The organism is Paenibacillus sp. FSL H3-0321, from assembly GCF_038002865.1.
Lineage (GTDB): Bacteria > Bacillota > Bacilli > Paenibacillales > Paenibacillaceae > Paenibacillus_AQ.
The window spans coordinates 57,672-173,014 of the sequence record NZ_JBBODH010000001.1 but is presented as its reverse complement, the minus strand read 5'-3'; the positions used below and the strand labels follow the sequence as shown (position 1 = coordinate 173,014).

The window sequence follows — 115,343 nt, the reverse complement described above, 5'->3', positions numbered from 1 at the left end:
ATGCGAAACGGTCCGGCCCCCAAATCGGCGGCAGCTTCGCGGTGTGCCGGATTGAGATTGGCGAGAGCGCTGCCAACAATGGACAGGACAAATGGCAGGACGATGACCGCCTCTCCCAGAATCAGGGCAAATAATCCGCCTGCGATGTGCATTTTTGAGAACAGGATCAGATACGCCACACCTAATGTTATCTTGGGCATTACCATTGGCGACATGAAAAAGGCGCGCAAAAGTCCCCTGCCCGGAAAAGGATAATGGACAATCGCCAGCGCAGCCATTGTGCCAGTAACCAGCGCCAGCAGAACTGCGCCCGCAGAAGACAGCATACTATTCCGGAAGGCTTCCAGAAACTGCTTCTGATCACCCAGACGGCTATACCATTCCAGCGTCAGCCCGTCAGGCGGAAACTTGCTGGAGGCTCCGCTGCTCACTGAGGTCACCAGGATCATCAACAACGGCAGCAGCAGATATAAGCCAACCGCGCCGGCACATACGTAGAGAATCCATTTGTAATCCCGCGGTTTTTTAATCATGGGCCTGCCCTCCCGTCCGTGTACGCCGGAACATCAGCCGGTCAGCTCCCTTGTTAACAATCAATGATACAAGGATTGATGAAGCAAACAAAAAGAGGCTCGCCACAGCCGCCATCGGCCAGTTCGTATCCAATGTCCGCTGATAGATCAGCACCGGAAGCGTCATGACGCGCCCGCCTCCGATCAGCTGAGGCGTTGTAAATGCGGTCAGGCAGAGTGTGAAGACAATCTGCACCCCGCTCGCAATGCCCCTCGCGGACAAGGGCAGTGTAATGGTTAGAAACGTACGCCATTTGCCTGCGCCCAGATCATGGGCTGCCGCTTTCAGTGAATCATCGGTTTGGGTAAGCACATTCAAGATCGGGAACACCATAAACGGCAGAAAGATATGTACAAGCGCAACGGTAACCCCGGTCTCGTTATACATCATCTCAAATCCGCTATCCGTCAGTCCCATCTTTATGAACAGCCAGTTCATAAAGCCCTGCTTAGACAATAGCAGCTGCCATCCATACGATCTGACAACAGCACTGACGAGAAGCGGAAGAAACGTTAGCAGCAAGAAGAACTGTTGTATGCCTGGCCGTTTCAGGCCGGCAATACAGTAGGCTAGCGGATAGGCAAGCAGCAGACTCCAAAAAGTTACCTTGGCTGCGACTCGAAAGGTGGTGCCTATCAAGGTCCAATAATAGGGGTCTCCCAGGAAGGAACGGTAGGAATCGAGATTCCAGTCCCGGATCAGCCTCCCGTTCTCGTAGAGATCAAAACTGTACCGGCCGAAGATCAGCAGTCCACCGAGATACACGATGCCCATCAAGGCAAGCGCCGGCAACAGCAGCAGCAGCAGCTGTGCCGCCCAGGTTCGGTTCCCCGGAGAGAACAGCCCTATGAGCTTGCCGGTGGCCTTCATCATAAGGAACCCACTCTTAGAGGAGGCCCATCAACGGGCAGGAGCAGTCCGTCTTCGGGATTGAACCCGATTAGCAGCGAGTCGCCCGGAGCATACCGGGCATCTCCCCGCTGATACAGTGTGCTGGCATGCAGCTGGACATGGCCACCCATATCCAGCGTGTACCGGATGCTTGCACCGCCATATGCACATTCGGTCACTCTTCCTTCCAGCCGGTTGTCGCAGCCACTTGCTGCTTCTCCGATCCGGAGATACTCGTAACGGACGGAGAGTGAACCCGTACTCCCCGCAGCGAGCGGGGGCTGCCCTTCCTGCGGGCGCACGGCAAGCTTCAAGCCGCCGGCTTGCACCCAGACCCGGCCTTCTTCCGCACCAAGTACCTTCACCCGAAGCAGGTTGGTGTCGCCGATAAATTTGGCAACAAAGCTGTCCACGGGCCGTTCGTAGATTTCATCGGGTGTTGCATATTGAAGCAGCTTGCCGCCCCGCATGACACCGATGCGGTCAGACATGTTCATCGCCTCGTGCTGATCGTGGGTAACGAAGATAAACGTGCCCCCAAATTCGCGTTGTATCCTTTTCAATTCACGCTGCATATCCAGCCGCAGCTGCAAATCCAGTGCTGACAGCGGTTCGTCCAGTAGCAGCACCTCCGGCTTGTTGATTAAGGCGCGGGCAATGGCAACGCGCTGCGCCTGTCCGCCGGATAGCTGGGAGACGGCGCGTTGGCTGTAGTCGCCAAGCTGCACCAGTTCCAGCATCTCCTGTACTCGCTGTTTGATTTCGTGTTTCGGGGTATTTCTGACTTTCAAGCCGTAAGCGATGTTATTGTAGACATCCATATGGGGGAACAGCGCCAGTTGCTGAAAAATCATGTTCGTATTCCGTCCATAGGCCGGGATCCCCGAGACATCTTGTCCCGACAACAGCACAGTCCCCTCATCAGGCTGCTCCAGGCCGCCGAGAAGCCGGAGCAGCGTGGTTTTCCCACAGCCGCTGGGCCCGAGCAGAGAGACGAATTCTCCCCGTTTCACCTGTAGCGACACCTGATTAACGGCCGTATTTCCCGCATAACGCTTGCTCACATCTCGCGTCTCGATTGCAATCGGCCCCACTCCGTCACTCATTGTCCCCAACTCCCATCTCTTCGGTTGCTGCCAGCAGCCGGTTTATAATTTTGTTTTGACCAGACGGTCCCACAGTTCCTTCCAGGCCGAGCTGTTCTTGGCCAGCGTATCCCAGTCGGGATTCATTCCCTTACTCTGCTCCTCAACGGAGAAGGATGGATCATCCTTATATTTATCAGGGATGACTGCTGCCGTGCTCGTCACTGGAGTTCCGGTCGCCTCAGCATAACGGGACAGCGAATCTGCGCTAAGCAGCTCGTTAATGATCTCGTTGGCCACTTTTGCCTGCTCCGGCGTAGAACCTTTGACAACCTGCAGCGAATAAGGGAAGGAAATCGCACCTTCCTTAGGATAAGCTACGGCCAGCGGCGAGCCGCCGTCAATCCAAGTCTGTGCTACTTGTGAGCTGAACGGAGCAATCAGGGCGTCGCCCGAATCGAGCAGACCCTTTAGCTGGTCGTTTGAGGTAACCAGTGTGCCGATCTGATCGCTGTTATCCGCCCAGAACTGGAAGGCCGGCTCTGGATTCTCGTAGGATGCGCCGAGTTCTTCCCCTTTTACAGCCAGAAGCGGGGACAGATAAGAATAGAACATGTAATCCCACAATGCGGTTTTTCCTTTGAACTCCTCGCTTCCCCACAGGTCGTTCCAGCTTGTTGGCGGTGTTTTTACCAGATCTTTGTTGTAAACCAGCGCAAAGCTCGACACGCCCCAGACGATGCCCTTGTTGTCAGCGGTATGGAAAGCTTCGGGAATGTCCTTCATATGGGTGACAATGGCCGGATCAAGCGGCTCCCACATATCGTCATTGATGCCTTTTGCTGAAGCATCTGCGTTGAAATAACCGAAGTTTACAATTGGATTGTTCGGGTCAGCCTGCTTGCCTGCCAGCATTTTCGGATACATTACAGCATTGGAGGATTCTTCAAAGGTCACCTCAACGTTGGGATGGTTCTTCACATACTCTGCTACGACTTCCTTAGGAACCACATCCTGATTGGAGCCGGCCCAGATAAACATCGTCAGCTTGACCTTTTCACCACTGCCGGCTGCTGGCGAATCTTCCGATTTCCCGGCAGCATTGTTTTCAGCAACATTGTTTCCGGTAGCGTTATTCGCGTCGTTTCCCCCTCCACAAGCTGATAGTGCCACAATCATGGCAAGCGACATTGCCGGTAAGATATAAGAGCGTTTAGGTTTTTGAGTACTCATTCGGTTCTCTCCTTCAGGTTATTTAATATAATTCCTAATTTTGCCGCCTTCCGGTCATAGCCGCTGTTGTCATTAGCGCAGCCCTATTCCCCTGCGCAATTCTTCCATGATCTCTGGTACTGCTGAAGCCGAAACTGGATGGCCCGCAGCAACTCTGGACTCAGCTTCTGCCATCGTCTGTCTCTTCAAATAATCCCGGAGTGCCAGCGGATAGCTGCTTAGGGCAGCATTCACGGCGAGCTGCATTTTATCCGTCCACACCGTTTCAAACGCAGTCCGGGCTTCCCCGAAGATGAAAGCTTCCCCATTCTTACTGCGGCCATTACGCAGCAGCTTAGTGGATGCTTCATCAATGGTTTTGCCATTTGAATTTAGCACTACGCCGTATTGTTCATGCGCCTGATCTTCCGACAAAAGTCCTTTCTGCACATCATCCCGTACGAATGCAGGGTCCCGTTCATAAGGATCTCCATATCCGCCGCCGCCCTGGGACAGAAAAGTCACGGTATCTCCCGGTTGTAGCAAAAGCTCATCAATCCGGCCAAGGTTACGTTCATCTGGCCGGCCTTCATTAAATATCGCTTCTCCATGATTACCTACACCACCTCCCAAGCGGCCCCAGGGCTGGAATTCCATCCGTTCCATATTTCTTGCGGTCATCACGGTATCCGGACTGAGAATCCTGACGCGCAGGTCAATGCCGGAGCCGCCTCTGAATTTACCGGCTCCGGCTGAATCCGCCCTTAAGCCGTAACGTTCAATCAGTACAGGCATCTCCGCCTCAACCGTTTCAGCCGGGATATTCCGCAAATGGCCTACGGCGAAATCCATCCCGTCGATCCCGTCCTTCATCGGTCTTGCCCCCGATCCGCCGCAGATCGGCTGAATTACACCGACTTTGCTCTTGCCGTCGGAAGCATCGGTCATTGCCATCATCACAATGCAGGCTTGACCTGCTCCAGCAGCCGGCACCTTGCTGCTCTGCGCCTGGCTGAGCGCCCCCGTAATGACATCCATCACCCGGATAAAGGTCGCCGCTCTCGCTCCTACCGCCGCCATCGGCTCCGGATTGAGCACCGATGCCGGAGGCGCGTAGTTGCGCACCATCCGCACCATCCCGGAATTCCATGGAATGGCCGGATCAAGTGTCCGGAAGTAGCGGATCAACGCCGGCACAAGCATATAGTGCCCTTGCTGGTTATGCGTCGGAATATTAAACGAAGCTCTAACCTGCGGGTCGGTTCCGCTAAAATCCAGATAGATATCCGTACCGGTAATTGTCATGCGGCAGCGTAGCCGGATCGGATAGCCGCCGGGACCCTTCTCCAGATAGTCCCAGAAGTCATAGGAGCCGTCGGGAATATCCTGAATGATCGTCCGGGCTTTAAGCTCCGCATACTTCAGCAGATTCTCAATGCCTTGCTCCACCTGCTCCGCACCATATCTGCCGATGAGTTCCTTCAGCCGCTGCTCCCCTCTGTTCAGCGCAGCCATAAGCGCCTTGAGATCGCCAAGATTCTGCTCAGGGATCCGGCTGTTGTCCAGCAGCAGCCGGAGCACCTGCTCATTCATACAGCCTGCCTCATACAGCTTGACCGGCGCAATCCGGATGCCTTCCATATGTATGTCATAAGCGCTTGGCGATACGCTGCCCGGAACCTTTCCGCCGACATCCGAAGAATGTACGAAGCAAAGCCCAAAAGCAATGATCCTGCCGTCATGGAAATAAGGCTTAATCAGGTGAATATCCGGCAGATGGGTAACCATCCCCCCAGTTGTATAGGGGTCGTTGCAGATGACTATGTCACCTTCCTTCCAATGGTGTATTGCCTGGATGGCGGTAGCCGCAGGAATTCCCAGGGAGAGGTTGTATCCCGTATCCAGCGGAGAGCCGAACGTCTCGCCTTCCGGCGATAACAGGTAGGTTCCGAAATCACCCGTCTCTTTGACAAAAGCGGTAAAACCGGTGCGCAGCACGACATTGGCCATTTCCTCTACTGCAGCCTGAATCCGGTTGTTGAAAATTTCGAGAAAGACTTTATCCGTAATCATAGATCTGCCTCCCCGATAATATTTCCGTTAGCATCTCCGTGTATCGTGTAGCCGGGAGGTATAAAGACCGTCGTATCATATTCCTCAAGGATAGCCGGACCGGAGATTCTCGTATCTGTGTTCAGATGCTCACGGTTAAGTACCTTAGCCTGGTAATCCAATCCGTCAAACGTGATTCCCCGGGTCTCCACAGGTTTTCCACTGCCTGCTACCTGCGGAGAAACTGCCCTAATCTTGCTCGGCAGAAGCCCTACGATGCTTGCCCGCAGATTGACGAACATGACTTCCGCCTCCGGCTGGCTGATTCCGAACACGGATTCATACTTGCGGTGGAATCTAATCTCCGCTTCTTTCGGGTCAGAAATATCAGAATCTGAGAGGGTAACCTCCAGATCAAATGCCTGTCCTTCATATCGCATATCCGCGCTGTATATGACGTATGTACCTCCCAGGTTTACTCCACCCTTGGCCTCATCCTCGATCCAGCGGCGTCCTTGCTGCTCAAGCGAAAAGAAATGTGTCTGAAGTTCTCCGGCATCCAGTCCACGGCTGTGCTTGTGGAGTGTGAAGACAAAGTCGTTGCGCAAATTGGCAACCGTGCAGCCCAGAGCACAAAGCGTTCCAGGAGAAGGTGGAATCAGCACCCGGCGGATGCCAACTTCACGCGCCATCAGAAAAGCATGCATCGGGCCCGCCCCGCCATAGGCAAGCAGAGTGAAGTCACGGGGATCGACTCCTTTTCGCGCCATCAGCGGTGAGAATTGGGCATACATATTCGCGGTGGCTACATCCAGAATGGCCTGCGCCGTCTGCTTGGCAGTCAGCCCGAGCTGGTCACCCAAAATCGTAAGCGCCTGTTCAGCCAGTTCAGGGAACAGCTGCATCTGGCCGCCGAGAAAGCGGTCAGCCTGCAGAATACCCAAATGCAAATAGGCATCAGTGGTTGTAGCCTGCCCGCCGCCGCGGTTGTAGCACGCCGGTCCCGGCTTGGCGCCTGCACTGCGCGGCCCTACCTTCAATACCCCGACCGAATCAACCCAGGCGATCGAGCCTCCGCCCGCTCCAATGGCGGTCACATCTACCGCCGGAATAATGACCGGGAAATCCCCCACACGGTTCTCTGTGGAGTAGGCGGGCTCCTTGTCGATTAAGGCGACATCTACGCTTGTCCCGCCCATGTCGAAGGTTACCACCTGGCTAATCCCTGCCTGCTCCGCGATAAAGGTTGCGCCAATCACACCCGAAGCAGGACCGGACAGGAGCGTCCTTACTGGCTCGGCTGCAGCGCGGGCAGCGGTCATCATACCACCGTTTGACATGGTGGACAGCAGCGTCGCCGATACGCCGTAGGGTCCGATTCCATCTTGCAGACGCTTGAAATAAGACCCCATCCGTTCGCCTACATAAGCATTCATCACTGTGGCCAGCGTCCGCTCGAACTCTCGCTGCTGCGGCCAGATTGCACTGCTTCTACAGATGAACAGCTGCGGATAACGCTCACGGATCAACTGTTCGGCCAGCTGCTCATGACCGGCATTGGCATAAGAATGCAGGAAGCTGATGGCCAGCGCCGTAACCCCTTCCAGCACCAATTCATCCACTGCCTGGAGCAGTTGTTGCGGGTCCAGTGGGGTGAGCACTCTGCTGTCTGCGAGCTGACGTTCATCGATTTCTTTTACAAGCTGGCGCGGGACAAGCGGCAGCGTTTTATCCCCATAGAGGTTGGTTGTATTCTCAAGCCGCAAGCGGCGTATTTCGAGTACATCCCGGAAACCTTTGGTCACGAGCAGCCCGGTAACTGCACCACTGCGTTCGATCAGCGTGTTTACGCCAAGCGTAGTACCATGCACGAAGAGTTCAATTTTACGGGTGTCCACTCCCTTCGACTGCAGCTGGTCTAATGCCTGGAATATCGCCTGTTCGGGAGCATCGGCTATCGAGGGTATTTTGAGCGCCGCGACAATCTGACCCTGCCCGTCTGTAACAATGGCATCCGTAAAGGTTCCGCCGATATCTATGCCTAAGCGGTAATGGATCTCCACAATTTCCACTCCTTTATTCAAAGCATTTACGAATTGCGCTGTTCCTGATTTTGGATAGCGTAATAACGTTTGACATCCTCTATCATTTGATTGATATGCATAACCATTGCCGCTTCCGCCTGCTCAGGTGATCCCGCAGCAACGGCATCCAGAATTTTACGGTGATCAACCACAAGCTCGCTGCCCACCGTGCGGCGAATATAGGCGGTCTCCAGGAAGTCCCTGCCGGTTTGCCATACCAGCTGAGCCGCATGGAGCAATACCTGATTACGCGCCGTAAGCGCTAGTAAAGTATGAAATTCACGGTCTTCTTCATAGGGAATGATATTTTGTGATAACAGCTCGTTCTGACTGGCAATAGAAGCCTCTAGCAGACTAATTTCTTCCTTTGTAGCCCGCTGTGCAGCCAGTGCGGCAATTTCCCGCTCAAGCGCCCGTCTGGCCACAAGCACATCCACGAGTGCAGACTCTCCTGAATTATTCAATAGCTGCAGAAATTGGTGATTTACATTTTTCTGGTGCAGCTCTTTCTCCAAATATGCAATGCGCCTTGTTCCTTTTTCCGTCAGAATACGCCCTTTGCGGCCTTCCAGAACGGTATAGCCCTCGAAATCAAATTCCATCAGCTTGCGTCCGATGGTTGCCTGGCTGAGTTCATATTTCTTCCCCAGCGTATGAACCAGAGTGCTGGCTCCAAGCGGAACTTCAGCATTCCTCAGAGCCTTTAAGAATTCATACTCGAGCTGCAGATGATGCGATTCCAGTGCCACTCTGTTCATCCTTTCATGTTGCTAGATTGACGTCGTTACTCATTGATGATTAATAGAATTATAACTAAATAATGACAAATCTACAACAAAATACTCCCAAATAAAGCATGATTTTGACAATTTATTTTTATGAGCACTAACAGGCAAAAAAAGCCTGCTCTGCGAGGTTGTTATTCGATATCTATTTTTCAATATGCTTGAGTGATCTACCTATCAAAGTCTCTCCTTTTTCTACTTCTGTTTATCTAAAAAAACAGGAAGCCGATATTACTTCGGCTCCCTGCAAAATTTGAACTTAAGATCTATTTAAATCAAACTGGCCCTGATGCTTATTGAATAAGCTTGTGCAGCTCTGAAACGCTAGCTGTGTACTGCGGCTTGAATTCGCTGGATGCCATATAACCGGCTACGCTGGACAGGAAATGTCTTCCTTCCGGCGTTTCACCTGCTTTACTGGCGTCGAGGGCGCAGACCAACAGATTGCCCGCCCCCACTCGGCACTCAAAGAGGAACCCCAGCTTATGATTACGCTCAAAGTTGTCGATTGTCTGCACAATTGGGCTCCACTCCCGGTCGGTTCCATCCAGGATAATTGATTTTGAGTTCTCGATGATACTCCACCAAGGGTACGTGGAATATTGTTCGCACGGGAAATCACGGAACACAGGATGGCTGTTGTCGATCAGAAGCCCCATGGTACCAACAGGTACCGGGCGGTTCATGCTCTCAGAGATGGAGCGGAACATAGGGTAACACCAGAAATCCGTACAATAGAAGCCTTCAACAGCGTTATGAAGAGACTCAGGTTTCGGCATAAGCAGCACGTTGTCACCTTGCTCCAGCAGCGCAAGCGCCTCATCGGAAAGCTCTTCGAAAATGTGGATGTTATCCAGCCCGGAACCGCTTTTCTCTGGATATACCCACAGGTCGTAGGATTTACGGATATCTGATCCGGTGATTCTCAGAGTAAGTACAGCTTTGGTCATCTTCTGGACGGCAGGAAGATCAATGGCCAGCTGGCAAATATCGATGTAATTCGAACCCGCCGGGATGTTAACTTCACTTGAGCCTTCGCCCAGCGTTCCGCCGTCTGCGGTCAACTCCCATTGCAGTACAAGAGATTCTGGTGTTCCGGACCGGAACCAGCTCAGCTCGACGCTGGCACTAAAGACTTCTCCGGAGACGTAATTGTATTTCGGGAATCTTGCCAACAGGACTGCATCGCTGCAGAAGGTGCGCCATTCCTCTGGTGTAATCATTCCTTTGGAGTCCATAAATGCATCGAGGATACCGACCAAGGCGGTTCCCTGTCCGCTGAAATCCTGCAGATCCAGCAGCTGGAATCCGGCAAGTCTCCGGGTGCGGAAAGCGGCCTCAAGCTCTTCTTTGTAACAAGCAGCCGCCAGCTGCCCAGAAGCCTCGAAAAATTTGCCCGCGAGATGCCCCAGACCATTGCTTTCCAGCCGTTCTTGGAATATTTTGAAATTTCCAGCTTTGAGCGGTCCTGTATATTTGCCGATTTCTTCATAATTTGGATAGGTCGCGTATTGCCCGATCTCATGCGAGATAACAGGAATATGCGGAATCCATTCCCCGGACGTGTCTCCGACCTGCACCGTTTTGGCTTCGGTACCATACTGAATTTGGACAGTACCTCCCGCTTTTGCTACCTCCCCGCTCTGCAGGGACGGAGGAACGAACTGGTCGTCATAATCCTTCATCGTACCCGGCAGCGCGGTCTGGACATGACCGAGTGGTGCGTCGCACATCGCATAAGAGCCTCTGAACAGACGATCCTTCGAGAAACGCACCCCGCAGAAGAAATCTTCATGCTCCAGAATTTCCGGTACCCATTGGTGGTTGTTCGAGCCTTGAGTATACAGGGGTCTGTCGTCGAATGCTTTATAGTCTTTGAGAATGGAATCGATCTTGGTTCTGCTGCCCCACAGCTCGTTGCCGAGCGACATCATCACGAAGGACGGATGATTGCCGAACGCTTTCAGAATTTCATATCCTTCGCTGACCAGATAGTCTTGTTCCGCCTGGTTATGACCCTCGTCGGTTGGTTCCGTAATCGTTCCCCAGAACGGCAGCTCCGGCTCCATATAGATCCCGAGCATATCGGCAGCGGTAAAAGCCGCTTCCGGCGGACAGCAGGTGTGGAACCGGTAATGGTTGATACCGTAAGATTTGGAAATTCCCAGAATTCTAAGCCATTCCTCTACGTCAGTCGGGGCATATCCGGTCAATGGGAAGATCAGCCCGTCATGTTTGCCGCGGAGAAAGGTCTTCTCCCCGTTGATCGTGAATTTATCGCCGTCCGCCTTGAACTCCCTCAAGCCGAAGAACGACTCATGTAATTCGCCGGTTTCGCCTTCTCCATCCTTCAGGAGGATGTTAAGGTTATAGAGATTAGGTGCATTTTCACTCCAAGGAAGCGCATCCAAACCTAACATGTAGTCGATCGTAAAGTTCCCCGGCGAGATTGTGAATTCCTGCTCAGTCACCGAATGGGCTGTCTGGCTATTAAAACTGGAAGCTGATACGGCAATCGTTATTACAGCCGTTCCTTCCAGTGTTCCTGTGATTCGGACAGAACATTCGGACAGATTCGGATCGAGCCGAATTCCGCTCAAATAGGACTTGCCGTAGAACTGAAGCTCGATGCGTCCGGTGATTCCGTTCCAGTTGGTCTGAGTGTCCGGTGAAGTCATATGTCCGCCTTTGGTCGGATATCCAGTATTGTCGACCCGGACGGTGAGTGTCTGACTGCCAGACTGAAGCTTCCCTGTCAAATCATATACATGCGCGGTGTTCAGGCTATCACGGCTGCCAATCTCTTGACCGTTCAGCCAGAGCGTCGTAAGTCTCGTTCGTTCCAAATATAAGAAACAAGTCTTTCCTGCGAGTTCTTCTGGAATGACTACTTCCTTCGAATACCAAGCCGACCCTTCGAACAGATATTCATCTGTCAGAGCGCTGACCAGAACCTCTTCGTTCTTCGGTCCCTTACGGGCATGTGATGTCGTTCCCGGCAAGGTAATGACATCAGAAAAAGGCAGCTGTAGCCCCTGTTTCTCCTTATCTAATTGCAATTCCCACTCGCCTTCAAGGCTAATCTTTGTCTGCAACAATCTCACTCCTAATCATGGTAATCTATGCAACCCTATATTGTTGCTCCTGATCTTTGGTTCTCCATTACTTTCTCCTTGAACATAGCTGTTTCCTGCTTCGCCCATTTTACTTCTCAGCTTCTTCTTTAGCTATTTATATTGAACTTATAATTCTTCTGTTTTGGGATTTGCCGTGACTACAGAGAATGTTTGGACTTCCGGCCGCTGTTAGGTTTGGATTTCCTGAATTTAGCCGCGAATCGCGGTAGAAATCCAAACCTTGCCCATGCTTCCGAAGCTAGCTTTCCTGCGGAAAGCTTTCAGGCGGACGCTATCGCTCCTACAGTTCCAAAATTCCCCTCCGCACTTTTCCCTAAATGTATATTCTAAAGTTCAATCTATATAGTGGTTCTTTCACGAGACAATAAATGCATATTATATTGCATTTAATGGATGGTAGTTTAACGATACTCTTAATAATTGTAAGCGTTATTACTATTTCTATGGAGGTGTTTGTTTCTGTGTATGCCCGTATCATCACCCTAATGAACAATCTGCGGCTCAGGACGAAGCTGTTCTTGTCTTTTGGCTGTGTTGCCTTAATTCCGGTGTTGATTGTTGGGGTATTTCTGACGAGTGAACTGCGGAATATGGCGATGGGCAATGCTCTGGAGCAAATTACAGCCAATGTGGACCGGGTGAAAAAACGGACCGGTGAACTGCTGGGCGTCCCGCTCGACATTGCTTACCGGCTGTCCAATGACAGCCGACTGGAGGAAGCTGCCAACCACCGGTACGAGTCGGTCTATGATGTTGTGAAGGCTTATTGGGACTATCCTGACTTTCGTGATTTTATCCGCCTGTACAAAGAGATCTCCAGCATCCGCCTGTATATCAATAATCCCACAATTCTTGACAACTGGGAGTTTCTGCAGGCGGATGAGACGGTCACACAAGAGCAGTGGTATCAAACCGCTATCGCCAAGAAAGGCCTGGTCTGCTGGAATTATATCCGTGACAACCGCAACGGCCAATATTATCTCAGTCTGATCCGCAAAGTAGATTTTCTGAAGCAGCGTACCGCCGGAGTTTTAGTTGTAAATGTGAATACTGACGAACTTAATGCCATCCTGAATCAGGAGACTTTTGAAACCATACTAGTAGATGAGAACGACAATATAGTAGCCTCCAACCGTGCAGATACACTGGGCAAATCGCTGGTTGATATTAACTTCAGCCCTGTATCTGCCGCCACCGCTGGACAAGGTCCCTATGATATAACGATTGATGGCAACCCTTTTAAAATGCTGATTGATGATTGGCATCCAGGGGGAAGCCTGAACAGTTTGCGCATCATCTCCATTTTTTCCGTTGAAAGTATCGTGAGCGAACCCAACCGGATTATCTCACTGGCTTCCTCTGTCATAATTTTTGCATTACTGATGGCTATTCTGCTTATCTATTATTTCTCCCGGGTACTCACCGGACGGATGCTGCGCTTAAGCAAGCATATTTCCAAGGTCGCTTCCGGTAATCTGGGTGCTACGCTGGTAATTGACGGAAAAGATGAAATCGGCCAGCTGGCGAGACAGTTCAATCATATGGTGCGGAATATTAACGACCTCATGAGCGAGGTACAGGAATCCAACCGGCAAAAGAATGCAATCGAGCTGAAGCAGAATGAGATTAAATTCAAAATGATGGCCAGCCAGATCAACCCCCATTTTCTGTTCAATGCTCTGGAATCCATCCGTATGAAAGCTCTAGTCAGGGGCCAGTCTGATATATCCCAGGTCGTGCGGCTGCTCGGTAAAATGATGCGCAAAAACCTGGAGGTCGGCAATGGGATGATCAGTCTGCACAGTGAGCTGGAGACCGTAAACTGCTACCTGGTCATTCAGAAATTCCGCTATGATGATAGGCTAGCCTATGAGCTTCAAGTAGACCCCAAGGCTCACAGTATTCAGATTCCGCCGCTGATCATTCAGCCCCTGGTGGAGAATTGTGTGATCCACGGGCTGGAGAACCGGATTGACGGCGGTATGGTCCGGGTGGATATCCGCATAGAAGACAAACAGCTCAAGGTGCAGGTATCCGACAATGGCATAGGTATTTCCAAAGAACGGATGCAAGAAATCCAGCAGATGCTGGAGAACAAGGATGACTATGAAACCAATAATATCGGGATGCGCAATATTCATTTGCGGCTTCAGTTAACCTACGGCCCGGAATGCGGACTTACCCTGACCAGTCAAACCGGATTCGGAACGCAGATCAGCTTTGCCATCCCCCTGAGGAGCGATTCTTATGTATAGTGTGTTGATTGTGGATGATGAGCTGGCAATCCGTGAGGGACTTACTGCTCTGCTGGACTGGGAGAGCTGTGGATATCAGATTATAGATACAGCGGCGAACGCCATAGAAGCCAAGTATAAATATGAACTCTATAGTCCTGATCTAATGATTGTAGATATCCGGATGCCCGGCAGAGACGGTCTGGAGCTTATTAAAGAGCTGCGGGAAAACGATCCGGAGATGCACATCATTATCCTCAGCGGTTATGCCGATTTCGACTATGCTAAGCGTGCGCTGGCTTTTGGCATTGATAACTATTTACTTAAGCCGGTAGATGAATTGGAATTGCAGTTATATCTGGCAAAACTGTCCGCAGAGCTGGATGCGCGGAGCGCCCATCGCAAGAATCATGCCGCCGCAAAGGTGTGGAGCCGCGAAATGCTTGTTCAATCCCTGCTGATGGAGAACAGCCTGCAGATGCTGCCTTCAATGGAGGAATCCATCCATGAAGCAGGACTGCTATGGGATTCCTATCAGGTAGTCCTGATCCGGCTGCTCCTCCAGGATAATGCGGACAACGGGCCTTCAACGGCCGTTAAAGCCAAACTTGCAGCAAGCTTTGATGAACGGGCGTGGGGGATTGTCTTCTCGCTGGACTCCTATTTGGGGGTTCTGCTGCAGCCCTCTTATCAGAAGGAGCTTGTACGCAAATTAATGGTCCAGAATATACTGCAAGCCGTAACTGCTCATGGGCTTGAATGCATCATCACCGCGGGTGATATGGTGGATACCCTGGAGGAGCTTCCCGTCTCCCGCCAATCCGCACTGGTACGGATGAAGGAGCATTTTTTCTACGACGAGTCAGGTATGATTGGACCGGATTCCCTGAAGCTGAAGAAAGTACTCAAGGTCAGATCAGAGGAAGTGGAATGCAGGCTTGATTCTGTGGTGGAGCGCCTGTATTTCGCCATGGAAATCGGCAGCTTCGATGCACTCCCTTCCTTAATCCAGGAAACCGGTGAACTGATGATCGCCGCCAGTTACTCCGAGATGGCTGTGAAATCACGCTATGTACGAATGGTCACGCATTTGATCAACAAACTCTCGCTCCAATACAGTGAGCTGGCTTTGCAGCACAACCGGATGGATGAGCTAATCCAGCAAATCTATAAACATACCTCCCTGCCCCAGCTGTATCGCTACATCACTACTATGCTGGAGCAGCATGCAGGCGGAATTACCCGAGACGATATGGACGTCTTAATGAAGCGAATGCTAGACCTTATTCACCGCCATTACAATGAGAACTTAAAACTCGAAACGCTGGCGGATGTGTTTACTTACAGCAGCGCGTACCTGGGCAAGCTTTTCAAAAACAGTACAGGCCTTTCCTTCAATAGCTACCTGGACAAGGTCCGCATTGAGAAAGCCAAGGAGCTGCTGGATCAGGGCTGGAAAATCCATCAGGCCGCAAGCGAAGTCGGCTTCAGCGATGTGGATTATTTTCGGGAAAAGTTCAAAAAAGTTGAAGGCATTTCCCCTTCCGTTTACCGAAGAGGAAGCTCTGTGTGAGCACGCAGTTTCAGAAAACGCTTACGAAAAGAGCTGATTTCTCCCTGTTTTTTATAGAAAATGTTCGGGTGTTTCCCTGATTTCCTGTAGTTTATGATAATGCCATATCGAAGGAGGGACATAAATGAAAGCGATTACCACCAAAGTGAAGCCGGAGCCGAAGAAGCCTGCCTCACGCTTTTGGCTAACGTTCCTACAGCAGAAATATCTCTATATGATGGCCATCCCGTTTGTGCTCTGGGCATTTGTATTTAACTATCTGCCGTTATGGGGATGGACTATGGCCTTTCAAAAATACAAACCCGGCAAATCCTTTTTCGAGCAAAAATGGGTGGGTCTGCAGTACTTTAGAGAGCTTTTCCAGGATGAGCAATTCTTCAATGCGCTGCGCAATACGCTCGCTATGAGTGTCATGGGCCTGCTTGCCGGATTCATCATTCCCATCATATTCGCCATCCTTCTGAATGAGTTGCGGCTGCAAATTCTGAAACGCTTCGTACAGACGGTCTCTTATCTTCCCCACTTCGTATCCTGGGTAGTTGCCGCCGGGATTATCACCAAGATGCTCTCTACCGACAACGGTGCGGTGAACGATCTGCTGATGGGCCTTCATCTTATCAGTGAACCTATTCAATTTATGGCCAAAGGCCATTTCTTCTGGGGGATTGTCACGGCTTCGGATGTCTGGAAGGAAACGGGCTGGAACACGATTATCTATCTAGCAGCCATTTCAGGCATAGGCCCGGAGCTGTATGAAGCTGCAAGGGTGGATGGTGCGAGCCGGTTGCAGCAGGTGCGAAACATTACACTGCCCGGCATCCGGACTACAATCGTTATACTGCTTATTATTTCAATCGGGCATCTAATCAGTATAGGCTTCGAGAAGCAGTTCCTGCTAGGAAATAATCTGGTGCGCGACTTCTCGCAGACATTGGATCTATATGCACTGAACTATGGGCTGGGCATGGGACGTTTCTCCTTCGGCACTTCTATTAACATCTTCAACTCTGTGGTGAGTGTGATTCTGCTATTTGTCGCCAATGGAATTTTCAAAAAAATAACGAAGGAAAGCATCATATAGGAGGCCCTTTATGCTGATTAAAAAACTGGCCGCCGCTTCTTGGTCGGACCGCATCTTTGATTTGGTAGTCTATGTTGCGATTACTGTGGTGACTATAGCCACGTTATATCCTTTTTTGAATGTGCTGGCGATTTCCTTCAATGACTCCACAGACAGCATCAAAGGCGGGATTACGGTTTTCCCCCGTGTGTTCACCTTCAAGAACTATGAGACGATCTTTGCCTATTCCGGGCTGATGACCGGACTCAAAATTTCTATCCTGCGCACGGTCATCGGCACGATCCTCGGGCTGGTCAGTGCCTCCATGCTGGCCTTCACCCTGAGCCGGGTGGACTTTCAGGCCCGCAAATTCGTCTCCACATTTCTGGCGCTTACTATGTACGTCTCGGGCGGACTGATCCCCGTCTACATCCTGATCAAAAATCTGCATATGATGGGCACCTTCGGTGTTTATGTCCTCCCCAGTCTCGTAAGTGCATTTAATGTCTTCGTCATCCGTTCCTTCATCGATGGCCTCCCTTACGCCCTGCAGGAATCCGCTAAGCTGGACGGGGCCAACGACTTCACGATTTACTGGCGGGTTATTCTCCCGCTAACCAAACCGGCGCTGGCAACCATCGCCCTGTTCCTGGCTGTCGGCCAGTGGAATTCCTGGTTAGATACCTACCTCTATAACGGTTCCAAGGATGAGCTGACCACCCTGCAGTTTGAGCTGATGAAGGTCATCCAGAGCACGACGACCAATGCGGATAATTTCCGCGGCCGCAATATGACAGAGGTTATGGCGCAAATCTCCCCGGAATCGGTCAAAATGGCGATCACGATCGTCGTCACTGTACCTATTCTGGTCGTCTATCCGTTTCTGCAGCGCTATTTCGTCAAAGGCATGACTTTGGGTTCGGTAAAAAGCTAGTCCGTCTCGGTATCGGCAGGCTTAGCCTGTGTATACAATACATTTTGTGACCAGAAAAAGGGAGGGTTTCTATTCATGACAAGAAAGACAGCGAAACCGTACGTCGTTCTGATGGTCTTGACCTTGCTCCTCAGTGTGCTGGCAGGCTGCGGCGGCTCGAACAATACCAAGAATACGGCAGAGAATGCCGGAGGCACTAAGGCTACAAATGGCGGCAGCGAAACCGCAGAGGCTACGGCAAAGGCTGAAGATTTAAGTCCGCTTACCCTCTCCTTCTTCGCGGAGGACCCGAATCCGAACTGGAACAATATGAAAGACGAAGTCAGTAAAGTACTTACAGAGAAAACAGGCGTCACCCTCGATGCGGAATTTGCTGTCGGTGACCCGCAGCAAAAAATCGCATTGATCGCAGCCGGCGGCGAATATCCGGATATTATTTCCGCCAAAGCGGATATCGGCAAGCTTGTCGATGCCGGAGCGGTGATCGATCTGACCGAATTAATTGATAAATATGCGCCTAACATCAAACGTGTGCTCGGCGACAACCTCGCCCGGGCCAAGTATACCAATGAAGACCAGTCCATCTATGCCATTCCGACCTGGGCAGCAGTGGATGAGAAGAAATTCGTGGCCGGGGGCGGGTTCGAACTGCAGCACCGTGTGGTGAAGGAAGCCGGATATCCGGAAATCAGAACGGTTGCCGATTATGAGAATGTGATCAAAGCCTATCTGGAGAAGCATCCCACCGATGAGAACGGCAACAAAAACATTGGGGTTTCCCTGAACGCAGATGACTGGCATATGTACATTTCCGTCACCAACCCTGCGGTTGCCACGACAGGCGGCTCGGATGACGGGGAATATTACGTCGATCAGGAGACACATGAGGCCATCTACCACTTCCGCCGTCCGGAGGAGAAAGAATATTTCCGCTGGCTGAACCATATGAATGATATCGGCCTGCTCGATAAGGAAAGCTTCGTCCAGAAGTATGACCAATACAAAGCTAAAGTAGCTACCGGACGGGTGCTCGGCCTGATAGACCAGGATTGGGACTACAACGACGCCCAGCAGGCACTCAAGACGGCAGGCAAATTCGATCAGACCTATGGCCATTATCCGGTAACGCTGACGAAAGAATATAAGGAAACCAGCTTCTGGCCTACCGGCTTTATGGGTGGTTACGGCATCTCGATCTCCAGCACGAATCCAGATCCGGTCCGTACGATTAAGTTCCTGGATTACCTCGCTTCCGACGAAGGGCAAATCCTGAACAACTGGGGAATTGAAGGCAAGCATTATGTAGTGGAAAACGGCAAACGTGTCATTCCTGCAGAAGTTCAGGACCGGATTAACAACGACAATACGGCGTTCACTAAAGAATCCGGACTTGGCTTCTACTGGAATATGATGGTCCACTACGGTGATGGCGCCAAGGACTCAACCGGCAACTATTACACTAGAAATTTCCCGGAACAGCTTGTATTGGGTTACAGCGATGTTGAAAAAGAAACCTTGGCCGCTTACAAGGCTGCCACCTGGAAGGATTTGTTCCCAAAAGAAGAAGAATTCACGGAAAAAGCTTATGGAGCGGCATGGAATATCGCGATTCCGGGCGAAGATGAAGTCTCCATTCTGGGTAACAAAATGAGGGATATTACTTGGAAACGCATTCCCCAGGCCATCCTGGCGAAACCGGCCGAATTCGATAAAATCTGGGATGCCTACATGGCTGAACTGGATAAAGCCGGCGTTGAGAAAATGGAAAAAGGCTATACCAAATACGTTCAGGACCGTGTAGCCTTATGGAGCAGTAAATAAGGGTATTATGTGTAGATAACGACAGGGGTGTCCCAAGCAGTCATTTATGGCTGAGGGTCACCCCTATTCGATTAAAGAAGGTGAATGGGTTCCTCACTTCGTTTTCATCCATCAATATAAATATTATAATATTAAGTCGTGTGCATCAAAGTGTGTTTTAGTATGAGATTAAGGAGATATTTCATGGATACGAAATGGCGGAAGTTCATCTCTGCAGGAACCATTCTATACACCATTTTAATTCAACGGGTCAATCTGGATACACATTTATACTTGTTCCAGAAACCATTCCGCTTCGTTTTCCAAAACTGACTTTTTCATGGGTATATGAGGCCCTATCCGAGCTCTACATGAACTGAAGGAAGTTACAGGTAATATTCCTATGACCGGGAACCTTCCAACTTTCACTGTAACAGGCAAGAGAATTGAACCTGAATTTAACTTGTATAGCAGTGATGGCGACAAAGATAAAAAGTACACCTATATCCTGGGGAACAAAATAGATGTAAAGTTCTATTCCTATTATGGCATTCAGGACAATGGGGATTCCAAAGGTGAGGTCACTGTAATGGCAGACGGGAACAGGGTGGCTCAATACAATGATGAATATAGTAAAGAAGCCGAACCTCTGGAGATACCCTTTGATAAAATCAACGAAATTACGATTATAGTTTCCGGCAATGCTAAACTGTGGGATGTTGGAATTACAGAAATGAAGCATTGGTGGGAGTGAACATAGAGAAGGACCACTGAATATGTCAGTGGCCCTTTTTTATATTTATTGCTTCGATCTGTCCGGACCAAACACAAGATTGGCAGACAGCTTGGCAAGCTCAATCACACGCATGACTCTCTCGCTATGTTCGAGCCTATCCGTAACCTTTTCCATATCCATTTCATTTATCATACGCTCAAAGGCGATGAATTCATCATACATCCGGTGGGGATGATCTTTACGATCTACCCGGATGGGTTGCTCCTTATTGGGAACATAATCAAAGCAATCTATACTGTTAGTCGAGCCTGTCAGGCGGATATATCCTTTATTGCCTTGTATGTTAACCGCACTAGGGGCTGTGCTGTCTTTTGAACCTATGCAGACACATTTGAATTTACCGTAATCAAGCATCAGAATGCCTGAAGTATCAATCCCACGCTCCATGTTCGCAAAGTACTCCACCTTCTCCGGGCTTCCGAAGAGGCCTATCGCCAAATGAATATTATAAATATTGATATCCATCAACGCTCCACCGGACAGTTCCGGGTTAAAGGCAGGCAGCACCTCTCCTGCTTTGAAGGCATCATAGCGGGAGGAATATTGGGAATAGTTGCATTCCACGATTTTGAGTTCACCCAGCTTGGGCAGAAATTCCTTCATGCTTAGATAGTTTTTTAAATATTGATTCGTGATGGCTTCTACCAGTATTAATCCACTCTGCAGTGCAATCTCTTTCAACTCCAGAAATTCACCCAAATTGGATGTGAACGGCTTCTCACAAATGACATGCTTGCCTCTCAGTAAAGCTTCTTTCGCATAGGAATAATGCAGATGATTGGGCAGCCCGATATAGACCGTATCCACTTCATCACTCTCAAGCATCTCAGCATAATTGTAGAAGATCTGAGAGATTCCATATTGGCTTTGCAGGGTCAGCAATTTTTCCTGATGGTCAGGTTTTGAACAGATGGCCTGCAATGAAATAGTAGGAATATCACGAACAAAACTTAATAACTCCATTACTATGTTGCCGGCTCCCACGATTCCTAATTTCATTCTAGCTGCACCCCTCTATCCCATTCTCGATGATCTCCATAACGGCAATCGTTTCTTCATCCTTTATTGTCTTATCTTTGCCCTGCATGATAGCTTGATATATATCGTCATATACCTTGAGTGTAGAATAATAGAAATCCAGATCAAAGTAATCATTCATCCTGCCGGTTCCCAGCAGTTGACGAACATCGTAATGTATATATTCCGGTTCCCCAAAGTAGGCTAAGACCTGATCAATGGTGTGAACTCCATGTCCGTATAAGTAACTGTTATTTTTGGAGTAATGCGTAACTGAATTCGGGGTCTCCGGGCGATAATAATCGTAATGCATCTCCACCTCCAGCAAATCACCCAGTTTGCCTGATTCGATAACCTTCTTGGTCGTGAGGAAGTCCGAGTCGTAACGTCTATTCTGATAACATTGGAGTACCAGATTTTTCTCTTTAGCGTATTGGAAGATGGACACTGCTTCTTCTTTGGTTGGCATAAATGGTTTTTCGACAAGCACATTCTTCCCGTGGTCAAGCGCCATTTTGGCATAAGCATAATGCGAATCAATATGTGTACAGATCACAATCAACTGAATCTCTTCATCGTTCATTAACATTTCAAGTTCATCGGTGTAAAGGATGCCATGCGCCTTCTCCCAATCTCCTTTATCTGGGTTACGGGCGTAGATCGTCTTCACCTTCAAATTTTCCCGGTTTAATGAAAAAGGCAGATGATAACGGTTCGTGCTTTTGCCATTCCCGATATATCCGATCGTAAGCATATAAATTCCCCCTCAGGTCTTTTTCATTTATTATAGAAGAACTCAGTCTAGCGTAAAGGATCAGCCGGCAAAACGGTACATTCCACCAATTCCTTGGTTAGATCCCGGTTTTTTTTGAACAAAATGTTTATAGGAGTGAATCTGTTGAAAATATTGACCCAATTATCGGAAATGCATAACTTTACACCAAACGAAAAAAGTATCGCTGCCTATATTCTGATGCATAAAGAAAGCATACTACATTTAAATATTCAGGAGCTTGCAAAGGCTACTTATACGTCGCATTCAGCGGTCAATCGCTTAACCCATAAACTTGGGCTGTCCGGATTTAAAGAGTTCATCATTAAACTTGCCCGGGAATTCCAGCAATATACCCAGAACATTTCCAGCGTCGACCCTAATTATCCGTTTAGTGATGAGGAATCTCCACTTCAAGTGGCGAAAGAAATCGCTGAATTGATGAAGGAAACGATCGACAAAACCTTTGCCTACATGGATGATGATTTGCTGTCCCAAACAGCCATGATGCTGGACCAAGCCAAAAGGATCTTTATCTATGCCTTGGGCGATTCTCAAATCCGCGCGAAGAGTTTTCAGAATAAAATGATTAAAATCAACAAATATGTAGTGATCGCTACTGAGCTGTACGAATGGGCGTATCATACTGTTAATTTGACGGAAGCGGATTGCGCGATTTTCTTGACTTACCACGGAAAGTCACCGATTTATGTAAGGGCTGCTCAGCACTTCAGACGTGAACAGATCCCTTTTATCACCATCACAGCTACCAGTCAAAGTGAACTGGCAAAACTCAGTACGCTCTGTATTCAAGTGCCTAATGACGAAGTAAAACATGCCAAGATCGGAACCTTTTCCTCGCAAATAGCATTTGAATACGTCCTTAACGTGATATACTCCTGTATCTATAAAATTTCTTATTCAATAAACAGGGAATCCGCAGTCCAATCGCTGAAAAGCAGCTACGTTAATGAAATGATGAATGATTTATAATGCCACCGTCTTCCATTTCCCGGGATTCGTGTCATCCGGTATCAAATGCTTAATAATGTCATGATAGTGGTTTGCTTTGTCTTCCATATATTTGGCTCTTCGTTTCGCTTCTTCCAGCTGTTCCATTGCAGCGGCTTTATATTTCACAATGATCTGATAACGTTCTTGAATGGTAGAATCCCCTACCAGGCACAGATCTACATAGGTCTTGATGTCTCCTAATGACATCCCGGATTGTTTAAGATATTTTATACCAGTTAACCAATTTAAGGACTCTTCATCAAAAAGACGGTTGTTGTTTTTATCACGCTGCACATTTGGAACTAATCCCTTATCTGAATAGTAACGGACGGTATGTTCGGTCAGATCCAGCAGCACCGCTACTTCTTTCACTGTATACATTTATAATCTCTCCCCGGAAAAAATAGTTTAAATCTTCGAAAACGATTGACTTCGTGTTACTCGAAGGGGGTAGGCTTATATTAGCCAGTCGTCGTGCTGGAGTTATAAATTGATAATTTGGAGGACTCATATGCAAACAGTAATGTTGAACAATGGTGTGGAGATGCCGATACTCGGCTTTGGCGTGTATCAAATCCAGGATGCTAATGAATGTGAACAAAGTGTTTATGACGCGCTTATGGCAGGCTATCGCCTGATAGATACCGCTGCCGCCTATCAGAATGAGCAAGCTGTTGGCAAAGCCATCAAACGCAGCGGAGTGCCTAGAGAAGAAATCTTTATTACAACAAAACTCTGGATTCAGGATGCCGGTTACGAAAGCACTAAGAAGGCATTTGCTAAATCACTGGAAAGATTGCAGTTAGATGTTCTGGATCTTTATTTAATCCATCAGCCGTTTGGTGACGTATATGGTTCTTGGCGTGCTATGGAAGAATTGTATCGTGAAGGTAAGATCAAAGCAATCGGAGTCAGCAACTTCCAAATGGACCGCCTGACTGATTTGATGGTTCATCATGAAGTAACTCCTGCCGTAAACCAGATTGAAACGCATCCCTTCTGCCAGCAAATCGAAAGCGGCAGCTTTATGAAAGACAACAATGTTCAGATCGAATCCTGGGGGCCTTTCGCTGAAGGCAGAAATAACATGTTCCAGAATGAAGTATTAGTATCACTGGCTGAAAAGTATAATAAATCCGTTGCTCAGGTAATTTTACGCTGGTTGACACAAAGAGACGTTGTTGTGATTCCAAAGTCTGTCCATAAAGAAAGAATCGTCGAAAACTTCAACATCTTTGACTTTGAAATAAGTCCAGAAGATATGGAGTCCATTGCTTCGTTAGATACGAAGAAGAGCGTGTTCTTTTCTCATAACGACCCTGAAATCGTGAAAGGTCTCGCTAACGTTAAACTTGATATATAATGCTCATTACAGCAGCGAAAAGTTAATCAACAAAAGCGAACCAGCAGCTCTGTAGCTGCCGGTTCGCTTTTTATTACGCCTTAAAGGGATCGTACATAGGTGTTTAATCCGAGATTTCGTTATCAGACTGCTCAGCAGATCTTCTTAGTGTTTTTTCTCTTTTTCCTATAGTTTGCTCATACCTTGAAATCTTAGAATCCAGGCGTTCCAGCGTTTTTTTCATGACTTCCATTCTTATGGCGAGCTGCTTGCGTTCCTCGATTAATAGATCTTTTCTAGCCTCGGCGGATTCATCACCCCGGTTAAACAAATCGACATATTCAATCAATACTTCAATCGAGAGACCGGCATGTCGCATACAAATGATAAACTCAACCCATTTGCAGTCTTCTTCCGTATAATCTCTGTTACCGCTTTTGTTGCGATTCACATGAGGAATCAGCCCAATCCGTTCATAATAACGGAGTGTATCCTGAGAAACATCAAATTTCTCTGCAACCTGTTTAATGGCCAACGCCATATTCCCTTCACCTCCCGTTTCGCATCAACTATTGAATTGCATGAAACTTCGTCCATTTCCCACTTATATAGCGTCGCAGGAAAATGATTGACTTGATAATCCAGTCTATAAACATTGCAATCCATGTGCCGAACATTCCCATTTCGAAATAGATGCCCAGCAGATAGGCTAAGGCGATCCGGCAGAAAAACATGGACAACATCGCAACAATCATCGGAAATTTGGCATCCCCTGAGGCACGGAAGGTGACGGGTAAAGTGTAACCCAGCGGCCAAATGAAAAGGGCAACAACTCCATGCCACCATACGATTTGTGTGGTGAGTGAGGTTGCCGACTCCGATAATCCATAAATATTTAATATGACCGGGAGTAAAGCAAGCACGATTGCACAGCTGAACACATGTGCAACATACACAATACCCATAACCTTTTTAGTGTAGTATTTAGCCTGCTCATAATCTCCTGCGCCCACACATCTGGAGATCACTACTGTTAAACCAAGACCAATCGCCATACCCGGCAGCACTTCAAACATAACAATAGTACCTGACACCGCGTTTGCGGCAATGGCTGCCGTACCAAAGGAGGCGACAAGACTGAGCACAATAATTCTTCCCAAATAGAACAAACCATTTTCCAGTCCATAGGGAGCGCCAATGTTTAAAATTTGTTTGATCATGAGCCAGTTGAATTTATGTTTTAAGCTTTTCTTTATATAGATGGATTGTTTTGTGTTAAAAGCCAGTGTAATAATAATAACTGCTGCTGCAATCCGCGAGATCAGGGTCGGTATAGCCACACCCGCAGTCCCAAAGTGAAACCCGTAAATAAGTACTGCATTCCCCGCCGCATGTGCTATGTTCATAGCCAGCATGATCTTCATGGGCAGTTTGGAATTCCCCATCGTACGGAATATCGCTGCTCCGGCATTATATAACGCAAGAAACGGAATAGACAAGGCTGTAATCATCAGGTAAGTATTTGCTTCCCTCCGCACTTCAGTTGTAATCTGTCCAAAAAGACCATTTAAGATAAACGGCTTGATCAGATACACAATGACCATGATGAGGATGGAAAAAGTACCGACAAACCATACCAGTTGATTCGCAGCTTCCCTTGATTCTTCCATTTGCTTCCTGCCCATATACTGTCCTACTATAACTGCACCACCGGTAGCCAGGGCTGCGAACAAGCTAATAAGCAAAGCCATGACAAAATCCACTAAAGACACGCCGGAAACGGCTGCTTCACTTACAGAGGCTACCATGATGGAATCCGCTAATCCCACCAGAAATTCTAAAAACTGCTCTATAATAAGGGGCAAAAACAATATGGATAAATCCCGGTTTGTAAATAACCTTTTTGTTACTAAAGCTTGCTGTGCCAATTAAAGTCCTCCAACCTATAGAAGTGGCTAACCCTGCCTCATCAAGCCAGAACACAGATGCCGGTACGCCATAGCAGTTACAAGGTAGACATGTCGATGACAAAACGATAACGCACATCACTGCGGACAACACGTTCAAAGGCTTCGTCTACTTGGTCAGCAGAAATGACCTCGATTTTTGGAGCAATGCCATGCTCTGCAGAGAAATCGAGCATTTCTTGCGACCTCCCATACCCACAATATCAACCTTTTTGCCTAGGCCGGCGTTCTCCTTTTTCAAAGGAGAGTAAGTGGTGATGCCAGCACATAATAGCGGGCTTGCTACATCCAAAGCCAGGCTGTCGGGGATACGAATAACGAAGTCTTCTTTGACCACAATGTTTTGGCTGTATCCGCCATAGGTCACATTACCATCGTAATCATATGAATTGTACGACTCCGGCCATTTCATGACCGGGGACCATCGGGAAGATTCCGCCGCCCCATTCATCGAAAGCATTATGAATGTCGGAATGGCAAGTGCCTCAAAATTGAATGTCTATTAAAATGTCATTGGGCCGCAGTTCTCTTCGCTCAATCGTTGTTTTTTCAAAAGGTGCTTTTGCACTTGCGATACTTAGTACATGGGTTCTACACATGTTTTCTCCACTCCTTAGTATCTGATATAACTTCTATAAATATTGAATTCCAACACATTAATGTATCCTTGTTTATTATTATACAAGACGTTATGTTACTTACAATTGTTAATTGAACTCAATTTGTATATTAGTAGACATACGGGTCAAAATTGTTAATTATCTTTCGTTGTTTCTATATAAGTTGAACTTTAGATTTACCGATCCGGCATAGAGCGCAACTGCGGTGAATGTTTGGACTTCCGGCCGCTGCTTTTGCCTCCAGGTAGTTCTTTTGTTCAACTTTTATAGTTAAATGCCTGCTCCGGCTTACCTAGACTGATCGACAATACCTCCTCTATTTTTTATTAGCTATAGCTACATAGAGGAGTTTACCCTCTGGAGTTAACTCCAAGTCAACACCCATTTTTCACAAGTATGATAACCCTTGTTATATTAATGTACAATTGTCTATAATTATAACTAGGTTTAGCTATTAGTTATTATCTTAAGAAAGTCTGGTGACCATAAGATGGCTAAAATAGATCGGAGAATACTCAAGACGCAAGAAGCTTTAAAGAAAGCCATTATTGAACTAATGTCTGAAAAGAATTTTGATGATATCACCTTACAGGATCTATCCGACAGAGCAAATATCAGCCGGGGAACGTTCTATCTTCATTACATGGATAAATACGATTTGCTGGACAAACTCATAGAGACCCATATTAACGAGCTGCGGGAGCGGTGTGAAGCAGCCGCTGATCTGGATTTTGTAAGCGGTTCGTTGATCTGGACGGAATACCTCGAAGACAATTACTCCTTTTTTTCAATGATGCTGGCAAGTAAAGGAGCCCCATATTTTCGCAACCGGTTCGTAGACTTTCTGGTTGAAGAGTTTCGTAATGAGGTGGATGTGACGAAAGGTAAAAACCAGGGGTTAAATGCAGACCTTACTGTTACATTTGTGGCCTCGGCTTATGTAGGCGTAGTGGAATGGTGGTTTTCGAATGAAATGCCGATCTCACATCAAGCATTAGCTGAACAATTGGGAACATTGCTGGAGCGAATCTGCGAATAGTTCTAATTGCTATATAGATTGAACTTAATATCCTTCTATTTTGGGATTGGCCGTGACTACAGACAAAAAAACTTGAAGTCATGGGCGATGTTGGTATAGAAATTGATACTAAAGGTCGTGTACATCAAAATTGGAAAAATTTCAAGGCTGACGGTGGCTGGGATTTAGCCGAAGGTGTGTTCACTTGGAATCCTAAAACAAATAAGTATATCGATTCTGGAGAATTGGTTCTTCGATAAAAAATCGAGCGATTCATTTACTAGGTTGCCAAATCTAAACGCGGAACAACAAAAAGAGGCAAGTCTCCACTATTCAGAGACTCGCCTTTTTTGGTTGTATTCATCACTGCCCTATTTCTTTAACGATATCGCCGGATAAAATCAATCGCTTTGGCAATATCAGCTTCCGGCTGATCGCCCACTTCACGTTCAATGGTCAAATACCCGGTGTAGCCAATATCCTGGAGCGCTTTGAAATAGTTATCAAAATCCACATGGCCTTCCCCTAAAGCCAGTTCCCGATAGCTTGCGCCAGATGCAGCATCTTCGGCAATACGGTCGTGACTCATCGGCTCATAGCCTAACGCTCCATAGACTTCACGGGGATCTACCTCCCGCAGGCGGATGCCATCCTTCACATGCGTATGAACAATGTAATCTTTCAGATTGTGCACTCCTTGAACTGGATCGTCACCCGTTACCATGACCATGTTGGCAGGGTCAAAATTGACAGAAACGCCATTCGTGCTCAGCGAATTGAGAAATTGCTTTAAATGTGCAGATTTTTCCGGTCCAGTCTCAATTGCAAAATAGGCATCCAAGCTCTTGGCATAGACACCAAGCTCTTCACACGCACGCTGCATCGTATCATAGACTGGATCATTCACCTGATTCGGAACAATACCAATATGTGTGGTAACAATCTGTGTTCCCAGATCAACGGCTAAATCAAGAATGCGCTTCGATTTCTCAATTTTCGCCGAATTTACCTTCGCATCTTGAAAGCCATGGCCTGCCAGATCACCACACAATGCTGAAATTCGCAGACCTAGGGATTCGATATAACTCTTCAATTCCTTTCGGTCTCGCGGGGACAGATTCTCAGGGTCCATCTCACCTTCAACTGCATAAATTTGTACACCATCTGCCCCCAGCTCTTTAGCTTTCGCCAGTCCATCCCGCAAGTTAAGACGCAGACTATCGACCATTATACCAATCGGGTTTGCCAAATTCATTATTAAGCCTCCTCTTTATTGGGTTCTGATCTCATCGCAGATTAACTTTCGTTCCAAAGCCTTCTCACATTATCAAGACCTATCCGGGTTCCCCGTTTACATTCCTCAAGCCCTTCAAATTCCAGTGAAATATATCCGTCATATCCTGACGCTTTAACCACACGAAGCACTTCACGCATATCAATATCTCCATGGCCTGCGATTGCACCTCTTAAAAAATTACCGCTTGCCGTTTGGAACCAGCCCTCCCCGGGATTCTGATACGAAGGTCTCCAATAGAAATCCTTTACATGCACCACAGAAGCATATGCAATATTGTTCTTCACGGCAACCACAGAGTTCTCGTCCACGCACATGAAATTGCCCACATCCAGCGTTGTACGGAAATTTGTCCGATTCACCCGCTGAATTAATGCTTGTACCCGGTCACTGGCTTGTATAAAATAGCCATGATTCTCCACGCTGGTTACTATACCGTACTGTGCTGCATAATCGGCAATACGCCCGCAGGCTTCTGCCAGGCGGTCCAATTGACGATGAAAGTTGCCGATCGAAGTATCGCTGCTGCTTGCAACATCATGGCGCATACGAGTTACACCCAGTCTTGCGGCAACGTCGACTTCACCCATTACCCGCTTAATTTCCAGCTCAAAGGCTTCTTGGGAGTCTGTTTCAAAATTGGCGCCGATGGCATAGTTGGACACATCTATGTTTCGCGACTTTGCCTTTTCTCGAATAGCGTCCGCCAAGTCAGGATTACCAGTCAATTCGAATCCAATAGGTACAATTTCAATATGCTCGCCGCCTTGGTCGGCAATCCAATCAATTACACCCAAAATATCCATTTCACCCGATTCCAACTCATTTACCAAGCTATATGAACTGATTCCCAGCTTCATGGTTTCACCCTCTTTTCCTGAAATTCTATTAGAGCTGAACTTCTTGTCCGTTGTTCGCAGACTCATAGATACCGCACAATATCTTCATGATTTGCAAGCCATCTTCTACCGGACTGATCGGTGTTTCTCCAGATTGCAGGCAGTCCAGAAAGTGATTCACTTCATTACAAAATGCTTCCGGCACATTTATGGATTTGCTGTCTGTTTGCGGAGCTACATTCAGAATGGTGTCATATTTTTCAGTAATCATGGTCAATTCAGGTTCAATTTCCACTCCGCCCTTATCACCGTATAAACGAATAGCAAGCTCATCCGACTTCGCATGAAGGGTAAAGCTGACATCAACCATAAGCGATGCTCCATTCTCGAAACGGATTAATGCATTTGCCATATCTTCCACTCCATTGGTGCTTGGATCATAATCGGCTGCCTGATAAAAGGATAAGTTCTTCACATTCGCGCGGTTGCCTAATTTGTGATACGTGTTGCCGCTAACCGAAACGGGCTTTGGACGCCCCATCATATACCAGCACAAATCGATAACATGGACTCCGAGATCAATTAATGGGCCGCCCCCGGAACGTTCAACATCTGCAAACCAGCCACCCGGATTACCAAGTCTACGGATACAAGTAGCTTTAGCATAATAGATTTCACCCAGTTCATCTTTCTCAATGAAGTTCTTTACAAGCTGCGCATTGGCGTCGTAACGGCGTACAAATCCGACCTGCAACAACTTGCCCGTCTCACGTACAGCATCCTGGATGGCATTCGCTTCTTCAACGCTGCGGCATAAAGGTTTCTCCACTAACACATGCTTACCGGCACGCAGGGCTGCAATACTGATCTCTGCATGACTGTTGTTCCACGTACAAATGCTGACCGCTTCCACTTCGGGATTAGCTATTAAATCATGATAATCTGTATACACGTTCGGAATATTGTACTGCTTCGCTTTATCTTCTGCCCGTTGCTGATTCAAGTCACATATAGCATATAGTTCTGCATGTTCATTCCCCTGATAGGCTTGCAAGTGCAAGTCGGAGATGGACCCCGCTCCGATCAGTCCAATTTTCTTTTTACTCATGCCGCATGAACCCTCCTATATATTGGTCATATTTTATTATACAATTAAGATAACATGACTCTTCTGGAGGTAGAATAACCATCATGACCACCTACATGGACTATACAATCAGTTCTAAGCCTATACGCATTATTGATCGCACGACAGATGAAAGTAAGCTGCAGCTAAAATCATTATCGATCGTCAATGTCGGGCACCTCCCCAACCGGTCGCTGTATAGAACCCAAGCCCAATTCCAATATTATGCTTTCGTTTACATTGCAGGCGGCAAGGGCACGTATCAGGTTAACAACAAAGAAAAGCAGCCTGTTCATAAAGGTTCTTTTTTTGTCTTTTTTCCAGATGCCACCTTTGACTATGGACCCGACCCGCAAGAGACTTGGGATGAATTCTATTTCACAGTAGAAGGATCGCGAACTGCGGAGTGGCTCTCTACCTGGTTAACCGAACCTTACCGCGTTCGCCAGACAGGACTCGATGATGCACAGCAGAGCAAAATTGATCGAATCTTCATGTTGATGGAAAGCGGCATTCCAAGCAATCTGGACCGGGCTTCCTTACTCCTTGAATCCCTTTTGTACGAATTTGTACAAAGCAGCCAGCCCAATACCGATTCGACCGACTACATCACCAAGCTCATGGATGATATTGCGGCATCTCTGCATCAAAGTTTTGATGCTGATGCATTTTGCGAACGCTACCACATTTCGATATCCACGCTCCGGCGTATCATTCAGAAACATACCGGGTACTCACTTAATAAGTACATTCACCGTCTCAAAATTTCCGAAGCCAAAAATATACTGCTGAATACAGATCGATCGATTAAAGATACTGCCGTTTCCCTTGGATACAATGATGTTTTTTACTTTTCGCGGCTATTCAAAAAATATGTAGGTGTTTCCCCCCAACATTTTCGCAATAACGTATAATCACATGTTGATTGCACGCTTACAAGGATATTGAATTCATTAACTGGAAAAAGTATTCAGGTTGTTGCGTCTTATTGAGGTTGTACCATGAATGCAACGTATCTGGTGTAAATACATCTAATTGCTTCAGTACCTCCATCGCAAATTCCAGAGGAGCTACCCCTGAGGCTGTAACCAAATTCTCACCAGATACGGCAGGTCCTATCTCATAGAATTTTTCTCCTTTATAATTGGGACAGACCATTTTAAGATACTCTAAGTTATTACTTGTGTGCGTTCTAGAATCTAGATATCCATTGTTCGCCAGCCCCTCAGTTGCCCCACAAATTGCAGCAACAATAGTGCCTATCTGTAAAGCTTGGCCAACTTTTTTCAAGACAGGCAGGTGAATATCTTCTCTCCAAGTATTCCCTCCGGGTAAAACTAAAAGATCTTTACTCTGAATTGTACACTCATCAATGGAAATATCCGGTTTTATGTTCAGTCCTCCCATCGTAGTAACCATCTCTTTATTAGCACCTACCGTAACTACTTTTAAAGGCGCTAAATTTTTTTTGAAATATCTGCCTGTGTTTAGTTCAGCAATTAAATATCCGTATTCCCAGTCTGACATTGTATTAAATACATAAAGATAAGCTTTTTGAGTTTGCATTCTATAACACTCCAATCACATTTGATAAGCCTATTATAATTAAACTTCCCTGACAGCTATCGTCAGGGAAGTTTAACAAGCAATATAAAAAAGCGCGTATCAGGTTAACCTGCACGCGCTTGATTCATTAATTATTGTCTTCCAGCTCATCCGGCACATCGTATTTATTGATATGTGAGGTCATAGCTACAACGGCTTCGTCGATCCCCTTTGGGGCAGACACACTACGGACTACATCGTCCGTTTGATCGTGAAAGTTCAACTGGTCCGCTTCAATAGCGTTCTGTTTAATTTCTTTTTCCTTCATGCTCCACAGCACTCCCTTCTTCTTCCACTTCATGAGCAGCGTTCTTCTTTACTATGTACAAGGTAAATGACTGTTATTCATACATTATTATCGATACTTAGTGTCTCAAGTCACTCTAACAACATAGATAAGGACGTATAGTTAAGTAGTGTGGCAACCTAAGGTTGCCGTTTATTTTCAGGAAGGAGGTTTTGTTCTCATGAGGAAGTACATACCCAACCAGCACGGGGCTTGGGCGATGCTTATCCTTCCATTTCTGTTCGGAGTCGCTTCATCGAAAGGACAATTTATACATATTCCCCTGTTTGTTTGCTGGCTTCTGATCTATTTGTTCAGCTTCCCATTGCTGCAATGGGTAAAGACAGGGAAATTGGAGCGTTACCTCCAGCCCATGCGGGTTTACGGGATTCTGCTTCTGCCCTTTATCCTATATCTGGTGTTGGCTGAACCTAAGCTGTTAGGATTTGTTCTGCCGCTTGTTCCCCTGTTCGCTGTTAATCTGTATTATGCAAAAACCAAAAATGAACGTGCCTTGCTTAATGATATTTGCGCTATATTGGCATTTTGCCTGATCATTTATCCTGTCTTTTATGTCGGCAAAGGAGAAAGCTGGGGAGCCGCGACAGAGCTGTTCCTGCTCAGCGTGCTCTATTTTATCGGGACCGCCTTGTATGTCAAAACGATTATTCGTGAACGAAACAACATCCGCTTCTATTATGGATCTGTTCTGTATCATTTGCTGTTTGCAGTAGCTGGTCTGCTGCTATTCCTTACATTGCTTGCTCCACTTGTTATCCTGCTGCTGCGGGCAGCCATTCTCCCCAAGACAGGGATCACCGCCAAGCGTACCGGAATGATTGAAATAGGTTTTTCCCTTATGTTGTATGTGTCTGTGCTTGTCTTGTACTTCTAGTGGTTGGCAGCAAAAAAAAGGATGTTCCTCTACGGTGATTCGATAGAGAAACATCCTTTTTGAATTGTTCTGATGTTATTCAACAATCATGTCCTGATTGCTGGACCCCGGAGGTACGATGGGATATACATTCGTTTCCTCGGTAATATCGAACTCCATGACGACAAGTCCGTCCGTATGGAGAGCAAGATCAATAATATGCTCGGCATCGGCAAGATTATCGGCCCGGAGCCCCTGGGCGCCAAAGGATTTGGCCAAAGCTACGAAATCGGGTGAACTGATGCGTACGGAAGAATAACGGCGGCCAAGAAACAGCTGCTGCCACTGCCTTACCATACCCAGGTAGCCATTTTTGAAGATAGCGACTTTGACGTTCAGGCCCAGATCAACCGCCGTCATCATTTCCTGCATATTCATCTGGATGCTTCCGTCTCCCGTGATGCACACCACTTGGCGGTCAGGAAAAGCAACTGCAGCGCCAATTGCAGCCGGCAAGCCATAACCCATAGTCCCAAGCCCACCGGAGGTCAGGAAAGAGCGGGCCTCCGAGAAATAATAATGTGTGGCCGTCCAGATTTGGTGCTGTCCTACGTCCGTAGAGATGATGGCATCGCCATCCGTTGCATTTTGTATGCACCGTATCACCTCAAACGGAGTCAGCTTATTATCCTGCACCCGCGGTGATTTTGCTGAACGCTTGGACCAAATCTGGATTTGCTGATTCCATACAGCAGGTTCCTGCATATGTATTTTTTCCAACAGTCCGGCAAGCAGATCTGCGCATTCTCCTGTGATAGCAAGATCGACTGCAACGTTCTTATTTAATTCGGAAGTATCAATATCGACTTGGATTTTATAAGAACCCGGCGAGAATGCCTTACGGTTGCCTGTAACACGGTCACTGAAACGAACCCCGAGACATAACACAACGTCCGCACCCTGCAGCGCACGATTGGCTGCGACTGTTCCGTGCATCCCGACCATACCCAGATGCAGGGAATGCCCGGATGGAAAGGCACCCAAACCCATTAGCGTACTGGCTACAGGAAGGTTGAATTGCTCGGCGAACTCTTTTAACAATGCCGGTGTATTACCTGTCATACAGCCTCCACCAATAAGAATAAGCGGGCGTTCAGAACGGTTCAACTGATCAGCTGCGAGTTGGATGTCCAGAGGATCAATAGAATGCTGTGGCTGATAACCCCGGATATATGGCTGGGAATCCTGATTGCCAGATTGTTCCTCCATGTTAAATTCTGCTGCCATTACATTCTTCGGCAAATCAATGAGGACTGGGCCGGGTCGTCCCGTTGTTGCGACATGGAATGCCTCGTTCACAATCTTCGGAAGATCGGCGACCTCCCTGACAATATAGTTGTGCTTGGTGATGGGCATCGTCATACCATAAATATCTACTTCCTGAAAGCTGTCCAGACCTATGAGATCGGTGGAAACCTGGCCTGTCAGGACGATTAACGGAATCGAGTCCATAAACGCTGTAGCAATACCGGTAACCGCATTTGTTGCACCCGGCCCGCTGGTAACAAGCGCCACTCCCGGTCGTCCCGTTGCTCTTGCATATCCATCAGCGGCATGTACCGCTGCCTGCTCATGTCTAACGAGAACATGCTGTATGCTGTCGCAATCATACAACGCATCATACAAAGGTAATACCGCACCGCCGGGGTATCCGAATAGGGTGTCAATTTTCTTCTCTATCAACATCTGAATTAGCAGCTGTGCTCCGTTCATTGGCACAATTCATCTCCCATCGTACTATCAGTCTTAACCTCCAATATAGGACATCCCTATCTTTGATCTATTCCTTACGGTTTGTTCCGTCCGGTCATCAGAATAGCGGTCTGTACGCTGCTCCCAGACGTTCCTAATAGCTTCGAGCAAGCTTTGATCATCCGCACCGCTGCGAATCATCATCCTGAGATCAAAACCGCTTGATGCGAACAGGCAGGTATAAAATTTGCCGTCAGATGACAGCCGCGCGCGCGTGCAGGAAGAACAAAACGACTCGGAAACCGAAGTAATAAAACCAACCTCTGCCTTGCAGCCCTTATAGCGGTAGCGTTGGGCAACTTCACCGAAATAATTGTTGTCGAGTGCTTCCAGCTCGAATGTACTCTGGAGGCGCTCCATGATGTCTTTTTTCGTTACGACTTTTTCAAAGCTCCAGCCATTGTCGTTGCCGACATCCATGAATTCGATGAACCGCAACGTTATATTTCTTTCTTTGAAATAGCGGGCCATCGGCAGAATCTCCGATTCGTTCAGACCTCTTTGCACCACCATGTTCACTTTGACCTCAAAACCTGTTTCTATCGCATGATCAATCTGTTTTAAAATAAAACCAGGTTTGATGCCACGACCGTTCATTCTCCCAAAAAGCTCAGGACTCAGTGCATCCAGGCTAACATTCAATCTGCGTAGTCCCGCCTCGTATAGAGGCTCCGCCTGTTGTCCTAGGAGTACCCCATTGGTCGTCAATCCGATATCTTCTACACCGTTCAAAAAGCCAATCTTGGCAACAAGCTCGGGCAGACCCCGCCTCATCAGCGGTTCACCGCCGGTCAGCCTGATTTTACTTACGCCAAGCGAAACAAACAACCTCGTCAAGCGGTGAATTTCTTCAAATGTCAGCAGTTCACTTGTCGGAAGGAAGGCATAATCTTCACCGTACACTTCTTTTGGCATGCAGTAGGAACACCGGAAATTGCACCGGTCGGTTACAGATATCCGCAAATCGTGGATGGGCCGCCGCAGTTGATCTAGTGGTGGATGTGCATTCATCTGGCATCGTCCCTTTCGATTAGCTTACAGAACCCATTCATCTGTTCCTTCTTCTACGCCTAATAACAATACATCCACTGGATCACCTGCAGCGTAACCTCTTGTCCCGCCCGGCAGCACAATCAGCGAGTTTCCGCGTGCAATCGAAGAAACTGCATTCGATTTATTAAATCCGGCAGGACGCACCGATGTCCGGTCATGAACCGCGCGGATAAACCGGGTAAACGGATTGGCTATCGGGTAATCCTCTGCCAGCAGAGCGGTTGTCCGCGGCAGGTAGGTCTTGTCTGCACCCATCATTTTTAACAGCGCCGGCCTTACAAACAGCTCGAAGCCCGTGAAGCACGCAGACGGATTGCCTGAAAGTCCGAACAAGAAAGCTCCCTCCGAAACCGCCACCGTTGTCACACTGCCGGGACGCATCGCTACCTTATTGAAGAGCACATCCGCACCAATCTGCTCATAAATTTCCGGAAGGTAATCATAGTCTCCGACCGATACGCCCCCCGTTGTGATCAGACAGTCCGTTTCCACTAAAGCTTCCCGCACCGTCAGCAAACATTCTTCAAGTTGATCCGCTGCCGTATCGTACATTTTGTAGGGGATGCCCATCCGTGCGAGCTGCGCTGCAATCATCGGTCCGTTACTGTTGCGGATTTTGCCGGGTTCCAGCGGAGAATGAACGTCCAGCAGTTCTGTTCCCGTTGACAGTATGCCTACCACTGGCCGCCTTGCTACCTGAACTTGCCCATAACCGAATGTGGCTAGCAGCGCTACAGTTCCGGGGTGTATGAAGCTGCCGGCTGGCACAACCGTCTCTCCTGCTCTCATATCTTCACCCTGCAGTGACAGATTTTCCTGAGGGGCAAAAGCTTTCCGGATTGTAAAGGAGTGCTCTGTCACAATCGCTTGTTCAAACATCACAACCGCATCCGCACCAGATGGCAGTGCCGCCCCAGTCATAATACGGACGGCTTGGAAATCGCCTATCGTTACTTTGGATACGTCCCCCGCACCAATATGATCTATTACTTTGAATTTGATCCGACGGTCACGGGATGCACCAGCCGAATCCGCTGACCGAATTGCAAATCCATCGTAGGGGGAACGGTCGAAATGCGGAACATCATGGGTGGCCGCCAGCGGTTCCACCAGTATTCGCCCATAACTTTCGGCTAGCGGCACAGTTTCTGTGCCTGTGCGGCGTGCTCTTTCGACTACCCGGAACACGGCTTCTGCAACCGAAATCGGATTTCTATTGTTTTTCAACTTCATCTGCTCCTAACTTCATGCTGGACTGAACCCGGTTTATCCGGTTACTTCTGTGTGATATCGCTAAACGTGCCCACATAGCGGACATCTTCGCCTGTCTCGTCTTTGACAGCGCTGATATTTAGCCACTGCAAATATTCTTCACCATTTTTGCGTCGGTTCCAGATTTCGCCTTGCCACATCCCCTTCGCCCTGATTTCACTCCACATGCCGTTGTAGAAATCCTTGGATTGGCGGCCTGACTTCAGGATGCTGGGCTGTTTGCCGAGTACTTCTTCTTCGGTGAAGCCCGTGAGCTTCGTAAATGCCGGATTCACGGTTTTTATAAGTCCTGATACATCAGTTACCAGAATCCCCTGTCCGGTCGAGTTGAACACTTCAGAGGTAAGCGCAAGCCGATCCTGATAATACAGCCATACCACCAGCACCAGACTGGCTAGGGCCACCTGCGAGAGCAGCATGAATCCAATGGAATATTGACCTGTGACCGAATAAATCAACGACAGCATAATTGGCGGAAAAAAGCCGCCAAGACCACCCATCATTGACACAATCCCGTTGGCAATTCCTGCCTGCTTATTGAAGTACAAAGGCATCAATTTGAAAATAACACCGTTTCCGATTCCCGCACTTACCGCAATCGCAAGGCAGCCCGCTGTATACAGACCCATGGAAGGCATAAACGCAAGAATGATCGCTGCAACCGTATAGATACTGAATGTGCCAATCAGCAGGAACAAAGGCTGGAATTTGTCGCCGAGCCAGCCACCTACCGGCCGGAAAAAGGTAGCAACTGCAATGAAGCCGGCTGTACGCATGCCTGCATCCACCTTCTCCAGTCCAAAATTGGAGACCAGGAAGTTCGGCAAATAAATCGTGAACGCTACAAAAGACCCGAAGGTAATGAAGTAGAACAGCGAGAACAGCCAGAGCTTCTCATTTTTGGCAACACCTTTGATTTGCTCGATGATTGGTGTTTTCATCTTGGGTTCGTGCCGGTCCCCGAAAAAGAAATTCAACGCAATAAAGATAAGTAAAAGGATCAAGTACATCTTCACTGTCGGTGACCAGCCGATTTGTGCGGCTACGAACGGGGCCGAGAAGGTTGTGACGGCAGTTCCGATATTGCCTATTCCGTAAACCCCGTTTACCAAACCATGTTTTTCTTTAGGAAAATACTTAGGCAGTGAAGTAACCCCTACTGAGAATACAGCCCCGCCGACTCCAAGAAAAGTTCCTCCAATAATTAAATGAGTCATTGTAGAAGCTTCACTAATAAAGTAGACCGGAAACAAGAGCAGAATAAAGCTGGTCATAAAGATAATCCGTGCTCCTAAAATATTTGCATAATAGCCAAGTGGAATTCTTAGAATCGAACCCAGGACAACCGGAATTGCGGTGACCATCGCCAATTTTCCGGGTGGAATGCTGATGTCTTCGGAAATAAAAGGCATCAGGGAGGAAATAATAACCCATACCATAAATCCGAGAATCAAGTTTAATGTTTGTAGCGGCAACTGCATTTTTTTAATCATTCAACTCACCTTTTCGCCATTTATTCTCCTGATTGTCTATCTAGATACGTATTTCCTGATCTCATTGTATCCGCCGATCCCCCTGTTCAGATATAGGGGAGAACCCTTTCCCTGACAGGGTAAACCCTGAAAATAGGCTGGAACGGCTTCGCGGTTGAAATCCGAAGACTGCTTATGTTTTCGAAGCGAGCTATCCTACGGAAAGCTTTCAGCCGGTCGCTATCGCTCCTACAGTTCCCCCTCCGTCACTCCGCTCCCTTTCCTCAAGTTTCAAGTTCAATCTATATAGCTACAAAGCATAAAAAAGCCGCTTCAAGAAGAAGCAGCTTGTGTGTTTCAGGTGATGAGCGTATTTAGTTTCTGGCTTAACCGCTCTTTGTCCAAAGCATTCATCTGATTTTCGGCCATCGGGAATATGACAGCCTCTTCTTTCACAAAGTGCACAGTCAATACTTCAAAAGCTTCACCGGCGTATTTCACAGCATCACGGAGCTCTTCAAGTGACAACAGATCTATCCCGCCACCCGTGTGATGCAGGAAATGGCCGATATATCCGTCAATTTCGCTGTGTTCCTCCTGGATACCAACAAGCGGCCCTTGCTCAAAACCGATATAAGTACCCAGCAGCGGAAAAAAGTGTGTTTCTTCCTTCGCCGTATGCTTCTTCAGCGGACCGGTAAAATCGAGGACCCCTTTACGCAGCTCTTGAAGCCGTGTCCTGCCTTCTTCCACACTTATCGTTTCCTGTTCGAACCAAAGCACGATGGCATGCCATTCTTCCATAAGAAAAGACAGATAACGGTGTTCGTTCTCAAGAATGCGTATGGCGGGTGTTGTAAACTGCAGTTCTGCAAAATCCGGCACGCAAGCATAACCTCCATTCACCGGTTAGAAATCCAGCATTTTTTTCCTTAATGCATATTCAACCAGCTCAGGCCGGCTTTTAAGATTTAATTTCTCCATGATTTTAGCTTTGTGGGCTTCAACTGTTTTGACGGAGATGAACAGCTTCTCAGCAATTTCCTTGTTGCCGTATCCCTTGGCGATGAGCGGTAGAATCTCAAGTTCCCGTTTCGACAACAGTTCGAACAGGTCTTCTGTGCTGACGGTCTTATCCTTTTTGATGAACTCACGGACTAAAGAAGTCGCCATCTTGGGATGGATGTAGGTGCCGCCTTCATAAATGGTCCGAATGGCCAGCAATAGCTCCTCGTCCGGTGCGCTTTTGAGGACATATCCGGAAGCTCCGTTCTTGAGTACATGAAATAAGTATTCCTCATCATCATGCATCGTCAGAATCAGGATTTTGGTATCCGGGTAATCCTCTTTAATCTTGCCTGTCGCAATCAGTCCGCTTTCTCCCGGCGGCATGCTCAGATCCATAATCAGAATATCCGGCCGGAATTTGGCTACCATGGCATAAGCTTCTCTTCCGTCTGCCGCCGCTCCGATCACTTCAATATCATCCTGAAAATTCAGGATCATGGAGAATCCGCTGCGTACTATCGCATGGTCGTCTGCAATGACGATCTTCATCAGAATCTCATTCCTTCCCTTGAGCAAATCCTACAGGAACCTGTAAAAGGATTCTTGTACCTCTGCCAATACCTGAATCTACATTGAAAGTACCGCCTACCAATTCCGCCCGTTCCTGCATGCCAAAGAGGCCAAGTCCGGTTCCGCTAGGTTCGTCCCCCAATTTGAAGCCGGTCCCTTCATCTTCGACCAGGAGCCGCAGGACATCGTCTTTCTCTGTAAGAGAAACTTTGACCGTGTCTACTTGGGCATACTTTAGCGCGTTCAAAACGGCTTCCTGGCAAACCCGGTACATGACGGTCTCGATTTCACTCTCATAGCGCTTCTCTGAAAGCTGAGATTTATATTCTATTACAAGGCCATAGCTTTGTTCCATCCGTTTGAAGTGGGACCGGAATGCAGCTTCCAATCCGAAATCATCGAGTGCCGCAGGTCTAAGCTCTACTGAGAGGTTGCGGATATCATTCAGCAGCCGGGTCATTGATACCTCAGTCTGCTTGACTTTCCTCAGCAGCTGCTCGTCAGATGTCATATACTTGAGCACGCGAAGATCAATGACTGCGCTCATCAACTCCTGGGCAACACTGTCATGCAGCTCGCGGGATATCCGTTTGCGTTCATTCTCCTGCGCTTCTATCACATGTTTCATCATTTTGTTCTGATAAAACTTCTCTTGCGTTTTGAACTGTCTAGTTAAATCCCTCAGCATAAATACCCGGATGCCTTGCTCGTAATCAATGGTATGAAACGTAGCGGCATAAGGAACAATCCCTTTGTCTTTGGTTTCCAGGTAAACTTGATAGGATGTAAAATCCTCGGAGTCCGGTGTAATGAAATAACAGTTAAGGCAGGTGCGCAGTTCCGTTTCACTGGTATACCCCCGGCAAGTTCCACAAAGAGCCTGGGGATTTCCCTGATAAAGCTGCTTCAAGATATCCTTGTCTACGATATTCTCTGCAGCCGGATTCATTGCCAGGGCTTTCCCTTCCCGGTCAAAAAAGAACATGGCCTCCATGCTGTTCTCAAACAGCTTCGTCATTAACAGATTCGGCAGATCCATTCCGGGTACCCTCAACTCAGCAACAATTCCTTCCCGTTCAAATCTCCAATACCTTTACGCGCAACTGTCTCCAAGGCGTGCAGCATTTCTTCGGTTACCTGCTCTTCTCCCCTGAATCCTCCAAGCAGTACACCTGCGACGCGGGCATCGTTCCATATGGGTACAGCGCCAATGCTGTTCAAATTCTCCATCTTGGTAATAGGATAGTTAAACAATGTATCAGGCTGCACATGTTTCTGTACTGAAGAGAGTGAAAACGGTTTTCCGGTCTTGAACACGATTCCCGCAATTCCTCTTCCCGATTGCAGCACAATCCGTTTGAAACGGTCATTCGTATTACCGGAGGCGTATTTCCATCGGATCACATAGTCATATTCTGCTGGTTCAGCAAGGGCCATTGACATGAAATCATAACCTAAAGCCTTGCGGATCTGATCTAGCTCCTTTTGGTAATTCACCGTATTTGTCATCGTTCTCTCTCCTATTGAACAGGGAAAGAAGTTTTCGCTTGCTTTCCTTTAATTCGATTTATTTCTTCTGTATAGAATATAACTTCTGCCTACATAATTCAATGGAACACTCCATACATGGACTAAGCGGGTGAACGGCCAAAAGGCAAAGATGGCAAAGCCGGACAGGATGTGCAGCTTGAAGGAAAACGGCACACTTTCCATAAGTGACGGATCCGGCCTAAACATGAAGAGGCCCCGGAACCAGACGGAAATCGTCTCACGGTAATCAAACTCGGGCTGTACGGCATTGGTTACGATTGTGGAGTACATTCCCATAAAGACGATAAAGAGCAGCAGTGAATTGACAATCAAATCGGAGGCGCTGCTGAGCCGGCGGACATTCTTGATCGTAAAGCGGCGGGAGGTCAGAATGATCATCCCCAGCAACGTGGCTACTCCGAAAAATCCGCCAATATACACCGCGCCTATGTGGTAAAGATGTTCATTGACACCGATTGCCTCCATCCATGACTTCGGTATGGCGAGACCCCCGACATGGCCAAAAATGACCGGTATAATCCCAAGATGGAATAAGATACTCCCATATTTCAACTGTTTCTTTTCAATGAATTCGCTGGATTTCGCCGTCCAGTTAAACTGATCCTTGCGGTAGCGGAAGATATGTCCGCCGATAAAGACCACCATACAAATGTAAGGGAAAATAACCCATAGAAACTGAGCAAACATATTCATTGACTGGGGGCCTCCTGTCGGGCACAAGCTTTAAATGTTTCACGCAATCCCTTCACCAGGTGGAAATAGGGACTTTTATTCTTATCAAGCGCCTTGAGCAGATGATAGGTGCCATCCTCAAGAATCGCAATCAGCATCCCGAAATTCTCAGGCGCTGACGGATCTTCAAGCCATTCTGCAGCATACAGAAACTCACACATCAGCGGAAGATAATCGGGCAGCTCCCCTTCCGGCATTTGCAGCCCGAACATTTCGTATAATAGCTTCAGTTTGGCCAGCATCTGTCCGCGTTCTTTGGCATCTTCAAATTTAAAATAGGTCATGTACAGGGCGCAGTCTTTCTGGAAATCAAAAGTGGCCGCATAACTCTCCTGAATCTCTTCCAGGCTGAAGTTTTGCATCAGTGACCAATAGGTGTGCACATGGGCGTAACCCGGGTGGCCGCTGCTGAACGCCTCTTCCAGAAAAGCCGGATGAAAATCCAGCTTCCCCGGGTACATAAGCTGCAGGGCGAAATATCCGAAGGATTGCTTGTAATCGTACAATTTGATCAGATCAATCACGCCAAATCCCTCCGTAGAAGTTCTCTTCATACATTTCCTTGCCGTTCTTCATCGTGGTTCCTGCAGCACTGGCCGGGCCGCAGCCGTCACAGCCGGAGCCGGAGCCCATATCTCCCATGCTATTGCCATAGCCGGTCGAACCTTGGGCACGATAAGGGTTCATATGCTGTTCTCTATGGGAAGTCGGAATCACAAAGCGGTCTTCATATTTGGCGATGGCGAGCAGCCGGTACATCTGTTCCGTCTGATGCGCAGTCATGCCTACACGTTCCAGACGGCTTAGGTCGAATTCCTGACCTGTGGATTTGGCGCGCATATATGAGCGCATCATTGCCATCCGCTGCAAGGCTTCTTTGACCGTCTGCGTGTCACCTGCAGTCAGCATGTTGGCCAAATACTGGATCGGAGTGCGCATTTCTTCGATAGCCGGGAAGATCTGATCCGGATTCTTCAGCGAATCTTTTCCTTCAAAATAATTCATGATCGGACTAAGCGGCGGCACATACCAAACCATTGGCAGCGTCCGGTATTCCGGATGAAGCGGGAATGCCAGCTTGTGCTCGATAGCAAGCTTGTAGACCGGGGAGTTCTGGGCTGCCTCCAGCCAGTCTTCCGAAATGCCGTCTTTTCTTGCCTGGGCGATCACTTCCGGATCATGCGGATTCATAAACAGATCGCATTGTGCTTTGTACAGGTCCTTCTCGTCCGGTGTCGAAGCGGCATCAAGGACTTTGTCGGCGTCATACAGCAGAACGCCCAAATAACGAATCCGGCCGGTACAAGTCTCGGAGCAGACCGTCGGCAAGCCCGCTTCCACACGCGGGAAGCAGAAGGTACATTTCTCCGCCTTGTTGGTCTGCCAGTTGAAGTACACCTTCTTATACGGGCAGCCCGTCATGCAGTATCTCCAGCCGCGGCAGGCTTCCTGGTCGACGAGTACAATTCCGTCTTCATCCCTTTTGTACATCGCACCGGAAGGACAGGACGCAACACAACTCGGATTAAGGCAGTGTTCACATAGGCGGGGCAGATAGATCATAAAGGATTTTTCGAAGTTGAATTTGATCTCTTCCTCAATTTTCTGGATGTTCGGATCCAGCGGTCCGGTTACATGCGCTCCCGCGAGATCATCTTCCCAGTTCGGTCCCCATTCCAGATCCATCTTCTCACCTGTTACCGCCGAATGTGCCCGTGCGACCGGGGAATGTTTTTGTTCACCTGCATTCGTCAAATGTTCGTAATTGTAAGTCCACGGCTCATAGTAATCCTTCATTTCCGGCATGTCTGGATTGTAGAAGATTTTGCCGAGAGCGATCTTGGACAGTTTGTTGCCTGACTTCAGCTCCAGCTTTCCTTTACGCAGCTTCCAGCCGCCTTTATAGAGCTCCTGGTCTTCCCAACGTTTCGGATAACCGATCCCCGGCTTCGTTTCAACGTTGTTGAACCACATATATTCCGCGCCTTTACGGTTAGTCCAGGTTGTTTTGCAGGTGACACTGCATGTGTGGCAGCCGATGCATTTATCCAGATTCATTACCATTGCTACTTGTGCTTTAATTTTCAAGCCAGTTAACCTCCTTCATTTTGCGTACGGCTACGTAGACATCCCGCTGGTTGCCGATTGGACCATAGTAGTTGAAACCGTAGCTGAGCTGTGCGTATCCGCCCACCATTTGAGTAGGCTTCAAATGAATTCGTGTAGGAGCATTGTGGCTTCCGCCGCGAGTATCCGTGATCTCAGAGCCTGGTACTTGAATATGCTTGTCCTGGGCGTGGTACATAAACATGGTGCCTCTCGGCATCCGGTGGCTGACGACCGCGCGTGCGGTTACGACACCGTTGCGGTTGTAGACTTCCAGCCAGTCATTATCGGAAATCTGATGCGCTTCGGCATCCTCATTGTTGATCCATACGGTTGGACCCCCGCGGAACAAGGTCAGCATGTGCTGGTTATCCTGGTAGGTAGAGTGGATGTTCCACTTGCCATGCGGTGTTAAATACCGTAGAACAAGCGAATCCTGTCCGCCTTTCACTGCCTTGTCACGCGGTCCAAAGACCATCGGCGGCAAGGTGGGCTTATAGACTGGCAGCGATTCTCCAAACTGCAGGAAGATCTCATGGTCAATATAGAAATGCTGTCTTCCGGTCAAGGTACGGAAAGGAACAAGACGTTCGATATTGGTTGTGAACGGCGAATACCGGCGGCCCTGCTTGTTCGAGCCGCTGAATACCGGTGTGGGAATGACTTCCCTCGGCTGAGCGGTAATACTTTGGAACGTAATCTTCTCTGCTGCCCGGTCAGCCGAGATATCTCTGAGCTCAACGCCCGAATCTTTCTCCGCTTGCGCGTAAGCCTTCTGGGATACACGGCCATTGGTAGCCGATGACAGATGAAGGATCGTATCTGCCGCCTGGCGGGCAGTTTGAAGTTTTGGCAGTCCGTTTTTGATTGAATCGTCGAAATGAACCCCGCTTATCTGCTTTAATTCCTCGTATTCTTCGGCAACAGAGAAGCTGATGCCATGTGCCCCTGCTTTGCCGGTTGCGAGGTTGGGTCCGAGCGAGATGTATTTATCATGTATTTGGGTATAGTCCCGTTCAACAATGCTTAGGTTTGGCATTGTTTTACCCGGGATCGCTTCAATCTCGCCTTTGGCCCAGTCTTTGACAAGACCCATAGGCTGTGAAATCTCGCTTACCGAGTCATGGCCGAGAGGTGTTGAGACAAGGTCTTTGTAGACGCCAGGCAGATGTAATTTCGCCATTTCGGAGAAAACCTCCGCAAGCTGGCGGTAAATATCCCAGTCCGAACGCGATTCCCAGAGCGGGTTCACAGCCGGATTGAACGGGTGAACAAAGGGATGCATGTCTGTTGATGACAGATCTGTTTTCTCATACCAGGTGGCCGCAGGCAAAACAATGTCCGCATACAGCGGCGTTGTGGTCATCCGGAAATCCAGGGCAACCATCAGATCCAGCTTGCCTTCCACATCTTCCCGCCAGATAATTTCCTCCGGCTTCTGCTCTTCATTCGGCTCGGCGAGCAGCCCGTCGGAAGCTCCCAGCAAATGCTTCATGAAATACTCCTGCCCTTTCGCAGAGCTTGAGATCAGGTTCGAGCGCCAGATAAACAGTGAACGAGGGAAATTCTCAGGAGCGCCCGGATCTTCCACCGCAAAGCGGGTTTTACGCGATTTGATCTCTTCCAGAGTGTGGCCAATAATTTCAGCATTGGACTTCTTGCCCTGCTGAGCAGCTTCTTCCGCGAACAGCAGGCTGTTCTTATTGAACTGCGGAAAGGACGGCAGCCAGCCGAGACGTGCAGCCAGCACGTTATAGTCAGCCGGATGCTGATAGGCTACCTCTCCGCCAGTCGGCGATTTCAGCGAATCCGTGCCGCTCTCCTCATAACGCCATTGCTCAGTTGCAAAGTAGAAAAACGATGTGGCATTTTGCTGTCGGGACGCACCCTGCCAGTCTTTGGCAAAGGCAATAGTTGACCATCCTTCAATCGGGCGGCATTTCTCTTGACCGACATAATGCGCCCAGCCCCCGCCATTGACACCTTGTGAAGCGGTGAGCATCACCAGATTCAAGATGGAACGGTAGATGGTGTCACTGTTGAACCAGTGATTAATCCCAGCCCCCATGATAATCATTGAGCGTCCACCCGTATCAATCGCGTTCTGGGCAAATTCACGGGCGATTTGAACGACAACACTTGATTTCACACTCGTAATTTTCTCCTGCCAGGCAGGCGTATAAAGTGAGGATTCATCCGTGTAGTCCTTGGCGTTCAGCGGGCTGGCTGTACGAGCGATGCCGTATTGGCTCATCATCAAATCATACACAGTGGCAACAACCCGTTCTGTACCGTCTGCCAGCTGGATTGTTTTGACCGGGATCATCCGTCTGAACGTACCGTTACCGGCATTGTCAAAGTAAGGGAATACAATTTCTGCCCACTGCTCTCCATGACCTTCAATACTTAGTGCCGGCTCCACTTTGCTTCCATCTTCACGTTCAAGGATCAGGTTCCATTGCTTGCCTTCTTCCCAGCGCTGGCCCATGGTCCCATTGGGAACGATGAACTCACTGGCCGACTCGTCAAAGATGACCGGTTTCCAGTCTGAATGCTGCGATGTCTCACCGAGGTCGCTCGCCCGGAGAAAACGTCCGCCTTTCAAGGCATCTTCATGCGTGTCCAGCAAAATCAGAAAAGGCATGTCTGTGTATTGCTTGGCATAATTCAGGAACATCGGTTCCTGGCGCTCATTGTAGAACTCATTCAGAATTACATGCGTCATGGCCTGGGCAAGCGCGGCATCCGTACCGGGATTCGGCGCCAGCCAGTTGTCGGCGAATTTGACGTTTTCCGCGAGATCCGGTGCCACCGATACTACCTTGGTTCCCTTATATCGCACTTCCGTCATGAAATGTGCATCCGGTGTCCGGGTAAGCGGCACATTGGACCCCCACATCATTAAATAGCCCGCGTTGTACCAGTCGGAGGATTCCGGCACATCCGTCTGTTCGCCCCAAATTTGCGGAGATGCCGGAGGAAGATCGGCGTACCAGTCATAGAAGCTCAGCATTTGACCGCCCAGGAGCGAGATGAAGCGTGCACCCGAAGCGTAGCTGACCATCGACATGGCCGGAATAGGTGTGAAGCCGGCAATCCGGTCGGGACCGTATTTTCTAATGGTATAAATCAGTTGTGCTGAAATCAGGTGGAGTACATCGTTCCATCCCACTCGGATATGGCCGCCTTTGCCGCGGGCCTTCTTATAAAGGCCAGCCTTTGCTGGATCTTCTACAATGCTGGCCCACGCGTCGACGTAATTGTCATGCTCGGACAGTGCCGTTTGCCACAGACGCCACAGCTTCCCTCTAACATAGGGATACTTCACGCGAAGAGGACTGTATTCGTACCACGAAAATGTAGCTCCACGGGGACAGCCGCGCGGTTCAAATTCCGGCATATCCGGCCCGCAGGAAGGATAATCAATCTGCTGGTTCTCCCAGGTAATAATTCCGTTCTTCACAAATACCTTCCAGCTGCAGGAACCTGTACAATTGACTCCGTGAGTGGTGCGGACTACTTTATCATGAGACCAGCGCTGACGGTACATATTCTCCCAATCCCGGTTTTTCTCCTCAAGAATGGACCAGTTCCCGGAATAGCTTTCAATTGGCTTGAAAAAGTTGAGACCATATTTTTTCTTCATCGATTACGAACACTCCTTTGCAGAATGAAGGACAGGGTTGCGTAAAAATATACATTCATTCAATTAATCTCATTATGGATCCCCCTGGCGATACTTCCCATTAGGGAATCGCCTATTGAGCCGCGGGAATTCCCTTGATCTGAATAAAAAGCAAAAAAAGCCTTCCTCGTTGAGAGAAAAGCTGTGCGGTACTAGATAATTAAGGATATTGGCTCCTATTAGGGAGTTCCCTGTTTGTGATCCGGGGAATTCCTTAGCGGGAATTCCACTGCTTTCTGGTGTGCTATACTGAAAAAAAACGAGAGGATGAGCCACATGACAGGTCCTTCATTGCGCCAGTTGCACGCCCATCATGCCATTCATCAAGGCGGGCTGTCCGGTGCTATAGCTAAAACTGAAGAAGTGGAAGAGCTTCTGGAAGCAAAAGAATACGAGGTGGCGCGCCAAGCAGCCGATCATTTGATTGAGTACTGGGAGACGCGAATCATTAGTCACGCCGATGCGGAAGAAGACGGATTCTATCAGGAAGTAGCCGATAAGAATCCTCACTTGCAAGACGCAGTTAAGCAGCTGACACGTGATCATGAACTGCTGCGAATTATAGTAAAAGATGTGAAAGCAATGCTTGCTGAAGACGGACTCATTCCTGAGGTGATTCATCAGTTCCATGCCCTGTTGGTTGTGAACTCCATTCATAGCCGGGATGAGGAACGGCTGTTGTTAGCGGAGGCGTGACCTTCTCCTGCTGTTGAAGAATAGCACGCAAGTCATCTTTGTTGATTAATAAATCCTGCAGCGTATATTCATTTAGCACCTGCAGATAGGCTTGAAGTGCTCTGGCAAGTGCTCCTTTAAGTCCACAAACCGGGGAGATCGGACAGCTGCCGCCTGAAGGATTGAAGCACTCGACAAGATAGAAGTCGTCTTCCATCCGGCGTACGACCTCCCCAATGTTTATCTCTTCAGGTGTCCGGGCAAGCCGTATACCTCCCCCCCGCCCTCTTACAGTTTCAATATATCCCGCCTTTCCTAATTCGTGTGAGACCTTCATCAAATGATTTTTGGAGATATGATAAGCGTTCGATATATCTTGTATGGTTGAAAGCTCACTTCGCTGCTTTGATCCAAGATAGAGGAGGATTCGCAAAGAATAATCTGTATACAAAGTAAGTCTCATATTTCTCTCCATTTGCAGGTATAGTAAGTGATATTTATTACAAATAATATCATATATATTGTCCATTTTGTTAAAGTGGTATTTTAAATATATCTTTTAACTTAAAATGAGTATATATTAAATTTGTAACAATTGAGAGGAGCTGATCGTTATTTTATCACAGGAAACCCGGGATATTGTCAAATCCACAGCACCCGTATTAGCCGAACATGGTACAACCATTACATCAGTGTTTTACCGGAATTTGTTCGAAGCCCATCCAGAACTTCTTAATGTATTTAACCATGCCAACCAGGCGCAAGGCCGCCAGCAGGCTGCACTTGCCAATGCGGTGTACGCAGCAGCCGTCCACATTGACAACCTTGAGAATATCCTGCCTGCGGTTGTCCAGATTGCACACAAGCATGTCAGTCTTGGCATTAAACCGGAGCATTACCCGATTGTCGGCGAATTTTTACTGAAAGCCATCAAGGAAGTGCTGGGTGATGCCGCCACCGATGAAATTCTCAAAGCATGGGAAGAAGCCTACGGCGTCATCGCAGGTGCTTTTATCGGCGTTGAAGACAGCATGTATAAAGAAGCGCGTGAACAGGAAAATGGCTGGAACTTCTTCAAACCGTTTACTGTTGCGCACAAAGTACAAGAAAGCACCAACATTACCTCGTTCTACCTCAAACCGGCAGACGGTTCCAATGTACCGGATTATAAGCCAGGACAGTATATCTCTGTGCGTGTCTTAATACCTGGCGAGAAGTACACCATGATCCGCCAATACAGCCTTTCGCAAGCGCCAAAAGCGGATGAATTCCGCATTTCCGTGAAACGCGAAGCCGATAATGATCCGAATGGCGTCGTCTCGCTTTATCTTCATGAGCAGGTTGCAGAAGGAGATACCGTCGAAGTAAGCGCTCCGGCGGGTGAGTTTTTACTGGATGCCACCAAAACAACGCCTGTGGCCTTTATCTCTGGTGGTGTAGGCATCACGCCGATGATAAGCATGTTCGAAACCGTTGCGGCAACAACGCCGGACCGGCCGACTATATTCCTGCATTCTGCGCGGAATGAAGCACTGGCCGCTTTCCGTAAAGATGTCGAGAAACATGCATCTGCGATGAGCAATGTTAAGACCAAAACCTTCTATTCCGGTGGTCCGGATGGCGTAATTACAGGTGAAGTCCTAAAGACATATGTGGACATTACAGGTGATGCCTATGTTTGCGGTCCGGTACCTTTTATGGAAGCGATGATTCGTGAACTGCATGCCCTCGGAATGAAAGAAGAACAAATTCATTATGAATTTTTCGGCCCCGCCCTGCAATTGGACAACAACTAGGCATGTGAGTGAGATCACTCAGGCTCTTTACCCTCTGCGATATGCTTTCTGTAATGGAACTGCCACTCAGTGGTAAGTTAGAATTCAGGAGGATTGCATGATGGATAAAGTAGCTGTGAATTATGAGAAAATGTATTACGGATTTCCGGTCATTCTAGTGAGCTTCTACGATGTCAACGGACTTCCGAACGTGACCACAATCTCTTCCTCGTACACGCTGAAGGATATGGTGGTCCTTGGCTTCAGCAGTAAGGGATATGCCATCAATCAAATCAAAGAAGTGCATGATTTTGTAATTAATGTGCCGGATCGTTCTATGATGGACGCAATCAGCTATTGCGGAGCGAATTCCGGCCATGAGCTGAGCAAATTTGACAACTTAAATTTAACGCATGTTAAATCGCAATCAGTCAATGCTCCTATAATCCGGGAATGCCCAATCGCCATTGAATGCACGTTGACAGATGTAATCGAACGAGACCAGTTCAAGGGCATTACCAATATACTGGCTCAGATCAAGGGCAGATACGTTGCACAGGATTACCTGAACGATGAAGGTGGTTTACAGTCCTCGGAATTCGATAATGTTCTCTATATCGGGGACGGCCGGAAAAAGAGCTTCAGATATTTACAGTAGGCCGCTCCATTGTTCATGGACAATAGAAATGAATACACATAGGCCGCTTCCCGGATCTTAGTCGATCCAGGAGCGGCCTGTACTTTTTTATCGGGAAATAAGCCATTCAAGCAGGACGTTCGCATGATTGTGAACGGGATCTTTTGCTCCATAGACCAAAGTAACCTCTTGTTCCAGCACCAGTTCATCAAGCTTCGCGGCAAGTCTGCCACGCTCCGGGTCTTCCTCCAGCTCCTTGATATAGCTGCTTGCGAATCCCGCAAACCGCCCTGGCTCATGGCCGAACCATTTCCGCAGCTCTGGGCTGGGGGCAATCTCCTTCATCCATTCGTCAATTGCGGCTTCTTGTTTGGAAATGCCACGGGGCCACAGCCTGTCTACCAGTATCCGGTACCCATCCTCTGGCTCAGCTTCCTCATAAATCCGCTTCAGCCTGAGATGATTATTTTGTTTTTTATGCAGCACCATGATTAACGTTCCTCCTTTCTTATGCTCATGGCTGTTGCTTCTATATCTCTGTTTTGTTTGTCATATTATAAACAATCAAGGCTTATTAAGGATATAAATAAAAGCTTCGATTTGTGGTGCTAGATTCCGGAATTGACCTTTTCACCTAACATATTGAGCTTGCCGGAGGTTAGCCTTGAGCATCGCCAAGAGCATCGGTTGTTTTTTGGAGAACAGATGGAGATAGCACTGTCCGGAAACTTCATCATATTCCCAAGCAGAACCGCCAAAGACGCTCTCCCAGTTATTCGGTTCGTCTCCGTTCTTCCCATCTCTCCAGATGTACTAATCTCAGAATCCTACTTTCTTAAGGACTAAACTTTATTTAACGTATTATGCCCTAATCATGGCTAAGGTACATTCTTGCTTCGTATGGACGCAATTCGCTTTCCGTCATATCACCTGTATAATTGCATATCAACAGCTGATTCGTCTGTGCCAATTGTCCCTGAAGCGGGAGTTCGGTCGTATATCCTTTGAAATTGCATACGACAAAAATTTTGGTACCATTCAATGTTCGGGTATATGCAAACACGTCTTGATTCTCTGGAAAGATCAGCTCATATTCACCATATACGATTACTTCATGATCTTTCCTTAATTGAATTAACTTCCGGTAATAATGGAATATGGATTCGGGGTTATTCAAACTTTGTTCGGCATGGATGTGCTTATAATTCGGATTCACCTTAATCCATGGTTCCCCTCGTGTAAAACCAGCGTTATCGGAAGTATCCCATTGCATAGGTGTTCGTGCGTTATCGCGTCCTTTGGCGTAGATCGACTCCATAACGTTGCGTTCAGGATAACCTTTCCCCATTCTTTCCTTATAAAAATTGAGCAATTCTATATCCCGATAATCTTCAATAGCATATTGAACATTCGTCATGCCCAATTCTTCACCCTGATAAATGTAAGGCGTACCTTGCATGCCATGAAGAAGGGTGGCCAACATTTTAGCTGATTCGATCCTGAATTCTCCATCATTTCCCCAACGTGAAACGATTCGAGGCAAGTCGTGGTTATTCCAGAACAAACTGTTCCAGGCGTCACCCTTGAGCTCCGTCTGCCATTTGGACAGCACTTTTTTTAATGACATAACATCTAAAGGCTTTAGATCCCACTTTCCTTTGCCTTCTTGTTCATCCAAACCGATGTGTTCAAATTGAAATACCATTGAAAACTCACTGCCGTCCGGGTTGCTGTACAGTTTGGCGATTTCCGGAGTGGCGCCCCATGTTTCTCCAACGGTTAGCAGGTCTTCCGCTTTTTGAAACGTCGCTTTGCTCAGTTCCCTGATATATTTATGCAGATTAGGCCCGTTTCCCGTAATCTTCAAATCCGGTTCTTTACCGATTAAGTCGATCACATCAAGTCGAAAACCACCAACACCCTTGTCGATCCACCAATAGATCATGTTGTATATCTCCTGCCGGACTTTGGGGTTTTCCCAGTTAAGATCCGGCTGTTTCACAGAAAATAGATGTAAATAATATTGCCCGATCTCAGGCACCCATTCCCAGGCTGAGCCACCGAAAGTGGACCCCAAGTCGTTCGGAGGCGTTCCTTCAACGCCATCTCTCCAGACGTAGTAGTCATGGTACGGATTGTCTTTGCTTTTTTTGGCTTCTTGAAACCAAGGGTGTTCATCCGATGTATGGTTCAACACCAAATCCATAATGATCCGAATGTCTCGTTTCCCGGCTTCATGAATTAACGTTTCCATATCTTCCAAAGACCCAAACATCGGATCGATATCCTGATAATCTGAAATATCATACCCATAATCATCTTGAGGGGACTTGCAAACGGGTGATAACCAAATCGCACCGATGCCGAGTTCCTGCAAATAATCCAATCGGGACACAATGCCCTCCAAGTCGCCGATTCCATCTCCGTTACTATCTTGAAAGCTCCGTGGATATATTTGATATACAACGGTTTCTTTCCACCATTTTTTATTTTTCATGTTCCATTCAACCTCTCTTTCACACGAAACGTGGTTTATTTTCATCAACTCACAGCATCTAGTTATTCTTTGACGGATCCTACGACAATGCCAGTCACAAAGTATTTTTGCAGCAGCGGATAAATCAGCAATAGCGGGATGACAGCGACTACGATTTTGGCCGCATTCAGGTTCTTTTTCGAAATTTCAGTTAGGTTGCTGAGCTCACTGGAATTCGTGCCGGCTTGAAGCAAATCGGCAATATTCACGTTAAGGGACTGAATATAGGTCATTAGCGGATAATTGCTGACTTTGGTCATATAGATCAAACCGCTGAAGAAGTCATTCCATGTACCCACGATACTGAATAGAGCGACTGTTGCCAGCGCAGGAATGGACACAGGAACATACACTTTGAACAAGACCTGGAGCGGATTCGCCCCATCGATGAACGCTGCTTCTTCAAGCGCTTTAGGTACAGCGGAGAAGAAGTTCATCACGAGGATGACACTGAATATCGGGACAGCGCCTGGCAGAACAAGTGCCCAAATCGTATTCAACATATCCAGGTTTTTGATCAGCAGGTAACTCGGAATCATGCCTCCACTGAACAACATGGCAAAAATCATAATATTCATATAAATGTTTCTGCCTTTAAAATCCCTTTTCGATTTGGATAACGGATAAGCCATCAAAATAATCAGAGTCATGTTAAGCACAAGGGTAAGCGCGACACGTAGAACAGATATGCCAAAGGAACGCCAGAACTGTGGATCATCAATAATTTTGGTATACGCTGCAGTTGTAAAATTGACCGGAACGAGACCTACAGCATTCGCTGATACCGCCTCGCTGCTACTGAATGAAATGGCAACGATATTCCATAACGGAAGAAGGCAGGCCAATGCCAGCATGATGACAATGGCATAGATGACAAACCGGCCAATTCGATCTTTTAAGTTTGCAGAATAGGACACAGGTTTTGCCTCCTTAGAATATTTTTCGGTCCGTATATTTTTTGGCCAACTGGTTGGCAGACAAGAGTAAAACAATGCCGATCACGGACTTGAACAAGCCAACAGCCGTACCGAAGCTATACTGTCGCCCAACGAGACCGATCCGGTAGACATAGGTATCCAGAATATCGCCCGACTCATAGACAACCGGGTTATACAGATTATAGATTTGATCGAAACCGGCGCTCAAAATATTGGTCAGGCTCATTACACCCATGAGCAGAATAATAGGGAGCATGCCCGGCAACGTAATATGCCATATTTTTCTCCACCAACTGGCTCCATCCATTCCTGCCGCTTCATACAGACCGGGATCAATCGACGTAATAGCAGCCAAATAGACGATGGAACTGTAACCAAACTCCTTCCACACGTCTGTTCCGATAATCAGTGGCTGGAACCAGGTGTTGCTGCCAAGGAAATTAATATTTTCCAAGCCAAAGAACGCCAACATTTGATTCACAATTCCGTCCAAACTGAACATGTTGACAACGACGGATGCCAGTACAACCCAAGACAGAAAGTGTGGCAGATAAACAATCGTCTGCACGGATTTTTTTACGTATTTAATACGAATTTCATTTAACAAAACGGAAAAAATGATGGCCATCATCGTTCCGAGCAGAATCTTGCCAATAGCAATCACCAACGTATTGCTGACGACCTGCGCGATATCCGGCAGCTTAAACATATAAATAAAATGCTTCAGCCCTACAAATTCGGAGCCGAACATGCCCTTGGCGGGTATATAGTCCTGAAAAGCCGTAATGATGCCGACCATTGGAACATAGCTGAATACAAGCAAAAACAAAATGCCTGGCAGCATCATCATATGGTACATGGCACCTGCGCCAAGCCGGCCCCTTGCTTTCAAATTCCCCTGTTTCATGATGAACCCCTTTCTTGAAGAAAGGCTGCGTATCGCAGCCCTGCCACTGTTCATGGTGTTTATTGTTTTGATGCGACCTCGTCTTCAATTTCCTGAATGATTTGATCACCACCTTGTTTCTTCCAATTGCTGACGAATGTATCGAAGTAATCGAGCGGTTCTGAACCGGTCACTATTTTGATAAACGATTCCTGCTCCAACTTCGTCAGATTGGCCCACGTCTGTTTCATGCTTGATGTAGTTCCAGAGAAAGTAGGTGTCATCCAGACGAATTTGTTTTCCTTTGTCAGTTTGTCGATCAGTCCAACTCCGTTGATCCGCGAATGATATTTCGACCAAGCAGTCGCGTCATCCGTATCCATGTCGCTTAAATAGGTTTTGATGCTTCCGATATTGTTCTTCGATTCGGTTGTACGAACCTCACCCAGGCCAATCTCTCCTTTAATCCCACGAACGACGTCAGAGTAATCATCCAGCAGCGATGTAGCAGAGTTGACTTCGATATTAAAAGGTCTCGTAGAACCGTCTACCCCGGTCTCTTGATACTTGGCAGCTTCCGGCATGGTTGCTGCAGCATCTTTATCATTAGCCAGTTTATCGTAGAACAGGTTTACAATCTTAACGGCCAGCTCAGGGTGTTCATATCCTTTTCTCACCACGATAAACTGATTGGATGGATTGGCATGTGCCACGTTGACATTGCCGTCTGCATCCTCCAACGTATACGCCGAAAATTTTGCATTTTTATCCATCTGCTTCACGCTGATCAGTCCCCAGTCAGGGATATGCCACGGTCCAAAAGCGATACCGCTTTGGCCATTGGTGTAGAGTGCAGTAATGTCATCAAACGTGCGGGTCCCAAATTGCGGGTCAATGATGCCATCCTTGAACCAATCCGCCATGATGCCCAGCATTTGCTTGGTTTCTTCTGTCGTGGAACCATACACGATTTTGCCCTCTTCACCATTCATCCAATATTGCGGGAACGCTCCCTCGGTTGAGGCAACACCCAGCATGGTATAAGCAGAGCCATTATAATCTGTTGTATTCAGCGTGTTCACAAATGGAATACCTACCGGGTTCCCGGATTGGCCAGGATCTCTTTTCAGGAATTCCAGCGCTGTCTTCTCCACTTCATCCAGCGAGATGGTCCCGTCTCCGTCTACATCAAGTTGAATTCCCAGCAGATCCAGCCAATCTTGACGGACCCAAACCATCGTTGGTGCGGAATCCAGGGAAGTCGCCGGAAGGCCCATCAAACGTCCATCGATCGTCGCATTGTCTAATGCACGGCCATCATAGGAATCGTACATCTGCTTGATGTTATCCGTAGCATATTGATCATAAATGGCTGTCAGATCCTCAATCAGATCATTATCCACCAGTTCTTTAAGTTCATCTTTGGAATCGACGCGCATCATGTCAGGCAATTCCCCGGAGGCGATGGCGAGCGAAACTTGCCGGCTATAATCTTCACCATTGGCTTCAAATTGATCTGTAATCTGAGCGTTAAACGTGTCTTTGACCAGCCGAGTATACGCGTTGTTCTCATAGGTATCTCCAGCCGGCAGTTTCGGGTTGGCTGTGGTCACCCGTCCCATAGTTACGGTGATTTCGTCTTTATAGGCACTGAACGGATCTCCCGGCGTTACCTCATATTTGCCTGCTTCCTCTGCTGTAGGAGGATTGGAAGAGTCTCCACATGCCGCGAGGGTTGCAACCATCAAGGCAGACATGGACAGCACGGCCAGACACTTCGTCAAACTTTTGCTTTTCATGGACCATTTTGTTTTCATCTAGTTCGATTCCCCTTTATTCTGATTATCAATTTTGTTTACGCTTTCATTATAAAATGGAGTGAAGACCAATCGAGATAGGGATTGCACGTCCGTTTGGATAGAGAAATGGTTACAGTTTTCAATCGGTATTATAATACATTGGTTAGCTTGTGAGCATATACCCTACTTACTGACCTACAGTCGTCTATCTATCCTTATTCTTGATCAAAAACAAAGACCGGCAGCTCCTAAAACAGGAAACTGTCGGCCTTCATTTATCAAAAATCGATAAAATGTCTTTCGTATCATTTACATGACAGCCTACAACGATCATGGAATACGGTCACTTTTCTCATTAAATGGATGTTCGGTCATAGGGAAGGTGTCCGCTATTTATTTCCTCTGCCTAGCTGCCGATACTCGCTTGGCAGAAGACCTGTCAGCTCACGGAAAATCCGGCTGAAATATTTTTCATCCGTATAACCCACTCGCTCCGCAATCCAGAAAATCGTGTTGTTCGTATTGAGCAAATACTCTTTGGACTTCTCTACCCGGATGAACCGGGAGTACTCATTAAAGGTTTTCCCCATCAGATCTTTGAAACATTGACTGAAATAGCTTCGGCTGATGTTGAGTTGTTGGGAGAGACCTGAAGCTGTGTATGCCTGCTCCAAATCATGTTGCACGATCATCACCGCTTTTTTCACGGCATCGATGATTTCCGGTGAATATGAAGTCTGTTCATCGGTCTTTCGAATGCCTGCAGCAGTCTGCTTGATCCACTCTTCGACCTCGAACCAGGACTCGAAAGAATGGATCATGGAGATTCTTCCAAGCGTAGTTTGGGCAAAAAGGTGGTTCCACTCCATAACGATCGAGTACAGCAATCCCATCAACTGACCTTTATGTAATCGTAATGATTTAAACTGGTCAATAAGTTGGTTGTAGTAACTGTCATGATGGGTCCATAGTGTTTGGAACCAACTTTGCTTAATCCGGTCAATGTCCTCATCCTGCGGTTCTTTTGAAAATATGTCTCCCTCTTTCATCGAAACGGGAATGACTTGGTCACTGGGGTTGTACGCATAGAATAAAGACGTCTCTGTATAATTCAGAATCCAGTTTTTGATTTGCGACCACGTTCGCTCTTGTACATCAGACAAAACCAACAACGTACTTTGGGGGACTTGATTCAGGGATTCCTTTAATTGATGAAAAAGTTGATCCTCTTCGTACTGGGGTACTGCCCACATCCAGCTATTCCGCTCAACCTCCCACCTTATCTCATCTTCATGCGCAGTTAGCTCCATTGTCCACGTATGTTCTGATTTGCGATCCAGTGAAACAAGTGCATACACATTTCGATAATGGACATTAATTGCATTCTGTGAAGGCATCTTTATTTTCGTGTTCGTCAACCCGTTAATTCGGGTATGTATCCGATGCAGAACATGTTCGAATTGCTCTTTCTCCAGCTGGACTTTGGCTATATAGTCGATGGCTCCCAGCCTGAGCGCTTCCTGGATATAATCGAAATCCTGGTGCAGTGTTAACACAACGATATGAAGTTCCGGATAGAGCTGCCTCGCAGCATGCATCAGTTCAATCCCTGACATTACCGGCATGGCAAGATCCGTCAACATTAGATCGACCGGTTGGGATTTCAGAAAATCCAGTGCTTTCGCCCCGTTACTTGCTTCTCCTACAACTTCCATGTTGAACTCGTTCCATGGCATCGCAGAGCTAATGCCTTTGCGTACGAGCTTATCGTCATCCACAATCAATACCTTAATCATGCCGAGATATCTTCTCCTTTAATAGGCAATATGAGCAGTATGCTTGTCCCCGTTCCCACTTCACTCTCGATCACCAGTTGTGCTTGATCCCCGTACTGTGCCTTCAACATACGGTGAACGTAATTGAGTCCTATACCCATCCCTACTTTTTGTTGTTCAGCTACACGATTGTTCAGCAGTTTATGAATGGCTTCCTCGGTCATGCCTGCACCATTATCTTGAATCATAATGTTCAACGTTTCAGTGCGTGTAACTTCAATTTGAATAAAACCTTCGTCACTCAATCCATGATATAGCGAATTTTCAACCAGCGGTTGCAAAATAAAGCGAGGCACAGGAATTTGAAGCACTTGTTCATCTGCAGTAATGCGGACGTCAAATTCAAAGTCATATCGAATTTGCTGCAAAATCAGATACTGCCTTAACGCATCAATTTCCTCTTCCATCGTGGATACTTGCCCTAATTTGCCCAAATTGTAATACAACAGCTTGTTCAAGGACTGCACCAGCTTGTCGATCTCCCCTTGTCCGTTCATGACGGCCAGCCAGTGCACCGTATCCAGCGTATTCATCAGAAAGTGCGGGTTGATCTGATAGAGCAGTTTTTCCACTTCCAGGTCTGCACGAATCTTCTCTTTCTGCTGCACTTCCTTGAAGAGGTCACCGATTTGATGCTGCATATTGGAAAATTCACCCAGCAGAAAATCAAATTCGGGAATCTGAGTTCGAGCTCGGCTCCCTGTCGATTGTGGATTCTTGGACATCCCATTGATTTCGGAATGGAAGAGTCCGAGTGGTTTGTAGACCATCTTCCACAGAAGCCAAGCAAGAAATACGGTAAAGCCAAGGAAAAATAAAGCGACCAGCAATATTTGAAGCAGCCACTGGTTTTTCTCCTGTTGATATTGAGCCTGTGAAATGACCGATACGACACTCCATTTCTGTGAGGAATCCTCTTTAAACCAGTGGTACCCGCGGGATATTCCGTCCTTCACAGAGTCGACTGTTAAGCTGGAGAAATTCTCCCCGACCTTCATGGCTTCCGGTATTTCACTGTACACAATGTTGCCTTCTCCATCCAGGATCAAATGAGATAAAGCGCCGTTGTATTGATTGTAACCCAAGATATCCTCTGTAAGACGAAAGCCGGATTCTACGTAAATGTGCGCATCGTCCCTTTTGGGAAGTTGTACTCTTCGCATAGCAGACAGAACGAGTTTGTCATCGAATCGATTCATGCTGATATGGGGACCATAGTACTTAATTCCATAGGTTTGGAAGAGCAAAGGCAAAGACTCAGGAGAAAAATGATCCTTGATCGGAAAGTTACCGAACTGCGTAGTGCCTTCTTTCTGGAAGTAATATAAGGTCAAACCGATATTTGGATTGGTAAACGTGACAACGCTTAACTCGCTCTTTAATTCGTCCCTGGCCTCGATCAATTCGAAGATATCGGAGGACGGATTCAAAAATTCATCCATCCTTTTGCCTACAGTGCCACTGTAAGACAATTGCTGCGTAACGTGATTCAGATTGGTGATTGAATTCTCCAATGAGGATGTCACCTGCTGTAAATTGCTACGGATGCCATCATCGATCTTATTTGCGAAAATGGAGTCAATGGTATAGTAAGAAATTGCAAATATGCTGATAAAGGGGATAAACGCACTGAGAAAGAACAATAAAAAGATTCTTTTTTTAAGTGTCATTTTGACCTGTTCTCCTTCTAAAAATGAAACAACAAGCTCCTACTTATGGAAGCTTGCTGTGAATATACATACAGCTATACCGATTATCGTTTTCCTCATAGCCCTCGGCCATTTTGAAGCATGGCGGCATTTCAATCCATTCAGGAGGGCACAAATCAGGACAATCTGTCTGTGTCCTGTCCAAGTCCAATTTCCTTTCATAATTATAGATTGATATTCAAATTAGTCAAACACTTTCATACTGAACGGTGCCACTATCATGCCCGCTACTACAAATAATAACGACTGCCGAAGCAACCGCTATTCCACTATAGTTTTCATTCAGTTTTGTATAAATGATCCATGAACTTATCGTGTAATTGTATTCCATCTCGTAAAGACTGCTTAGTCTCTTGATCGATCAAATCTACTTCAAAGTTCAACCCACCATAACCATCAATCATTTCCATAATGCGATAAATCACTTGCTCAACGAGCTCATTCTGAATTACAGCAAGTGCTTTTAGATCTTCTTCGGAGTTCAGCTTATTTCGAAGAAATTGATATGCCTCATCGGAATCGGTCCATCGAATGTTTGATTAAGGGTGGAAGCTTGCAACTGATAATTCAACATTAGTATCTTTAATTCCTTTTAAGTTTTCGAAAAGTAATCTCTGCTTCTCAGTCAACATATCATAGAACCCCTCCGTCAATAACTAATCTTTGTTCTATTATATACCTGTGTATTATTCAACTCTCCTGCCGTTAGTTCAATCAAAAGCAGCCGTTCCTTTTGGACGGCTGCCGAGTTGGTTTGGTTTTTTTCAACTATCGTTTCCCGTTAGCCATACATGCAGCGCAAACGACGCACCACAGATGATGAAAATATATGTATCTGTTATACTGCTACTATGGATGGAAGAAGAAGGTGGATAAGCTATGGTGCCTACGAGCCCATCCGTTAGTCTGACTCCAACGATCACGGTGCATCACAGATGCTCCTTGTTTGATTCAACTATCCTTCATCATTCACTCAATGATTTATTTTGTCTCGGACGAATCGGATTGTTCACTACGGAGGACTTCATGCGTTATTTTCAATTGGTCCTGTATTCCAAAAAGCCATAACCCTCCCCCTTTTTTAAACCATTCAAAATTTAGGAATAGCTTCCTTTTGTGCATTTGAAATAAAAAGGGAGTATATTGTATTTTTGTCGAATTTGCAGTAATAAACATATGAGAAGTATTGAATACAAACAAGTGTTTCCTGTCACGTCAATATACATAAAGTGAGGAGCATATACCATGATAATCAAACCAAGAACACGCGGCTTCATATGCACAACTGCACATCCAGAGGGATGCGCCAGCCAAGTTCAGCAGCAAATACAAGCGATAACAAATCGGCCGAAGATTCTGGGTCCCCGTAATGTCCTGGTAATTGGAGCCTCAACCGGATATGGTCTTGCTTCCCGAATTACTTCTGCTTTCGGTGCGGGCGCAAGCACAGTTGGCGTATATCGTCAGAGCAGTCCAAATGGAAAACGGACAGCATCCGCTGGCTGGTATAATTCAGCGGCGTTTGAACGGCTTGCCGAAGAAGCAGGCCTGCAGTCATACAGTGTCGCCGGTGACGCTTTCTCGCAAGAAACCAAAGAGCGAACTATTGAGCTGATTCGCCAGAAGCTGGGACAGGTCGATCTTGTGGTCTACAGTGTTTCTACTGGACGACGGAGTGATCCGCAGACCGGTGAGGTGTATCAATCTGCGCTTAAGCCTATCGGGCGCACCTACACGAATAAAACGGTGGACTTCCATACCGGTGAAGTAAGCACCGTATCTATTGAGCCTGCCACAGAAGAGGAAATCCGCGGCACGGTCAAAGTGATGGGCGGTGAAGATTGGCTGCTGTGGATTAATGCTCTCCGGGAAGCGGGTGTGCTGGCAGACGATGCGACAACGATAGCCTACTCCTATATCGGGCCGGAGCTTACGGATGCGGTCTACCGCTCCGGAACCATTGGCCGGGCTAAGGATCATCTGGAAGCCACCGCCAGAGAGCTTAACGCGCAGATGAAGGTTCATGGCGGCCGCGCATTCGTCGTGGTTAGTAAAGGGCTGGTGACCCAATCGAGTTCCGCCTTGCCGGTTGTTCCTTTATACATCTCAGTCCTGTACAAAGTCATGAAGGAACTAGAACTGCACGAAGGCTGTATTGAACAGACGTACCGCCTGTTTGCAGATCGTCTCTATACAGGTGGTGAAGTTCCGCTGGATGAGGAAGGACGCATTCGTATTGATGACTGGGAAATGTCGCCTGCCGTTCAAGCTGAGGTAACCCGCATCTGGAACCTTTTGTCCACAGAGCATATGAATGAACTTACCGACCTGCAAGGCTACCGCAGAGAGTTCTTCCAGTTGTTTGGCTTTGAGAACGCAGAGATCAACTATGATGCGGATACGAACCCGGAAGTTGCTATACCAAACTTGTATCAATAAGTCTGAGATGCATCACATAGAAGTGATGTTACCGGTCAGGAGCTTTCATACTAGGCGGCAGAGCCTGCACGAGAACCTCTTTGTCCAGTCCGACTATAGCGTAATATCAGGGTGTTCCAATGCCGTTGCCTTTAAAACTGGCTGGGACACCCTGATATTACTCCCCCTTAGATGACTTCCATATCTTTGAGCTGGATGGGCCTCAGGAGGATTGGACAGGCAAATGGCAGGAAAAGATCATCCGTTATGCCCCCACTGCCTTTGTGTGTGCTTCACAGGACGCTCTGACCCGTACCTATCTGGCCTGTCAAATCACAGGCCATACCATTCCAGGCGACTTCTCCCTGATTGGACTAGAACCTGAAGCAGTATTGCCTGGCATCCTGCCCGATATCGCCCGGCCCACGTTGCCTGTGACGGAAACCGGGCATCGCGCTGTCGACCGGATGTTGTGGCGGATCGCTAACCCGCCCCTCCCCTATGAGCAGATCATGCTTCAGGGCGGTCTTCATGAAGGGACCACCGTCCGCAAAGCGCTCCCTCTCGCTTGAGGATGATCCTACTGCAAAAGATAACCCCCATCCGGGAACAAGGTGCTGCCTGTAGTGAAGGGATTCGTCATCAGGTAAAGTACTGTATGCGCAACCTCCTCATCAAAGCCCACACGTCCCAGAAGCGACAGCTTCTCGTATTCTTTAAAATGTTCTCCACGCGCACTGCCCTCCTGTCCCTCTCTCCAGATCGTGCCGGGTGAGACGACATTAACACGAGCGGGGGCTAGCTCCACTGCCAACGCTTTCCCTAAGCTCTCGATCGCCCCGTTGCACGCGGCGTAAGAAGCCCCTCCATCCAGCGGCCGCTGACTGAATGCTCCGGACATCAGCACTATTGAGCCGGTTGCTGACAAATAAGGCGCAGCATATTTAGCTGCAAAGTACTGCGGCCAGAACTTGCCCTCAAAACAGCTGACCGCAACATCGCGCTCTGCCGTGAGCGGACCGCGAACATATGCAGCTCCAGGCGTAAATAAGTGGTCAATCGTTCCGATTTGCGCAAAAAACTGCTTCAGCTGACTTTCATTCCGGTTATCCAGCACATGGAATTCAATAACGTTTCCTGCCTGCTGTTTAACATGCTCCGCCGCCTGAAGCAGCTTGTCCTGCGACCGTCCTGCGATGATGACCTGCGCCCCTAGCTTGGCGGCAGCCACAGCCGTAGCTAAACCGATACCCGAGCTCCCTCCAATAATGACCACTTTCTTATCTTTTAAATTCCAATAGTCCATATCTGCTTCTCCTCCGAGGTTCTGTACATTTTTGTTCATTATGAAATGAAAGAGTGTCGTCGTCCAGTACGCACTTTATTCGTACCTGGTACGAATTTTCGTACCTTCAGGCGGTGTGCAGACTGCGGAGGATGCAGAAAAAAATATATTCCGGTATGATAAAAGTACATCTACAAGAAGAGGAGGAAATGATTCGTGAATCTGCAAGAGCCCAGACTGGACGGGGTGCTGGCAACGCTCGAAGCGATCGAGGGGAAATGGAAGCCGCTGATTTTGTTCATTTTATTAATCGACGGTACGAAGCGCTTCGGTGAACTGCGGCGCCTCATTCCGGATGTCTCGCAGGGGACCCTGTCCAAACAGCTCCGCGAGCTGGAAGAGGCCATGTTAATTGAACGGAAAGTGTTCCCCAGTATCCCAGCAAAAGTTGAATACAGCCTCTCCGCTCACGGTAAAACGCTGAGCACCCTTTTGGACAATATGTGTGGCTGGGGGCGGGAGCATCTAAAGGTGCTGGAAGGATATAAGGAGACTGGCTGCTGCCAATCAAAATAACATGGATTCCGGTAACGGCAAAGAGAATCCGGGTTCTTGCCATACTTTCAAGCCGGGCCAAGTGGAAACGGCTTCGCCGTCCTCAAAAGGACGGTATCCGTTTCAGTGAGAAATAGAAGGATAATTTATAGCGTGAAGCATATAAATTCTTATATTTGAACTAAAGAAGCACCCTGCTCACAGAATATAAAAATCCTGCAAGCAAGGTGCTTCTTTTTTTGTAGTGATAGAACAGCGTGTCTAAACAACAATACGATTCGTGGACTCCCGTTCGATAATTTCCGAGGGAATTGTTACACTCTTGTGTACTAAGGCTGGCGAATTAGTATAGATCAACTCATATACGAGCTGGAACGCTTCGGCTCCTAGCACTGATGGATTGAGGTTCAAGCCGGTAATTGATGGCGACACTTTATCCAAATAGGCTGCATCATTGAAGGTAAGCATTCCGACGTCTTCCGGCACTCTCATCTGCTTGCGTTGACAATATTTCGTCGCGATTAGAGACACAATAGGTTCCATCGTCAGGATCGCATCGAAGCTGGTTCCTTCTCCGAGAACTTTGTCCAGAGCATTCGTTATATCTGCTTCTTCGTTACTGGAGTAAACGATATTCGTAGAAGCCTCTTCCGCACTCTCTTCAATAGCCCTCTGATAGCCGTGAATACGATCATAGGTGAAATCCTGCTTCACGTTCGCCGTCAGGAACAAAATATTGCGGTATCCTTTATCAAGCAAGTATCGGGTCGCCATATAACTGTCACGGATATTGTCGTTGTGTACGGAAAATACATTGTGGTTCAGACTGCTCCCGATCATGACAAAAGGAATATTGTTCTCCTGCATGCTATTCAACAATAGATCCTTATCCGAAGACCTCACGCTTGTAAAGATAAATCCCTTTACCTGGTTCTTCTTAAACAATTGAATCGACTTCTCGATTTGTTCTTCAACATTATAGTAAAGCGAGAATTGTACGTTATAATCCAGCTTCTTCGCCGCATTCGAAATTCCGCACAGCACATCGCTAAAAAATAGATTCTCGAGCATGTCCTTAGGATCTCTTGCAATCGAGAAGCCGATCGTTCCGGATTTATTCTGTAATTGAGATTGTACCGGCACATAATTTATTTGCTCCATAGCAGAGAAAACCTTAGCCCTGGTCTCGCTAGCGATATTGCCCTTTTGGGTAATCACTCTGGAAACAGTCGCGGGCGATACACCCGCTAGGAGAGCTACGTCTTTTATAGTAGTGATTTAAACCACCCCCGAAAAATGAGAGAACTTTTTTCTATAACAACATTCCCTATCTGTTTATTCTACTATGAATATTCAGTTTAAATCCAGTTTTCTCTTTGTTGATTCACCCCAATCAACGGTTTCTTTTGAAAGATTGGTAAAATTAGGTATTTCAATCGACAGTACATCTTCAAATGTGAAGATTCTATTAACCGCACTCATAATTTTATCCCCGCGGGTCAGTTTGACATTTAAGCGAACAAGGACTGCCTGCTGCTGATTTTCTTCCTTCTTTTGGTTGGATTGAACCAGCATTTCAGAAATTTGTATCTCTTGGGTCCCTAATTCGGCCACAATTTGTGCTAATATGTCTTGTCTATTATACATTTTGATGTTCATTTCGTATTTTCGATATTTACGCAACATGTATTTCTCCCACTTATTGAATACAAACAAGCTGACGAGTACAAGAAATGCAGCCAGAACAGCTCCGAAATAAAACCCTGCACCGGCACAGAGGCCGATGCCTGCCACAACCCAGATGGATGCCGCTGTAGTCAAACCGGAAACATACGAACCCATGCGAATAATTGCTCCTGCACCTAGAAATCCGATACCTGTAATGACCTGAGCCGCTAACCTTGCAGGGTCCATTCTGACATAGGGCTGATCTGCGAAATCACTGAATCCATAGATAGACAACAACATAATTGTTGCAGAACCGACGCAAACAAGAATGTGGGTCCGGAATCCGGCCGCATGGTTATTGACTTCCCGTTCAAATCCGATCAATCCGCCCAGTAATAAGGCCATCAGAATTCGCAGCGTCATATCCCAATAGCTGATGTGCCATATAGCTGAGCTTGCGCTACCCATTCACTTCCACTTCCCTTCGTATTCACTCTCCCCTATTCGTATGGAATTGAACCAGGGATTCTTTAAGCGTCTCTGACAAATTCTCCAATTTGTCGGAAAGGAACACCAGCTTCTCACTAATTTTTAATTGCTCGGTCGCTATAGAAGCTACTTCTTCCGAGGCTGCGGATGATTGCTCTGCCACCGCGCTTACGTTGCTTATCGATTCGGATAATATGAACTGTGATTGATTCAGCTCCCTGATGGAAGCCGTTGATGAAGCACTTTCCTGGATAAACAAGCCCATCTCCTCGCGAACGCTGTCAAAGATAGTTGAGGCTTCCTTGACCGAGCGAATTTGCTCGGTTAACAACGGAGAAGCCGTAAGCAATAAATCAACCGTTTCCTCAACTTCCTTTTGAATATCGTTTGTAATGTCCTGAACAACGCTTATCGATACTTTGGATTGATCCGAAAGTTTTCGTATCTCATCCGCGATGACCATAAATCCTTTCCCTGCCGCACCAGCTCTGACCGCCTCTATTGACGCATTCAAGGACAGAATATTCGTCTGCTGGGCCATTGTTGTGAGCACTTCCAGAATTTTTCGAATCGAGCTTGTGCTGTCTTTGAGCTTATCCACTTTACCTATCATGGATCTGGTCAATTCTTCAGTCGAATTCGTTTTTGTGATGAGATCACCCATATACCCGGTTCCCTCATTACTGATTTGATACACCCGATCAGCCGAGCCTTCCATCTTTGAATTGATATCAATCACTTTATTCATATTCATCCCGATGTTGTCAGCGTAATTCATCCCGTTCTCTGCTTCCATCGAAAGCCCCATTGCCCCTTGTGCAATTTCCTCAACCGCCACAGCGACCTCTTTCGCCATTGTGGAAGTGTTCTGGGAAACTTCAGACAACTCAAATGCGGTTTGCAATACATGTTGCGCGGAATCATTGGTTTTCCCCACCAGCAGGGAAATTTGTCCCATCATTTGGTTAAAGCTTTGTCCCAGTCGGCCAATTTCGTCCTGTCCCTTAAAATTCGTACGTACAGACAGGTTTCCTTTTTCCCCTTCTTCCATCAAAGAAGAGAGTTTCACCAGCGGTTTAGCTACCATGCGTATCATAATCATTCCAATACCAATGCTTAAAAGTGCAGAGAGTATGGCGATAATCATCGTGATTTGGATAATGTTTTTGGTTTCTTTGACCAGTTCACTAACTGGAGCAGAGCCTACCATCTTCCATTTAGACAATACAGTCTGTTTGTATACCACAAGCTGACTGTTGCCCTGCTCATCTTTGGTAAAGAAAGAGCCTTCTTCGGCAGTTTCGCTATCGGGAATTTTGAGGGATGACTCACTTTCCAGCAGCTCTGCAGCTTCAGCATGAACCACATGATTATCGTAATTAAGGATCATAATTTGTCCCGATTCTGCGATATTAACATTGGACAGCACATCGGTTAACGCTTGATCTTTAACTTCCAGCAAGAGAATGTATTCCGCATCTTTATTGTTCAAATTTTTAAGCAATCTTCCGATCATCATGGTGGGCTCTGTATTCAGCTCAAACAGGCCCTTCTTATGCACAGGAATATAAACGACCTGTCCATTGCCTTCGACCACTTTATCTAGCCATACCTTATTATTGGCTGTTATGTTGAGCGAACTCGCGCCTTTGGAATAAAAAATCTTGGTTTTATCCATATTCTTGGGTACAAGCCTTACGGAAAACAACTTTTGGTCAGAAGCCACGATGCTGTTAAGGTTCGCGACTACCGCATTCGACAGCTCTGTTTTCTCAGCCGTATTAATATGCGGTTTATTAAAGGAGACCAGTTGACCGGCCAAATCTTGATCGACCAGCAGTTGTCTTGAAAGGCCTTCATATACCCCGAACAAAAAATCCAGCTTGTCTGACGCCTGTACAACCGTTTGCAACGAGGCTGCAGCAACCTTTTTCTTAATAACATTCTTTGAGACAGTGTAGGAAGCTACTCCAAGTATGGATACCAGTACAACTATAGTGCAAAAAAACATGAAAAAGAGTTTTATTCCGACCGATCTTTTAAGGCTGCCGAGCAATCTCGCACCTGACATTCTGTTTTTCATGGACTCCTCCAGATTTCTAGGATTTGAGATCTAAATAATACGGCTTCCGTTGTTTAAAAATAACCCATCTTTTATAGCCTATATGTTCCAGTGTGTCACGAACCTGCTCCCATTCATTGCCGACCCGCTCAGGCTTATGAGCATCCGAACCAAATGTAATTTCCACCCCATAATAGTGGGCTTGCTCAATCACATCCATCGCTGGATACCAGTCCTCTAAAGCCGTCCGGAAGCCGCCTGTGTTCACTTCCATAGCCACGCCCCGTTCTGCCATCATTTTAAGCGTAGGAGCGATATGTGGCTTGTACAAATCAGTAAATGACTGATATCCCCGGTTGAACCTGTCCATATGTCCGATAATGTTAACCCACTCGCTTTGAACAGTGAGCTGTATGAGTTCAATAAACCGCCTGAACTCTGCTTCACGTTCTTCCTCGGAAGCGATACTCCAGTCCAGCCCTCTCATAATACAAGATGGGGATGTAAAGTGGATCGATCCGATTACAAAGTCAAGAGGAAATCGGCTGTAGATTTGGCCATATAAATCGATGTGCTCTTTAAAAACATCCGATTCCACGCCAATCAGCAGCTCAATGCGATCCTCGTATTTCTTCTTCAACCTGATAATTTCTTCTACGTATTTGAAAAATTCACTTTTGGCCATTGCCAGTCCCGGAAAAGGTCTGTCCTCCTCCGAGAAAAAATAAGGTGAATGATCCGAAATTCCAAGAATCTTTATTTCTTTTGAAATTGCGTTCTCTATATATCGCTCCAGCAAACCTACAGCATGGCCGCATCGTTCGTGATGTGTATGCAAATCAAACAACTGCTTCTCCTCCAATCTTCCTTAAACAATTTAACGGTTATCCTTTTTCGGCTCCTGCAGTCAGCCCCTCCACCAAGAAGCGCTGGAAGCACATAAATACGATTGTAATTGGCAATGCAACCAATACGCATCCTGCGGCAAAAATGGTAAACTGCGTAGAAAACTGAGTATTTACCATGTTATACAATCCCACTGCGAGTGTTTGCTGCTCCTTGGTACGCAGTACCATTTGGGCGAAGATAAAGTCGTTAAATGCCGCTGCAAACGAGGTAACAGCCAAGTACACAACCAAAGGTTTGGACAATGGCATAAATATTTTAAAGAATACGATCCAATGGTTGGCCCCGTCTATTCTTGCCGCTTCTTCCAAACTCCTTGGAATGGTGTCGAAAAAACCCTTAACGAGCAAATATCCCATAGCTGCCCCTGCGGAATATACAAATATCAGTGCAGAGTGAGTATTCAGCAAGTTCATGTTCAAGAGCAAAATATAGACCGCAATCATACTCATAAAGGATGGGAACATATTCAGAACGAACAACCCCGACATTAAGGTTTTCCGCCCCTTAAAACGGAACCGTGAAAACGCGTAACCCGTCAGCAATACAAAAAAAGTACTGCAAATCATTGAAACAACAGCAATCTTCAGTGTGTTCACGTACCACTGTGAAAAGGGGAATGATTTAAACAGTTCCTTGTAATGCTCTATTGTAAATCGATCAGGAAGCAGGTGCTCACTGTACAGCGCAGTCCCTGGCCGAAAGGAGGCTAACACAACCCATATTGCCGGGTAGATGGTTATAATGGCGATAACTGCCAGCAGAATATGGTGGACTACAGTGCTGAACATATTCTTGAGTTTCAGTTTACTAACCATCAGTTAATCTCCTCCTCTGTAAACGAACGTGTCCGACGCACATTCCAAATAGACAAGGTCGCCAGAATGACAAATATAATGATTCCAATTACAGAAGCGAAATTATAATTTCCTTGGTTCATCGTCAAGTTATACAACCATGTGATCAGAATGTCCGTGCTTCCTGCAAATTGATATTCACTATTGGCCGGATTACCGTTAGTCAACAGGAATATAGCGCTGAAGCTGTTCACGTTGCCAGCGAACATACCAATCAGAATTGGAGATAACGAGAACATGACGCTTGGGAAGGTAATCATTTTGAACTGCTGAAATGCCGATGCTCCATCAACATCCGCAGCCTGATACAGCTCTTTGGAGATGGTGGTCAGAATCCCGATAATGAGCAGCATGGATATAGGATAACCATGCCATAGATTAACCAGCAGAACCGTTGCCTTGGCCCAAGTTGGATCCGAGAGCCACGACGGGCCCTGTATACCAAACCATTTCAGATACTGGTTAATAGGACCAAACTGGGAGTTAAACATGTTGCGCATAACCAAATAGGAGACAAAGCTCGGAATTGCAAATGGCAGGATATAGATTGTGCGCCATAAAGGCTTCATGCGGGTACGCGAATTCTGTACAAGCAGCGCTACCGCAAAACCCCCGAAAAATGTGGATAGTGTTGCAAGTATTGCCCAGATGACATTCCAAGTGAATACTCCATAAAATGTCTTGGCCCATTTGCTTAACGTAAACAGTTCTTTAAAGGCATCGAAGCCAATCCAGTCTATCAAATTGGCTGGAGGCAGATGCTTTGGCGAAGAGTAATTCGTAAAAGCAATCATTACCGAGAATACTAGAGGCAATACAGTGAAGAACAATACAAATACAAGCGGGAGAGCAATAATGAACTGTGGAAATTTATGCTGATTAATATAATGTACAGTTTCTATGAATGTATGGGGTGTAATCCCTTGTTCGCGGGACTTCCCTGTTGTATATGCATCTTTAATGTTCGCAATGTACATATAAACAAAGACAATAAGTCCGAATAGGACAATCAAGGCCTGAACAATAAGGAAAATCGAATGATCTCCGGGAACCATCTTATATATTTTACCGACAAGCTCTAAGTGCTGCGCATTCTCGCCAAGGGTAAAGATCCCCCATAATGCTTCTTTCAGATTAAAGATAATGTAATATAATCCACAACCATATAATAGGAGCATCAGAATTCCCTTTATGTATTGGCGATTATAGATTTGCCCTAAACCCATTGCTAGAACGGAGAGAATTGTAGCCGTCTTCCTATTCTGGTTCATCTTCAGTGACACATCTCCTTTAAATGAAGCAATTATAGAACGTGAACTTGAGAATCTTACGTTTTAAAATGGCTGAGTACCCGGTATATAGGGCTTCCCAGCCATTTCGCCGCCTCATTCTCAAGTTCATCTTATACCCACTTATTCAGCGGGCAATTGCCAATTTTGTATTTTGCTTCGAAATCTATTTCTTTCCTTGTTGTTCGATACCGGTCTTAATATCAGCAACAGACTTGTCTAAAGTCTCCTTCACATCTGCGCCATCCCAAATTAATTCCAGTGAAGCAGTCGATGGTCCCCAAATTTGAGTTGCAGGCAAAATGTTCGGCATTGGCTGGGAGTTTTTTATTTGTTCGGTGAAGGCTTTTGCAACTTCATTGTTTGCAACAGCCGGGTCCGAATCCATACCGTTGCGCGCAGGAATGAGACCCGTCAATTCAAAGTTTTTCTTCGCAGCAGCTTCAGAAGTGGCAAAATGAATGAAGAGTTTCGCAGCGTTAGGGTATTGGCTGAAGGAGCTTACATAATAAGCTTTAACGCCTGAGAAGCTGATCGGTGCTTTACCATTTGGCATAGGAGGAAGCGGAACAGCTCCTACTTCAAATCCAAGTTTTTCAGTTGTAAAGTTGCTCAATTGGGAAACGCCATCCATATTGATTGGCAGCTTACCGGTTTGGAACAGGTTCGTTTTTACGTCTGCGGTAGCATCTACACCTTTAATCGGCAGCGCCTCACGCAGGCTTTGGAAAAACTTCATACCTTCAACAGCTCCATCATTGTTCAAACCAATATCGGTTGGATCTGTGCCGTTAGCACCAAAAACATACCCGCCGCTTCCGGCAATCCATGAATAGTTATAGTAGAAATCGGTCACTTGCCACATAAAGCCGAACTTGTTATTCGCTACGTCATTATAGCCCTTGGCAAATTTGATAATGTTGTCCCATGATGCGAGATCTTCCTCTTTCACGAGGCTCTTATTGTAGTACAAGAGGTACGTTTCTACGTTACGAGGGTAACCATAGATCATACCGTCCAGTGATACGGCATCAACTAATTTTTCAGGGTAATTAGCCACTGTATCTTCTGAGTAGAAATCGTTAGGAAGGACAATCCCGGAAGCAACTGCATCACCAAGCGTATTATGAGGCATAACCAGAACGTCAGCGCCCAGTCCTGCAGGGCCGTCAGTTTTCAATTTTTTACGTTGCTCCGTTGACGGTACTTCCTGGAATTCAACCGGGATATTGTATTTAGCTGTAAACTCTTTTGCAATCGCATCAAGGAAAGGTTTCTCATCTTTAGCTTCCCAGACTACTAACTTTGCGCCAGCTTCAGGAGCAAGCCCCTCTTCCCCCACGTTTTCTGCAGCTCCTTGAGTATTGTTTGCAGCAGCAGGACTTGCGCTTGACGTCGGCGTATTGTCTTTATTAGATGAACATGCACTAACAGAAAAAGCTGTAATAAGTGCTGTCAACAGTAATGTTGCCTTTTTGAATTCCATTGTGTGAAACCCCTTTCAATCTATTGTGTTTGTTGTTGCAGTTTTAATCAGACACATGAACCCCAAGATGCTCTGTATGGACTACGGCAGACTCGCATTTACCAGCAGCATTCATAACGAACTGTACAATTCCCGCATTGTAGACAGGGATGAGGTCGCCAGGGTTAGCGATTTGTTTCAAGTCCGCTGTGGACTGCCCGTGCCCAAATACGACAATATGTTCGTCCGTCCCGAGTTCCGGAGCAATATGAGCATCGTAGAAGGACTGAACTCTTACTCTGACTGAGCTCGGTACTTCCGGCCATACCGGCCACCATCGCTTGCTTTCATCATGTGTATGTATGAATCGCACATTTTGGTAACCGCTTTCAATTTGAGCGCAACTCTGCCACTCGTAATCCCGATAATACGTCCAAGGTTCCAGGAACATCTCTGACATTTCAGGAACAAGAATAACCGGCAAATTACAGAACCGCGCAAGAGGCAATGCTGATAAAATCGCTCTTCGAAGTGGACTACAATAAATGACCTTAACTTTAATGTTCCGGAAGAAGGCTGGGATTTGTTCGGCTTGCCAATAACCTATAGCGGACAGCTCACAATCCGCACCTCCTCCTTTCCCGATATTCATTGTCGACTGTCCATGTCGAATGACATACAGATGCAATAGTTGTATTCACCCCCTTTCCGTATTATAAAAGCTATGAACGCATATCACCGTGATGCAATCATAGTGAAATACGTTTCATAAATATTTACTATCGTTTCATAATCATTTAATCATAGATATTAAGATTTGTGAAGTGGAAAAACAACTTTTTCACCTTAATTCAGCAAAATATTATAAATATCCGCCTATGTTGACCTTATTATCGACATGAACTCGGAATATAGTAATGCTTTCAGTGAAATATATGCTAAAATTTCTTTTATTATTTCATTGTTATTCATCATTTGTTTCATGACGACAAATCATTATGATTCACATATTATTGGAATTCCAATGATTTTCCATTACTGAAACTTATACAGATGGAAATATCAATGTGCAAAAGATTCCTATATGTTTTTGTTGTTCATTGACAGTGTTTCATTGAAAAGAGGTCAGCCAGAAAACTGGCCGACCTCTTTGTGTTGTTGCGGGGAATGTGTAATTCAATGATGGCCTTCCGCTATTATCTGCCGATACGTGCGAATGGTGCAGTCAATAAATCGATGTCGCCCCACTCTTTAGGAGAGTTGGAATCCGAAACCCCTGGCGTGTTCGAAGTCCCTGGATCATTTGGAAGGGTGTCCATTGGCGAGTACTCGCCTTGGTGCAGCATTACGCCGATACCTGCATTTTCAATATCCGGATTTCCGAGTGCGCTGAGAGGAATTTTCGCTTCATAGAGCGTGTCACGATTTGGATCGTGGCCAAGTACCATGAAGTTTACAAGCTTGCTTGAATCATTAACATCATCAGCATCTTTCACGCCCCACAGGGATGAATAACCTTTGCCTTTAGCAAATTTAACGGTAATACCTGCTGCTGCGCCTGTCTTATAGTTCACTCCAGCATCGTCGACAGGGAACACACCGTTTACGGCTCTGGAAATGTAACCGGAGTGGAACATATTCGAAGCGATGTTAAATTGATAATCAGGCAGATCCAGCCCGCCCCAGAGCGGCTGATTTCCATTCTTCTTCCACATATCATTTGTTGCGCCAGCACCATGAATCGTATCAATGGCAATCGTCTGCGGCATATCCATGGAGCGGATCGGTGTACCGCCTGCAGAACCAGCATTAGCAGGATCAACGATGTCTGTAACATCTACATACTGCCAAGCCAGATACAGGAACTCGTTGTCCCAAGCTGCCCACAGATGGCTAAGATCCATTGGCGCTTCATGAAGAGACCAATTGCTGCCAAGTGTACGCGGATCATCGCCGGCCATGTCAATAGCAATCAGCATGTCATCTGTCCATTCACCACTGTTAGTTCCGTCAATTGTGATTGGAGTAGTTACGCGTTTACCAAATGAAGGATTAGTGGAATAGGGCTTGTCACCACCAGGAATAACGATCGTTCCTTTCAATGTGACCACTGTAAGCTCAGCACTTGCTGCTGAGAAGTTATTTGCAGCATCGAAAGCTTTTACAGTGTAGGTATATGATGTTTCTTCAGCCAAACCGGTGTCCGTGAATGCAGGTGTTGTTGATGTTCCTGCTTTTACTGCACCACGATAGATGTCGTAACCTGCTACAGCCACATTATCTGTTGAAGCTGCCCAGGACAGACTCACCGTTGAAGTTGTCTTACCGGTCGATATAAGACTGGCTGGAACGCTTGGCGCCTCTGTATCGGTTCCGGCTGAAGTTTCAACGGTTACTTCGTTGCTGGCAGCCGAAAAGTTGCCTGCAGCGTCATAAGCTTTGACTGTGTACTTGTACGAAGTTGCTTCAGTTAATCCTGTATCGGTATAGCTTGGAGTTGTTGAAGTACCAACTTTAGCTCCATTACGATAAATTTCATAACCTGTTACACCAACATTATCTGTCGAAGCTGTCCACTGAAGGGCAACTTTGTTAGTAGTCGCTGCACCTGTTACATTTGTTGGCGCCGAAGGTGCGATGGTATCACCAGAACTCGGTACTTCAATGGTTACTTCATTGCTGTTGGCGGAGAAATTATTCGCAGCATCACGAGCGCGGACTTGGTACTTGTAAGTCGTACCTACCGTTACCGTGCTGTCGATAAAAGTTGTTGCATTCACCGTAAATGTCTCCGTGCTTGTACCAGCCTTACGGGTAATTTGATAATCTGCTACGCCAACATTGTCAGTAGAGGCACCCCAAGTCAAGGTGATCGTCTTAGGAGTTCCACTGCTGAGATTGCCAGCCAGGTTAGCTGGAACTGAAGGAGCAATCGTATCTACTCCCACCGGTTTCTCCCCAAGCTTCACTTGTCCTGCAGCATTATTGTTGCCAGGAATGTAAATATTGTCGCCTGCGTTGAAGAAGTAGTTCTTCTGATTGTTGGTGTCCCAAACATTGCTTCCGTTATTGAAACAAGCTTCCAGACGGCTAGCGGTTCCAATATCAACAGTTATTTTTTTGTAGCCAGGGTTCAACGAATCATTCTCCATCTTCACACCTGGAACGGATGTCCAGGTACCACCCTCGGCGCGATAATGAATGTTTACATTTGTCCAGCCCTCTTTGTAGTAGACGGTAACCTTATTTCCTGGCTTTGGACCTTCCGGTTTACCAGCGGTCACTTTACCTGTGTCATAGGTATTGTCGCCTATATTGAAGAAATAGTTCTTTTGATTGTTGCTGTCCCATTGACCGCTGCCATTGTTGAATGCTACCTCTGCTCGTGTTGCCGCTGAGGTTCCCAGGTCAATCGTGTGCACAGCATATCCCGGAATTACAGAATCGTCCATCTTCACACCAGGACTGGCTGTCCAGTTGCCACCTTCAGCGCGGTAGTGAATGTAGGGAGTTGCGTATCCCTTTTTGTAGTAAACCGTAACGGTGTTGTCTGTGCCTTGTTCAGGCGGGTTAGTCTTAACGCTGAGCTCGTTACTTGGATCGGAGGTTCCGCCGGTTTGGCTTCTGGCAATAACTTTATAGGTATACGTTGTTTCTGCAGTCAAGCCTGTGTCCTTATAAGTCGCTGCTGTAGCCGATCCAACCTTCACATTGTTACGGTATACGTCGTATCCGGCAATTCCGGAGCTGTCAGTGGACGCATTCCAAGTCAATGTTACTGTCTTGTCTGTCTTTACAGAACTAGCCAGGTTCGATGGAGCCGTCGGTTTAGTCACGACACGCGGATCTGTATCGGACCAAGCGCTTCCGTCATACCAGCCTGTTGCTGTTCTGGTGAATCCAGCTTGGTTCTGAGCAGGCACTTGTTTACCTGTGCTGTCTTTAAAGATAATTGTAGCTTGTTCAGCTTTGTCGAAGCTGTAGACATACCAGTCTCCGCCAGCGCTTGTCATAGCTGGAGCTGTAGCCCAGGTTGGGTCATTGTCCTTAGGTGCTGTGTCGTAGAAGTAAATGGAAGGTGTTCCCCATCCAGCCGGTTTCTTGAGGTAAACTTCCAGCTTGGCGTTAGGATCACCCTTAGTAAAATCGTGCGACGCCGTACCTTCGCCATTTTCATTCGTGGCGTACATCTTCAGTGTTTTCTTGTCATTAATGGCCATGTCTGCGCCAATTGTGATTGTTGTTCCATTGGTAAATGCATTTCCGTTAACCGGATCACTGCCATCCAGCGTGTACTTGCCGCTGTCCGCATTCTTGATCGAAAGCGTTACAGAGGTAGTTTCGGTTTTGAATTTACCGCCTGCTGGTGAAGCCGTCAGAACCGGGAACTTTTTGTTGATGCCAACATTTTCAATCAGAATAACGCCGTTGGTTCCAGCGGAGAATTTGGCCTTGCCTCCGCTTACAACCACTTCGTTCTGCGTGTAAGTATCGCGTACCGTAGTGCCATCCGGGAAGATGCCGGATACATTCACATCCACAGTTCCGGAAGCTCCTGTAGCCACGACTACTTTATCCAGAACATCATCCTTCTCATAGGTGCGTGAGAACGTATACGGGCTGTCTGCAATTTTCTTATGAGTTCCTGCACCTATCGCAATGTGATTGTTTCTGAATTGCCCAATCTTCTGCCAGTGTGACAGAACACCTTGGTTAATGCCGCTCCAGTTCATGAATGAGCGCGTACCCTGATACGGGTCAGAGCCAGTAGCCCCGAACGGTCTTGCCGTTTCATCTCCATAGTACGTCTGTACTCCGCCCGGAAGAAGCAGAAGCGCGGTGCCTGCCTGAATCATGCCTCCACGGGTGTACAACCCTTTATCGTGGGAAGAAAGATAGCTGAGCATATTATAGTTAGGCAGATCTCCATTTAATTCACTTGCATATCGGGAGAAAAGGCCTTCCAGGTCACTCATATTCGCACCTTGGAAAGAAAAGTTGATTAAGGAATCAAACCCGTTATCGAAATAAGTGCCGTCTCTTCCAAGGCCTTGACCCCAAACTTCCCCGGTCATCCAGAAGTTATCTGTCCAATCTGCTCCCGGTTTCGATGGGTTATTCTGCCTCCATTTCGCAAGCGCACTACTTGCGCTTGTCTTGAGTTCTTTCCATTTGTCTGCTTGAACATGCTTCGCAGTATCAATACGGAAACCATCAACTCCGAATTCTTCGACCCATGAGGACAGCCATTTGATCATGTAATCCTTAGGGGCGACATTCAGATCTTTGCGGTATTGCTTGGCAGCCGGAACGATCCAGTTGTCGTAACCGCTTGTTTCTTTGTTGAACTTCGTCTTCAGTAGCGGCGGCAAACTGGTACCACTAGTGGATTCGGTCTTGATATCAGGCAGGAACCCTACACACAGCGTCTGATCGTTGCTGCCGCATTGATCATAACCCGCAATAGTGTTGGCGCGAATCCAACTGCTGCCCCACCAGGAAGCCCATGCACTGGAATTATTTGTGTTCATAATGTTGTTGTGCGTGTGCCAGTTCTGGCCTTGGCCTTTATCCGGAGTCCAGTTTCCGGCGAGTCCGCCGCGGTCACCGTATCCGTATTCCGCCATATCCACAAGTGTCGGATAAGCGACATGGTTCATAACCACATCAAGGACAACACGAATTCCTTTGGTATGAGCGAGGTCAACGAACTCGCGCATTTCATCAATGGTACCCATGCTCTTGTCCATCGCAGTGAAATCAAGTGCATAGTAGCCATGGTAGCCATAGTGAGCAAAGTCACCGTCTTTACCGCCTACCCAGCCGTGCATTTGTTCCCAAGGAGCTGAGATCCAAATTGCATTTGTACCCAAATCTGTGAAATAGCCTTCTTCCAGCTTCTTGGTCAAACCTTTAATATCTCCACCGTGGAATGTACCCACATTCGAGCCCCATGCATCAGTCTTAGGTCTGCCATAAGCGCCGTCATTGCTGGTATTGCCGTTATTGAAACGGTCTGTCATGACGAAGTAAACGTTTGCATTGTCCCAACTGAATGAGTTTCCTTCTTGCTGCTGTCCACCGTTGCCGATTTTCACGACAGCAGGGACACTGTATGCTGATTTCTGCCCAATCGTATCTACAGCCTTGACTGTGTAGGAATACGTTTTGTCATTCACTATAGTGTTGTCTGAATATGCTGTTCCCGTGGCTTCGCCTTTTAGCGTACCGTCACGGTAAATCTCATATTTCACAACACCCTTGTCATCCGTGGAAGGACTCCATGTCAGGTTGACAGATGTTGTGCCTATTGCTGTTCCCTTCACATTCGTTGGCGCAGTTGGAAGCTGATCTTGCGTTCCTCCGCCGCCGACGGTAACAGTAGCCTCAACGCTGAAGCCTGATTTCTGTCCGATTGTATCTACAGCCTTGACTGTATAGGAGTAGGTCTTGTTGGCTGCTACTGTTGAATCGTTGTAAGTAGTGCTGGTGGATTCACCGATGAGAGCGCTGTCACGATAAACCTCGTATTTAGCTACTCCCTTGTCGTCAGTAGATGCTGTCCAACTCAGATTTACAGATGTAGTGCCTACTGCTGTTCCTTGTACATTTGTTGGTACTGTAGGGGCTTGATCGGTTGGAGTTGCCACATCTGGTACCCATACCGATACAGAACCGTCTTTAACCTTGAATGTACCATTACCGTTGGGGCCGATAGTTACCTTATCAGAGAAGTTGCCTGTGATATCTTTCCATTGTTCACCAGCGTGGCTTGTTCCCACATACATCGTTTTCGATCCGCCGGCACGGTCTGTCATGACCGTTGCCAATCCGGAGTTTGGTTTGGAAGCCAAACCTTCACGAGTCCAGCCGATCATGTCATCGCTATCAAGATAGTCGTTTTGTTTACCGTAAGCGTAATCCTTGCGTGCTTTCAGAAGCGGATCAAGCTTGCTCTTCAGCGATTTGATTTTTCCAGTTCCAGGACCTGCAGTGTTGCTGCTTCTGGTTCCATAGTAGTCACCATAGAATACTGAAGGATAACCTTCCTGTCGTGTCAGAGTGTACGCATAAGCGAGCGGTTTAAACCAATCAAGAACCTGTGCGCCATGAGCATCTGAACGGTCAGGCTGCGTATCATGATTCTCAATGAAAGTAACGGATTTATCCGAATTTGTTCCCGTCAATGTTCCGCTGGCCAGGTTGCGCATGCTATAACCTCCGTTGGAACTGGAAGCTGTCGCAAAGTTGTTGCGGAGCGGGAAATCAAATAAGGACATACTTTGATTCACTTTGCCCAGGTAGGAGTTCAATTCAGCTGTACCACCGATAAATTCACCGACAGTGAACAACTCTTTGCCTGTTTTGGCACGGGCATTTTCTACAAATTCCTCCATGAAGCCGTATTTGATATGTTTAACAGCATCTAGCCTGTAACCGTCCAGACCCATTTCATTGACATACCATACGCCCCATTTTTTTATTTCATCTGCAACTGCAGTGTTGTCAAAGTCAATGTCGGTACCCATCAGGTAGTCATAGTTACCGTTCTCGGTACTAACTTCCCAGTCCCATGCTTTGCCTGGATAGCGGTAAATTTTATCGTAGTCACCTGAACCGTCAAAGTGCGTCCAATTCCATTTGAAATTGGAATAGGCATTATTGCGGCCATCAAAATTGTATTTTGTCCAAACGTTTGTATTGAACTCGCCAATCGTCTGGTTGCGGTTGTTGCCCTGTACTTGTGTCACTTTAATGTTCTCGCTTTGATCGCCGCCCATCATATGGTTGACAACGATATCGCCGTAGACTTGAACATTGTTGTTGTGAAGCGAGTTGATCGCCGATTTCAGTTCAGCTTTTGTACCATATTTGGTACGTACGGTTCCTTTCTGGTTGAATTCACCCAGATCGTAGAAATCGTAAACGCCATAACCAACATCGTCGGTTCCCACATGGCCTTTATAAGCAGGCGGTATCCAGATTGCCGTGATCCCCACATCGCTCAGATTAGCTGCTTCGGCAGCAAGATGGTTCCAATGACCACCATCCTTAGGTGTATTCCATTCGAAAAACTGCATCATCGTGTTATTAACCGGCGCGCTGCTGATTGTTGCAGACGCTGCTGTGGACGGTGCTGTCGGGGTCACTGTGGCCGCTGTTGCTTGGCCCGCTGGCAATACTGCAACGCTCCACAGCATTGAGCAGAGCAGCATCATGCTTAGTAAAACTTTGCAACTCTTTTTCACCATTAGATTTTTCTCCTCCTGTACCCTTTGGTATGAAACGAGTACGTAATCCGTAAACCAGCAAGCGATATACTACTAAAAAACTGGTTTTTTTGCGGACTGCAATCGTTTGCATCCAAGTCCATCTTACCAACTTATGTTAAAGTCTAGTTAAAGTAATGAAATAAGTTTTTAAGAAAAGTCTTAGATTATTCGATTAGCTTTGTTTTAATACTACGCATCCATGGATTCCATCAATAGTGAAACCGATCCGTTAAATTTATAGCCGGCACCTCTGACAGTATGAATATATAGCGGTTCACTCGGGTTTTTTTCAATTTTTTGCCGCAATTTATAAATATGGACCATGACAGTTCGTATGTCCCCATGCTTAATGTCTTTCCAAATAAGATCATATAAGGTTTCGGTGTGGAATACGCGATTCGGGTTCTTTGCCAGAACAACAAGGAGTCGGAATTCTTTAGAGGATAAGAAGACTTCCTTGCCATAGACCATTACTGTGTGGGTAGTAGGATCGATCTGCAGGCCTGGATAAACAATTAAATGACGTTGATTAACAGGGAAAGCCCGTTTATACCTGCGGAGGTGTGCTCTGATCCGGGCGAGCAATACTTCAAAGCTGGAGGGTTTGGCAATAAATTCATCTGCCCCCCGGTTCAAGGCTTCAATTCTGAGATAATCTTCGGTATGATGACTTGTAAAAAGGACTGGTTTATCGCTGAATTTGCGCAATTCCGTGCATAAGTTCAAGCCGCCCGCTCCTGGCATTGACAGGTCAAGAATAATTAAATCAGGATCGTGAGAATGAATGAAGCTTACCAATGCTTGTCCGCTGTGAGGATATCCAACAGCTTCATATCCATGCTCTAGTAAGGATTGAACCAATATTTTGCGAGTTTCAGTATCATCATCAATGATTATGATTTTTTCCCGCATTCATTTTTCTCCTTTCATAAGACGTGTAAGCGCTTTCTTAATAATGTTAGAGAAACAGCCTAACTTCATTTCCAGGGTGGTCGTTTGCTGGCCTATCCCTAATTTAAACAATAGTTAAAAACAATCTTAACCTCTTGTAGATATTAACATTACAAGGTGAACTTTAGAGCGTGTACAAAGTCCTGTTATTTTCATACAAAAATATCATATGCTGTGGTATATCGCAACTATATAGACCACAATTAAGTTTCTGGACAGTGAAAAGTTCTAAATTAGAGCCCCAAAAAACTCAGGAAACTGGTATTCGTTATCGGAAGATTTGAATCTTTCCACTTTATGTGCAGCTTATAGTTGGAGGGAAAAACGGTTCTCTCCGCTTGAATTACCCGAAAAATCGGCTATCGCCGGAAAATTTAATGTATACTAAACCTGAGGTGAAGATATTTTGACAGACAAAAAAATCTTAGTCCAATTTACCCTACTGACCTTTAGCATAGCCTATCTAGTGTCAGGCATTTTGATTGCTCTTGGGCCGTTCGGTTATCGGGTTCACAATTGGGTGAACACATTGCCGCAATTTGCAATGAATATTCCGTTTGCCCTTTATATTTTGTCTCCCCCTATTGCTTGTTATATTGTTCTGAAGAGAAACAAGAAAATAACCGGTTTTAAGGAATGGTTGAAGACAGTTTTTTACGTCAAAAACAACATTTCTCTCTATCTGTTCGTTGTTGCAGGGCTTGCCCTGTATTTTTTGATTCATCTTGCCGTTACAGGCCAGACGGAATTGGCGCTCCCCTTCTATATGATCTTCTTTTCCCTGCCGGGCAATCTCATTATCGGTGGCTTGGAGGAAGCGGGCTGGATGTACATCCTGCAACCGGGGCTCGACAAAAAATATGGCTATCTGATCTCTTCTCTTGCCTTTGGATTCATTTGGGCTTTATGGCATATCCCGCTTTTTTTCATTCCGGGGACGAATCACGGAGAGGGACTGACTAATTTCTGGATGTTTACCGTGCAACTCTTTGCGTTTCGCTTTTTCCACGGGGCCCTCTATCGGATATCCGGCAAAGGCTGGGTGTTTATGAGCGTATTCTTCCACACGCTGTTCAATGCGGCGTCTCCGCTCTTGGGCACGATGACTATGACTTGGGCGGGAACGATTGCCGCCAATGCTGCAGTTGTTCTGGTTTCCATTGGAACCGTTATGCTATACAACCATAGAATCGGGCGAATGGCGTAAGAGGCATTCAAAAGAATACAAGTTGAACAGCTTTTTAACAAGTCAAATCCCGGTAATGCACCGTGGTCCATTCTCAGCTCAACTCATCTTTTATATTTTCGTAATGAAAGCACTTCACAGGGCAAGCCTGATAGAGTTGTTGAACTTATGCAGGTATACCCGTGTTCAACATAAAACCTCCTTAAATTTTGATAGCTGGCAACTAAGGAAATATGTATTTCTGTACAATCGTTGTTAAATAATTCATTTTCTGAATGCTCTAATAATAACCTTCCGTAATCTTCACCTCTGTACGATGGGAGGATAGCCAGTCTATCAATCATTCCAATCTCTCCTTCCTGCCGGGTGCCTATGGTCCCTATTGGTTCATTATTCACAAATAAAATCTTAACCGTTGAATTGTTAATTCTGGTTATTGCCATCCTTTCCGTTTCGAACGCAACATGATTGGGATATTCTGTTTCTGATACCTGAAGTAATTCGGTTCGTCTTTTAAATGATTCAGTAATAATCCTTGATACGGTTATGCCATCTTTGCCGAAGCCTTTGACGTAATCGTCCCCTCACTTCCCGGTTTCGGATTTTCGACGCCACTGCCGGACAACCCGGATATGAACTTTTGGAAAATTGCCGATCTCTGGCATACACTCATGACAGAGATCCTCGGCTATACTAAATACGCTGCAGGAGGATGCGATGTAGGCGCTCTCGTGACAGGTCAACTGGGACATAAATATCCGGATGAGCTCTATGCGATACACATTGGGTCAGCGCTGAAACTTAATTTCTTCAACGGGGAGCGCGCTTGGGATTTCGCAGGAGGCCGCCCTATACCCGGCAATATCCCTGAAGACATCCGGAAGGGGATTCTAAATCTGGATCGCCGTTTCGCCTCACATCTCGCCGTACATGTTCTTGATCCCGCCACCCTCGCCTTTGGACTAAGCGATTCGCCCGCAGGCATGCTCGCATGGATCTTGGAACGCTGGGCAAGATGGAGTGATAATAAAGGCAACGTCGAGAATGTTTTTTCCAAGGACGACATCCTTACACACGCAACAATCTACTGGGTTAACAACGCCATCGAAACCTCAATACGCGTCTACGCCAACGCCAACCGCTATCCGTGGACACCCGCTCATGATCGCTGGCCTGTCATTGAGGCACCCACCGGTATTAGCTTCGTGGGCTACGAAAATCCGCCAGGGATCACAACCGAAAACCGCGTACAGAACTTCCTGGACAGCGATCGCGCTCCCTGGTATAACCATGTCAATATCACAGCCCATGCAGAAGGTGGACATTTTATCCCCTGGGAAATCCCGGACAAATGGACCGAGGACTTGCGCCGGACTTTCCGTGGACGCTAGCTTCCCCATTTTCCGCGAACCTTCTCCGCCTCTTGGACCATTCTATTGATCAATTCGGCGACGGTTGGGATATCATGGATCATGCCGGTCACTTGACCTGCCCAACCGAACCCCTCTTCTTCATAATCCTCATAAATCCAGCGTTTGTTGGCTTCACCGCTAATATATTCTTTTAATGCTTCATAGGTAGGGGTTACGCGCTCGATTTCGAGAATTTTCTCCGTGTAGGCACTTCGCAGTACCCTGGCCGGTGAATGGATGGAACGTTTGATCACTGTTGTATCCGCCTCCGAACTCTCAATCAAGGCTTTTTTGTAAGAGGCGGAGGCGTCCACACATTCCTGAGTGGCGATAAAGCGTGTCCCCATTTCAATACCTTCAGCACCAAGGGCATAGGCAGCCATCCAGCCCCGGCCATCCCCAATTCCACCTGAGGCAACGACGGGAATTTGAACAGCATCAACCACTTGCGGGACAAGCACCAGGGTTCCAACATCATCACGCCCTAAGTGCCCGCCGCCTTCCTGCCCGACAACAATCACCGCAGATGCGCCTAGCTGTTCCGCCTTTTGTGCTTGTCTTCGTGAGGAAACAAGCACCAGTGTTTTAATAGCCGTGGGTTGCATCATCTCTAGTATCGCTGAAGGATCTCCACCAGTGATCGTCACAGCGTGGACCTGCTCATCAATAGCAACCTGGACCCGATCCCTATAATTTAAATTATGGTTGCCAATAGCAAAATTGACACCAAAGGGTTGGCTCGTCAGGGTGCGCGCACGCTCAATTTCCGAGCGTAAGGCATCTGCATCCGGGAGACTCATAGCAGTAATTTGGCCTAATCCTCCTGCATTTGAAACCGCAGCCGCAAGATCTGCATAGGCTAAATAGGCAAGTCCCCCTTGAATAATAGGATACTTTATTTGTAACAATTCAGTTACCCGTGTAGCCCATTTCATCGTTATCTCTCCTTCTATCCACTTAAAATCCCCAAATTTTCAACAGCAGCAGGATCACGGTCATTAGAATAACTGCTCCCCCTGCTTGATAATCGACACGCTGGAATGTCAATTGCTTATAGGAGGTTCTCCCTTTCCCATTCCCATAAGCACGCGCATCAATGGCGTGAGTCAATTGTTCGGCACGTTGAATCACCGTTAGAAGCAAAGGCACGAGAATCGGAATATAGGCAAATATACGTTTTGGCAGCTTTAAGGTGGTAATATCATAATCTCTGGCCTTCTGGGCCAGGAGAATCCGATCAAGCTCTTGCATAATCGTTGGGATAAACCGGATCGCAATCACAATCATTAGTGAAAACTGCTCTACAGGCACATTGAGTTTGGATAAAGGGGCCAGTAATTTCTCCAGCCCATGGGTTAAGGTCAGCGGTTTTGTAGTTAACGTTAAAATAGAAGCCAGCAAGATGATTAAGACAATACGCCAAACGAAACGTAACCCTTTCAGCAGTCCCTCATCTGTCACCTCTATAACGGACCAGGACCAAATGATATTCCCCTTCGTGGATAAGGCATTATAGAGAAAAGTAAACATCAAAATAAACAAGACCGGCTTCATGCCTCTCCAAAAGACCTGTAACGGGATTTTGGATAACCACATAATGCCGGCCAAAAAAAGGGTTGCGACAACGTAGCTGACGAACGTGTCCAGCATTAGGAAGCTCAGCATGATAATAATCATGCTCACAAGCTTTGTCCGCGGGTCCAGACGGTGAAATATGGAGTGCGTCTCCCAATATTGTCCCATTAACAGGGTATTAGACATTTAGAGTCTCCTTGCCTGCCAGATGGGCAGCACTTTTGCGAAAATATCCTGCTCTCGGCAGCTCGCCACCTCAATTATCTCCCCGGACATTTCCTCAACTATCTTTAACAGTTGTACAGGCTCCGGCAGTGATAAACCGAGTTGCTCCAGCAATGCTGCTTGTTCCAGAAATAAAGTGCCGGTCTCATAATGCCCCATGAGTTGCCCCTCGTGAAATACCATGACTTCATCCGAGTATTCGGCAACATCGTTCATTTGATGGGATACGAAGAGAACGGTGCGATTACCTTGCTGCTGCCATTTACTCAGCAGCTGAAGCAATGCGGCATGGCTTACTGGATCGAGACCTGCTGTAGGTTCATCCAGAATAAGCAGCTTCGGATCCATCATCAATACGGAAGCGATAGCCACACGGCGCTTTTGCCCCCCGCTTAGCTGAAATGGAACCAATGGCAGGATATCTTCTGTCAGACCTACTTGCGGAAGAATGATTTCTATTGACTTCTTTATCTGCTGAGGCGTATCCCCACGCAGCTTAGGAGCAAAGGCAAGCTCCTTGTACACCGTCGATTCAAATAATTGATGCTCGGGATATTGAAATACGTAGCCTATATCAGGTAGGGCTTTTAGTTGTCCTTTACGGTCCTTGGGAATGGGATGATCATTAATCAAATACTCTCCGGCAATGTCCGGTATCAGCCCCTTCAGCACTTTGACAAATGTAGACTTGCCGGCGCCTGTATGGCCAATGACAGAGATCCACTTGCCTCCTTGAATCGTGCAGCTGACATTTTGCAGAGCCACCCGATTGGCATAGCTAACGCTTAGATTGCTTAGCTGGTAGACCATTGTGAGCGGATCATCTCCTTCCAATCTGCCATTAGCGGCATGTCCGGATGCAGCATTCGATATACTCGAACCGCAAAAGGAAGCTCTAATTGGTAGTCTTCAACGGGCACCGTTTCAAAAAAGGAAACCGGATCTCCATCAAATACAAGCCGCCCCTTATCCATGAGTAAAATGCGCCGCGCCGCCAGCACTTCCTCCATATGATGGGTGATGTGGATAATGGTCATGCCTTGGCGGTGCAGCTCCTGCATGATCGAAAGCACTTGCTCCCTCCCCTGTGGATCAAGCATGGAAGTAGCTTCGTCAAAAATAATAATCCGGGGCTGCATAGCCAGGATGGCGGCAATAGCTACCCGTTGCTTTTGACCGCCTGAGAGCTGATGGGGCATCGACTCCAAATAATTCTCCATTTGCACAGCCTGTAGGGCTTGATCCAACCGGCTGCGTATTTCTTCCCTTGGCACACGAATGTTTTCCAATCCAAATATCACTTCATCCATAACCGTTGTAGTAATGAATTGGTCCTCCGGATTCTGGAATACAAACCCTATTTGCTCATGGATCATCCTAAGGTCTGCGGGTCTGGAGGTGTTTAGATCCTGAAAGGTTACATCCCCTTGTTTTGGAAGCAGCAATCCATCCATTAGCTTGGCAATTGTAGACTTGCCGCAGCCATTCGCCCCGACAATTGCCACGAACTCCCCAGTCTCAATCGTAAAGCTTAAATCCTCTATGACGGGCTGCCCTTTTTTATAATAAAAATGAACGTGATCGAATGTCAGCATTTAATGACTACCCTTCTGTTGCCGCCATGTTGTGAAAAATGCCTCGATGCCGGTTTCGGTAAAGGCAGGCTCCGGCTTTTGCCACTTCGTTACCTTCGAACCATTCACACCAAAGATTTCACCTGTTAACTCAATATCAGGCTGTTCCAGCAATGCGGCTGCGAACCGGGCAATATCGTCTGTTTCCCCCACCTGCCAGAACTCCGGGAACGGCTCATTGCGGCTGGCGTACTTTTCCTTCATATGCTGGATGACAGGCCGAGTCATATCCGTTAAGGCAGCAGGTGCAATGGCATTTACTCTAATACCGTTACGCTTTAGTTCGGCTGCGAGCGTCCACAACATACCAAGCATTCCAGCTTTGGCCGCACTATAATTCACCTGCTTGATCGAACCTGTTAATCCGGCAGTGGAGGTCATCAGAAGAATGTCTCCGCCATGATTTTGCATATGAGGCAGTGCCCGGCGAATGCTATAAAAAGCTCCATTCAGATGCACATCCAGCACTGAGTTCCATTCTTCATCCGTCATATGCAGACATTGCTGGTCATGCAAATTACCGGCGTTATGTATCAATACATCTATACGGCCATACTCAGCGATGACAGCATCCACCATCGCAGTGACCTCAAGCGGATCTGCGACATTGGCACAAATTCCCCGCGCCTCGCCGCCTGTCCGGTGAATCTCCTGCACAACCTCGTCGATTAGCGCCTGCTTTGTCCCGTTGACAATCACTTGATAACCGGATTGGCCAAGCTTTAAGGCGATGCTGCGCCCAATCCCTCTAGTGGCTCCTGTAATTACGGCTACTTTATCCATCACTTCATCTCTTTCACTGAAAAGGTACCTGAAGCAATCACATCACCAGCTTCTAATGTGACTTTCACTTCGATATGACCGTCGCGAGGCTCAAAGTGAAACACCACACCCGTATCTACTACAAGCGGCTTTTGAAATTTCATGCTATACGATGTAATCCACCCTGCTGGATGATCAGTTAAATATAATGATTGTGCCAGTCCCATAATATACATACCATGCGCTATAGGCCGCTTATAGCCAGCCTTAACAGCAGCTTCGGCATTCAGATGAATGGCAGCCGTATCTTTAGAGACAGCCGCATATTGCCGGACAGCCTCGGCAGTTATACGTTTCTTAATCTTAATCACCTGCCCGGATTAATATGGTATCTGCCGTCCCTATGAGATTACCGCTACAAGTGTATACAAGAGTGTGATAATAAAAGGTCATCCATTCCTGTCTAACTACTTTCTTATCCATCCTTGTTAAGGATAATTCACAATCCAGGATCATCCCTGCGGTAATTGGTTCCTGGTAAGTGAAATGCTGCGTGCCGTGAATTAAGGGGACATCCGTCTGCAACCAGGGAATATCAAAGAACTGCCAGAAAATAATCGGCATTGTGGCAGGTGCGATCAGATCACCTTTTATCATTTGCAAGGGAGCTCCGATACTTTGTGCATAGTCAGAAATCCACTCCGCAGTGATATGAACCTGATGCCGGACTGTATTCATTGGACCGCCTCCACCAGCGTGGCCAGACCTATCCCGCCACCAATGCCTAGTGTGGCCAGCCCCCGTTTATAAGGTTTATATAACATCTCCGTGCATAACCGTGTAATCAAGATGCCGCCGGAAGCACCGTAAGGATGGCCAATGGCCAGTGCTCCGCCTCCACGATTCACCTTTTCCTGCGGAATCTGAAGCTCCTGTAGTGAAGCTAATACTTGTGAGGCAAAAGCTTCGTTAAACTCCACGATATCCAAATCGGCAACACTCAGGTGCTGGCGGTTAAGCACCTTTTGAACAGCTGGAACAGGCCCCATGCCTAAATAATTGGGATCAACACCTGCCGCTTGGGCATCGACGACACGCAAAATAGGCTTTAGTTGAAGCTCCCGGCATTTCTCGCGGGACATCATCAGAACCAGAGCCGCTCCATCATTCAGAGGACATGCATTGCCAGCCGTTACCGTACCCTGTTCCAGAAAGATTGGCGGCAGCTGCTGCAGCTTTTCCAGGCTAGTATTGGCTCTGGGGCATTCATCTAGGGTAACCCATTCCCCATTCGCTTGTACAGGAACGATCTCTTGCAGAAATCGGCCGGTTTGCTGCGAATGAATGGCTTTTTGATGGCTTTTCAAAGCATAACGGTCCTGTTCTTCCCGGGAAATCGCGTATTTACGGGCGACATTCTCGGCTGCAATGCCCATATCCGGGTCGCCGTAGGCACTGGGAGTGAAACGGGCTCGTGTATATAGCTGCGGTGCACCCGTTAGCGTTTGCGGTTTGGTCATTTTCCAAGGGGCACGGCTCGTACTCTCAACTCCACCAGCCAAATAAATCTCGCCAGCACCACTTTGAATCAGCCTTGCCGCAAGATTGACTGCCTCCAGACCGGAACCACACTGCCTGTCAACCGTGACACCCGGGACCGTCACTGGCAGTCCTGCTTCCAGAGCAGAAAGCCGTGCGATGTTGCCGCCTGGACCTACTACATTGCCAATGATGACATCATCAATGAATTCCTTCGGCACATTCGTTTCTGCGACAATATGCTGAATAAGCGGCGCTAATAATGCTTCCGGCTCAAGAGCACTTAACACTCCGCCGATCCTGCCAATGGGCGTCCGTTTAGCGATCACAATTACAGCCTCTATCATAACATCCATCTTTTCGCGTAGTCTTTCATTGCCTGCCGGGCAATTTTTCCGCTACTTGTATAAATGAACTGCTCTACCGTGATAAGCTGTTTTGGGGCCTTGTAGTTCGCGATTTGGCGGCAGCAGTAATCCTTGATTTGTTCTACAGATAGACGCGTTTGTCCGCTCCACTTCACAAGTGCTGTCACCTGTTCACCCCAATAGGCATCCTGTACTCCTAGTACCATCACTTCTTGAATTTCCGGCATCTGCTGCAGCACAGACTCTACTTCTTCCGGGAAAATATTAAGACCACCTGAAACCATCATGTTTTTTGAGCGGCCAGCCAAATACAAATATCCATCCTCATCCATATACATAAAATCTCCGATGATTAGCCATCCGTCACGAAAAACTGCTGATGTCTCTTCCGGCAAATGATAATACCCTGTAAACATCATATCACTCCGAATGTAAAGCTGCCCGATGCTCCCTTGGGATACCTCTTGGAGATGCTCATCACGAATTGATATCTGTACACCGGAAAAGGGTTTACCTACTGAATCCGGCTTGTTGTCGGCATGAACATCCAGGTAACTGATATAACTAGCTTCAGATGAGCCATAAAATTCATATAGCTTCGCTGCGCCGAATATCTCCCTGCATCTATTCTTAGACAACTCTGACCATTTCCCGCCTGAGCTGATCAATGCCTGAATTTGCGTCTGACCAAATTTATCCTTCTGCTGGAGGAGTGCTTCAATCATCGTCGGCACAACGAACAAAATAACATCGGGATTCTGTTTACACAACTGTAGAACCTTGCCGGCATCGAACTCTTTTACGATATGAAAGGTTGCACCGCTATATAGACTCTGCATTACCGCGAATAAAGACAAGGAATGAACAAAGGGGCCTGGAGCTAACATATGCTCTATGCGGTTTAGCTGAAAAGCCTCTTTGGTCGCCTCGAAGCTCTGAATCCACGACAAGTGGGTGCGCATATAACCCTTAGGTGTTCCTGTTGTGCCTGAAGTGAAGCCGATAAACAATAATTCATTCGATTCATCCATTTCAGCTTCCGGCTTGAGAGTGAGCAACCAGCTGTCATAGGAACCTGAACCCATGTCCTGATCAGAAAAAGTTAGAAGTTGAATTTCTGTGTCCTGCAAGTCTAGAATCTTTGCCAAATGGGTCTCTGCAAAAATCATTTTCGGCTGACATTGCTGTAGAACAGCGTTCACTTGATTTATACTCCATTTGGGATCCAAAGGGATGGGAACACACCCGGCATAAATAGCTCCTAAAAACACCTCTACAAATTCAATGCGGTTCGCAGATAAAATGGCAACCTTATCGTGGTGAAGGCCATTTTGCCGTATACCCTGTGCAATTGTAGTCATTCGCTGTACCAATGACCAATAAGTACGGCTCTCTTCGCCATCGGTTAAGGCGATATGGTCGGGCTGCTGGACTGCATGACGCAGTAAGGGTTCAATCAGATTCATCTTTTATCACTTCTCTTCGATTGGACTGACGGCTTTTAATTGTAGCGCTATAATAGCAGCTATGACCGCTTTAATACAATCCCCCGGCAAAAATGCGGTTGCTCCCACAAGTCCGGCCCAAATAGAGGTATGTGTAATCAAAGCCATAACCGGCGCTCCGATCAAACTAACAAGTATCACACCAAAAACTAAGTTGATGATGATAATTTTCCATGTTTTTACATTGGACCAGACTTTTTCTGTCGCATATCCGATACAAAATGCTGCTACGGGCCAGCTTAGAATGTAACCGGCTGACGGACCAACTAATGCAGAGAAACCTCCACGGCCGCCGGATAATAAAGGTAAACCCAGAGCGACTAACACGATAAATAAAATCAGGCTAAGACTTCCCGTCTTCTTACCTAAAAAACTCCCCGCCAGCATGACACCAAGTGTTTGTGCGGTAATGGGCACCGGGATAAACCCTAGCGGAATCGGTGGAATCATACCTAATACCCCTATTAGTGCAGCAAATAATGCGGCAAATACCATCTCTTTTGTTTTCAACTTGCGACCTCCGTTAGTGTGATGGAAATATTAATTCCTATGAGATTTGTCATCTATATTTAAGCTAAATCATAGTTTGATATGTTAGGATTGTAAACCTTATTCATATAATTTTTGGCTGGTATTTGAATCGAATAATACAATAACAACGGATTATCCGCATTATTCTCCTCATTTTCTTCGTCATAATTTCTTGACCTGGTGTTAACACCAGGTATTATAATAGCCTCATGGATGGATATATATTTCAGTCCTGTACGGAGGTGTTGAATAATGGCAGAAAATTATAAAATGAAGGAAATCATGGAACATTTCAAGGTCAGTGAAGACACCTTGCGTTATTATGAGAAAATAGGTCTCTTACCTCCCGTGGGCCGTAAAAACAATGGTCACCGGATATACAACAGCTCGCATATGGAGACACTTCGAATGATCCTGTGCTTAAAAAAAACCGGAATGTCACTTCAAGAAATAAAACCTATCCTTCAGCTTCAATTGGAAGACAGCAGCACATCAACTATCGAGTGGCAGGAAAGACTTTGCGATTATCAAAAAAAGATCGAACAGCAGCAGCAAGAGCTCCAGCAAATTTGGGATATGATTGAAATGAAACTGCAGACTGGACGAAAATTCGGTGACTTCTCTAATGCTGGCGGCTCCGCTTGACCTGGTGTTTAGACCAGGTTGTAAGATGTGATGCAGAGTCCTCCCATGGATTCCCACATCAAACAAAAGAGGAGCAAATAAACATGAATCAGACCGTTGAGATAGGCAGAACCGGACTGGCAGCTTTTAAAATCGGGTTTGGAGCGGGTGTAGTCGGCAATTCTATGATGTATCCGAAGATGGACGATGATTTAAGCCGGCAATTAATTCAGGCTGCCCTGCAAAAAGGCATCAATTTCATTGATACCGCCTTTTTGTACGGATTGGGCCATTCCGAGGAGATCATCGGTGAAGCGATCCGCGAGTATGGAGGGCGTGAACAGCTTGTCATTTCTACGAAGGCCTCTCCGAGCCCGGAGTTCACGCCAAGCGGTCTGCAAGTAGACAACAGTCCAGCTGCTTTGCGTAAGGCTGTGGATGACAGCTTGACAAGATTACAGACAGAGTATATTGATATTTTCTTTTTACATTTCCCTGACACCCGCACCCCACTGTCTGAAGCTGCTGACACACTGGCGGAGTTGAAAAAATCCGGAAAAATCAAGGCTGTTGGGGCTTCGAATTTAAGCTATAGTCAACTTCAGGAATTTAATGCAGAGGGGCATCTGGATGTACTCCAAGCTGAATATTCACTGCTGGTCCGTCAACCAGAAGAAGAGGTGATTCCTTATTGTCTGAAGCATGGAATTTCTCTGATTCCTTTTTTCCCGCTGGCATCCGGTCTGTTGGCCGGTAAATATACGAAGGATGATGTCTTCAACGATACCTCGCGAATGAACAACCCTTTATTTCAACAAGAGGCATTTCAAGCTAATGTGGAACGGGTCGAGCGATTCAAAGCCTTCGCACAGAACAAAGGGGCTGACCCTGCGCAAATCGCCCTTGCCTGGTTATTGACCCGTCCGGCTGTGGATTTGATCATTCCCGGTGCAACGAGGCATGAACAGATAGAGTCCAATCTCCAGACGCTGAATATTCAGCTAACCGAAGACGATCTCAAGCAGCTGGATACTATTTTCTAAGAGGTTGAAAATGAGCTTCAGCTTATAAGTTATGCAGCCTAAAAAGAACATCCGTAGGGCCAATGGCCTTACAGATGTTCCTTTATTCAACTCTTCCCCACCTTATAGATCGTATCGCATAACCGGTTCAGAAGGCTGGTCTCATGGCTGACCACAATAACTCCAATTTCCCTGCTTTTACAAATGCGGAGAAAGGCGTTCCAGATTTGCGCCTGCGTAATAGCGTCCAGCATCGTGGTCATCTCGTCGGCAATAATATATTTTGTGGCAGGATTCAGGGAACGCACGATGCAGAATCGCTGCTTCTCCCCCCCTGAGAGTTCAACCGGCCAACGGTCCATCCATTCCTTGCGGATTTCGAAAGCATCCAGAATGTCCTGAGAAGGAGTATAGGACTCCGTCACAACATCCCGCATACGCCACTTGGGGTTAATCGCTTTCTCCGGATGCTGGTAGATTAACTGGACAGGCCGAAAACCCGGACCCTTCATGTCTTTCTGATCTGACGTAACCTGCCCTTCACGCGGGGTGATATACCCGGCCAATATTCGGGACAGTGTAGTTTTTCCGCATCCGCTGTAACCTGATAACCCAAGAACCTCGCCCGGGGCTACTGACAGGTTGATATCTTTAAAAATCCAGCGGTCTCTTTGATAATAATGACCTAAGCTTTCTCCGATCAGAGACATGCATCCTTCTCCTCTCGCTTAAATACCAAATCAAAATCATTCTGCGGCAAGGCCCGCCATAACCTTCGGGTGTAATCGGTTTTTAATCGTTCCCCTTTGCCTTCAAAAGCCGAAACGGCGGAAATTTCCACCGTTGTTCCATCCTTGATCACGGCTACCCTATCTGCAATTTCCAGCGCCGACATGATATCGTGAGTAATCAGCATTACTCCGGCCCCCTCTTTAGCGAATTGCTTAAGTTGCCGCAAGATTTCGGAGAGTGCCTGCGGATGAATTCCGGGGGTCGGCTCATCGGCTATGACCAGCTTCACCCCTTCTCTGACACTTGTCGCGAACAACACCCTGCGCAGCATCCCGCCCGATAATTCAAACGGAAACAGCCGGCCATCACTTTTTTTCAGGTCATATCTTGCGAATAGCTCATCTTGTTTGGCCTGTGCGGTTGCCTGATTCAGCCCGATCTGTACCTGCTTCCCGACTCGCATAAGCGGATCAAGATAATTGACGGATTGTGGAATGAAGGAAATCTCCCGGCCCCGGAGCTGTTCCTTTCTCTTTTGTGTCAATTCTTCTCCTTGGTATAAGATGCTTCCGCTGCTGATCGCATTGCCTGGCAAGATACCCAGCACAGCATGTGCCAACAGGCTTTTCCCTGAACCGCTCGCTCCTACCACGGCAACAATTTCACCTTCATCAATGTCCACATGCATATCCGCTATCGGTTGGATCATCCGTTTTTGCGTACCTTTCACATATTGTGAAAAGCCAATGGACAGGTTCTCAACCTGCAACAGCGTTTTATTCTGTACATTAGTCATTATCCATCCCTCTATTCGTTGGAGCTGGCAGGCTCCATCAGAATGCGAAGCTGTTCGCCGATACTGTCAAAGCTCTTAACCACTAAGACCAGAAGCAGTCCCGGAAACACCACCAGCCACCATTTGCCGGTTGAAATATGGTTCATCGCTTCAGATAATATGATCCCAATAGCCGGGGTTTGAGGAGAAAGCCCGAACCCCAGGAATGTTAATGCGGCTTCATGCAAAATCACATGCGGAAACATCAGCAGAAAACCAATCATAATTTGGGGGAAAATAGAAGGCAGTATATGTTTCGTTGCGATATACCAAGCTGATTTCCCATAGCTTTTAGAGATTTGAATGTATTCGGCACCTTTAATTTGCAGCACTTCGGAACGAACTACCCTTGCCAGCCCTGTCCAATGCGTAAGCGAAACACCGAGTACGATACCTTGTATTCCACCACCTGCAATGAAGCAGATCAAAACCATAAACACGAGATGAGGCATACCGATAAACAAATCTATTAACCAGGAAATGATCGCATCTACTGTCTTGCCAAAGGTCGCGGCACAAATCCCCATTACAGTTGCGATGATGACACTGAGGATGGAGGCGAACGCTCCTACCGCCAGTGAGAGGCGCAGTCCTTTAATGGTACGTGTGAACATATCTCTGCCCAGCCAGTCTGTACCGAATATATATTGAAGATTTGGGGCGAGATTCTTGCTTGCCGCACTCAATCGGAGATTGTCATTGCTCAGCCAAAAGCTGAGAATCAATATGGCCAGCAGAAAGCCGGAAGACAACGCAAGCAGCAGAATCATTTTCTTGCGTACATTCATTCCCTCAGGTATGGTCAGCATCTCAGGCCTCCCCCTTCATGCGCGGATCTACAACCTTATTCAAAATATCGGCGACCAGATTCCCTGCAAAAACAAACAAGGAGCTAATCAGAATAATGCCCACCATTAATGGGAGATCCCCTTTTAAACCTGCAGTGGTCAAGGTACTGCCCAGCCCGGGATAAGCAAATACCTGCTCTGCCAACATAGAGCCCCCAAAAAGTTCGCCAAAATAGGCAAATTGCAGGGAAATCGCGGGAATGATCGAATTTCGAACACCATGATTTTTAAAGATCTGCCACTTGCTTTCCCCTCTTGCTCTGGCAAAAATGACATACTCTGTGTTTAGAATATCAATCATTTTCTCACGGGTGTGCATCGCTACATTGGCGACTCCCAGAATACTTAATGTCAGAGCAGGCAGCACAAAGTGATGAATCCGGTCGATGAACCGCACATCACTCTCCATCACCCCGGCCGGCATGGCCAAACCCACAGGAAACCATTTGAGCCAGACAGCAAATACGATTAATAGAATGAGGCCCATCCAGAAGATTGGAGTGGATACCAGCGTATAGCTGTACCATTTAATGAGCTTGTCCGTCCATTTACCCCGGTTCATCGCGGCAGTCATTCCTAGTACATATCCGATGACTCCCGATAAAATCCATGCTGTCCCCATTAAAGCAAGTGATGTTAAAAACCTGCTTTGGATAATGTCGATGACCGGGCTGCGATACAGCTTTGAAATCCCAAAGTTGCCTTGCAGCAATGCTTTTGCCCAGGCAAGGTATTGTTCCACCGGGCTTTTGTCTACGCCCCAATATTGTTTGATTTTTTCAATTTGCTCTGGCGACGCCGAGCTGTCCCCACCGATATAGGCATTGACCGGGTCCATTGGAGACAGATGAATAAGTGAAAAGGTCAGAATGGATAATCCGATCAGCAGGGTTACAACGCGAATCAGGCGAATAACGATGCTTTTGGCCACAATATTTCCCCTTCCTACTTACCCCATGTCCATTCGGTTACATTGCCGAATAATGCCCACTCATGACCGTGCGAGTGAATCGGCTGTTTGCCAAGATCCAGCTTCTCATTGGCCAAATACAAGTGGTCAACGCGCACCAGCCAAACGATCGGAGCATCTCCGATGCCGCTGAAGCCCGTTACTCCATCCCATTGGGCAAGCTTCCAGTATTTATTGGCCTTTTCGAGTGAGGAGGACGTGAGCGCCTGATGCAGGTACTCATCCACCTTGGGATTGTGGTAATTAGACATATTGCCGATACCCTTGTCGATCTGCTCCGAGGCATTCATCGTATACAGCTGGTAAGGGTGATGCCTTCCGCCTCCCCATGCCACTGCTGCTGTCTTGCCTTTAAGATAAATCTCATCCCATGTAACCCCGATGAGGTTGATCTTGATGCCGAAAGCACTCGCTTGATCAGCAGCAGCTAGGGAAAGGTCACTGCGCAACTGGTCACTGGAGCTGAAATACATGTCAAACTCAGCCTTGCGGCCGTCTTTTTCCACAATGCCGTCCTTGTTCGTATCTACCCAGCCGCCATCGGCGAGGATTTTGGTTGCCGCTTCGATGTTCCCGTCCTCGATCACGGTTTTTTCGTTGAACCATGGTAAACCATCGGCGAGAGAAAATGCTTTTTTACCATGTCCATCAAGTGCCACATCCAGCAGCTTCTGGCGATCCAGTCCAACATTAAGGGCCTGACGGATAGCGAGATCTGACGTTACATCATTACCTGTTTCCACTTCCTTGCCATTGGTCAAGCCTTTACCGCCGCTAGGGACTGCAGGCAGCATGATCCCGCGGGAATCAATACTCTCATAGCTGCGTAGGGTCATTCCCTCTACCTTTTGCTCTGCGAAAGTCGGCGGAACGTAGACAATGTCGGCTTCTCCAGCTTTTGCGGCGGCAAGGGCGGCATCTTCTTCGAGAAGCAGGAAGGTCAATTTTTTGAACTGCGGCTCTTTGCCGTACCAATACGGATTGTATTCCATGATAACTTGCTGTCCTTCATTGTACTGAACCACCTTATAGGGGCCGGAACCGACCGGGTTCTCGGAATAATGTTCATCATAGTGGGCCTTAGGCACGATTCCGATCTCTGTAAGCTGGCTTACAAAGGTGGAGCGCGGTTCGTTAAGCGTAATAGCGATCGTGTTGTTCTCTAATACATCAATCGACTTGACGAAAGACAAATCGAATTTAATGCCGTCCTCCTTGAGCATTTCGTATGTATACTTGACATCATCCGGTGTAACCTGCTCCCCGTTGGAGAATTTGGCTTCCTCGCGAAGCGGGAAGGTCCATGTTAGTGCATCCTCGCTGATCGTATAGGATTTTGCAAGATCCCCAATAAAGTTGAGATCAGAGTCGATAGCCAGCAGTGAGCTATGGGTCAGACGGATTTGAGTCATTCCCCAGCCTTTCTTGGGATCAAACTGTCCGCCATCCATGATACCAACGGCCAGTACTAAATCGTCTTTTACTTTACCGGTGTTTTGTGCGCCGGAGGAAGGGTCAGATTGCTTGGAACCCGTTGAACAGCCTGCCAGCAATAAGAGCACTGACAACACCAAGGCTACATAAGAAAAAGTTCGCTTGTTTGTGAGTTTCTTTTGATTTTCTTTCATTTGATACCTCCATAGAATGATAATTCGCAATGATAAGATTTCTGGCAGAACCCCTGTGCCGAAAGTTTTATATACTCCTTTCCAAGCGGTTAGAATAGGAATGCAGTTTTAATAGTAATAATTACTATTAACATTGAGTTTAATTGTAATTATTACTATTAAGTATGTCAATCTTTACTTTTTTTTCATAATGAACGGAATAACAGCTGATGGAGCATGCAGAACGACAAAGAACCGGCAACCCGTATGGGTGCCGGTAATGCATGATCCTATTTGCCCGTTTCGGGCAGGTTCAGCCGCAGTTCAGCGGTTTCTGTTAACCATATAATTCAATAAATGCTTCAGAAAAGCAATATTCCGGGGCAGCTCGCTCAATGCTTCCGAGGCCAGACAGTAGTGTTCCCACAGCTCTTTCCGGGCGTTCTCCAGCCCAAGAATGGATACGAAAGTCGAAGTATTGTTTCCGGCATCCTGACCAACGGGTTTGCCGAGCAATAGCCGGTCTCCCTCCTGGTCGAGTAAATCATCTTTAATCTGGAAGGCGATCCCCGCATGATAAGCGAATTTCTTCAGCCCCGCAATTTCCGCCTCCTTCACCTGAGCCAGCATAGCTGGCATGACCAGCGCCGCCTCGAAGGCAATCCCGGTCTTGTAAAAGCAAACCTCATTCAGTTGCTCCAGAGTCAAATCTTCTCCTTTGGAATGCAGATCCATCGCTTGCCCCATGCACATATCCCCCGTCTTTTGTGCTGAATACTGCATCAGAGCAAGCACGGTTTTCGGATCGAAATGACGGAGAGATGCTTGTTCCTCCGTAGCCTTCTGGATCAGGAACAGGCCGGTTAATTCGGCAGTCGCAGCATCATATACCTGATGCAGGGTTTCACGCCCTCTGCGGGTTGACGCATTATCCTGGGATGGCAGATCATCGAAGATCAAGGAAGCGGTATGCATATATTCCAAGGACCTGAGCAGCGGCACAATCTCCGCTGGCTCCAGTCCATATTCTCTTACGCCCATAACCCACGTTAAGACTGGACGTATTCGTTTCCCATCTCCTTCGAGACTGTAATTAGCAGCATCTATAAGCAGTTCCTTCATCGGTGTCATTCCCTCAGGCTTGGGGATTAGGAGCTGGCTATTGATCACTCCGCGTACCGTTTTGATCGTATCGTGAAACTCTTCCTTTTCCTTCCGGTTGTTACGCAGTGTATTAAGCAGCTGGTCCCGAAGCAATTTGTCGAAGAAATCTACATCCTCTGCTTTGTGAACCATCCGGTCTACCAGGCGTTTGAACTCCGGGCTGCCAGCCGCAAATATTCCCATAATTTCGTTGTATTTATCCCTGCCTAAACGTTCTCTAGTGCGTTTCAGACCGTTAATGACCCGGTCCAGAATTACCTCGCAAGTTTTGGGATCAGAATGAAACACATTATGGAGCAGATGGGAAATGACAGTCCAATACATTTCAAAGGGATTGATCAAATCGTTGCGCTGCTGGCGATATTTTAAATAATAGGTATACGGGGTAACCGCGCCTTCCAGCATATCGCCGGACATATCGGCAAAATCATCCGCCAGCTGATTGTATAAGCCATAATAGAAAGTTCGTTGATCAAAACCGTCATCTAGCGGCGCACTGATTACAGAGCGGACAATCAAACGGGAGGAAGATGATTTTAGGATTACAGGAATATAAAGTTCCTCATTGGTATAACCATCATGGGACAGATTCTTTGCCCGGTCTATTTCCTGAGAGTGAAAAAACACATAGGAACGCTCAAAAAACGATTTCTGCGTCTCCGTCCGCTGATGGTTCTTAATGTACTCAAAGGCTTCCCGCAGCTCCGAATGCACGTACTCCATCAGCGGAATCTTTTCCCCGTCCCACTCACCCAGCTCCGGGACAATTCCGCTGAGAAGCGCTTGACGGATCAACCGGGAATACTGTTCTTTCTCAGGAGCGGTTAGGACCGCAGAATCTAAAAGATCGTCAATGAAAGGATAGGTAAGGCCATAGGAGTAGCCAAGCCGGATGGCTTCATCAAGTCTTAAGGCACGTTCTGCAGGGGCAAGGTTTTCTTCCATCTCTTCCATCACATGCATGACAACCCCGATAATAATCTTAATCAGCTTACGCTGGGCTTGCTCGGGATTCATTTCCTCCGGCAGATTGGCGGAGACGGTTTTGAGTTTAGTAATCACCCAGATCGTGGCTGTTTCTACCCCTTCTTTCTGGGCCCAGCGGTACAGCTTTGCCAAATTCAGCATGTCCGGCTGTGCTTCCCCGCCTGCTGCAGCTGAGGGTATCAATTGATCTTTGATATCAGCAACCATCCGGAGAATCCTGGTTTGAGTGTCCGGAGAATCCAGCGCTTTGCCCAGATCCCTCATATAGATATAGGAAATGCTTCGGTCGAGATAATCATTTAATTTCCCTGTATAATTCAGCCATTGAATATAACGGTGGTAATCCGCAGATCCGGGGTTCCTTTGGTTTCGTGAAAAAAAGGACAGCCATGAATGATGATGAATATGGCTCTTCTTCCACAAATGGAAGTCTGCAGTTAAGGCAGGCACATAACTTCTATTCTTAACCTGTGTAAAAAGTGATGCAAAATATTGAGCAGCTTTCTGCTCAGCCAGCTTATACGCTGTATCGGCATGCAGTGTAAATTCATTCATAAGATGGATTACCTCAACTTCTTTTAGTTTGGACCTTTAACATTCAATCCCTGCAGCTTCGTCGGATCATAGTTATATCATATACGCGAAAGAACTCATTGGGTTACGAGTAACGAGTTATTTCGGGTGAGCCGAGAAAGTTTGCAGTGACCGGTCCTGCTAAATTCAGGTAATGGGTTACAGTTGAATGATTTTTGTAGCAATATTGTTGCAAAATTCACTGTCATGCTCGACAAAAAGAATAGTTGGTGTGTATTCCAGCAGCAGCTCTTCAATCTGCATCCGGGAGATAATATCAATAAAATTAAGCGGCTCATCCCAAATATGCAAATGGACCTTCTCGCTTAGGCTTTTCGCAATAAGCACTTTTTTCTTTTGCCCGCCGCTAAACGCAGATATATCCTTTTCAAACTGTACTCTGGAGAAATCAAGTTTTCTTAAAATCGATTTAAACAAGCTTTCATCAATCCCGTTGCTTCTGGCGTAGTCCGTTAAATTGCCCTGTAAATGCGAGGTGTCCTGTGATACGTAAGATATTGTAAGCTGACTGTCCTTCCTGAGTGTGCCTGTGTAGTCTAGCTCCTCGCCGCAAATCAGCTTGATAATGCTTGATTTACCGGAGCCGTTTATACCGGAAAGCGCAATTCGCTCCCCCTGCTCAATCGAAAAGCTGATATCTGCGCAGACGATCTTCTCCCCGTATTGAATCGAGACATGTTCAAGCTCAACCAGCTCGTTTTTATGATAATCAAGCTGTGAAATCTCCAGGCTGTCGGAATTTTCAATATTTTTCAGCAGTTTAGACTTTTCAGCAATGGCAGATTGCTGTCTTTGCTCAATGGCTTTAGAGCGTTTCATCATCTTAGCAGCCTTGTGGCCAACATAACCTTTATCCAATTTGGAACCGGAATTCCGTGTTCCATTTTTGGATTTCTCCACCTCATGCGACCAGTTGCCCGTTCGTTTAGAAGAATCCGACAAGCGCTTGATGTCTCTTCTTAGTTTTTCATTCTCTGCCAGTTCAAAATGATCTTGCCGCCTTTTATTTTCCCACCAAGCGGAGAAATTCCCCTTTTGAATTTCTATGTTGGTTTTATTGATTGACAGGATGTGGTCTACACAATTATCCAGAAAGGATCTGTCGTGGGAGACCAGAATAAAGCTGCTCTTGGTATTCAGATAAGCACTGACCAGTTTTCTTGCATTCAGATCCAGATGATTGGTGGGCTCATCAATGAGCAATAAGCTGTTTTCCTTAATAAATAATGCAGCTAGCAGCACCTTCGTCTGCTCACCGTTGGACAAGGAATCAAAGGGCCGGTATAGAACATCCTCGGACACTTTTAGTAAAGAAAGCTCCCGCATCAGCTTCCAGTGAATATAATCCGGGTAGATGTCGCTGATTACGTCAAGGGTATTATTTTCCTTATTCTCGACAGAGAACGGGAAATAGTCGAAATCGACCTTAGCCGAAATCGTTCCGCTATATTCATATTTACCAAGCAACAAGCTTAAGAAGGTTGTTTTCCCTCTCCCGTTTCTTCCCGTAAATCCTAATTTCCAATCGGTATCAATTTGAAAACTCACGTTCTCAAATATATTATCGTAGCTGCCTTCATAGGCAAACGTGAGGTTCGCAACATTGATTAATGACATAAATATTCCTCCTGTATATAAAAAATAAGAGCTACAAGAAAGTTACTTTCTTGTAGCTCAAATAAATACAGCAAATCCAGCCCCAAAGCGGAGTTAGACAAGGATATTCGTCTGAGTGAAAAGAAATGCGTAACTTTCTTGCGTATAAAGAATAAAACACATGCGAAATAAAATCGCAGCTGTCGTTTTATTGTTTAAAAGATTCGCAAGAAAATTTCTACATTATCCTTTTCAACTCCAGTCATTAAAGTAACAGAATTTTACCATACCTTTTTTTTAATTTCAACCCAAGCATGGTTTTGATCAGCAAATCTACTGATTGGTATGATTTTCTCCGCTGGCTTGTGTTTTTCGTTTGCGCAAACCCTTGACGGAGGCTAGGGTGGTTCCTTCAGGAATAGAGATCAGAGAACTTTTCGATACGCCGATCTGCTGGGATGTATAAATTCCGGTATGTCCTGAGAATAAAAAACTGACTACACAAGCGATAAACATATAAACCGCCCCGGTGGAACCAAATAATTCAATTCCCATTATGAAACAGGCAATTGGTGTATTGGTGGCTCCGCAGAATACCGCAATAAAGCCCAGGGAGGCCAGGAAAGGAGCATATAAATGAAGTACACCAGCCAGGCTGTTTCCGAGTGTCGCCCCTATAGCAAATAATGGAGTAACTTCGCCGCCCTGGTAGCCTGTACCTAAAGTAAGTGCAGTGAAAATGAGCTTCCACAGGAATGCAAAAGGCGGCATTTCAGTCTCAAAGGACCCGCTGATGAGTGGAATACCAAGTCCCAAGTAATCCCTGGAACCTACGACATAAACTAAGGCAATAATAATGAGCCCGCCTACCGCACTCTTTAGCATCGGGTTTTTAAAGATGTAGGTGAACGTTCGCTTTAAAAAGTGGGTCAGCTCGCTGAACAACATACTGACTAAACCAAATACTATCGCAGCAGCGATCACTTTTAACAAGACGACAAGATCCAGAGCCGGAAAAACATCCACCTGATAATGGGTATGATGCACCTTCCATAAGCGGGTAGTCACCAGATCGCCCACAAAACTGGCTGTGAAACAGGGCAGCAGCGCTTTATGGCTGATGAGTCCAATCGCAATCACCTCTAACCCAAAAATGGTGCCGGCCAGAGGTGTCCCGAAGATTGAGCCGAAACCACCACTTATCCCGCACATCAGCAATATTTTCCGGTCCAGCGCATTGATCTTAATAAGTCTCCCGAATCCTTCGGCCAAGCTGCCTCCCATTTGTACTGCAGTTCCTTCCCGCCCGGCTGAACCACCGAAGAGATGAGTGATAAGCGTGCCAAACAGCACCAAAGGAGCCATCCGCAACGGAATTGCTTCATTACCCTCCCGGATTTGCTCCAAAATCAGATTATTTCCCTTGGCACTGTTTTTGCCATAACGCATGTATAGAAAGCTTACCAGCGCGCCTCCCGCCGGAAGCAGAAAGAGCAGCCATCCATGATTCAGCCGAACCTCAGTAACATAATCCAGACTCTTGAGGAAAAAAGCCGAGGCCGTTCCGGACAATACGCCTACTATGCCGCCCAGGACAATCCATTTCAGAAAAGTGCTCCACAGCGCCAGATGGCTGCTTCTTTCCGTAAGCGCCGCCCATTTCGCATACATGTTCTTCATTTGCTGTATTCCCCGCTTTTCCGTAAAATATCAGTCCTGATCAGCTCTGCGGTAGTAGCTTACACCCAAACTTCGTGGTGAGGTGCGGGAGAGAAAGCCGCTGATGCTCGAAGTCACAAGCACTTCGTCGCATCCCACTTTTTTAATCAACGCTTCCCTTAAATATTCAGCTGGCTGCTCTGCCATCGTCTGTGAGATAAGCACAAGTTTCTGGTCAATCTCGTCTTTGTTGTCAAATGCATTGTGCAGCATCTTATCCAGTGCTTTTGTAGCGCCGCCTTGTGGCTCATTCATGGAGAAATGCATTCGTCCCGACCTGACCGTTGCCGGACTTTTTAAATTCAAAGGACTTTTTATCCGATTATGCAAACCATAAACATTTCCACCCTGATTTACAAAGTTAAGCTTATCAAGCAGCATTTCTTCTTCCAGGTTTGTCCGGGAGTGATGCAGCTCTTTGGTTATAGTTGCGGGATGCCTTCTCTTCCTCGCCGCTGCGACTGCCCGCAGGACCATCATTGCCGTCCCTGAGGAAATGCTTGAGGAATCAATGACAGTGACTCTTCCTTCCGGAAATTGTTGGGCGGCTGCCACTGCATTCTTGTAGGTTGGGGATAACCCCGAGGCCATGCTGATGAATAACACATTGTCTCCGGCAGCAATACAAGGAGCAAAGAGAGTACTTAAGTCATGAGATGTTGGAGCGGCTATACCGGGAATCGTCCCCTTCTCTCTTACGTAGGTGTAGATCTCCTCAGTAGTTATATCGACCGTATGCCGAAATATCAGCTCATTACTAAAAACAACATATACAGGAGCTATGCCAATCTCATATTGTTCAATCACGGTGGGCGGCAGATCTGAAAGACTATCTGTAAATATCTTTACTTTTGTCATTTGGCAGTCTCCTTAAAACACTAGAATCATAGGATTCTAATGGCATTCCAACAGCTTTCTTCGACCCCTTCCAGCAGATCGGGGGTTTCGGTTAACACTCCAGACTTAATCAGTTTGAACAGCAGCACGAACGAACCATATACAATGGCAATCAGCGCATCTGTATTGAACTCTTTGATGACCCCAACTTTTTTACCATTCTCCAAAACTTGGCGAAACGTTCCAAGCAGCTCATCAAACACCTGCTTGCTTCGGTCATCCAGATAATAAGCGCTATTATGGGATTCGATAAAGAGCAGCGCATTTACATTATTATCGGCAAACTTCACTAAACGCTGAAAAATATAATGAAACTGTTCCCGAATATCCGGCGTGGAATGAATGGCCTCATATTTTAACGTGTCCGAGAACACTTGCACGCAATGCTGAAACAATCCGTTAACAAGCGATTCTTTATTGGCAAAATAGCGATATATCGTACCTGCCCCTACCTTCGCACTTTCAGCAATCATCGGAACGGTTGTGCCGTCATATCCTCTCTCGGCAAACAGCACCAAGGCCGCTTTCATGATATCTTCCCGTTTGTTAGTAGCCAGTGTAATCACCCTTACCTTAGACTGGAATGGTTCCGGATCAAACCGGTATAGATTAGAGCGGAATGAATATTCATTCTCTCATTATAAGACTTTAAAAGAAGAATGTAAAAGGAACCCATCCACAGGATCGGTTCCTTCTGTCTTCCTCACTCTTCTCATTGATCAGCCACCACCAGCATATCCATATGCCGGGCATGACGGAGCAGATAGTGGACGAAGCTTTTTTTGATGAGCGTCCGCCAGAGCGGCTTCCGCACCTGCCCGATGATCAGCTGTGTCGTCTTCACTTCATTGATCCTGATTAATAAATGCTCGTGCAGGTTCTTACGGCTTTCTGCCATAGTCACCTCTAAATTCCCTCCAAGCTGTTCTGTTAGGCGACGCAGCGTCTCCAGCCGTTTCTGCTCCTCGGGTGTTTCTTTCGAACTGCAGTGCACATAATGAACATACCACTCGGCTTTCAAGCGATGCGCGATGCGGAATCCGCGGCGAATCAGCCGCTCTGCCCTCGGTCCCAGATCCACACAGACGAAGATCACCTCTTTCCTGCTCCATGGGCCCCGCAAGGAATTGTCCCGGTCCCAGGCCTCCAGGCGTTCATCTACATCATCCGCAATTTCGCGGAGGGCCAGTTCACGCAGTGCAATGAGATTGCCGATCTTGAAAAACGATTCCAGCGCCTGGTTCACTTTCTCTGAGGCGTATATCTTCCCTTCCCGCATCCGCTCCTGCAGCATTTGTGGCGTTACATCGATCAGTTCGACCTCACTGGCCATTTTGAGAATCGCATCCGGCACAGTCTCCCTGACACGTACGCCGGTTAATTGGGCTACCGCGTCGTTCAAGCTTTCCAGATGCTGCACATTTACAGTTGTAATGACGGAAATGCCGTTTTCGAGCAGACGGATCACATCTTCATACCGCTTTCTGGTTATACTGCCGGGCACATTGGTATGTGCCAGCTCATCCACCAGGACGACCTCCGGGCGGCGGGCAATAATTGCGTCCGTGTCCATTTCTTCCAAATGCGTATTTTGATATAGAATTTTGGCCCGGGGTACCGTCATTAATTCGCCTATCTGCTCCTGGGTTTCCTTCCTGCCATGGGTTTCCAGCAGCCCGATGACAACATCGATGCCTCTGCTTTGAAGTATATTTCCCTCCTGAAGCATCTTGTAGGTTTTGCCGACTCCGGGAGCCGCACCGATATATACCTTAAAGGTTCCACGGCGGATCACTTCAATCTTCTTCTCCATCTCTTGACTGGTCAACCGGTGAAAAGGCTCCTTCTTCCCTTGCGGATTACGTTTGATCGGCAGAATCCGTTCTCCTTCCTGCTCGGCCCGGTCGGCCATCAGAAACACATCAATATTGCGGGTCTGACGCAGTACACGGTCAGCGATCGAGCCTTGCCACCGCTCCTGCCACCGGCTTTTTTGGGAGTGGCCCATGACGATCCGGGTCACATTGTTTTGAATGGCATAACGCACCAGTTCGGAAGGAAGCTGGCGTTGAAGGGTGAGAGGAAGCTCTTCAAACCTGGCGCCCACCCGCTCTACCAGCTTTACAATCGAACGCTTAAAGGTCTGCTGGTTCTTCGTCAGCGGCCGGTTGGGAATAGCAAATGTCACCACAATCAGATCACCGCCCAACCGCTTGGCGATTTGCTGGCCTCTTCTCACATAAAGCGACCCGTTCCAATGGTACTGCGCGGATACCAGTATCCGCTCCATCGCGCCGGAAGGACCAATGAGTCCATGTTCTTCGCGATGTTTCTCTAGCGAATCATTGACACCTTCGGCCACCAGACGCAGAGACAGCTCACGAAGCACGCCGAGATTGCCGGGTCGGGAGAGTGCAGGATGCGTCTCATGGCCTAAAACACCTTCCTCGATCCGCTTCAGAATAGTTTCAGGTGAGACATCGATCAAGCGGACCTCATCCGCAAGCTCCAGGGTATGCAGCGGTACGGTTTCATCTGCGCGGATTCCCGTCATTTGAAAGATGGTCTCACCCACTCCAGCCAATTCATACACATTGATGGTCGTAATTACGCTAATGCCGTTGTCCATCAAATAACGGATATCTTCCAGCCGCGTTTGAAAACGGGCTTCTTTGCGGTTGCGGTGCGCCAAGCCATCTACAAGCAGTACCTCGGGATTGCGCTCCAGCAAAGTCTCCAAAGGAAGATCCTTCTGCTCCTTGCCGTCTTTCAGCCAATGAATGCTGGGGACACGCTCCAGATCGGCAAGCTGCTGCATGGTTTCCGCTCTCTTCATCGTCGATACGGCACTGATTACAACATCAATGCCCTGCTTTTTCAATAACTTGCCTTCCTCCAGCATATGATAGGTTTTGCCTGATCCGCTGACGGAGCCGATGATAATCTTCAGCCTGCCCCGGTGCAAACGGTAAATGGAATACAGAATTTCTTCCGGGGTTTTGCGTTTGTATGGTGCCACTCGTTAACCTCCTATCCTTAAGCGGAAACTACCCCTGTCCGCTGGAAGCGCAGGCAGGGGTGAGCCGGTTCTAATTCGCCGGTGTTTCCATTAAAGCGAGATTTAGCTTCAGCACATTGACACGTTCCTCACCAAACACCCCAAGATCGCGGCCTTCAGTATATTTTGCCACCAATGCTTCTAGCTTATCTGCTGAAATACCGGTCAGATTGCTGATTCTGGGGATCTGTACCGTAGCCGCAGCGGGAGATATATGCGGATCCAGGCCGGAACCGGAGTTCGTGACCAAATCTATAGGCAGCTCACTAACCGGAACGTCAGGGTTATTCGCTTTCCACTCAGCTATAGTATTGCTGGTGCGTTCTAGCAAATCCGGATTGGACGGTCCATAGTTGTTCGATCCCGAGGCTTCAGCCTTGTATTCAATACTGGACACACGGCCTTGGAATAACGCCGGATTCTTAAAGTTCTGGCCAATTAGCTCAGAGCCAATCACCTGGCCTTCTCCATTCTTCAGCAGGCTCCCGTTCGCCTGGGAAGGCATAAGAACCTGGGCAAGCGCGGTAGAAGCTAGCGGATAGATGATCCCGCATAATACAACAAACACTAGGCTAAGTCTTATCACACTAAATATATATGAACCTTTAGAAACAGGCTTTTGCTCTATTGCGCCTGAATTGACGATTTGCATAATTTATTCATCCTTTCTTCTAGCCAAGTGCAGTGATCTTAAATCCATATGCTTACAACCAGGTCAATCAACTTTATGCCGAGGAAGGGAACCAGGATCCCGCCAAGCCCATAGATAAATATATTCCGGCTCAGCAGCTTGGTGGAGCTCATCGGCTTATACGATACGCCTCTCATCGCCAAAGGGATAAGCAATGGAATGATAATTGCATTAAAGATCAGTGCTGAGATAATCGCAGAGCTTGGAGAACCTAGTCCCATTACGTTCAGCACTTCCATCTCTGGAATGGCCAGCGTAAACATGGCGGGAATAATCGCAAAATACTTGGCGATATCATTCGCGATACTGAAGGTTGTTAATGCTCCGCGTGTCATCAGCAGCTGCTTGCCGATCGCCACAACCTCAATGATCTTGGACGGATCGGAGTCCAGATCAACCATATTGGCCGCTTCCTTCGCCGCTGTGGTTCCGCTGTTCATCGCAAGTCCCACGTCCGCCTGTGCCAATGCAGGCGCATCATTCGTACCGTCCCCAGTCATTGCCACCAGCTTGCCTTCACTTTGCTCCCGGCGGATCACCTCGATCTTATTCTCCGGTGTACTTTCGGCAATGAATCCGTCGACTCCAGCCTCAAAGGCGATAGTAGCGGCAGTCAGCGGATTGTCCCCTGTGCACATAATCGTCTTGATTCCCATTTTGCGCAGTTCATCAAATCGTTCCTTCATCCCCGGCTTAACCGTGTCTTTCAGATAGATGAGTCCATATATCCGGTTATCAACTGCAACAGCCAGCGGTGTTCCTCCTTTGCCGGCAATGGCATTCGTTTGCTGATCCAAATGATCTGGAATCTGCCCTCCTTGAGAAGACACCAAGCGCTTAATGGAATCCACAGCCCCTTTGCGAACCATCCGGCCGTCCTGAAGATCCATTCCGCTCATCCTCGTTTCGGCGCGAAATTCTATAAACTCGCCTCCAGCCATAAGGCTGTTGTCGTAACTGTATCCTTGTTTCTTGGCCAGCTCAATGACGGAGCGCCCTTCCGGCGTCTCATCTTTCAGCGAGCTGACAGCGGCCCACCCGGCCAGATCCTCTACCGTCTCATTGCCCACAGGTACAAATTCACTGGCCATACGGTTGCCAAAGGTAATTGTGCCGGTCTTATCAAGAATCATCGTGTTGATATCTCCGGCAGCTTCGACCGCTTTACCGGACATGGCGAGTACATTGAACTGGGTAACCCGATCCATGCCCGCAATTCCGATTGCTGACAGTAATCCCCCAATGGTAGTGGGGATCAGACAGACCAGCAGTGCAATCAAGACCGGAATTTCCAGGTTGACCTCCAGATAAGCGGCGATAGGCTGCAGGGTGACTACCACGATCAGGAAGATAATCGTCAAGCTGATCAATAGCGTGTTCAACGCAATTTCATTCGGTGTTTTCTGCCGTTTGGCTCCTTCCACCAGTGAGATCATCCGGTCAAGGAAAGACTCGCCGGGTTCACTTGTAATCTGTACCTTGATCTGATCACTTACGACTCTCGTACCGCCTGTCACGGAGCCAAAATCTCCGCCGGCTTCTTTAATAACGGGAGCCGATTCACCTGTTATAGCCGATTCATCCACGGATGCCAGCCCTTCAATGACCTCGCCGTCGCCGGGAATAAGTTCTCCTTGACTGACAACAACGACATCGCCTTTACGCAGTTCGGAGGAAGCAACTATCTTAATGACGCCTCCCACCAGTCTATTCGCGGAAATATCCTGCTTGGTCTTCTTCAGTGTATCCGCCTGTGCTTTCCCGCGGCCTTCCGCCAGAGCTTCCGCAAAATTGGCAAACAATACAGTAACCAGCAGTATGAAGAAGACCGCTATATTGAAGCCTCTAGCCTCCTCAGCGTCGAAATAACCAGGGGCGAGAATCATTAGCAGAACAATAATTGTTCCAATTTCAACCACAAACATGACCGGATTCTTCATTAGTGTCATCGGATTCAGCTTGATAAAGCTGTCCTTGACTGCACTTCGTATAATAGGCCCACTCAGCAGCTTCTTTTTTTGTACAGTACTCATCTCTATTTCTCCCTCTTTCCTACCGTAGAGTCAAATGTTCAGCAATCGGCCCCAGGACCACGACCGGCAGAAATGTCAGTGCACCAATGATCAGCACCGTACCGATCAAGATGCCGGTGAACAGACCGTTGTCTGTACGGAATGTGCCGATTGTCTCGGGTACGGGTTGCTTGCGGATCAGGGAACCTGCAACGGCGAGCATTGCAATGATTGAGATATAGCGTCCTAGCAGCATTACAATACCAGTCATCACATTCCAGAATGTGCTGTTGTCCGCAAGTCCTTCGAAACCTGAACCGTTGTTGGCAGCAGAGGAAGTGTATTCATATAACACTTGCGTCAGACCGTGGTACCCGCTATTGCTAATAGCCCCTTGCCCCAGATCCGTCAGGAATGAGGCTGCTGTCGGTGCCAGAATGATCAGCGGATGAATCAGTATCGCCACCGCGATCAGCTTCATCTCCCTCGCTTCAATCTTTCGACCGAGGAATTCCGGCGTCCTCCCCACCATCAGCCCGCACAGGAAGACCGCAAGCACGGCGTACATCAGCATATTGATAAGGCCCACGCCTTTGCCACCGAAGACGTTATTCAGCATCATTAATGCAAGCGGCGTAATACTTCCCAGCGGGGTTTGGGTATCATGCATATTATTGACGCTACCTGTCGTCGCTGCGGTTGTTACTGCCGTAAACAAGGCGGATTGCGCTACACCGAAGCGGACTTCTTTTCCCTCCATGCTGCCTTGAGAAGTCTCAATCCCCAGGTCTGCCATTGCCGGATTTCCTTTGATCTCCGCAGCATAATTGAGCGACAATAGCAATACGAACAAAGTCATCATGGCCGCAAAGATGCCCCAGCCCTGCCGTTTATTCTTAGCGAACAGTCCGTACATGTAAGGCAAGGATGCGGGCAGCATCCACATGGACAGGATTTCAATGACATTGGTAAGCGGTGACGGATTCTCAAA

95 protein-coding genes and 4 pseudogenes (2 of these 99 cut by a window edge) are annotated in these 115,343 nt (G+C 47.1%); 22 read left to right on the top strand and 77 right to left on the bottom strand.

What is annotated here, in order from left to right; all coding sequences use genetic code 11:
* From MHI45_RS00720 to MHI45_RS00685, 8 genes are all read right to left on the bottom strand, one after another.
* Positions 1 to 533, bottom strand: the 5' portion of a protein-coding gene (locus tag MHI45_RS00720; protein ID WP_076111873.1) for an ABC transporter permease. Its footprint begins 301 nt before the window's first position; the window shows 533 of its 834 coding nt (coding positions 1–533); the start codon lies at positions 531 to 533; its stop codon lies beyond the left edge, outside the window.
* Positions 526 to 1,446, bottom strand: coding sequence for an ABC transporter permease (locus MHI45_RS00715; protein ID WP_341118813.1), 921 nt, complete (start codon positions 1,444 to 1,446; stop codon positions 526 to 528). The genes MHI45_RS00720 and MHI45_RS00715 overlap by 8 nt, the downstream gene beginning before the upstream one ends.
* A complete protein-coding gene (locus tag MHI45_RS00710) occupies positions 1,443 to 2,570 on the bottom strand; it encodes an ABC transporter ATP-binding protein (protein ID WP_341118812.1) in 1,128 nt (375 codons plus the stop codon). Before MHI45_RS00710 ends, MHI45_RS00715 begins: the two co-directional genes overlap by 4 nt.
* 42 nt (positions 2,571 to 2,612) lie before the next feature.
* Positions 2,613 to 3,782: an ABC transporter substrate-binding protein gene (locus tag MHI45_RS00705; RefSeq protein WP_341118810.1), complete on the bottom strand. Its 1,170-nt coding sequence runs from the start codon at positions 3,780 to 3,782 to the stop codon at positions 2,613 to 2,615.
* Positions 3,783 to 3,854: 72 nt separating this feature from the next.
* Positions 3,855 to 5,834, bottom strand: coding sequence for a hydantoinase B/oxoprolinase family protein (locus MHI45_RS00700; protein WP_341118808.1), 1,980 nt, complete (start codon positions 5,832 to 5,834; stop codon positions 3,855 to 3,857).
* Complete coding sequence (locus MHI45_RS00695) at positions 5,831 to 7,876, bottom strand: hydantoinase/oxoprolinase family protein (RefSeq protein ID WP_341118807.1); 2,046 nt, start codon at positions 7,874 to 7,876, stop codon at positions 5,831 to 5,833. Before MHI45_RS00695 ends, MHI45_RS00700 begins: the two co-directional genes overlap by 4 nt.
* A gap of 26 nt (positions 7,877 to 7,902) precedes the next feature.
* Positions 7,903 to 8,646, bottom strand: a complete 744-nt coding sequence (locus tag MHI45_RS00690) for an FCD domain-containing protein (protein WP_340898315.1) — start codon at positions 8,644 to 8,646, stop codon at positions 7,903 to 7,905.
* 329 nt (positions 8,647 to 8,975) lie between these two features.
* Positions 8,976 to 11,786, bottom strand: a complete 2,811-nt coding sequence (locus MHI45_RS00685) for a sugar-binding domain-containing protein (RefSeq protein ID WP_341118806.1) — start codon at positions 11,784 to 11,786, stop codon at positions 8,976 to 8,978.
* A 494-nt stretch (positions 11,787 to 12,280) separates the two neighbouring features.
* Here MHI45_RS00685 and MHI45_RS00680 point away from each other — a divergent pair, with 494 nt between their 5' ends.
* From MHI45_RS00680 to MHI45_RS00650, 7 genes are all read left to right on the top strand, one after another.
* Positions 12,281 to 14,074 (top strand): sensor histidine kinase, encoded by a 1,794-nt coding sequence (locus MHI45_RS00680; RefSeq protein ID WP_341118805.1) that lies wholly within the window; start codon positions 12,281 to 12,283, stop codon positions 14,072 to 14,074.
* Entirely contained in the window at positions 14,067 to 15,626 is a 1,560-nt protein-coding gene (locus MHI45_RS00675; protein ID WP_341118804.1) for a response regulator transcription factor, read from the top strand. Before MHI45_RS00680 ends, MHI45_RS00675 begins: the two co-directional genes overlap by 8 nt.
* Before the next feature lie 124 nt (positions 15,627 to 15,750).
* Positions 15,751 to 16,707 carry an ABC transporter permease gene (locus MHI45_RS00670; protein WP_340898320.1) on the top strand — a complete coding sequence of 319 codons (957 nt, stop codon included), beginning with the start codon at positions 15,751 to 15,753 and terminating at the stop codon, positions 16,705 to 16,707.
* Positions 16,708 to 16,717: 10 nt separating this feature from the next.
* Complete coding sequence (locus MHI45_RS00665; RefSeq protein ID WP_076111892.1) at positions 16,718 to 17,620, top strand: carbohydrate ABC transporter permease; 903 nt, start codon at positions 16,718 to 16,720, stop codon at positions 17,618 to 17,620.
* A 75-nt stretch (positions 17,621 to 17,695) separates the two neighbouring features.
* Complete coding sequence (locus tag MHI45_RS00660; protein WP_076111894.1) at positions 17,696 to 19,441, top strand: ABC transporter substrate-binding protein; 1,746 nt, start codon at positions 17,696 to 17,698, stop codon at positions 19,439 to 19,441.
* 183 nt (positions 19,442 to 19,624) lie between these two features.
* Complete coding sequence (locus MHI45_RS00655; protein WP_341118803.1) at positions 19,625 to 19,753, top strand: hypothetical protein; 129 nt, start codon at positions 19,625 to 19,627, stop codon at positions 19,751 to 19,753.
* Positions 19,754 to 19,823: 70 nt separating this feature from the next.
* A complete protein-coding gene (locus tag MHI45_RS00650; RefSeq protein ID WP_076111895.1) occupies positions 19,824 to 20,174 on the top strand; it encodes a hypothetical protein in 351 nt (116 codons plus the stop codon).
* A gap of 45 nt (positions 20,175 to 20,219) precedes the next feature.
* On the opposite strand, the gene MHI45_RS00645 is transcribed toward MHI45_RS00650, so the two are convergent.
* Both MHI45_RS00645 and MHI45_RS00640 read right to left on the bottom strand, forming a co-directional pair.
* Complete coding sequence (locus MHI45_RS00645; protein WP_076111897.1) at positions 20,220 to 21,215, bottom strand: Gfo/Idh/MocA family protein; 996 nt, start codon at positions 21,213 to 21,215, stop codon at positions 20,220 to 20,222.
* 1 nt (position 21,216) lies between these two features.
* Positions 21,217 to 21,987 (bottom strand): Gfo/Idh/MocA family oxidoreductase, encoded by a 771-nt coding sequence (locus MHI45_RS00640; RefSeq protein WP_076111899.1) that lies wholly within the window; start codon positions 21,985 to 21,987, stop codon positions 21,217 to 21,219.
* A 144-nt stretch (positions 21,988 to 22,131) separates the two neighbouring features.
* On the opposite strand from MHI45_RS00640, the gene MHI45_RS00635 reads away from it, so the two are divergent.
* Complete coding sequence (locus tag MHI45_RS00635; protein ID WP_076111901.1) at positions 22,132 to 22,998, top strand: MurR/RpiR family transcriptional regulator; 867 nt, start codon at positions 22,132 to 22,134, stop codon at positions 22,996 to 22,998.
* Here MHI45_RS00635 and MHI45_RS00630 read toward each other — a convergent pair.
* The gene (locus MHI45_RS00630) at positions 22,993 to 23,400 is read right to left on the bottom strand and encodes a MerR family transcriptional regulator (protein WP_076111903.1); all 408 of its coding nucleotides are present in this window, start codon (positions 23,398 to 23,400) and stop codon (positions 22,993 to 22,995) included. The two genes, MHI45_RS00635 and MHI45_RS00630, sit on opposite strands and share 6 nt — an antisense overlap.
* Before the next feature lie 130 nt (positions 23,401 to 23,530).
* On the opposite strand from MHI45_RS00630, the gene MHI45_RS00625 reads away from it, so the two are divergent.
* Positions 23,531 to 24,382 carry an aldo/keto reductase gene (locus MHI45_RS00625; protein WP_076111904.1) on the top strand — a complete coding sequence of 284 codons (852 nt, stop codon included), beginning with the start codon at positions 23,531 to 23,533 and terminating at the stop codon, positions 24,380 to 24,382.
* A gap of 103 nt (positions 24,383 to 24,485) precedes the next feature.
* Here MHI45_RS00625 and MHI45_RS00620 read toward each other — a convergent pair whose 3' ends face one another.
* The 3 genes and pseudogenes from MHI45_RS00620 to MHI45_RS00610 all read right to left on the bottom strand — a co-directional run bounded on the left by MHI45_RS00620 (position 24,486) and on the right by MHI45_RS00610 (position 26,927).
* The gene (locus tag MHI45_RS00620) at positions 24,486 to 24,902 is read right to left on the bottom strand and encodes a MerR family transcriptional regulator (protein WP_218642528.1); all 417 of its coding nucleotides are present in this window, start codon (positions 24,900 to 24,902) and stop codon (positions 24,486 to 24,488) included.
* Between the two features lie 28 nt (positions 24,903 to 24,930).
* Positions 24,931 to 26,289, bottom strand: a complete 1,359-nt coding sequence (locus tag MHI45_RS00615; RefSeq protein ID WP_076111906.1) for an MATE family efflux transporter — start codon at positions 26,287 to 26,289, stop codon at positions 24,931 to 24,933.
* Between the two features lie 77 nt (positions 26,290 to 26,366).
* Positions 26,367 to 26,927 (bottom strand): annotated as a pseudogene (locus tag MHI45_RS00610) (alcohol dehydrogenase catalytic domain-containing protein).
* Positions 26,928 to 27,438: 511 nt separating this feature from the next.
* Here MHI45_RS00610 and MHI45_RS00605 point away from each other — a divergent pair.
* On the top strand, positions 27,439 to 27,987 hold the full coding sequence (locus tag MHI45_RS00605) for a TetR/AcrR family transcriptional regulator (protein ID WP_076111907.1): 549 nt from the start codon (positions 27,439 to 27,441) through the stop codon (positions 27,985 to 27,987).
* Between the two features lie 358 nt (positions 27,988 to 28,345).
* Here MHI45_RS00605 and MHI45_RS00600 read toward each other — a convergent pair whose 3' ends face one another.
* Genes MHI45_RS00600 through MHI45_RS00590 form a run of 3 tightly spaced genes read right to left on the bottom strand, consistent with a single transcriptional unit; the run spans position 28,346 to position 31,207 of the window.
* Positions 28,346 to 29,221, bottom strand: a complete 876-nt coding sequence (locus MHI45_RS00600) for a sugar phosphate isomerase/epimerase family protein (RefSeq protein WP_076111909.1) — start codon at positions 29,219 to 29,221, stop codon at positions 28,346 to 28,348.
* 41 nt (positions 29,222 to 29,262) lie between these two features.
* Positions 29,263 to 30,120 (bottom strand): sugar phosphate isomerase/epimerase family protein, encoded by an 858-nt coding sequence (locus MHI45_RS00595; protein WP_076111911.1) that lies wholly within the window; start codon positions 30,118 to 30,120, stop codon positions 29,263 to 29,265.
* Positions 30,121 to 30,148: 28 nt separating this feature from the next.
* Complete coding sequence (locus MHI45_RS00590) at positions 30,149 to 31,207, bottom strand: Gfo/Idh/MocA family protein (RefSeq protein WP_076111913.1); 1,059 nt, start codon at positions 31,205 to 31,207, stop codon at positions 30,149 to 30,151.
* Between the two features lie 83 nt (positions 31,208 to 31,290).
* Here MHI45_RS00590 and MHI45_RS00585 point away from each other — a divergent pair, with 83 nt between their 5' ends.
* Positions 31,291 to 32,139, top strand: coding sequence for an AraC family transcriptional regulator (locus MHI45_RS00585; protein ID WP_038591894.1), 849 nt, complete (start codon positions 31,291 to 31,293; stop codon positions 32,137 to 32,139).
* 19 nt (positions 32,140 to 32,158) lie between these two features.
* On the opposite strand, the gene MHI45_RS00580 is transcribed toward MHI45_RS00585, so the two are convergent.
* Positions 32,159 to 32,791 (bottom strand): type 1 glutamine amidotransferase family protein, encoded by a 633-nt coding sequence (locus tag MHI45_RS00580; RefSeq protein WP_076111914.1) that lies wholly within the window; start codon positions 32,789 to 32,791, stop codon positions 32,159 to 32,161.
* A gap of 127 nt (positions 32,792 to 32,918) precedes the next feature.
* Complete coding sequence (locus MHI45_RS00575; protein ID WP_256718158.1) at positions 32,919 to 33,131, bottom strand: hypothetical protein; 213 nt, start codon at positions 33,129 to 33,131, stop codon at positions 32,919 to 32,921.
* A 166-nt stretch (positions 33,132 to 33,297) separates the two neighbouring features.
* On the opposite strand from MHI45_RS00575, the gene MHI45_RS00570 reads away from it, so the two are divergent.
* Positions 33,298 to 34,011 (top strand): YwiC-like family protein, encoded by a 714-nt coding sequence (locus MHI45_RS00570; protein ID WP_083675723.1) that lies wholly within the window; start codon positions 33,298 to 33,300, stop codon positions 34,009 to 34,011.
* Between the two features lie 75 nt (positions 34,012 to 34,086).
* Here MHI45_RS00570 and ilvB read toward each other — a convergent pair whose 3' ends face one another.
* The 12 genes from ilvB to MHI45_RS00510 form a co-directional block, all read right to left on the bottom strand.
* Entirely contained in the window at positions 34,087 to 35,763 is a 1,677-nt protein-coding gene (gene ilvB, locus MHI45_RS00565; protein WP_179091785.1) for a biosynthetic-type acetolactate synthase large subunit, read from the bottom strand.
* A gap of 33 nt (positions 35,764 to 35,796) precedes the next feature.
* The gene (gene moaA, locus MHI45_RS00560) at positions 35,797 to 36,813 is read right to left on the bottom strand and encodes a GTP 3',8-cyclase MoaA (RefSeq protein WP_076111919.1); all 1,017 of its coding nucleotides are present in this window, start codon (positions 36,811 to 36,813) and stop codon (positions 35,797 to 35,799) included.
* A 24-nt stretch (positions 36,814 to 36,837) separates the two neighbouring features.
* Positions 36,838 to 38,082 (bottom strand): molybdopterin molybdotransferase MoeA, encoded by a 1,245-nt coding sequence (locus tag MHI45_RS00555; RefSeq protein ID WP_144024368.1) that lies wholly within the window; start codon positions 38,080 to 38,082, stop codon positions 36,838 to 36,840.
* A 47-nt stretch (positions 38,083 to 38,129) separates the two neighbouring features.
* Positions 38,130 to 39,620 carry an MFS transporter gene (locus MHI45_RS00550; RefSeq protein WP_076111922.1) on the bottom strand — a complete coding sequence of 497 codons (1,491 nt, stop codon included), beginning with the start codon at positions 39,618 to 39,620 and terminating at the stop codon, positions 38,130 to 38,132.
* A gap of 336 nt (positions 39,621 to 39,956) precedes the next feature.
* On the bottom strand, positions 39,957 to 40,484 hold the full coding sequence (locus tag MHI45_RS00545) for a hemerythrin domain-containing protein (RefSeq protein ID WP_076111923.1): 528 nt from the start codon (positions 40,482 to 40,484) through the stop codon (positions 39,957 to 39,959).
* A gap of 24 nt (positions 40,485 to 40,508) precedes the next feature.
* Positions 40,509 to 41,156 (bottom strand): response regulator, encoded by a 648-nt coding sequence (locus MHI45_RS00540; protein WP_038591872.1) that lies wholly within the window; start codon positions 41,154 to 41,156, stop codon positions 40,509 to 40,511.
* A gap of 7 nt (positions 41,157 to 41,163) precedes the next feature.
* Positions 41,164 to 42,216, bottom strand: a complete 1,053-nt coding sequence (locus tag MHI45_RS00535) for a sensor histidine kinase (protein ID WP_076111925.1) — start codon at positions 42,214 to 42,216, stop codon at positions 41,164 to 41,166.
* Positions 42,217 to 42,227: 11 nt separating this feature from the next.
* Positions 42,228 to 42,686, bottom strand: coding sequence for a GAF domain-containing protein (locus MHI45_RS00530; protein WP_076111926.1), 459 nt, complete (start codon positions 42,684 to 42,686; stop codon positions 42,228 to 42,230).
* Between the two features lie 48 nt (positions 42,687 to 42,734).
* A complete protein-coding gene (gene narI, locus MHI45_RS00525) occupies positions 42,735 to 43,421 on the bottom strand; it encodes a respiratory nitrate reductase subunit gamma (RefSeq protein WP_038591863.1) in 687 nt (228 codons plus the stop codon).
* Positions 43,418 to 43,984, bottom strand: coding sequence for a nitrate reductase molybdenum cofactor assembly chaperone (gene narJ / locus MHI45_RS00520; protein WP_076111928.1), 567 nt, complete (start codon positions 43,982 to 43,984; stop codon positions 43,418 to 43,420). The genes narI and narJ overlap by 4 nt, the downstream gene beginning before the upstream one ends.
* Positions 43,977 to 45,548 (bottom strand): nitrate reductase subunit beta, encoded by a 1,572-nt coding sequence (gene narH, locus MHI45_RS00515; protein ID WP_076111930.1) that lies wholly within the window; start codon positions 45,546 to 45,548, stop codon positions 43,977 to 43,979. Before narH ends, narJ begins: the two co-directional genes overlap by 8 nt.
* The gene (locus MHI45_RS00510; protein WP_076111931.1) at positions 45,538 to 49,212 is read right to left on the bottom strand and encodes a nitrate reductase subunit alpha; all 3,675 of its coding nucleotides are present in this window, start codon (positions 49,210 to 49,212) and stop codon (positions 45,538 to 45,540) included. The genes narH and MHI45_RS00510 overlap by 11 nt, the downstream gene beginning before the upstream one ends.
* Before the next feature lie 315 nt (positions 49,213 to 49,527).
* Here MHI45_RS00510 and MHI45_RS00505 point away from each other — a divergent pair, with 315 nt between their 5' ends.
* Positions 49,528 to 49,947, top strand: coding sequence for a hypothetical protein (locus tag MHI45_RS00505; RefSeq protein WP_076111933.1), 420 nt, complete (start codon positions 49,528 to 49,530; stop codon positions 49,945 to 49,947).
* Positions 49,948 to 49,963: 16 nt separating this feature from the next.
* Here MHI45_RS00505 and MHI45_RS00500 read toward each other — a convergent pair.
* Positions 49,964 to 50,389 (bottom strand): annotated as a pseudogene (locus MHI45_RS00500) (RrF2 family transcriptional regulator); the annotation flags it as partial.
* Between the two features lie 151 nt (positions 50,390 to 50,540).
* On the opposite strand from MHI45_RS00500, the gene hmpA reads away from it, so the two are divergent.
* Both hmpA and MHI45_RS00490 read left to right on the top strand, forming a co-directional pair.
* Positions 50,541 to 51,722, top strand: a complete 1,182-nt coding sequence (gene hmpA, locus MHI45_RS00495; protein ID WP_076111934.1) for an NO-inducible flavohemoprotein — start codon at positions 50,541 to 50,543, stop codon at positions 51,720 to 51,722.
* A 97-nt stretch (positions 51,723 to 51,819) separates the two neighbouring features.
* Positions 51,820 to 52,359, top strand: coding sequence for a flavin reductase family protein (locus tag MHI45_RS00490; protein WP_256718159.1), 540 nt, complete (start codon positions 51,820 to 51,822; stop codon positions 52,357 to 52,359).
* Between the two features lie 87 nt (positions 52,360 to 52,446).
* Here the strand turns inward: MHI45_RS00490 and MHI45_RS00485 are convergent, their stop codons facing one another.
* The 8 genes and pseudogenes from MHI45_RS00485 to MHI45_RS00450 all read right to left on the bottom strand — a co-directional run bounded on the left by MHI45_RS00485 (position 52,447) and on the right by MHI45_RS00450 (position 62,002).
* Positions 52,447 to 52,827: a DUF488 domain-containing protein gene (locus tag MHI45_RS00485; RefSeq protein WP_076111937.1), complete on the bottom strand. Its 381-nt coding sequence runs from the start codon at positions 52,825 to 52,827 to the stop codon at positions 52,447 to 52,449.
* Positions 52,828 to 53,016: 189 nt separating this feature from the next.
* A pseudogene (locus MHI45_RS00480) lies at positions 53,017 to 53,151 on the bottom strand (alpha-amylase family glycosyl hydrolase); the annotation flags it as partial.
* 55 nt (positions 53,152 to 53,206) lie between these two features.
* Positions 53,207 to 54,835 (bottom strand): glycoside hydrolase family 13 protein, encoded by a 1,629-nt coding sequence (locus MHI45_RS00475; protein WP_076111939.1) that lies wholly within the window; start codon positions 54,833 to 54,835, stop codon positions 53,207 to 53,209.
* Between the two features lie 62 nt (positions 54,836 to 54,897).
* Positions 54,898 to 55,791, bottom strand: coding sequence for a carbohydrate ABC transporter permease (locus MHI45_RS00470; protein WP_038591843.1), 894 nt, complete (start codon positions 55,789 to 55,791; stop codon positions 54,898 to 54,900).
* Between the two features lie 13 nt (positions 55,792 to 55,804).
* A complete protein-coding gene (locus MHI45_RS00465; protein WP_076111940.1) occupies positions 55,805 to 56,719 on the bottom strand; it encodes an ABC transporter permease in 915 nt (304 codons plus the stop codon).
* 59 nt (positions 56,720 to 56,778) lie between these two features.
* On the bottom strand, positions 56,779 to 58,515 hold the full coding sequence (locus MHI45_RS00460; RefSeq protein ID WP_076111942.1) for an extracellular solute-binding protein: 1,737 nt from the start codon (positions 58,513 to 58,515) through the stop codon (positions 56,779 to 56,781).
* A 371-nt stretch (positions 58,516 to 58,886) separates the two neighbouring features.
* Positions 58,887 to 60,293, bottom strand: a complete 1,407-nt coding sequence (locus MHI45_RS00455; protein WP_076111944.1) for a response regulator transcription factor — start codon at positions 60,291 to 60,293, stop codon at positions 58,887 to 58,889.
* Positions 60,290 to 62,002 carry a sensor histidine kinase gene (locus MHI45_RS00450; RefSeq protein WP_076111945.1) on the bottom strand — a complete coding sequence of 571 codons (1,713 nt, stop codon included), beginning with the start codon at positions 62,000 to 62,002 and terminating at the stop codon, positions 60,290 to 60,292. Before MHI45_RS00450 ends, MHI45_RS00455 begins: the two co-directional genes overlap by 4 nt.
* A 1,284-nt stretch (positions 62,003 to 63,286) precedes the next feature.
* On the opposite strand from MHI45_RS00450, the gene fabV reads away from it, so the two are divergent.
* Together fabV and MHI45_RS00440 are read left to right on the top strand one after the other, a co-directional pair.
* Positions 63,287 to 64,480 carry an enoyl-ACP reductase FabV gene (gene fabV, locus MHI45_RS00445; RefSeq protein WP_076111949.1) on the top strand — a complete coding sequence of 398 codons (1,194 nt, stop codon included), beginning with the start codon at positions 63,287 to 63,289 and terminating at the stop codon, positions 64,478 to 64,480.
* A 182-nt stretch (positions 64,481 to 64,662) separates the two neighbouring features.
* The gene (locus MHI45_RS00440) at positions 64,663 to 65,031 is read left to right on the top strand and encodes a substrate-binding domain-containing protein (protein WP_083675724.1); all 369 of its coding nucleotides are present in this window, start codon (positions 64,663 to 64,665) and stop codon (positions 65,029 to 65,031) included.
* Between the two features lie 8 nt (positions 65,032 to 65,039).
* On the opposite strand, the gene MHI45_RS00435 is transcribed toward MHI45_RS00440, so the two are convergent.
* Positions 65,040 to 65,765 (bottom strand): SDR family oxidoreductase, encoded by a 726-nt coding sequence (locus MHI45_RS00435; RefSeq protein ID WP_076111953.1) that lies wholly within the window; start codon positions 65,763 to 65,765, stop codon positions 65,040 to 65,042.
* A 195-nt stretch (positions 65,766 to 65,960) separates the two neighbouring features.
* Here MHI45_RS00435 and MHI45_RS00430 point away from each other — a divergent pair, with 195 nt between their 5' ends.
* Complete coding sequence (locus MHI45_RS00430; RefSeq protein WP_076111954.1) at positions 65,961 to 66,320, top strand: winged helix-turn-helix transcriptional regulator; 360 nt, start codon at positions 65,961 to 65,963, stop codon at positions 66,318 to 66,320.
* 240 nt (positions 66,321 to 66,560) lie between these two features.
* On the opposite strand, the gene MHI45_RS00425 is transcribed toward MHI45_RS00430, so the two are convergent.
* From MHI45_RS00425 to MHI45_RS00380, 11 genes and pseudogenes are all read right to left on the bottom strand, one after another.
* The gene (locus MHI45_RS00425; RefSeq protein WP_256718165.1) at positions 66,561 to 67,568 is read right to left on the bottom strand and encodes a LacI family DNA-binding transcriptional regulator; all 1,008 of its coding nucleotides are present in this window, start codon (positions 67,566 to 67,568) and stop codon (positions 66,561 to 66,563) included.
* Positions 67,569 to 67,652: 84 nt separating this feature from the next.
* The gene (locus tag MHI45_RS00420; protein WP_341118796.1) at positions 67,653 to 68,435 is read right to left on the bottom strand and encodes an MgtC/SapB family protein; all 783 of its coding nucleotides are present in this window, start codon (positions 68,433 to 68,435) and stop codon (positions 67,653 to 67,655) included.
* Between the two features lie 22 nt (positions 68,436 to 68,457).
* Positions 68,458 to 70,539, bottom strand: a complete 2,082-nt coding sequence (locus MHI45_RS00415; protein WP_083675726.1) for a methyl-accepting chemotaxis protein — start codon at positions 70,537 to 70,539, stop codon at positions 68,458 to 68,460.
* Between the two features lie 16 nt (positions 70,540 to 70,555).
* Positions 70,556 to 71,365, bottom strand: a complete 810-nt coding sequence (locus MHI45_RS00410) for a histidinol-phosphatase (protein ID WP_076111959.1) — start codon at positions 71,363 to 71,365, stop codon at positions 70,556 to 70,558.
* Between the two features lie 37 nt (positions 71,366 to 71,402).
* Positions 71,403 to 72,242 carry a sugar ABC transporter permease gene (locus MHI45_RS00405; RefSeq protein WP_083675727.1) on the bottom strand — a complete coding sequence of 280 codons (840 nt, stop codon included), beginning with the start codon at positions 72,240 to 72,242 and terminating at the stop codon, positions 71,403 to 71,405.
* Positions 72,242 to 73,552 carry a sugar ABC transporter permease gene (locus tag MHI45_RS00400; RefSeq protein WP_076111961.1) on the bottom strand — a complete coding sequence of 437 codons (1,311 nt, stop codon included), beginning with the start codon at positions 73,550 to 73,552 and terminating at the stop codon, positions 72,242 to 72,244. Before MHI45_RS00400 ends, MHI45_RS00405 begins: the two co-directional genes overlap by 1 nt.
* A 184-nt stretch (positions 73,553 to 73,736) precedes the next feature.
* On the bottom strand, positions 73,737 to 75,056 hold the full coding sequence (locus tag MHI45_RS00395; protein ID WP_076111962.1) for a sugar ABC transporter substrate-binding protein: 1,320 nt from the start codon (positions 75,054 to 75,056) through the stop codon (positions 73,737 to 73,739).
* A 43-nt stretch (positions 75,057 to 75,099) separates the two neighbouring features.
* A complete protein-coding gene (locus MHI45_RS00390) occupies positions 75,100 to 75,687 on the bottom strand; it encodes a histidine phosphatase family protein (protein ID WP_256718160.1) in 588 nt (195 codons plus the stop codon).
* A gap of 544 nt (positions 75,688 to 76,231) precedes the next feature.
* Positions 76,232 to 81,058 (bottom strand): carbohydrate binding domain-containing protein, encoded by a 4,827-nt coding sequence (locus tag MHI45_RS00385; RefSeq protein WP_439823173.1) that lies wholly within the window; start codon positions 81,056 to 81,058, stop codon positions 76,232 to 76,234.
* Between the two features lie 627 nt (positions 81,059 to 81,685).
* Positions 81,686 to 83,254, bottom strand: a pseudogene (locus MHI45_RS35060) (alpha-amylase); the annotation flags it as partial.
* Positions 83,255 to 83,497: 243 nt separating this feature from the next.
* Positions 83,498 to 84,220 (bottom strand): response regulator transcription factor, encoded by a 723-nt coding sequence (locus tag MHI45_RS00380; protein WP_076111967.1) that lies wholly within the window; start codon positions 84,218 to 84,220, stop codon positions 83,498 to 83,500.
* A gap of 445 nt (positions 84,221 to 84,665) precedes the next feature.
* Here MHI45_RS00380 and MHI45_RS00375 point away from each other — a divergent pair, with 445 nt between their 5' ends.
* Positions 84,666 to 85,466 carry a CPBP family intramembrane glutamic endopeptidase gene (locus MHI45_RS00375; RefSeq protein WP_076111969.1) on the top strand — a complete coding sequence of 267 codons (801 nt, stop codon included), beginning with the start codon at positions 84,666 to 84,668 and terminating at the stop codon, positions 85,464 to 85,466.
* Between the two features lie 83 nt (positions 85,467 to 85,549).
* Here MHI45_RS00375 and MHI45_RS00370 read toward each other — a convergent pair whose 3' ends face one another.
* Complete coding sequence (locus tag MHI45_RS00370) at positions 85,550 to 85,888, bottom strand: GNAT family N-acetyltransferase (protein WP_076111970.1); 339 nt, start codon at positions 85,886 to 85,888, stop codon at positions 85,550 to 85,552.
* A gap of 108 nt (positions 85,889 to 85,996) precedes the next feature.
* Between MHI45_RS00370 and MHI45_RS00365 the strand changes: the two genes are divergently transcribed.
* Positions 85,997 to 86,836, top strand: coding sequence for an alpha/beta fold hydrolase (locus MHI45_RS00365; RefSeq protein ID WP_341119143.1), 840 nt, complete (start codon positions 85,997 to 85,999; stop codon positions 86,834 to 86,836).
* On the opposite strand, the gene MHI45_RS00360 is transcribed toward MHI45_RS00365, so the two are convergent.
* The 10 genes from MHI45_RS00360 to MHI45_RS00315 are packed head-to-tail and all read right to left on the bottom strand — an operon-like array spanning position 86,833 to position 94,975.
* Complete coding sequence (locus tag MHI45_RS00360; RefSeq protein WP_076111972.1) at positions 86,833 to 87,792, bottom strand: NAD(P)H-dependent flavin oxidoreductase; 960 nt, start codon at positions 87,790 to 87,792, stop codon at positions 86,833 to 86,835. The genes MHI45_RS00365 and MHI45_RS00360 overlap by 4 nt on opposite strands.
* Before the next feature lie 22 nt (positions 87,793 to 87,814).
* On the bottom strand, positions 87,815 to 88,618 hold the full coding sequence (locus tag MHI45_RS00355; RefSeq protein WP_076111974.1) for an energy-coupling factor transporter transmembrane component T family protein: 804 nt from the start codon (positions 88,616 to 88,618) through the stop codon (positions 87,815 to 87,817).
* Positions 88,619 to 89,467 carry an ATP-binding cassette domain-containing protein gene (locus tag MHI45_RS00350; RefSeq protein WP_076111976.1) on the bottom strand — a complete coding sequence of 283 codons (849 nt, stop codon included), beginning with the start codon at positions 89,465 to 89,467 and terminating at the stop codon, positions 88,619 to 88,621.
* A complete protein-coding gene (locus MHI45_RS00345) occupies positions 89,452 to 90,252 on the bottom strand; it encodes an energy-coupling factor transporter ATPase (protein ID WP_076111977.1) in 801 nt (266 codons plus the stop codon). Before MHI45_RS00345 ends, MHI45_RS00350 begins: the two co-directional genes overlap by 16 nt.
* Complete coding sequence (locus MHI45_RS00340; protein WP_076111978.1) at positions 90,253 to 91,074, bottom strand: SDR family NAD(P)-dependent oxidoreductase; 822 nt, start codon at positions 91,072 to 91,074, stop codon at positions 90,253 to 90,255.
* Positions 91,074 to 91,424, bottom strand: a complete 351-nt coding sequence (locus MHI45_RS00335) for a MaoC family dehydratase (RefSeq protein WP_256718161.1) — start codon at positions 91,422 to 91,424, stop codon at positions 91,074 to 91,076. The genes MHI45_RS00340 and MHI45_RS00335 overlap by 1 nt, the downstream gene beginning before the upstream one ends.
* Entirely contained in the window at positions 91,417 to 91,791 is a 375-nt protein-coding gene (locus tag MHI45_RS00330; RefSeq protein ID WP_076111980.1) for a hypothetical protein, read from the bottom strand. Before MHI45_RS00330 ends, MHI45_RS00335 begins: the two co-directional genes overlap by 8 nt.
* Complete coding sequence (locus MHI45_RS00325) at positions 91,788 to 92,939, bottom strand: thiolase family protein (RefSeq protein WP_076111981.1); 1,152 nt, start codon at positions 92,937 to 92,939, stop codon at positions 91,788 to 91,790. Before MHI45_RS00325 ends, MHI45_RS00330 begins: the two co-directional genes overlap by 4 nt.
* Positions 92,936 to 94,426 carry an AMP-binding protein gene (locus MHI45_RS00320; protein WP_076111983.1) on the bottom strand — a complete coding sequence of 497 codons (1,491 nt, stop codon included), beginning with the start codon at positions 94,424 to 94,426 and terminating at the stop codon, positions 92,936 to 92,938. The genes MHI45_RS00325 and MHI45_RS00320 overlap by 4 nt, the downstream gene beginning before the upstream one ends.
* A gap of 6 nt (positions 94,427 to 94,432) precedes the next feature.
* The gene (locus MHI45_RS00315) at positions 94,433 to 94,975 is read right to left on the bottom strand and encodes a biotin transporter BioY (RefSeq protein WP_076111985.1); all 543 of its coding nucleotides are present in this window, start codon (positions 94,973 to 94,975) and stop codon (positions 94,433 to 94,435) included.
* 273 nt (positions 94,976 to 95,248) lie between these two features.
* Here MHI45_RS00315 and MHI45_RS00310 point away from each other — a divergent pair, with 273 nt between their 5' ends.
* Both MHI45_RS00310 and MHI45_RS00305 read left to right on the top strand, forming a co-directional pair.
* On the top strand, positions 95,249 to 95,641 hold the full coding sequence (locus tag MHI45_RS00310; protein WP_076111987.1) for a MerR family transcriptional regulator: 393 nt from the start codon (positions 95,249 to 95,251) through the stop codon (positions 95,639 to 95,641).
* A gap of 83 nt (positions 95,642 to 95,724) precedes the next feature.
* Positions 95,725 to 96,663 (top strand): aldo/keto reductase, encoded by a 939-nt coding sequence (locus tag MHI45_RS00305; RefSeq protein ID WP_076111988.1) that lies wholly within the window; start codon positions 95,725 to 95,727, stop codon positions 96,661 to 96,663.
* Between the two features lie 86 nt (positions 96,664 to 96,749).
* Here the strand turns inward: MHI45_RS00305 and MHI45_RS00300 are convergent, their stop codons facing one another.
* From MHI45_RS00300 to kdpA, 14 genes are all read right to left on the bottom strand, one after another.
* Positions 96,750 to 97,352, bottom strand: coding sequence for an ABC transporter ATP-binding protein (locus MHI45_RS00300; protein WP_076111990.1), 603 nt, complete (start codon positions 97,350 to 97,352; stop codon positions 96,750 to 96,752).
* On the bottom strand, positions 97,343 to 98,170 hold the full coding sequence (locus MHI45_RS00295) for an ATP-binding cassette domain-containing protein (RefSeq protein WP_076111991.1): 828 nt from the start codon (positions 98,168 to 98,170) through the stop codon (positions 97,343 to 97,345). Before MHI45_RS00295 ends, MHI45_RS00300 begins: the two co-directional genes overlap by 10 nt.
* 11 nt (positions 98,171 to 98,181) lie before the next feature.
* Positions 98,182 to 99,018 (bottom strand): ABC transporter permease, encoded by an 837-nt coding sequence (locus MHI45_RS00290; protein ID WP_076111993.1) that lies wholly within the window; start codon positions 99,016 to 99,018, stop codon positions 98,182 to 98,184.
* A 1-nt stretch (position 99,019) separates the two neighbouring features.
* Complete coding sequence (locus MHI45_RS00285) at positions 99,020 to 99,988, bottom strand: ABC transporter permease (protein WP_076111995.1); 969 nt, start codon at positions 99,986 to 99,988, stop codon at positions 99,020 to 99,022.
* 14 nt (positions 99,989 to 100,002) lie between these two features.
* The gene (locus tag MHI45_RS00280; protein ID WP_076111997.1) at positions 100,003 to 101,655 is read right to left on the bottom strand and encodes an ABC transporter substrate-binding protein; all 1,653 of its coding nucleotides are present in this window, start codon (positions 101,653 to 101,655) and stop codon (positions 100,003 to 100,005) included.
* A 303-nt stretch (positions 101,656 to 101,958) separates the two neighbouring features.
* Positions 101,959 to 104,340, bottom strand: coding sequence for a polyprenyl synthetase family protein (locus tag MHI45_RS00275; RefSeq protein WP_179091786.1), 2,382 nt, complete (start codon positions 104,338 to 104,340; stop codon positions 101,959 to 101,961).
* A gap of 177 nt (positions 104,341 to 104,517) precedes the next feature.
* Positions 104,518 to 105,996 carry an Lsa family ABC-F type ribosomal protection protein gene (locus MHI45_RS00270; protein WP_076112001.1) on the bottom strand — a complete coding sequence of 493 codons (1,479 nt, stop codon included), beginning with the start codon at positions 105,994 to 105,996 and terminating at the stop codon, positions 104,518 to 104,520.
* A 312-nt stretch (positions 105,997 to 106,308) separates the two neighbouring features.
* Positions 106,309 to 107,646 (bottom strand): voltage-gated chloride channel family protein, encoded by a 1,338-nt coding sequence (locus tag MHI45_RS00265; protein ID WP_341119142.1) that lies wholly within the window; start codon positions 107,644 to 107,646, stop codon positions 106,309 to 106,311.
* Between the two features lie 39 nt (positions 107,647 to 107,685).
* A complete protein-coding gene (locus tag MHI45_RS00260) occupies positions 107,686 to 108,552 on the bottom strand; it encodes a DegV family protein (RefSeq protein WP_076112004.1) in 867 nt (288 codons plus the stop codon).
* A gap of 26 nt (positions 108,553 to 108,578) precedes the next feature.
* Positions 108,579 to 109,121 carry a TetR/AcrR family transcriptional regulator gene (locus MHI45_RS00255; RefSeq protein WP_076112006.1) on the bottom strand — a complete coding sequence of 181 codons (543 nt, stop codon included), beginning with the start codon at positions 109,119 to 109,121 and terminating at the stop codon, positions 108,579 to 108,581.
* Between the two features lie 182 nt (positions 109,122 to 109,303).
* The gene (locus MHI45_RS00250; protein WP_076112008.1) at positions 109,304 to 111,610 is read right to left on the bottom strand and encodes a universal stress protein; all 2,307 of its coding nucleotides are present in this window, start codon (positions 111,608 to 111,610) and stop codon (positions 109,304 to 109,306) included.
* Positions 111,611 to 111,680: 70 nt separating this feature from the next.
* Positions 111,681 to 112,301, bottom strand: coding sequence for a potassium-transporting ATPase subunit KdpC (gene kdpC, locus MHI45_RS00245; protein ID WP_076112010.1), 621 nt, complete (start codon positions 112,299 to 112,301; stop codon positions 111,681 to 111,683).
* Between the two features lie 38 nt (positions 112,302 to 112,339).
* On the bottom strand, positions 112,340 to 114,373 hold the full coding sequence (gene kdpB, locus MHI45_RS00240; RefSeq protein ID WP_076112012.1) for a potassium-transporting ATPase subunit KdpB: 2,034 nt from the start codon (positions 114,371 to 114,373) through the stop codon (positions 112,340 to 112,342).
* Between the two features lie 19 nt (positions 114,374 to 114,392).
* Positions 114,393 to 115,343, bottom strand: partial view of a potassium-transporting ATPase subunit KdpA gene (kdpA, locus tag MHI45_RS00235; RefSeq protein ID WP_076112014.1) — the 3' portion only. 726 nt of this gene lie beyond the right edge of the window; the window shows 951 of its 1,677 coding nt (coding positions 727–1,677); its start codon lies beyond the right edge, outside the window; the stop codon is at positions 114,393 to 114,395.

Coding starts and splice junctions, on each gene's coding strand:
- MHI45_RS00715 (WP_341118813.1), bottom strand. CDS start 1,446: ATGATGAAGGCCACCGGCAAGCTCATAGGGCTGTTCTCTCCGGGGAAC.
- MHI45_RS00710 (WP_341118812.1), bottom strand. CDS start 2,570: ATGAGTGACGGAGTGGGGCCGATTGCAATCGAGACGCGAGATGTGAGC.
- MHI45_RS00705 (WP_341118810.1), bottom strand. CDS start 3,782: ATGAGTACTCAAAAACCTAAACGCTCTTATATCTTACCGGCAATGTCG.
- MHI45_RS00700 (WP_341118808.1), bottom strand. CDS start 5,834: ATGATTACGGATAAAGTCTTTCTCGAAATTTTCAACAACCGGATTCAG.
- MHI45_RS00675 (WP_341118804.1), top strand. CDS start 14,067: ATGTATAGTGTGTTGATTGTGGATGATGAGCTGGCAATCCGTGAGGGA.
- MHI45_RS00670 (WP_340898320.1), top strand. CDS start 15,751: ATGAAAGCGATTACCACCAAAGTGAAGCCGGAGCCGAAGAAGCCTGCC.
- MHI45_RS00665 (WP_076111892.1), top strand. CDS start 16,718: ATGCTGATTAAAAAACTGGCCGCCGCTTCTTGGTCGGACCGCATCTTT.
- MHI45_RS00660 (WP_076111894.1), top strand. CDS start 17,696: ATGACAAGAAAGACAGCGAAACCGTACGTCGTTCTGATGGTCTTGACC.
- MHI45_RS00655 (WP_341118803.1), top strand. CDS start 19,625: ATGGATACGAAATGGCGGAAGTTCATCTCTGCAGGAACCATTCTATAC.
- MHI45_RS00650 (WP_076111895.1), top strand. CDS start 19,824: ATGACCGGGAACCTTCCAACTTTCACTGTAACAGGCAAGAGAATTGAA.
- MHI45_RS00645 (WP_076111897.1), bottom strand. CDS start 21,215: ATGAAATTAGGAATCGTGGGAGCCGGCAACATAGTAATGGAGTTATTA.
- MHI45_RS00640 (WP_076111899.1), bottom strand. CDS start 21,987: ATGCTTACGATCGGATATATCGGGAATGGCAAAAGCACGAACCGTTAT.
- MHI45_RS00630 (WP_076111903.1), bottom strand. CDS start 23,400: ATGTATACAGTGAAAGAAGTAGCGGTGCTGCTGGATCTGACCGAACAT.
- MHI45_RS00625 (WP_076111904.1), top strand. CDS start 23,531: ATGCAAACAGTAATGTTGAACAATGGTGTGGAGATGCCGATACTCGGC.
- MHI45_RS00620 (WP_218642528.1), bottom strand. CDS start 24,902: ATGGCGTTGGCCATTAAACAGGTTGCAGAGAAATTTGATGTTTCTCAG.
- MHI45_RS00605 (WP_076111907.1), top strand. CDS start 27,439: ATGGCTAAAATAGATCGGAGAATACTCAAGACGCAAGAAGCTTTAAAG.
- MHI45_RS00600 (WP_076111909.1), bottom strand. CDS start 29,221: ATGAATTTGGCAAACCCGATTGGTATAATGGTCGATAGTCTGCGTCTT.
- MHI45_RS00595 (WP_076111911.1), bottom strand. CDS start 30,120: ATGAAGCTGGGAATCAGTTCATATAGCTTGGTAAATGAGTTGGAATCG.
- MHI45_RS00590 (WP_076111913.1), bottom strand. CDS start 31,207: ATGAGTAAAAAGAAAATTGGACTGATCGGAGCGGGGTCCATCTCCGAC.
- MHI45_RS00585 (WP_038591894.1), top strand. CDS start 31,291: ATGACCACCTACATGGACTATACAATCAGTTCTAAGCCTATACGCATT.
- MHI45_RS00580 (WP_076111914.1), bottom strand. CDS start 32,791: ATGCAAACTCAAAAAGCTTATCTTTATGTATTTAATACAATGTCAGAC.
- MHI45_RS00575 (WP_256718158.1), bottom strand. CDS start 33,131: ATGAAGTGGAAGAAGAAGGGAGTGCTGTGGAGCATGAAGGAAAAAGAA.
- MHI45_RS00570 (WP_083675723.1), top strand. CDS start 33,298: ATGAGGAAGTACATACCCAACCAGCACGGGGCTTGGGCGATGCTTATC.
- ilvB (WP_179091785.1), bottom strand. CDS start 35,763: ATGAACGGAGCACAGCTGCTAATTCAGATGTTGATAGAGAAGAAAATT.
- moaA (WP_076111919.1), bottom strand. CDS start 36,813: ATGAATGCACATCCACCACTAGATCAACTGCGGCGGCCCATCCACGAT.
- MHI45_RS00550 (WP_076111922.1), bottom strand. CDS start 39,620: ATGATTAAAAAAATGCAGTTGCCGCTACAAACATTAAACTTGATTCTC.
- MHI45_RS00540 (WP_038591872.1), bottom strand. CDS start 41,156: ATGAAGATCGTCATTGCAGACGACCATGCGATAGTACGCAGCGGATTC.
- MHI45_RS00535 (WP_076111925.1), bottom strand. CDS start 42,216: ATGGATCTGCCGAATCTGTTAATGACGAAGCTGTTTGAGAACAGCATG.
- MHI45_RS00530 (WP_076111926.1), bottom strand. CDS start 42,686: ATGACAAATACGGTGAATTACCAAAAGGAGCTAGATCAGATCCGCAAG.
- narI (WP_038591863.1), bottom strand. CDS start 43,421: ATGAATATGTTTGCTCAGTTTCTATGGGTTATTTTCCCTTACATTTGT.
- MHI45_RS00510 (WP_076111931.1), bottom strand. CDS start 49,212: ATGAAGAAAAAATATGGTCTCAACTTTTTCAAGCCAATTGAAAGCTAT.
- MHI45_RS00505 (WP_076111933.1), top strand. CDS start 49,528: ATGACAGGTCCTTCATTGCGCCAGTTGCACGCCCATCATGCCATTCAT.
- MHI45_RS00490 (WP_256718159.1), top strand. CDS start 51,820: ATGATGGATAAAGTAGCTGTGAATTATGAGAAAATGTATTACGGATTT.
- MHI45_RS00485 (WP_076111937.1), bottom strand. CDS start 52,827: ATGGTGCTGCATAAAAAACAAAATAATCATCTCAGGCTGAAGCGGATT.
- MHI45_RS00475 (WP_076111939.1), bottom strand. CDS start 54,835: ATGAAAAATAAAAAATGGTGGAAAGAAACCGTTGTATATCAAATATAT.
- MHI45_RS00465 (WP_076111940.1), bottom strand. CDS start 56,719: ATGAAACAGGGGAATTTGAAAGCAAGGGGCCGGCTTGGCGCAGGTGCC.
- MHI45_RS00460 (WP_076111942.1), bottom strand. CDS start 58,515: ATGAAAACAAAATGGTCCATGAAAAGCAAAAGTTTGACGAAGTGTCTG.
- MHI45_RS00455 (WP_076111944.1), bottom strand. CDS start 60,293: ATGATTAAGGTATTGATTGTGGATGACGATAAGCTCGTACGCAAAGGC.
- MHI45_RS00450 (WP_076111945.1), bottom strand. CDS start 62,002: ATGACACTTAAAAAAAGAATCTTTTTATTGTTCTTTCTCAGTGCGTTT.
- fabV (WP_076111949.1), top strand. CDS start 63,287: ATGATAATCAAACCAAGAACACGCGGCTTCATATGCACAACTGCACAT.
- MHI45_RS00435 (WP_076111953.1), bottom strand. CDS start 65,765: ATGGACTATTGGAATTTAAAAGATAAGAAAGTGGTCATTATTGGAGGG.
- MHI45_RS00420 (WP_341118796.1), bottom strand. CDS start 68,435: ATGGGTAGCGCAAGCTCAGCTATATGGCACATCAGCTATTGGGATATG.
- MHI45_RS00415 (WP_083675726.1), bottom strand. CDS start 70,539: ATGAAAAACAGAATGTCAGGTGCGAGATTGCTCGGCAGCCTTAAAAGA.
- MHI45_RS00405 (WP_083675727.1), bottom strand. CDS start 72,242: ATGGTTAGTAAACTGAAACTCAAGAATATGTTCAGCACTGTAGTCCAC.
- MHI45_RS00400 (WP_076111961.1), bottom strand. CDS start 73,552: ATGAACCAGAATAGGAAGACGGCTACAATTCTCTCCGTTCTAGCAATG.
- MHI45_RS00395 (WP_076111962.1), bottom strand. CDS start 75,056: ATGGAATTCAAAAAGGCAACATTACTGTTGACAGCACTTATTACAGCT.
- MHI45_RS00390 (WP_256718160.1), bottom strand. CDS start 75,687: ATGAATATCGGGAAAGGAGGAGGTGCGGATTGTGAGCTGTCCGCTATA.
- MHI45_RS00385 (WP_439823173.1), bottom strand. CDS start 81,058: ATGACAGACCGTTTCAATAACGGCAATACCAGCAATGACGGCGCTTAT.
- MHI45_RS00380 (WP_076111967.1), bottom strand. CDS start 84,220: ATGCGGGAAAAAATCATAATCATTGATGATGATACTGAAACTCGCAAA.
- MHI45_RS00370 (WP_076111970.1), bottom strand. CDS start 85,888: ATGGCAATAACCAGAATTAACAATTCAACGGTTAAGATTTTATTTGTG.
- MHI45_RS00360 (WP_076111972.1), bottom strand. CDS start 87,792: ATGAAATGGGCTACACGGGTAACTGAATTGTTACAAATAAAGTATCCT.
- MHI45_RS00355 (WP_076111974.1), bottom strand. CDS start 88,618: ATGTCTAATACCCTGTTAATGGGACAATATTGGGAGACGCACTCCATA.
- MHI45_RS00350 (WP_076111976.1), bottom strand. CDS start 89,467: ATGGTCTACCAGCTAAGCAATCTAAGCGTTAGCTATGCCAATCGGGTG.
- MHI45_RS00345 (WP_076111977.1), bottom strand. CDS start 90,252: ATGCTGACATTCGATCACGTTCATTTTTATTATAAAAAAGGGCAGCCC.
- MHI45_RS00340 (WP_076111978.1), bottom strand. CDS start 91,074: ATGGATAAAGTAGCCGTAATTACAGGAGCCACTAGAGGGATTGGGCGC.
- MHI45_RS00330 (WP_076111980.1), bottom strand. CDS start 91,791: ATGAATACAGTCCGGCATCAGGTTCATATCACTGCGGAGTGGATTTCT.
- MHI45_RS00325 (WP_076111981.1), bottom strand. CDS start 92,939: ATGATAGAGGCTGTAATTGTGATCGCTAAACGGACGCCCATTGGCAGG.
- MHI45_RS00320 (WP_076111983.1), bottom strand. CDS start 94,426: ATGAATCTGATTGAACCCTTACTGCGTCATGCAGTCCAGCAGCCCGAC.
- MHI45_RS00310 (WP_076111987.1), top strand. CDS start 95,249: ATGGCAGAAAATTATAAAATGAAGGAAATCATGGAACATTTCAAGGTC.
- MHI45_RS00305 (WP_076111988.1), top strand. CDS start 95,725: ATGAATCAGACCGTTGAGATAGGCAGAACCGGACTGGCAGCTTTTAAA.
- MHI45_RS00300 (WP_076111990.1), bottom strand. CDS start 97,352: ATGTCTCTGATCGGAGAAAGCTTAGGTCATTATTATCAAAGAGACCGC.
- MHI45_RS00295 (WP_076111991.1), bottom strand. CDS start 98,170: ATGACTAATGTACAGAATAAAACGCTGTTGCAGGTTGAGAACCTGTCC.
- MHI45_RS00290 (WP_076111993.1), bottom strand. CDS start 99,018: ATGCTGACCATACCTGAGGGAATGAATGTACGCAAGAAAATGATTCTG.
- MHI45_RS00280 (WP_076111997.1), bottom strand. CDS start 101,655: ATGAAAGAAAATCAAAAGAAACTCACAAACAAGCGAACTTTTTCTTAT.
- MHI45_RS00275 (WP_179091786.1), bottom strand. CDS start 104,340: ATGAATGAATTTACACTGCATGCCGATACAGCGTATAAGCTGGCTGAG.
- MHI45_RS00270 (WP_076112001.1), bottom strand. CDS start 105,996: ATGTCATTAATCAATGTTGCGAACCTCACGTTTGCCTATGAAGGCAGC.
- MHI45_RS00265 (WP_341119142.1), bottom strand. CDS start 107,646: ATGTATGCGAAATGGGCGGCGCTTACGGAAAGAAGCAGCCATCTGGCG.
- MHI45_RS00260 (WP_076112004.1), bottom strand. CDS start 108,552: ATGACAAAAGTAAAGATATTTACAGATAGTCTTTCAGATCTGCCGCCC.
- MHI45_RS00255 (WP_076112006.1), bottom strand. CDS start 109,121: ATGAAAGCGGCCTTGGTGCTGTTTGCCGAGAGAGGATATGACGGCACA.
- kdpC (WP_076112010.1), bottom strand. CDS start 112,301: ATGCAAATCGTCAATTCAGGCGCAATAGAGCAAAAGCCTGTTTCTAAA.
- kdpB (WP_076112012.1), bottom strand. CDS start 114,373: ATGAGTACTGTACAAAAAAAGAAGCTGCTGAGTGGGCCTATTATACGA.